Source organism: Stenotrophomonas sp. YJH_SMC_106-19 (assembly GCF_059368375.1).
In genome coordinates this window covers 1-113,393 of sequence record NZ_JCAFRQ010000006.1, presented here as the reverse complement: position 1 = coordinate 113,393, position 113,393 = coordinate 1, and the positions used below count along the sequence as shown (strand labels likewise).

Annotated in this window: 99 protein-coding genes and 1 riboswitch (1 of these 100 running past the window's edge); of the genes, 55 read left to right on the top strand and 44 right to left on the bottom strand. The window is 67.3% G+C overall.

The window, feature by feature from the left end:
- A protein-coding gene (locus AC5P5M_RS16150; protein WP_197600637.1) for a dioxygenase family protein crosses the window boundary here: on the top strand, positions 1-477 show its 3' portion. 312 nt of this gene lie to the left of the window's left edge; only the last 477 of its 789 coding nucleotides appear in the window; its start codon lies off the left edge, out of view; its stop codon occupies positions 475-477.
- Between the two features lie 115 nt (positions 478-592).
- A complete protein-coding gene (locus AC5P5M_RS16145; RefSeq protein ID WP_053520275.1) occupies positions 593-2,236 on the top strand; it encodes a Na+/H+ antiporter in 1,644 nt (547 codons plus the stop codon).
- A 62-nt stretch (positions 2,237-2,298) separates the two neighbouring features.
- Here AC5P5M_RS16145 and AC5P5M_RS16140 read toward each other — a convergent pair whose 3' ends face one another.
- Positions 2,299-2,547 carry a DUF3297 family protein gene (locus AC5P5M_RS16140; protein ID WP_053520274.1) on the bottom strand — a complete coding sequence of 83 codons (249 nt, stop codon included), beginning with the start codon at positions 2,545-2,547 and terminating at the stop codon, positions 2,299-2,301.
- An 89-nt stretch (positions 2,548-2,636) separates the two neighbouring features.
- Here AC5P5M_RS16140 and AC5P5M_RS16135 point away from each other — a divergent pair, with 89 nt between their 5' ends.
- On the top strand, positions 2,637-3,179 hold the full coding sequence (locus AC5P5M_RS16135) for a DUF6630 family protein (protein ID WP_065175387.1): 543 nt from the start codon (positions 2,637-2,639) through the stop codon (positions 3,177-3,179).
- Positions 3,180-3,226: 47 nt separating this feature from the next.
- Here the strand turns inward: AC5P5M_RS16135 and AC5P5M_RS16130 are convergent, their stop codons facing one another.
- From AC5P5M_RS16130 to msrB (AC5P5M_RS16110), 5 genes are all read right to left on the bottom strand, one after another.
- Positions 3,227-3,502: a DUF4031 domain-containing protein gene (locus tag AC5P5M_RS16130; protein ID WP_111186594.1), complete on the bottom strand. Its 276-nt coding sequence runs from the start codon at positions 3,500-3,502 to the stop codon at positions 3,227-3,229.
- 13 nt (positions 3,503-3,515) lie between these two features.
- A complete protein-coding gene (locus AC5P5M_RS16125; RefSeq protein WP_053518232.1) occupies positions 3,516-4,013 on the bottom strand; it encodes a hypothetical protein in 498 nt (165 codons plus the stop codon).
- 126 nt (positions 4,014-4,139) lie between these two features.
- Positions 4,140-5,078 (bottom strand): flagellar motor protein MotB, encoded by a 939-nt coding sequence (gene motB / locus AC5P5M_RS16120; RefSeq protein WP_053518234.1) that lies wholly within the window; start codon positions 5,076-5,078, stop codon positions 4,140-4,142.
- Positions 5,079-5,081: 3 nt separating this feature from the next.
- The gene (gene motA, locus AC5P5M_RS16115; protein ID WP_053518236.1) at positions 5,082-5,936 is read right to left on the bottom strand and encodes a flagellar motor stator protein MotA; all 855 of its coding nucleotides are present in this window, start codon (positions 5,934-5,936) and stop codon (positions 5,082-5,084) included.
- Positions 5,937-6,028: 92 nt separating this feature from the next.
- On the bottom strand, positions 6,029-6,496 hold the full coding sequence (gene msrB, locus AC5P5M_RS16110; RefSeq protein WP_053518238.1) for a peptide-methionine (R)-S-oxide reductase MsrB: 468 nt from the start codon (positions 6,494-6,496) through the stop codon (positions 6,029-6,031).
- A gap of 140 nt (positions 6,497-6,636) precedes the next feature.
- Between msrB (AC5P5M_RS16110) and AC5P5M_RS16105 the strand changes: the two genes are divergently transcribed.
- A complete protein-coding gene (locus AC5P5M_RS16105) occupies positions 6,637-7,011 on the top strand; it encodes a hypothetical protein (protein WP_053518240.1) in 375 nt (124 codons plus the stop codon).
- Positions 7,012-7,151: 140 nt separating this feature from the next.
- Positions 7,152-7,340 (top strand): lana protein, encoded by a 189-nt coding sequence (locus tag AC5P5M_RS16100; RefSeq protein WP_128988036.1) that lies wholly within the window; start codon positions 7,152-7,154, stop codon positions 7,338-7,340.
- Between the two features lie 45 nt (positions 7,341-7,385).
- Here AC5P5M_RS16100 and AC5P5M_RS16095 read toward each other — a convergent pair whose 3' ends face one another.
- Positions 7,386-7,865, bottom strand: coding sequence for an Lrp/AsnC ligand binding domain-containing protein (locus tag AC5P5M_RS16095; RefSeq protein ID WP_053518243.1), 480 nt, complete (start codon positions 7,863-7,865; stop codon positions 7,386-7,388).
- Positions 7,866-8,014: 149 nt separating this feature from the next.
- Between AC5P5M_RS16095 and AC5P5M_RS16090 the strand changes: the two genes are divergently transcribed.
- Both AC5P5M_RS16090 and alr read left to right on the top strand, forming a co-directional pair.
- Positions 8,015-9,319: a D-amino acid dehydrogenase gene (locus tag AC5P5M_RS16090; protein WP_053518245.1), complete on the top strand. Its 1,305-nt coding sequence runs from the start codon at positions 8,015-8,017 to the stop codon at positions 9,317-9,319.
- Positions 9,298-10,368, top strand: coding sequence for an alanine racemase (gene alr, locus AC5P5M_RS16085; protein WP_053518246.1), 1,071 nt, complete (start codon positions 9,298-9,300; stop codon positions 10,366-10,368). The genes AC5P5M_RS16090 and alr overlap by 22 nt, the downstream gene beginning before the upstream one ends.
- Before the next feature lie 104 nt (positions 10,369-10,472).
- Here the strand turns inward: alr and AC5P5M_RS16080 are convergent, their stop codons facing one another.
- Complete coding sequence (locus AC5P5M_RS16080; protein WP_053518248.1) at positions 10,473-11,039, bottom strand: DUF3016 domain-containing protein; 567 nt, start codon at positions 11,037-11,039, stop codon at positions 10,473-10,475.
- 248 nt (positions 11,040-11,287) lie between these two features.
- Between AC5P5M_RS16080 and AC5P5M_RS16075 the strand changes: the two genes are divergently transcribed.
- Complete coding sequence (locus AC5P5M_RS16075; RefSeq protein ID WP_065175384.1) at positions 11,288-13,273, top strand: hybrid sensor histidine kinase/response regulator; 1,986 nt, start codon at positions 11,288-11,290, stop codon at positions 13,271-13,273.
- A gap of 44 nt (positions 13,274-13,317) precedes the next feature.
- Positions 13,318-13,611 carry a DUF3247 family protein gene (locus tag AC5P5M_RS16070; RefSeq protein WP_053518253.1) on the top strand — a complete coding sequence of 98 codons (294 nt, stop codon included), beginning with the start codon at positions 13,318-13,320 and terminating at the stop codon, positions 13,609-13,611.
- A 73-nt stretch (positions 13,612-13,684) separates the two neighbouring features.
- Here AC5P5M_RS16070 and AC5P5M_RS16065 read toward each other — a convergent pair whose 3' ends face one another.
- Positions 13,685-13,948, bottom strand: coding sequence for a hypothetical protein (locus AC5P5M_RS16065; RefSeq protein ID WP_053518254.1), 264 nt, complete (start codon positions 13,946-13,948; stop codon positions 13,685-13,687).
- A 159-nt stretch (positions 13,949-14,107) separates the two neighbouring features.
- On the opposite strand from AC5P5M_RS16065, the gene AC5P5M_RS16060 reads away from it, so the two are divergent.
- The 3 genes from AC5P5M_RS16060 to AC5P5M_RS16050 are packed head-to-tail and all read left to right on the top strand — an operon-like array spanning position 14,108 to position 16,556.
- Complete coding sequence (locus tag AC5P5M_RS16060; RefSeq protein ID WP_495206143.1) at positions 14,108-15,172, top strand: class I SAM-dependent methyltransferase; 1,065 nt, start codon at positions 14,108-14,110, stop codon at positions 15,170-15,172.
- Entirely contained in the window at positions 15,169-15,870 is a 702-nt protein-coding gene (locus AC5P5M_RS16055) for a pseudouridine synthase (RefSeq protein WP_065175382.1), read from the top strand. Before AC5P5M_RS16060 ends, AC5P5M_RS16055 begins: the two co-directional genes overlap by 4 nt.
- Entirely contained in the window at positions 15,867-16,556 is a 690-nt protein-coding gene (locus AC5P5M_RS16050) for an HAD family hydrolase (RefSeq protein WP_193396637.1), read from the top strand. The genes AC5P5M_RS16055 and AC5P5M_RS16050 overlap by 4 nt, the downstream gene beginning before the upstream one ends.
- A gap of 111 nt (positions 16,557-16,667) precedes the next feature.
- Here the strand turns inward: AC5P5M_RS16050 and fabB are convergent, their stop codons facing one another.
- Both fabB and fabA read right to left on the bottom strand, forming a co-directional pair.
- Positions 16,668-17,876, bottom strand: coding sequence for a beta-ketoacyl-ACP synthase I (gene fabB, locus AC5P5M_RS16045; protein ID WP_164150991.1), 1,209 nt, complete (start codon positions 17,874-17,876; stop codon positions 16,668-16,670).
- Positions 17,876-18,391, bottom strand: coding sequence for a 3-hydroxyacyl-[acyl-carrier-protein] dehydratase FabA (fabA, locus tag AC5P5M_RS16040; protein WP_053518264.1), 516 nt, complete (start codon positions 18,389-18,391; stop codon positions 17,876-17,878). Before fabA ends, fabB begins: the two co-directional genes overlap by 1 nt.
- Before the next feature lie 190 nt (positions 18,392-18,581).
- Between fabA and dinB the strand changes: the two genes are divergently transcribed.
- Positions 18,582-19,676, top strand: a complete 1,095-nt coding sequence (gene dinB / locus AC5P5M_RS16035) for a DNA polymerase IV (protein ID WP_065175379.1) — start codon at positions 18,582-18,584, stop codon at positions 19,674-19,676.
- A 13-nt stretch (positions 19,677-19,689) separates the two neighbouring features.
- On the opposite strand, the gene AC5P5M_RS16030 is transcribed toward dinB, so the two are convergent.
- Together AC5P5M_RS16030 and AC5P5M_RS16025 are read right to left on the bottom strand one after the other, a co-directional pair.
- Complete coding sequence (locus AC5P5M_RS16030) at positions 19,690-20,601, bottom strand: MBL fold metallo-hydrolase (RefSeq protein WP_495206142.1); 912 nt, start codon at positions 20,599-20,601, stop codon at positions 19,690-19,692.
- A gap of 47 nt (positions 20,602-20,648) precedes the next feature.
- Positions 20,649-21,287: an NAD(P)-dependent oxidoreductase gene (locus AC5P5M_RS16025; protein WP_065175377.1), complete on the bottom strand. Its 639-nt coding sequence runs from the start codon at positions 21,285-21,287 to the stop codon at positions 20,649-20,651.
- Positions 21,288-21,396: 109 nt separating this feature from the next.
- Here AC5P5M_RS16025 and AC5P5M_RS16020 point away from each other — a divergent pair, with 109 nt between their 5' ends.
- Together AC5P5M_RS16020 and gph are read left to right on the top strand one after the other, a co-directional pair.
- Positions 21,397-22,326 carry a LysR family transcriptional regulator gene (locus AC5P5M_RS16020; protein ID WP_495206141.1) on the top strand — a complete coding sequence of 310 codons (930 nt, stop codon included), beginning with the start codon at positions 21,397-21,399 and terminating at the stop codon, positions 22,324-22,326.
- A 62-nt stretch (positions 22,327-22,388) separates the two neighbouring features.
- Positions 22,389-23,057, top strand: a complete 669-nt coding sequence (gene gph / locus AC5P5M_RS16015) for a phosphoglycolate phosphatase (RefSeq protein ID WP_065175375.1) — start codon at positions 22,389-22,391, stop codon at positions 23,055-23,057.
- Positions 23,058-23,084: 27 nt separating this feature from the next.
- Here the strand turns inward: gph and btuB are convergent, their stop codons facing one another.
- Positions 23,085-24,926 carry a TonB-dependent vitamin B12 receptor gene (gene btuB / locus AC5P5M_RS16010; protein ID WP_065175374.1) on the bottom strand — a complete coding sequence of 614 codons (1,842 nt, stop codon included), beginning with the start codon at positions 24,924-24,926 and terminating at the stop codon, positions 23,085-23,087.
- A gap of 116 nt (positions 24,927-25,042) precedes the next feature.
- A riboswitch (cobalamin riboswitch) is annotated at positions 25,043-25,264 on the bottom strand.
- Between the two features lie 152 nt (positions 25,265-25,416).
- Here btuB and AC5P5M_RS16005 point away from each other — a divergent pair.
- Positions 25,417-25,995: a histidine phosphatase family protein gene (locus AC5P5M_RS16005; protein WP_065175373.1), complete on the top strand. Its 579-nt coding sequence runs from the start codon at positions 25,417-25,419 to the stop codon at positions 25,993-25,995.
- Positions 25,996-26,010: 15 nt separating this feature from the next.
- On the opposite strand, the gene AC5P5M_RS16000 is transcribed toward AC5P5M_RS16005, so the two are convergent.
- Together AC5P5M_RS16000 and AC5P5M_RS15995 are read right to left on the bottom strand one after the other, a co-directional pair.
- On the bottom strand, positions 26,011-26,373 hold the full coding sequence (locus AC5P5M_RS16000; RefSeq protein WP_253119835.1) for a TfoX/Sxy family protein: 363 nt from the start codon (positions 26,371-26,373) through the stop codon (positions 26,011-26,013).
- Positions 26,370-26,852: a GAF domain-containing protein gene (locus AC5P5M_RS15995; RefSeq protein ID WP_053518280.1), complete on the bottom strand. Its 483-nt coding sequence runs from the start codon at positions 26,850-26,852 to the stop codon at positions 26,370-26,372. Before AC5P5M_RS15995 ends, AC5P5M_RS16000 begins: the two co-directional genes overlap by 4 nt.
- Positions 26,853-26,919: 67 nt before the next feature.
- Here AC5P5M_RS15995 and bioD point away from each other — a divergent pair, with 67 nt between their 5' ends.
- Positions 26,920-27,606 (top strand): dethiobiotin synthase, encoded by a 687-nt coding sequence (gene bioD / locus AC5P5M_RS15990; protein WP_414487735.1) that lies wholly within the window; start codon positions 26,920-26,922, stop codon positions 27,604-27,606.
- Between the two features lie 34 nt (positions 27,607-27,640).
- Here the strand turns inward: bioD and AC5P5M_RS15985 are convergent, their stop codons facing one another.
- The 4 genes from AC5P5M_RS15985 to msrB (AC5P5M_RS15970) all read right to left on the bottom strand — a co-directional run bounded on the left by AC5P5M_RS15985 (position 27,641) and on the right by msrB (AC5P5M_RS15970) (position 32,336).
- Positions 27,641-29,083: an aminotransferase-like domain-containing protein gene (locus AC5P5M_RS15985; RefSeq protein WP_164150978.1), complete on the bottom strand. Its 1,443-nt coding sequence runs from the start codon at positions 29,081-29,083 to the stop codon at positions 27,641-27,643.
- Positions 29,084-29,236: 153 nt separating this feature from the next.
- Positions 29,237-29,974, bottom strand: a complete 738-nt coding sequence (msrA, locus tag AC5P5M_RS15980) for a peptide-methionine (S)-S-oxide reductase MsrA (protein ID WP_053518286.1) — start codon at positions 29,972-29,974, stop codon at positions 29,237-29,239.
- Positions 29,975-29,988: 14 nt separating this feature from the next.
- Positions 29,989-31,758 (bottom strand): cytochrome c biogenesis protein DipZ, encoded by a 1,770-nt coding sequence (locus tag AC5P5M_RS15975; RefSeq protein ID WP_065175369.1) that lies wholly within the window; start codon positions 31,756-31,758, stop codon positions 29,989-29,991.
- On the bottom strand, positions 31,758-32,336 hold the full coding sequence (gene msrB, locus AC5P5M_RS15970) for a peptide-methionine (R)-S-oxide reductase MsrB (RefSeq protein WP_053518289.1): 579 nt from the start codon (positions 32,334-32,336) through the stop codon (positions 31,758-31,760). The genes AC5P5M_RS15975 and msrB (AC5P5M_RS15970) overlap by 1 nt, the downstream gene beginning before the upstream one ends.
- A 143-nt stretch (positions 32,337-32,479) precedes the next feature.
- Here msrB (AC5P5M_RS15970) and AC5P5M_RS15965 point away from each other — a divergent pair, with 143 nt between their 5' ends.
- Together AC5P5M_RS15965 and AC5P5M_RS15960 are read left to right on the top strand one after the other, a co-directional pair.
- Positions 32,480-33,199: a response regulator transcription factor gene (locus AC5P5M_RS15965; protein ID WP_495206140.1), complete on the top strand. Its 720-nt coding sequence runs from the start codon at positions 32,480-32,482 to the stop codon at positions 33,197-33,199.
- A complete protein-coding gene (locus tag AC5P5M_RS15960) occupies positions 33,196-34,671 on the top strand; it encodes a sensor histidine kinase (RefSeq protein WP_065175368.1) in 1,476 nt (491 codons plus the stop codon). Before AC5P5M_RS15965 ends, AC5P5M_RS15960 begins: the two co-directional genes overlap by 4 nt.
- 1,103 nt (positions 34,672-35,774) lie before the next feature.
- Here the strand turns inward: AC5P5M_RS15960 and AC5P5M_RS15955 are convergent.
- Complete coding sequence (locus AC5P5M_RS15955; RefSeq protein WP_065175367.1) at positions 35,775-36,128, bottom strand: phasin family protein; 354 nt, start codon at positions 36,126-36,128, stop codon at positions 35,775-35,777.
- A gap of 115 nt (positions 36,129-36,243) precedes the next feature.
- Positions 36,244-36,606 (bottom strand): 6-carboxytetrahydropterin synthase QueD, encoded by a 363-nt coding sequence (gene queD, locus AC5P5M_RS15950; RefSeq protein ID WP_053518296.1) that lies wholly within the window; start codon positions 36,604-36,606, stop codon positions 36,244-36,246.
- 193 nt (positions 36,607-36,799) lie between these two features.
- Between queD and AC5P5M_RS15945 the strand changes: the two genes are divergently transcribed.
- Complete coding sequence (locus AC5P5M_RS15945; RefSeq protein WP_495206139.1) at positions 36,800-39,439, top strand: TonB-dependent receptor; 2,640 nt, start codon at positions 36,800-36,802, stop codon at positions 39,437-39,439.
- A gap of 73 nt (positions 39,440-39,512) precedes the next feature.
- Entirely contained in the window at positions 39,513-42,107 is a 2,595-nt protein-coding gene (locus AC5P5M_RS15940; protein WP_495206138.1) for a M14 family zinc carboxypeptidase, read from the top strand.
- A gap of 114 nt (positions 42,108-42,221) precedes the next feature.
- Here the strand turns inward: AC5P5M_RS15940 and AC5P5M_RS15935 are convergent, their stop codons facing one another.
- Entirely contained in the window at positions 42,222-43,634 is a 1,413-nt protein-coding gene (locus AC5P5M_RS15935) for a DEAD/DEAH box helicase (protein WP_065175363.1), read from the bottom strand.
- 878 nt (positions 43,635-44,512) lie between these two features.
- Here AC5P5M_RS15935 and AC5P5M_RS15930 point away from each other — a divergent pair.
- Positions 44,513-45,502 carry a fumarylacetoacetate hydrolase family protein gene (locus AC5P5M_RS15930; RefSeq protein WP_197572632.1) on the top strand — a complete coding sequence of 330 codons (990 nt, stop codon included), beginning with the start codon at positions 44,513-44,515 and terminating at the stop codon, positions 45,500-45,502.
- Positions 45,503-45,516: 14 nt separating this feature from the next.
- Positions 45,517-46,185 carry a maleylacetoacetate isomerase gene (maiA, locus tag AC5P5M_RS15925; protein WP_495206137.1) on the top strand — a complete coding sequence of 223 codons (669 nt, stop codon included), beginning with the start codon at positions 45,517-45,519 and terminating at the stop codon, positions 46,183-46,185.
- Positions 46,186-46,217: 32 nt separating this feature from the next.
- Here the strand turns inward: maiA and AC5P5M_RS15920 are convergent, their stop codons facing one another.
- From AC5P5M_RS15920 to AC5P5M_RS15910, 3 genes are all read right to left on the bottom strand, one after another.
- A complete protein-coding gene (locus AC5P5M_RS15920) occupies positions 46,218-47,714 on the bottom strand; it encodes a UdgX family uracil-DNA binding protein (protein WP_495206136.1) in 1,497 nt (498 codons plus the stop codon).
- On the bottom strand, positions 47,695-48,978 hold the full coding sequence (locus AC5P5M_RS15915) for a putative DNA modification/repair radical SAM protein (RefSeq protein ID WP_495206135.1): 1,284 nt from the start codon (positions 48,976-48,978) through the stop codon (positions 47,695-47,697). The genes AC5P5M_RS15920 and AC5P5M_RS15915 overlap by 20 nt, the downstream gene beginning before the upstream one ends.
- 131 nt (positions 48,979-49,109) lie before the next feature.
- Positions 49,110-50,237 carry a PilT/PilU family type 4a pilus ATPase gene (locus AC5P5M_RS15910; RefSeq protein WP_053516991.1) on the bottom strand — a complete coding sequence of 376 codons (1,128 nt, stop codon included), beginning with the start codon at positions 50,235-50,237 and terminating at the stop codon, positions 49,110-49,112.
- A 121-nt stretch (positions 50,238-50,358) separates the two neighbouring features.
- Here AC5P5M_RS15910 and AC5P5M_RS15905 point away from each other — a divergent pair, with 121 nt between their 5' ends.
- The 15 genes from AC5P5M_RS15905 to AC5P5M_RS15835 all read left to right on the top strand — a co-directional run bounded on the left by AC5P5M_RS15905 (position 50,359) and on the right by AC5P5M_RS15835 (position 69,401).
- On the top strand, positions 50,359-50,724 hold the full coding sequence (locus AC5P5M_RS15905; protein WP_053516990.1) for a DUF4398 domain-containing protein: 366 nt from the start codon (positions 50,359-50,361) through the stop codon (positions 50,722-50,724).
- On the top strand, positions 50,721-51,605 hold the full coding sequence (locus AC5P5M_RS15900; protein ID WP_065182509.1) for an OmpA family protein: 885 nt from the start codon (positions 50,721-50,723) through the stop codon (positions 51,603-51,605). The genes AC5P5M_RS15905 and AC5P5M_RS15900 overlap by 4 nt, the downstream gene beginning before the upstream one ends.
- 324 nt (positions 51,606-51,929) lie before the next feature.
- Positions 51,930-52,166, top strand: a complete 237-nt coding sequence (locus AC5P5M_RS15895; protein WP_053516987.1) for an HP1242/YdcH family protein — start codon at positions 51,930-51,932, stop codon at positions 52,164-52,166.
- A 304-nt stretch (positions 52,167-52,470) separates the two neighbouring features.
- On the top strand, positions 52,471-53,841 hold the full coding sequence (locus AC5P5M_RS15890; RefSeq protein WP_053516986.1) for a pyridoxal-phosphate dependent enzyme: 1,371 nt from the start codon (positions 52,471-52,473) through the stop codon (positions 53,839-53,841).
- A 123-nt stretch (positions 53,842-53,964) separates the two neighbouring features.
- Complete coding sequence (locus AC5P5M_RS15885; protein ID WP_253120224.1) at positions 53,965-55,137, top strand: cystathionine gamma-synthase; 1,173 nt, start codon at positions 53,965-53,967, stop codon at positions 55,135-55,137.
- 8 nt (positions 55,138-55,145) lie between these two features.
- Positions 55,146-56,444 carry a glycosyltransferase family 4 protein gene (locus AC5P5M_RS15880; RefSeq protein ID WP_495206134.1) on the top strand — a complete coding sequence of 433 codons (1,299 nt, stop codon included), beginning with the start codon at positions 55,146-55,148 and terminating at the stop codon, positions 56,442-56,444.
- A gap of 37 nt (positions 56,445-56,481) precedes the next feature.
- Positions 56,482-57,276, top strand: a complete 795-nt coding sequence (locus AC5P5M_RS15875; protein WP_111186692.1) for an ABC transporter permease — start codon at positions 56,482-56,484, stop codon at positions 57,274-57,276.
- A complete protein-coding gene (locus AC5P5M_RS15870; protein ID WP_053516984.1) occupies positions 57,273-58,535 on the top strand; it encodes an ABC transporter ATP-binding protein in 1,263 nt (420 codons plus the stop codon). The genes AC5P5M_RS15875 and AC5P5M_RS15870 overlap by 4 nt, the downstream gene beginning before the upstream one ends.
- Positions 58,536-58,544: 9 nt before the next feature.
- On the top strand, positions 58,545-59,966 hold the full coding sequence (locus AC5P5M_RS15865; RefSeq protein WP_253120230.1) for an FkbM family methyltransferase: 1,422 nt from the start codon (positions 58,545-58,547) through the stop codon (positions 59,964-59,966).
- Positions 59,963-63,643 carry a glycosyltransferase gene (locus AC5P5M_RS15860; RefSeq protein ID WP_495206133.1) on the top strand — a complete coding sequence of 1,227 codons (3,681 nt, stop codon included), beginning with the start codon at positions 59,963-59,965 and terminating at the stop codon, positions 63,641-63,643. Before AC5P5M_RS15865 ends, AC5P5M_RS15860 begins: the two co-directional genes overlap by 4 nt.
- Entirely contained in the window at positions 63,640-64,674 is a 1,035-nt protein-coding gene (gmd, locus tag AC5P5M_RS15855; RefSeq protein WP_053516980.1) for a GDP-mannose 4,6-dehydratase, read from the top strand. The genes AC5P5M_RS15860 and gmd overlap by 4 nt, the downstream gene beginning before the upstream one ends.
- Positions 64,658-65,560 (top strand): GDP-mannose 4,6-dehydratase, encoded by a 903-nt coding sequence (locus AC5P5M_RS15850; RefSeq protein ID WP_053516979.1) that lies wholly within the window; start codon positions 64,658-64,660, stop codon positions 65,558-65,560. The genes gmd and AC5P5M_RS15850 overlap by 17 nt, the downstream gene beginning before the upstream one ends.
- Before the next feature lie 94 nt (positions 65,561-65,654).
- A complete protein-coding gene (locus AC5P5M_RS15845) occupies positions 65,655-67,853 on the top strand; it encodes a hypothetical protein (RefSeq protein ID WP_253120235.1) in 2,199 nt (732 codons plus the stop codon).
- Positions 67,854-67,914: 61 nt separating this feature from the next.
- The gene (locus tag AC5P5M_RS15840) at positions 67,915-68,262 is read left to right on the top strand and encodes an EamA family transporter (RefSeq protein ID WP_053516976.1); all 348 of its coding nucleotides are present in this window, start codon (positions 67,915-67,917) and stop codon (positions 68,260-68,262) included.
- 2 nt (positions 68,263-68,264) lie between these two features.
- On the top strand, positions 68,265-69,401 hold the full coding sequence (locus AC5P5M_RS15835; protein ID WP_445393882.1) for a glycosyltransferase family 4 protein: 1,137 nt from the start codon (positions 68,265-68,267) through the stop codon (positions 69,399-69,401).
- A 109-nt stretch (positions 69,402-69,510) separates the two neighbouring features.
- Here AC5P5M_RS15835 and AC5P5M_RS15830 read toward each other — a convergent pair whose 3' ends face one another.
- The 5 genes from AC5P5M_RS15830 to AC5P5M_RS15810 all read right to left on the bottom strand — a co-directional run bounded on the left by AC5P5M_RS15830 (position 69,511) and on the right by AC5P5M_RS15810 (position 75,558).
- Positions 69,511-70,941, bottom strand: a complete 1,431-nt coding sequence (locus AC5P5M_RS15830) for a UbiA family prenyltransferase (protein WP_445393881.1) — start codon at positions 70,939-70,941, stop codon at positions 69,511-69,513.
- A gap of 3 nt (positions 70,942-70,944) precedes the next feature.
- Entirely contained in the window at positions 70,945-72,354 is a 1,410-nt protein-coding gene (locus AC5P5M_RS15825; protein ID WP_065175349.1) for a mannose-1-phosphate guanylyltransferase/mannose-6-phosphate isomerase, read from the bottom strand.
- A gap of 14 nt (positions 72,355-72,368) precedes the next feature.
- A complete protein-coding gene (locus tag AC5P5M_RS15820; protein WP_053516973.1) occupies positions 72,369-73,727 on the bottom strand; it encodes a phosphohexomutase domain-containing protein in 1,359 nt (452 codons plus the stop codon).
- A 143-nt stretch (positions 73,728-73,870) separates the two neighbouring features.
- Positions 73,871-74,812 carry an electron transfer flavoprotein subunit alpha/FixB family protein gene (locus AC5P5M_RS15815; protein ID WP_253120238.1) on the bottom strand — a complete coding sequence of 314 codons (942 nt, stop codon included), beginning with the start codon at positions 74,810-74,812 and terminating at the stop codon, positions 73,871-73,873.
- Positions 74,812-75,558: an electron transfer flavoprotein subunit beta/FixA family protein gene (locus AC5P5M_RS15810; RefSeq protein WP_053516970.1), complete on the bottom strand. Its 747-nt coding sequence runs from the start codon at positions 75,556-75,558 to the stop codon at positions 74,812-74,814. Before AC5P5M_RS15810 ends, AC5P5M_RS15815 begins: the two co-directional genes overlap by 1 nt.
- A 259-nt stretch (positions 75,559-75,817) precedes the next feature.
- On the opposite strand from AC5P5M_RS15810, the gene rfbB reads away from it, so the two are divergent.
- The 7 genes from rfbB to AC5P5M_RS15775 all read left to right on the top strand — a co-directional run bounded on the left by rfbB (position 75,818) and on the right by AC5P5M_RS15775 (position 81,317).
- Complete coding sequence (rfbB, locus tag AC5P5M_RS15805; RefSeq protein ID WP_065175347.1) at positions 75,818-76,873, top strand: dTDP-glucose 4,6-dehydratase; 1,056 nt, start codon at positions 75,818-75,820, stop codon at positions 76,871-76,873.
- Between the two features lie 14 nt (positions 76,874-76,887).
- On the top strand, positions 76,888-77,775 hold the full coding sequence (gene rfbA, locus AC5P5M_RS15800) for a glucose-1-phosphate thymidylyltransferase RfbA (protein ID WP_193396183.1): 888 nt from the start codon (positions 76,888-76,890) through the stop codon (positions 77,773-77,775).
- Positions 77,772-78,329, top strand: coding sequence for a dTDP-4-dehydrorhamnose 3,5-epimerase (gene rfbC / locus AC5P5M_RS15795; RefSeq protein ID WP_053516966.1), 558 nt, complete (start codon positions 77,772-77,774; stop codon positions 78,327-78,329). Before rfbA ends, rfbC begins: the two co-directional genes overlap by 4 nt.
- A complete protein-coding gene (rfbD, locus tag AC5P5M_RS15790; RefSeq protein ID WP_476342591.1) occupies positions 78,326-79,225 on the top strand; it encodes a dTDP-4-dehydrorhamnose reductase in 900 nt (299 codons plus the stop codon). The genes rfbC and rfbD overlap by 4 nt, the downstream gene beginning before the upstream one ends.
- 90 nt (positions 79,226-79,315) lie before the next feature.
- Positions 79,316-80,047, top strand: coding sequence for a CoA transferase subunit A (locus AC5P5M_RS15785; RefSeq protein WP_053516964.1), 732 nt, complete (start codon positions 79,316-79,318; stop codon positions 80,045-80,047).
- Position 80,048: 1 nt separating this feature from the next.
- The gene (locus tag AC5P5M_RS15780) at positions 80,049-80,681 is read left to right on the top strand and encodes a CoA transferase subunit B (protein ID WP_065175345.1); all 633 of its coding nucleotides are present in this window, start codon (positions 80,049-80,051) and stop codon (positions 80,679-80,681) included.
- A gap of 48 nt (positions 80,682-80,729) precedes the next feature.
- The gene (locus AC5P5M_RS15775; protein ID WP_495206132.1) at positions 80,730-81,317 is read left to right on the top strand and encodes an alpha-ketoglutarate-dependent dioxygenase AlkB family protein; all 588 of its coding nucleotides are present in this window, start codon (positions 80,730-80,732) and stop codon (positions 81,315-81,317) included.
- Between the two features lie 8 nt (positions 81,318-81,325).
- Here the strand turns inward: AC5P5M_RS15775 and AC5P5M_RS15770 are convergent, their stop codons facing one another.
- Genes AC5P5M_RS15770 through AC5P5M_RS15755 form a run of 4 tightly spaced genes read right to left on the bottom strand, consistent with a single transcriptional unit; the run spans position 81,326 to position 84,844 of the window.
- Positions 81,326-81,967 carry an ABC-type transport auxiliary lipoprotein family protein gene (locus AC5P5M_RS15770; protein ID WP_495206131.1) on the bottom strand — a complete coding sequence of 214 codons (642 nt, stop codon included), beginning with the start codon at positions 81,965-81,967 and terminating at the stop codon, positions 81,326-81,328.
- Complete coding sequence (locus AC5P5M_RS15765; protein ID WP_053516959.1) at positions 81,964-82,890, bottom strand: MlaD family protein; 927 nt, start codon at positions 82,888-82,890, stop codon at positions 81,964-81,966. Before AC5P5M_RS15765 ends, AC5P5M_RS15770 begins: the two co-directional genes overlap by 4 nt.
- Before the next feature lie 3 nt (positions 82,891-82,893).
- Positions 82,894-83,721, bottom strand: coding sequence for an ABC transporter ATP-binding protein (locus AC5P5M_RS15760; RefSeq protein WP_053516958.1), 828 nt, complete (start codon positions 83,719-83,721; stop codon positions 82,894-82,896).
- 1 nt (position 83,722) lies between these two features.
- Positions 83,723-84,844: an ABC transporter permease gene (locus tag AC5P5M_RS15755; RefSeq protein ID WP_053516957.1), complete on the bottom strand. Its 1,122-nt coding sequence runs from the start codon at positions 84,842-84,844 to the stop codon at positions 83,723-83,725.
- A 92-nt stretch (positions 84,845-84,936) separates the two neighbouring features.
- Between AC5P5M_RS15755 and AC5P5M_RS15750 the strand changes: the two genes are divergently transcribed.
- On the top strand, positions 84,937-86,196 hold the full coding sequence (locus AC5P5M_RS15750) for a threonine/serine exporter family protein (protein WP_053516956.1): 1,260 nt from the start codon (positions 84,937-84,939) through the stop codon (positions 86,194-86,196).
- Between the two features lie 54 nt (positions 86,197-86,250).
- Here AC5P5M_RS15750 and AC5P5M_RS15745 read toward each other — a convergent pair whose 3' ends face one another.
- From AC5P5M_RS15745 to AC5P5M_RS15735, 3 genes are all read right to left on the bottom strand, one after another.
- Positions 86,251-86,631 (bottom strand): H-NS histone family protein, encoded by a 381-nt coding sequence (locus AC5P5M_RS15745; protein WP_053516955.1) that lies wholly within the window; start codon positions 86,629-86,631, stop codon positions 86,251-86,253.
- 222 nt (positions 86,632-86,853) lie between these two features.
- Positions 86,854-88,545, bottom strand: coding sequence for a proline--tRNA ligase (locus AC5P5M_RS15740; RefSeq protein ID WP_180875768.1), 1,692 nt, complete (start codon positions 88,543-88,545; stop codon positions 86,854-86,856).
- Positions 88,546-89,004: 459 nt separating this feature from the next.
- Positions 89,005-89,382, bottom strand: a complete 378-nt coding sequence (locus AC5P5M_RS15735; protein WP_074902117.1) for a DUF4124 domain-containing protein — start codon at positions 89,380-89,382, stop codon at positions 89,005-89,007.
- An 80-nt stretch (positions 89,383-89,462) separates the two neighbouring features.
- Here AC5P5M_RS15735 and pssA point away from each other — a divergent pair, with 80 nt between their 5' ends.
- The 3 genes from pssA to rimI are packed head-to-tail and all read left to right on the top strand — an operon-like array spanning position 89,463 to position 91,224.
- Positions 89,463-90,239, top strand: coding sequence for a CDP-diacylglycerol--serine O-phosphatidyltransferase (gene pssA / locus AC5P5M_RS15730; RefSeq protein ID WP_053516952.1), 777 nt, complete (start codon positions 89,463-89,465; stop codon positions 90,237-90,239).
- Positions 90,236-90,730 carry a hypothetical protein gene (locus AC5P5M_RS15725; RefSeq protein ID WP_128990749.1) on the top strand — a complete coding sequence of 165 codons (495 nt, stop codon included), beginning with the start codon at positions 90,236-90,238 and terminating at the stop codon, positions 90,728-90,730. Before pssA ends, AC5P5M_RS15725 begins: the two co-directional genes overlap by 4 nt.
- Positions 90,727-91,224 (top strand): ribosomal protein S18-alanine N-acetyltransferase, encoded by a 498-nt coding sequence (rimI, locus tag AC5P5M_RS15720; RefSeq protein ID WP_053516950.1) that lies wholly within the window; start codon positions 90,727-90,729, stop codon positions 91,222-91,224. The genes AC5P5M_RS15725 and rimI overlap by 4 nt, the downstream gene beginning before the upstream one ends.
- 75 nt (positions 91,225-91,299) lie before the next feature.
- On the opposite strand, the gene AC5P5M_RS15715 is transcribed toward rimI, so the two are convergent.
- The 4 genes from AC5P5M_RS15715 to AC5P5M_RS15700 form a co-directional block, all read right to left on the bottom strand.
- Complete coding sequence (locus AC5P5M_RS15715; protein ID WP_111186577.1) at positions 91,300-92,121, bottom strand: EamA family transporter; 822 nt, start codon at positions 92,119-92,121, stop codon at positions 91,300-91,302.
- Positions 92,122-92,184: 63 nt separating this feature from the next.
- Positions 92,185-95,028 carry a valine--tRNA ligase gene (locus AC5P5M_RS15710; protein ID WP_065175341.1) on the bottom strand — a complete coding sequence of 948 codons (2,844 nt, stop codon included), beginning with the start codon at positions 95,026-95,028 and terminating at the stop codon, positions 92,185-92,187.
- A 72-nt stretch (positions 95,029-95,100) separates the two neighbouring features.
- Entirely contained in the window at positions 95,101-95,526 is a 426-nt protein-coding gene (locus AC5P5M_RS15705) for a DNA polymerase III subunit chi (protein ID WP_004154132.1), read from the bottom strand.
- An 82-nt stretch (positions 95,527-95,608) separates the two neighbouring features.
- Positions 95,609-97,087, bottom strand: a complete 1,479-nt coding sequence (locus AC5P5M_RS15700; protein ID WP_053516946.1) for a leucyl aminopeptidase — start codon at positions 97,085-97,087, stop codon at positions 95,609-95,611.
- 104 nt (positions 97,088-97,191) lie between these two features.
- Between AC5P5M_RS15700 and lptF the strand changes: the two genes are divergently transcribed.
- Together lptF and lptG are read left to right on the top strand one after the other, a co-directional pair.
- Complete coding sequence (lptF, locus tag AC5P5M_RS15695; protein ID WP_253120250.1) at positions 97,192-98,274, top strand: LPS export ABC transporter permease LptF; 1,083 nt, start codon at positions 97,192-97,194, stop codon at positions 98,272-98,274.
- Positions 98,271-99,377, top strand: a complete 1,107-nt coding sequence (gene lptG / locus AC5P5M_RS15690; RefSeq protein WP_053516943.1) for an LPS export ABC transporter permease LptG — start codon at positions 98,271-98,273, stop codon at positions 99,375-99,377. The genes lptF and lptG overlap by 4 nt, the downstream gene beginning before the upstream one ends.
- A gap of 41 nt (positions 99,378-99,418) precedes the next feature.
- Here the strand turns inward: lptG and AC5P5M_RS15685 are convergent, their stop codons facing one another.
- Positions 99,419-99,910, bottom strand: a complete 492-nt coding sequence (locus AC5P5M_RS15685; protein WP_495206130.1) for an RDD family protein — start codon at positions 99,908-99,910, stop codon at positions 99,419-99,421.
- 56 nt (positions 99,911-99,966) lie between these two features.
- Between AC5P5M_RS15685 and xerD the strand changes: the two genes are divergently transcribed.
- Together xerD and AC5P5M_RS15675 are read left to right on the top strand one after the other, a co-directional pair.
- The gene (xerD, locus tag AC5P5M_RS15680) at positions 99,967-100,944 is read left to right on the top strand and encodes a site-specific tyrosine recombinase XerD (RefSeq protein ID WP_065182490.1); all 978 of its coding nucleotides are present in this window, start codon (positions 99,967-99,969) and stop codon (positions 100,942-100,944) included.
- 101 nt (positions 100,945-101,045) lie between these two features.
- Entirely contained in the window at positions 101,046-101,837 is a 792-nt protein-coding gene (locus tag AC5P5M_RS15675) for a DsbC family protein (RefSeq protein WP_128987984.1), read from the top strand.
- A 79-nt stretch (positions 101,838-101,916) separates the two neighbouring features.
- Here AC5P5M_RS15675 and AC5P5M_RS15670 read toward each other — a convergent pair whose 3' ends face one another.
- Positions 101,917-104,016 carry a glycosyl hydrolase family 18 protein gene (locus AC5P5M_RS15670; RefSeq protein ID WP_495206129.1) on the bottom strand — a complete coding sequence of 700 codons (2,100 nt, stop codon included), beginning with the start codon at positions 104,014-104,016 and terminating at the stop codon, positions 101,917-101,919.
- Positions 104,017-104,777: 761 nt separating this feature from the next.
- On the opposite strand from AC5P5M_RS15670, the gene purL reads away from it, so the two are divergent.
- Entirely contained in the window at positions 104,778-108,662 is a 3,885-nt protein-coding gene (gene purL, locus AC5P5M_RS15665; protein WP_495206128.1) for a phosphoribosylformylglycinamidine synthase, read from the top strand.
- Between the two features lie 441 nt (positions 108,663-109,103).
- Positions 109,104-113,393, top strand: a 4,290-nt coding sequence (locus AC5P5M_RS15660) for an ESPR-type extended signal peptide-containing protein (RefSeq protein ID WP_495206127.1), incomplete at its 3' end; no start/stop codon positions are given.

Here is a 113,393-nt window from a genome sequence, read left to right as displayed (position 1 = left end):
ACCCAGCGTGGTCTCGACCACGGCGCCTGGGTGCCGCTGCGCCTGCTGCGTCCGCAGGCCGACATTCCCGTGGTGCCGGTATCGATCCAGCCGTTGCTGGGGCCTGCGCACCAGTTTGCGCTGGGCCGCGCGCTGGCACCTCTGCGCGAACAGGGCGTGCTGCTGGTCGGCTCGGGCAGCATCACCCACAACCTGCACGACTGGGGCGACTACCAGGACGGCAAGGAAGCGCCCTATGTGCGGCCGTTCATCGAGTGGGTAGAGCAGCGGCTGGCGGCCGATGATCGCCCGGCGCTGTTGGACTACCGCCGGCAGGCACCGTTCGCCGAACGCGCCCATCCCACCGATGAACACCTGTTGCCGCTGTTCTTTGCGATGGGTGCGGCCGGTGAAGACCGCTTCGGCGCACGTCGCATCGATGCCGGCGTCGATGGCGGCTTCCTGGCGATGGACATCTACCGCTTCGACGGGGCATGAGCCTGTGCTGACGCAGCATCGCTGCGGTTGTCGCAGCCGCGGTCGCCTGTGGTAGTTTTTTCCGGGTTTCCGGCGCTGGCTTCATGCCCCCCGCGCGCCGCTTCCTGGAAGAAGCATGCATACCATTGAAGTCGTGCTGGCGATGCTGGTGGCGGTCGTCGCCAGCGGATACCTCGTCCGCGTCCTGCCGTTCTCACTGCCGCTGCCACTGGTGCAGATCGGTCTGGGCGCGGTCATTGCCGGTGTGTTCAACCGCGGCCATGCGCTGGAGCCGGAAGTGTTCTTCCTGCTGTTCCTGCCGCCCCTGCTGTTCCTTGACGGCTGGCGCATCCCCAAGCAGGGCCTGTTCCGCGACAAGGGCGCGATTCTCGAGCTGGCGTTCGGCCTGGTGGTGTTCACCGTCATCGGCGCCGGCCTGCTGATCCACTGGATGATCCCGGTGATGCCGCTGGCGGTGTGCTTCGCGCTGGCGGCGATTGTTTCGCCGACCGATCCGGTGGCCGTTGGAGCGATCGCCTCCAAGGCTCCCATTCCCAAGCGGCTGATGCACATCCTCGAGGGCGAATCACTGCTCAACGACGCCTCCGGTCTGGTCTGCTTCCGCTTCGCGGTGGCGGCGGTGATGACCGGTACCTTCTCGCTGGCCACCGCTTCGCTGACCTTCCTGTGGGTGGCGGTGGCGGGCCTGGCGGTGGGCGTGGCGGTGACGCTGGGCGTGTCGACCTTCCAGCGTTGGTTGTGGCGCCGTTTCGGTGAAGAGCCGGGTGCGGCGATGCTGGTCAACCTGCTGATCCCGTTCGCGGCCTACCTGCTGGCCGAAGAGATCAATGCCTCGGGCATCCTCGCGGCGGTCGCGGCCGGCATCTCGATGAGCTACGTGGAAATGACCGGCCGTGTTTCCGGCAGCATGCGCGTGCAGCGCGCGGGCGTGTGGAACATGCTGCAGTTCAGCTTCAACGGCATCATGTTCGTGCTGCTGGGCGAGCAGTTGCCGGGCATCGTCGAGCGTGCAACCACCACGATGAACGAGACCGGTCACCAGAGCGCGTGGTGGCTGCTGGTGTACGTGCTGGTGATCAATGCCAGCCTGATCGCCCTGCGCCTGCTGTGGGTGTGGCTGTCACTGCGCTGGAACCTGCTGCGTGCGCGTCGGCGTGGCCTGGAGCGGGGCGAGGCGCCGAACTGGCGCATCGTGGTGGCCACCTCGGTGGCGGGCGTGCGCGGTGCGATCACCCTGGCCGGCGTGCTGACGCTGCCACTGTTCCTGCCCGATGGCAGCCCGTTCCCCGCACGCGACCTGGTGATCTTCCTGGCTGCAGCGGTGATCCTGTTCTCGCTGGTCGGCGCCAGCGTGGCGCTGCCGCAGCTGCTGAAGGGCCTGCAGTTGCCGGCCGACTCCGGTGAGCGCAAGGAAGAGGATCTGGCCCGCCGGTTGTCTTCGAAGGCGGCGCTGGCCGGGGTGGAGCGCAAGCGGCAGCAGCTGGTGCTGAACCAGAACACCGAGAACGTGCAGTTGTACAACGACGCGGCCTCGCGGGTCAGCCTGCTGTACCAGCGGCACCTGGATCGCGAGAACCCGGACGTGGATCCGGAGAAGGTGAAGCGGATGGAGGAGGGCTATCGCCAGTTGCGCAGCGCCGGCCTCACTGCCGAGCGCGAGGAACTGTTCCGCCTCACCCGGCGCGGAGTGATCTCCGACGAGATCTCGAGGCGCTTGATCCGCAACCTGGATCTGCTGGAGTCGCGCAAGCGCGAGTGACCGGCCCTGTGCATCGGGGTCGGATCCCTTTCCCGCGGAAAGGGATCTGACCCCGGGCTCCGTCAGGCCGGCTTCTGGTCGAGGAAGTAGGCCTCGACCTTGCCTTTGACCTTGATCGTCATCGGGTTGCCGCGACGGTCACGGGCCTTGCCGGCCTGCACGCGGATCCAGCCTTCGCTGACCGAGTATTCCTCGACGTTGTCGCGCTCGACGTCGTTGAAGCGCACGCCGACGCCGCGCTCCAGCGCCTGCGCATCATGGAAGGGGCTGGCCGGATTGATCGCCAGGTGGTCGGGAGGGGTATCGCTCATCGCATCATTCACAGTGACGGCCACCAAGGCCGGCTTCAGCGATACAGGATAAACCGTAGAATGCCGGCCTGCCCCGAGGAGTTCCCGCCATGCCCGACAACAGCGACTACTTCGACTTCGAGGAGGACGTCCATGATTTCGATGAGGATGGCTTCGAAGCGCGGGTCTGGAACCTGCTGGTACTGATCAACCCGGGCGACGATGAGCTGGCGCTGCAGCAGTTCAACCGCTGGCGCGAGCTGCTGGCCGAAGCCGGCGAACCGCTGGAGGCAGACGCCGATTGGCTGCCGCCACTGCTGTCCGCGATCGGTTGGCAATCCGGCTTCGAGGTGGAGCGGGATGACCTGGAAACGCTGATATCGGCGGTGAACGAGCTGTCCGCGCGCTTCAACCTGCAGCTTGACTGGGGCGGCGACCTGGACGATGAGGATTTCACCGAAGACCTGGATGGCGTGCAGCTGATGTCCACCGCCTTCGACCGCCTGCGCGAGCACAACTACACGCTGTGGAGCGTGGATGCCGGCAGCGCGGGTTTCACCGGCTGGATGGCACTGACCCGTGACGATGACGCCATGCTGGCGCTGTGCTCGCTGCTGAACGTGGAAATCCGCCTGGGCAGCGACCCGTTCTGAGCGTCATCCCGGTTCGCCGGGCCATGCCAGGTGGGGGGCACTGCGGCCTACGGCCGGTACTGCGCCCGCGCGTTGGCGATCACCGCTTTCACCTGTGCGCGGTCGGTGTGCCGTGAAATCGCCACGGCACCCAGTGCGATCGCCTGTGCGCGCAGCTCGGTGGTGACGTCGTAGTGCGCGCCGCTGGCCTTGTTCTGGAAGGCCCGGCGGGGGATGCCGAGCTGCGCCGCCATGGCGTGCAGCTCGGCCAGGGTGTCGGCCATCAGATGCGCCCAGCGCTGGTCGCGCCAGGCATGCACTGCGTCATCAACGTAGACCGTCACCGCCGCGGCCGGATCAGGCCTGCGGCTTGCCGTCGGCGTCGGCGGCCGGAGCAGCCTCGGCGTCAGCGGTACCTTCGGCAGCGCTGGCTTCTTCGGCCACATCGCCTTCAGCGGTCTCGCCCTCAGCTTCCACGCCTTCGAACTCGGCGACCAGCGCGTCCAGGTACTCGTCGGCGGTCTGGCCCGCTTCGGCGGCCAGGGTATCCAGCAGCTTCTGCAGCAGTTCGGAATACTCCAGGCTGACCTTGCGGCCTTCCTTCTCCTGCACGTTGGCCAGGTGCTTGAGCATGGCCAGCATCGGCACCGGGTTCTCGGCATTGCCCATGGTCTGACCGCCGATGGCCAGCAGCCACTCGCGACCCTGCAGGCCGATGGCGGCGACCACCTGGCCGTCCTCGCTGGTCAGCACGGCGTGGTTCTGCACCTGCTGCTGGGCGTTCAGACGGAGGAACGGGCGCTTGGCCTGCTGCTTCTTGCGCTGGTCGCGCTTGGCCTTGGAAGACTTGGACATCGGGGGTGTCACCTGAAAACGGAAAGACCCCCATTGTACCGGGTGCGCCGGGCCATGCCCCTGGTGGGTGCGGACCTTGGTCCGCATGCTTTCCCGGATGTGCGGACCAAGGTCCGCACCCACCGTCTACTTTGCCTCACCCTGCGCCGCCTGTACGTCCGCGTCGATGACCGGCGCCGACAGACCCACCTGTGGACCGGCGCCGGCCAGCGCGGCCTGCTCGGCGGCGCGGGTCATCACCACGATGCTGATGCGGCGGTTGATCGGGTTCTGCGGGTCGGCCCGGTCGAACAGCACCGAGGAGGACAGGCCGACCACGCGGGTGATCTTGCTGTCCTCCAGTCCGCCATCGATCAGGGCGCGGCGGGCCGCATTGGCGCGGTCGGCGCTCAGTTCCCAGTTGCCGTAGCCGCGGGCGGCGGTGTAGGCGGTGATGTCGGTGTGGCCGGTCAGGCTGATCCGGTTCGGCACGTGGTTCAGGTACTCGGCCAGCTCATGCAGGATCTGCTGCGTGTACGGCTTGAGCGTGGCACTGCCGAGGTCGAACATGGGCCGGTTCTGCTTGTCCACGATCTGGATGCGCAGGCCTTCCGGGGTCAGGTCCAGCAGCAGCTGGTCCTTGAACGGCTCCAGCGCCTGGCTGCGGCTGATCGCTTCCTGCAGTTCCTTCATCAGCTGTTCCAGCTGCTGCTTGTCGCGCTGCTGCTGGTCCACCGGGTGCGGCACGGCTTCCTGCTGGTTCTGGAAGGGATCGTTGCTGCTGCCACGCGAGATGTCGGTGGCGCCGCCGAGCTTGATCATCGACGTGCTGGCACCGCCCGGCCCGGCCATGCCCGGGGCCGGCGTGGCGCTCTGGCCACTGAGCGGGCTGGGGTTGCGGAAATACTCGGAAATGGCCGCACGATCGTTCTTGCTGGTGGTGGCCATCAGCCACAGCACCAGGAAGAAGGCCATCATCGCGGTCACGAAGTCGGCATAGGCCACCTTCCACGAGCCGCCATGGTGGGCGGCATGGCCGGCCTTCCTGACCTTGCGGACGATGACGGTGGGTTTGCTCTCGGCCATGGCTTACTTGACCGTCTTCAGGTGCTGCTCGAAATCGGAGAAGGCCGGGCGCACGTTCGACGGCAACGTCTTGCGGGCGAATTCCAGCGCGATCTTCGGGTTGTAACCGCGCAGGCAGGCCAGCAGTGCGGTCTTCACCGATTCGTAGATGCGGCTGTCCTGCTCGGCACGTGCTTCCATCGCCGCTGCCATCGGGCCGACGAACCCGTAACCCAGCAGGATGCCCAGGAAGGTGCCGACCAGCGCACCGGCGACATGGCCGCCGACCTCGACGATGTCGCCGCCGATCGAGCCCATGGTGATGACGATGCCCAGCACCGCCGCGACGATGCCGAAACCGGGCAATCCGTCGGCCACCTTGGTCAGCACCTGCGACGGGGCCATCGCTTCGGCGTGGTGCTTTTCCAGCTCCAGTTCGAGCAGCGGCTCCAGTTCATGCGGCTCGATGTTGCTGCCGATCATCAGGCGCAGGCAGTCGGTGATGAAATCGATCAGGTGATGGTCGGCCTGCACCTTCGGATAGTTGCCGAACACGGCGCTCTCGGCCGGGCGTTCGACGTGGTCCTCCAGCGCCATGAAGCCTTCCCGGCGCGCCTTGTTGAGCAGTTCGTAGAGCAGGCTGAGGACGTCGATGTAGTCCTGCTGCTTGTAGCGCGGGCCCTTGAACACGCCGACGATGGCCTGCAGCGTCTGCTTGACCGTCTTGGCCGGGGTGCCGACCAGGAACGCACCCAGCGCGGCACCGCCGATGATGACCAGTTCGTAGGGCTGCCAGAGAGCCCCCAGGCGGCCGTGGGCACCGAGGTAGCCCCCGATCACGCTGATGATGACGACCAGGAATCCAACGATGATGAGCATGGGGCAACGCAGGGAGGGGGGATATCTCCTTGTCGGCCCACCCTGCGGATTTCTGAAGAGGGAATTCTGTGAAACCGGTCAGCAGGGGTGTCTCAGCCCGCTACGCCGCTTTCCGCACCGCCACGCTGCAACGGGTTGGGCCAGGCCTCGCCGTTGCCGGCAAACGAAAGTGAGACGGAGTTCAGGCAGTGGCGCTCATGGGTGGGCGGCGGCCCGTCCGGGAACACGTGGCCGAGGTGGCTGCCACAGCGGGCGCAGGTGATCTCGGTGCGGATCATGCCGTGGCTGGTATCGCGGATCTCACGCACGTGTGCCGCGTCGTAGGGGGCGAAGAAGCTCGGCCAACCGGTGCCGGAATCGAACTTGGTGCTGGAGCGGAACAGGGGCAGCCCACACAGCCGGCAGCAGTAGACACCCTCACGCTTGTTGTCCAGGAACACGCCACAGAACGGTGCTTCGGTGCCGTGCTGCAGCAGCACGCGGCGTTCTTCGCTGCTGAGGCCGGCGACCAGGGTGTCGGTCTGGGAGGCGGTAGGGGGCGTCAGGTCGAAGGCACTCATGCTGGCTCTCCGTGGGGTCGATGGCCTGGGGATGCCTGCAGACGTGGGGGTGTGACCGCCGTCTTGCAAGTGTGAGCTGCGTTCATGGGCGGCACACGGGCGCGGGCGCATGGTGGGGAGGATTCCTGCTGGAGCGTGCCATGAAGACCCTTTCCGTCTGGGTGCTGTCGGCTCTGCTGCCCCTGTCGGCACAGGCCCAGGTGCCCACCACATCGCCGACCACCACCCGCAGCACCACCACCGTGGCGCCAGCGCCGGTGACGCCGCCCCCACAGCCGGCAAGACCGCAGCCGCAGGTCCTGCCGTCACCGCAGCCGACGCAGCCGATCAAGTCCACCGGCCCGGCGCAGGTGGTGCCGACGCCGGCGCCGAAGCTGCCGGACAAGGTCTATGACCGCAACGGGCGCATCGTTCCCGGCGTCAAGCCGGTCGGCCCGAACCGTGTGTTCGACTCCCGTACCGGCCGCTACTACGACAGTGTGCCGGCCGGCAGTGGCCAGCAGGTCAAGCCATAGGGCAGTCCGCCACCGCCCGCGGCGGGCGGTGACCGCGCCGGCTGAACGCCTGAAAACACACTGCTGCCGCTCACGGCTTTTTCGCCTGTGATTAACCGCCGCAGGACCACCGTGGCCCTGCGCCGGCATCCCGCCGTCGCATGTCCTTCGTCCTTTGGATCGCGATCATGAAGAACCCGCAGAACCGTCATCCCGGCAAGGAAGCGCAGAGCCATAAGCCGCAACAGCAGCAACAGCAGCAGATGGACCCGCAGCGGCCGCAGAAGGGCGGCAAGCAGCAGGAAACACGCCAGCAGCAGGGCTCGATGAAGCACCCGCAGCAGCGCTGACGCCCCTGGAACAGGGCCGGAACCCGCAGCGCGGGCTCTGGCCCTTCATTCCGGAATCGGCAGGCTGAGCGTCTCCTTGACCTCTTCCATGACGATGTAGCTCTTCGATTCGCGCACGTGCGGCAGGGTCAGCAGGGTGCTGCCCAGCAGTTTGCGGTAGGAGGCCATCTCGCTGATCCGCGCCTTCAGCAGGTAGTCGAAGTCGCCGGACACCAGATGGCACTCGAGCACGTTCGGCAGCTTCAGCGCCGCACGCCGGAACTCCTCGAAGATGTCGCCGGACTTGTAGGCCAGGCTGATCTCCACGAACACCAGCAGGCTGGCTTTCAGCGCCGTGGGATCCAGGTGAGCGTGATAGCCGGTGATCACGCCCTCGCGCTCCAGCCGGCGCACGCGCTCGGTGCACGGGGTGGTCGACAGGCCCACGCGCTCGCCCAGCTCGGTAAAGGAAATGCGGCCTTCGGCCTGGAGGATGCGCAGGATCCTGCGGTCGATCTTGTCCAGTTCACGGGGGCGGGCGGCCATGGGCGTCAACCTGGGGAAGTGAATCACGGGGAAACATCTTGCCCGCAGCGTGAAAAACAGGCAAATCGCCTATGAATGGAAGAATATACTTCCCCGATTATGGCCCTGGCGTGCTCAAACGCAGGGAATGATCGGGTTGGAGAATTTCCATGCGAGTCCTAGTTCTCGGCAGCGGCGTGATCGGCACCACCAGTGCCTGGTATCTGCGACAGGCCGGGTTTGATGTCACGGTCGTCGACCGCCAGCCCGGCCCCGCGCTGGAGACCAGTTTCGCCAATGCCGGCCAGCTGTCATTCGGCTACACCTCGCCCTGGGCCGCGCCCGGCGTGCCGAAGAAGGCGATCGGGTGGCTGTTCGAGAAGCATGCGCCGCTGGCGATCCGTCCCGGCATGGATCTGGCCCAGTACCGCTGGCTGTGGCAGATGCTGCGCAACTGCACCCACGAGCGCTATGCGATCAACAAGGCGCGCATGGTGCGCATGTCCGAGTACAGCCGCGATTGCCTGAACGAGCTGCGCGCGCAGATCGGCATCGAGTTCGAGGGGCGCGACCTGGGGACCACCCAGCTGTTCCGCACCCAGCAGCAGCTGGATGCCTCGGCACAGGACATCGAGATCCTGGCCCGCTATGGCGTGCCGTACGAAGTGCTGGATCGCGCCGGCATCATCGCCGCGGAACCGGCGCTGGCGCACGTTGATGGCCTGGTCGGTGCGCTGCGCCTGCCGCGTGACCAGACCGGCGACTGCCAGCTGTTCACCCGCCGCCTGGCGCAGATGTGCACCGATGCCGGTGTCGAGTTCCGCTTCGACCAGGACATCAGCGCCATCGAGTCGGATGGAGAGCGCATCACCGGCGTGCGCATCGCCGGCAAGCTGGAGACTGCCGACCGCTATGTGGTCGCGCTGGGCAGTTACTCGCCGGCGCTGGTCGCGCCGCTGGGCATGCGCCTGCCGGTGTACCCGCTGAAGGGGTATTCGTTGACCCTGCCGATCACCGATCCGGCCATGGCGCCGACCTCGACCATCCTCGATGAGAGCTACAAGGTTGCTGTAACCCGCTTCGACAACCGCATCCGTGTCGGTGGCATGGCCGAAGTGGCCGGTTTCGACCTGTCGCTGTCACCGCGTCGCCGCGAGACCCTGGAGCTGGTGGTTCGTGACCTTTACCCGAAGGGCGGGGACCTGTCGCGCGCGCAGTTCTGGACCGGCCTGCGCCCGGCCACGCCGGATGGCACACCGGTGATTGGCGCCACGCCCTTCCGCAACCTGTATCTCAACACCGGTCACGGCACCCTGGGCTGGACCATGGCGTGTGGTTCAGGTCGCTACCTGGCCGACCTGATGAGTGCACGCCAGCCACAGATCAGCACCGAAGGCCTGGACATCTTCCGCTATGGCCAGTTCGGCCATGCCCCGCAACACGAGAGCCGCACATGCGTCCTGCCCGCGCGCTGATCGATCTGCACGCGCTGCGCAGCAACTACCGGCTCGCCCGCGAGCTGGGGGGCGGCAAGGCGCTGGCGATCATCAAGGCCGATGCCTATGGCCATGGCGCCGTGCGCTGCGCGCAGGCCCTGGAAGACGAGGCCGACGGCTTCGGGGTGGCGACCATCGAAGAAGCGCTGGAGCTGCGCAAGGCCGGTATCCGCGCGCCCATCCTGCTGTTGGAAGGCATTTTCGAAGCCAGCGAGATGGCGCTGGTGGCCGAGCATTCGCTGTGGTTCTCGGTCGGCTCGCCGTGGCAGCTGGAAGCGCTGGCTGCCTTCGACAGCCCGCATCCGTTGACGGTCTGGCTGAAGCTGGACAGCGGCATGCATCGCCTGGGTCTGGACGTGGAGACCTTCCGCGCCGCACACGCGCGCCTGCAGGCGATGCCGCAGGTGGAGCGGATCGTGCTGATGACCCATCTGGCGCGTGCCGATGAACTGGACAGCGAACGTACCCACGAGCAGGCCGCCACCTTCGCACGTGCAATCGAGGGCCTGCAGGGTGAGACCAGCGTGTGCAATTCGCCGGCCCTGCTTGGGTGGCCCGACGTGCGCAGCGACTGGGTGCGCCCGGGGCTCATGCTGTACGGCGCCAACCCGATGCCGGACGACACGGATCTGACCGCGCGGCTGCGCCCGGTGATGACCATGCAGTCCAAGGTGATTGCCGAGCGCTGGATCGAAGCCGGTGAGCCGGTGGGATATGGCGCGCGCTTCGTGGCCAAGGCGCGTACACGCGTGGGCGTGGTGGCCCTGGGCTATGCCGACGGCTATCCCCAGTTCGCGCCGAACGGCACCCCGGTACTGATCGACGGCCAGCCTGGCGTGCTGATCGGTCGGGTTTCGATGGACATGCTGACGGTGGACCTGACCGCACATGCACAGGCCGGCGTTGGCAGTGTGGTGGAACTGTGGGGGCAGGCCCCGACGCTTTCGGAACTGGCGCCACGTTGCGGGGTGAGCGCCTACCAGCTGCCCTGCGCGGTCAAGCGGGTCGCCCGCGTCTACCGCGATTGATGCGCCGCCGGGCATGGCCCGGCGCTACCGGATGTCCAAAGCGCCATGCCCGGCGGGTGTCGGAAATGCACAGGTAGCGCCGGGCAATGCCCGGCGGGTGCCGGTCAACGCGCGGCGGTGGCCTGGGCGGTCAACTGCCGCTTCACCCAGTCATCGATCAGCCGCTTCTCGTAGCGCAGCGGATCGCTGTCGCTGCGCAGCCCGAGGGTGTGCAGGTAGCCGGTGTCGGTCAGCTTGGCCTCGCCCTCGTCGACGATGCGGCCGCTGGCGTCCTTCAGCGTGTACTGCAGGGTGATGCGCGGCGGATAGATGTCGCGCATCACGCGGATGTCATTGGCGCGCGGGCCATGCCACGGTTCGTAGTCGCCCGCGCGCTTGATGTCGACCAGGGTGATGTCCAACGTCTGCCCGGCCTGCAGCGGCTTGGCGGCGCTGGTCTGCAGGTAGCGCGCCAGCTGCTGCACCCAGTCGCCGCGTTCGGCCTCGAAGCGGTTGTGGCTCTGGCGGATCTCGGTGAATGTCGCCGGATCGTTCCACTGCACGTTGACCGGGCCGTCGGCCTGCAGCGTGCGCGGCGCATCCGGGCTGGTGACGGTGCGCGGCGCGGCGTTCGCTGCACCCGCGGCAAGGGCCGCGGCCAGCAGCAGGGTGGCGGACAGAGAGCGGTTCATGGCGGTCTCCTGCGTCCCCGGAATGGGGGCGGATGTTGATCTCGCATCGAGTGTGATCCTGCCGGCGGGGCCCAGCAATGGCCGAATGCGTCAACAGCGTCGGCGGTTGTCGCCAATTCATGGTCGTCAACCATGACTGACGGCGCTTGACGCTGTGAATACGTCCTTTGGAAGATGCTGTGCCTCCATCCGGTACGCCCCAGACGCCCTTGTCCACACTGCCGCCCCTCGCGGAGCGCCCGCCCTTGATGGTTCCGGCGCCCGAACCCGACCTGCATCGCGGTGTGCTTGAACGCATCAACGCCGGCTTTTGTGTGATCCAGGTCATGTTCGACGCCGATCGCGCAGTGGATTACCGCTTCCTTGAGGTGAATGACGCTTTCGAGCGCCACACCGGTCTCAAGGACGCCCGCGGCAAGTGCATGAGCGCGCTGGAACCGAACCACGAGAGCGACTGGTACCGCATCTACGGCGAGGTGGCGCGCAGCGGACGGCCGGCGCAGTTCGAGATGGAAGCGCGGGCGCTGGGGCGCTCGTTCGCGGTGGACGCGGTCCGTGTGGGCCGCCCCGGCGAGGACAAGGTCGGCATCCTGTTCTTCGACATCACCGCACGCAAGCAGATGGAGCTGGAGCTGGGCGAGAGCGAGGCCCGGTTCAGCGCGTTGGCCGATGGCCTGCCGATGCCGGTCTGGGTGCTGGATGAGCGCGGACATGCGCGCTTCGTCAACAGCGCCTTCAGTGAGTTCTTTGGTGGCGACGAGACGCGTGTGCCGGAGGATGTCTGGCGCGGCCTGGTGCATCCGGATGATGCGTCGGTGTTCGAGTACGAACTGCAGGAAGCGCTGAAGGCGCAACGCTCCATGCATGCCCTCGTCCGCGCACGGCGTGCGGACGGACAGTGGCGATGGCTGGAAATGAACGCGCGTCCGCGATTCTCGCGGATGGGTCGATTCATCGGCCTGGCCGGTAGCAGTCCGGACGTGACCGAGCGCCGCGAGATCGAACTGGCCCGTGAAGAGCTGCTGCAGTCCGAGCGCGCCGCACGCAGTGCCGCCGAGAACATGGCGCGCCTGAAGGATGAATTCCTGGCGACCCTGTCGCACGAACTGCGCACGCCGCTGACCACCATCCTTGGCTGGAGCGAGCTGTTGCTGCAGCGTGTCGACAACACCAGCCCGCTGTACAAGGGGCTGGGCGTGATCGCCAACAGCGCCGGTGCACAGAAGCGGCTGATCTCGGACATGCTCGACCTCAGCAGCATGCTGCTGGGCAAGGTGCAGCTGGAAGTGGAAGTACTGGACCTGCGCGAACTGCTGGGCGAGGCGATCGGCGCGCAGGAGCTGGTGGCCGAGGGTAAGGCACTGGACGTGCAGTTGCGGCTGCCTGAGCAGCCCAGCCTGGTGCTCGGGGATGCGACGCGGTTGCAGCAGGTATTCTGGAACCTGTTGTCGAACGCCATCAAGTTCACGCCGGCCGAGGGCCGCATCGAGATGCAGCTGCGGGCCGACGGCAAGCACTGGGAGATCACCGTGCGCGATACCGGTGATGGTATTGCTCCGGAGTTCCTCAATCATCTGTTCAGCCGCTTCCGGCAGGCCGACGGCACCACCACCCGCCGCCATGGTGGGCTCGGCCTGGGCCTGGCGATCGTGCAGCAGCTGGTCGAGCTTCACGGCGGCACGGTCACTGCGGCCAGCGAAGGCCATGGTCACGGTGCCACGTTCACCGTACGCCTGCCGCAGCATCTGCCCGATGCCGAGCGGCGGCCGCTGCGCGAGGTGATCAGCGGGCCGATTCTGGAGCCGGTGGTCGTCGAGCCCTATCCGCTGCGGGGCATGCACGTACTGGCCGTGGAAGACCAGCCGGAAGTGCTGGAGTACCTGCGGCGCATGCTGGAAGAGCAGGGCGCGACGGTGTCAGCTGCCAGTTCGGCCGGCGAAGCGTTGGCGCTGCTGGCCGATGCCGGCCACCTGCAGTACCACGTGATGCTGACCGACATCGGCATGCCGGGTATGGATGGTTATGGGTTGGTGCGCACCCTGCGCGAAGACATGGGCGTGGATGCGGCGACCCTGCCGGCGGTGGCCGTGACCGCGCTGGCGCGTGCGGATGACCGTCGGCGCGCGCTGGCCTCGGGCTTCCAGGAGCATGTGGCCAAGCCGTACTCGGTGGCCCAGCTGGTGGCTGCGGTGCGCAAGGTGCAGGTGCCGCGCGCCGACAGCGCGCTGCACTGAGCATTCACGGTGGATCGGCGACCCTGCACGCAGGAGGTTCTCCGATGTCCCGTATTGCTCCACGCATCCATACCGACCCGGCCCAGATCGCGCGCCTGGAGGCCCTGCTGCCGCAGCTCGACGGCGAAACGCAGGTCGAACTGACCCTGCTCGATGGCCGCCGCCTGCTGGGCACGGTCGCCGTGCGCCCAACGGTGCAGCAGTACCGCAACGACGCCGGCGATGAAGGCAGCAACGGCCAGCTGCGCCTGGACGACTACGACACGCCGGTGCAGCAGCATCACGTCTGGCTCGACGAGATCGCCAGCATCCGCCAGCTGCCACCCAGAACGACATGATCCGGCAGGGGGCCGGGCTCACGCCCGGCTGCGGTCCGCACGCCCGGGCCTCGGCTCGGGCGCGACTGGCACGTCAGTGCTCGAACACCGTCGGGGTTGCCTCGAACCGCCGGGCATAGGCGCGCTCCTCCGCCACCCGCGCCACCTCGTCGTCGGCCAGGTCCGGTGCGCCGTATACCGCGTATGCCACGCTGCCATCGGCGCCGTGGCCGACCTGGTGCAGCCGGTAGCGTGAATGTCCACCGCCGGTGTCCTCGGGGTAGTGCACGGGAGGATGGCTGCCTTCCAGGTCCATTTCGCTGTTGTCGACCACGCCACCGACGAACAAGGCACGCATGCGGATTCTCCTGCTGGAAGTCTCGGGGGACCTCTACCCTGAAGGGTCCGATGTTGCTGGGGCATCAATGCCCCGTTGAAGTTTCGCAAAGTGGCCTGCCGGGCCGGACCGCGCGAGCCGGTACAATGGACGGCCCTCACGCTTCAAGTAACCGCGCCGATGGCCGCCAGCGACGACGCCCCCCTGCAGACCCTGTTCCTGCCGTTCTCCCAAGGCGCGCTGCGCTGGCCGGACGGGCCGGTTGCGTTCCTGCGTGCCCGCGACGGCTGGCCACTGCGTGAGCAGGCCGGCGGGCGCGAGGTGCACTGCGAGCAGAGTTTTGCGCCGTTCGCGCAGCCCCTGCAGCAGGCCGCCGGCTGGACCGTCAGCGGCCAGCTTGACGATGTCGCGGGCCGGGGCCGCTACCCGCTGGTGCTGGTGCTGCCGCCGCGCCAGCGCGAGGAGGCCCGCGCGCTGTTCGCCCGTGCCCTGGCATTGGCCGCAGAAGGGGGCCGCATCGTCGCCTGCCAGTCCAACAACGAGGGCGCGCGCTCCGGCGAAGGCGACCTCAAGCAGCTGGCCGGCCTCGGCGGCAGCCTGACCAAGAACCATTGCCGGGTGTACTGGACCCCGCCACTGCAGGGCCAGCACGATGCCGATCTGGCCAAGCGCTGGAGCGCGCTGGATGCGGTGCGGCCGATCGTGGGTGGCCGCTTCCTCAGCCGCCCGGGCGTGTTCGCCTGGGACCGCATCGACCCGGCTTCGGCGCTGCTGGCCGAGCACCTTCCGGCCGATCTGGCCGGACGCGCGGCCGACCTCGGGGCCGGCTATGGCTACCTGTCGCGCGAGCTGCTGGAGCGTTGCCCGAAGATCACCGCGCTGGATCTGTACGAAGCCGAGCAGCGGGCCCTGGCACTGGCCGAGCTGAATCTTGCACCACCGCCGCGCCCGCTGCCGCTGGGCTTCCTGTGGCGGGACGTCACCGCCGGCATCGAGCCGGGGTACGACGTCATCATCAGCAATCCGCCGTTCCATACCCCGTCGCGCGCGGACCGGCCGGATATCGGCCAGCGCTTCATCGCCGTGGCGGCGCAGGCGCTGCGCCCGGGTGGTCGCCTGTATGTGGTGGCCAACCGCCACCTGCCGTACGAACACACGCTCAACGACAGCTTCGGCGCGGTGCGCGTGGTCGCCGAGCGTGACGGGTTCAAGCTGGTCGAAGCGGTAAAGGGGAAGGGCCGATGAAGCTGGTCAAGCACATCGCCAACCTGGGCTATGGCAGCCGCAAGCAGGTGCAGTGGATGTTCCGCGAAGGCCGTATCACCGACGCCGACGGCGAGGTGCTGTATGCCGACGACCAGGTGCCGCACGAGGCCGTGCGGGTCGACGGCGAGCCGCTGGATCCGCCGCCGGGGCTGTCGATCGCGCTGCACAAGCCGGCCGGCTACACCTGCTCGACCAAGGACACCGGCCGCCTGATCTACGATCTGCTGCCGCCGCGTTTCCGCGACCGCGACCCGGTGCTGTCCACGGTCGGCCGGCTGGACCGCGACACCAGCGGCCTGCTGCTGTTGACCGATGATGGCGGCCTGCTGCACCGGATCATCTCGCCGAAGTCGAAACTGCCCAAGGTCTACGAGGTGGAGCTGGCCCAAGACCTGCGCGGCGACGAAGTGGCCCTGTTCGCCAGCGGCACGCTGATGCTGGAGTCGGAGAAGACCGCCCTGCTGCCGGCTGAACTGGAGGTGCTGGGTCCACGCAAGGCGCGCCTGGTACTGCATGAAGGCCGCTACCATCAGGTGCGCCGCATGTTCGCCGCTACCGGCAACCATGTGCAGGCACTGCACCGCAGCCGCGTCGGTGGCCTGGACCTGGAGGGGCTGGCCGAGGGGCAATGGCGGCTGCTGACCTCCACCGACCTGGATACGCTGTTCGCTCCATGACTGTCATCGCTGCGCTGCCGTTTCTTCCCGACGCCGTCATCTTCGACATGGACGGCCTGATGATCGACAGCGAGCGGGTGTCCATCGCCTGCTGGTGTGAGGCTGCCGAAGCGTTCGGCCTGCCGCTGGATGCATCCTTCTTCGTGCGCATGGTCGGCCTTGGCGATCGCGACAGCCAATCGCTGCTGCGCCAGCAGGGCGTGGAGGACAGTGTGATCGAGGCGATGGCGCTGCGCTGCCATGATCTGTATGAGCAACGCACGCAGACCGGCCTGCCTCTGCGGCCGGGCATCCTGGAGCTGCTGGAACTGCTGAAGGCGCATGCGATTCCGCGTGCGGTGGCGACCACCACGCGTCAGCCGCGGGCCAACCGCAAGCTGGGCGCTGCCGGTCTGCTGCCGTACTTCGATGCAGTGATCACCAGTGGCGACGTGGCGCGGCCGAAGCCGGCGCCGGACATTTACCTGCTGGCCGCACAGCGGCTGGGGCAGGCGCCGGAGCGCTGCCTGGCGCTGGAGGACTCACCTGCGGGGACCCGTGCGGCGTTGGCCGCAGGCATGACCGTGATCCAGGTGCCGGACCTGGTGCATCCCGATGAGGAACTGCGCGCGCTCGGCCATCGCATCGTCGGCTCGCTGCGCGACGCGCACGCCCTGCTGCTGCCGCTGCTGCCGCGCCCGGCGTAGGCGCGCGCTGTCTTTGCGCCGGGCATGGCCCGGCGCTACCAGAGGCGGTGCTGCCGACTACGCGGTAGCGCCGGGCCATGCCCGGCGACCGTGCAGGCCAATGGCGGGCGATCAGACCCGACCGAACACCAGGGCCGCGTTGGTGCCGCCGAAGCCGAAACTGTTGGACATCACCGTGTCCAGCACCTGTGCGCGGCTTTCGCGCAGGATCGGGAAGCCTTCCACCGCCGGGTCCAGCTCGCTGATGTTGGCCGAGCCGGCAACAAAGCCATCGCGCATCATCAGCAGGCAGTAGATGGCTTCGTGCACGCTGGCCGCGCCCAGCGAATGGCCGGACAGCGCCTTGGTCGAGGACAGCGGCGGCACGGCCTCGCCGAACACCTCGCGGATCGCGTTGAGTTCGGTGACATCGCCCAGCGGGGTCGAGGTACCGTGCGTGTTGAGGTAGTCCAGCGGGCGGTCCACGTTCTGCAGTGCCATCTTCATGCAGCGCACCGCGCCCTCGCCGGACGGTGCCACCATGTCCGCACCATCGGATGTCACGCCATAACCGATCAGCTCGGCATAAATGCGTGCGCCGCGCGCAACCGCATGATCGTAGTCTTCCAGCACCAGCATGCCGCCACCACCGGCGATGACGAAGCCGTCGCGGTCCTTGTCGTAGGGGCGCGACGCGTTGGCCGGGGTGTCGTTGAAACTGGTCGACAGCGCGCCCATCGCATCGAACATCACGCTCATCGACCAGTGCAGGTCTTCACCACCGCCGGCGAACATGATGTCCTGCGCGCCGTGCCGGATCATGTCCGCGGCGGCGCCGATGCAGTGCGCCGACGTCGCGCAGGCCGCCGACAGCGAGTAGCTCACGCCCTTGATCTGGAACGCGGTGGCCAGGCACGCCGACACGGTGGAGCACATCGTGCGCGGCACCATGTACGGGCCGACCTTGCGCACGCCACGTGCACGCAGCAGATCGACCGCGCCGATCTGCCACTCGCTGGAGCCGCCGCCGGAGCCGGCGATCAGGCCGGTGCGCAGGCCACTGACCTGCGCCTCGTCCAGCCCGGCATCGGCGATGGCATCGCGCATGGCGATGTAGGCGAACGCTGCTGCATCGCTCATGAAGCGCTTCTGCTTGCGGTCGATCAGGGCGTCCAGGTCGAGGTCGACACGGCCGCCGATCTGGCTGCGCAGGCCCGCTTCGGCGTGGTCGGCCAACGCGGTGATGCCGGCACGCCCCTCGCGCAGTGCGGAAGAGACGGTATCCAGATCATTGCCGAGGCAGGACGTGATGCCCATGCCGGTGATGACGACACGACGCATCAGAAGCTCCCGGTTTCAGTGAACAGGCCCACGCGCAGGTCGCGAGCGTTGTAGATCTCGCGATCGTCCACATACATGCGGGCGTCGGACTGGGCCATCACCAGCTTGCGGTTGATGACGCGCGTGATGTCGATCTCGTAGCGCACGCGCTTGGCGTCCGGCAGTACCTGGCCGGTGAACTTGACCTCGCCGCAGCCCAGGGCGCGGCCCTTGCCGGGAGCACCCAGCCAGGTCAGGTAGAAGCCGGTCAGCTGCCACATCGCATCCAGGCCCAGACAGCCGGGCATCACCGGGTCGCCGATGAAGTGGCAGCCGAAGAACCACAGGTCCGGGCGGATATCCAGTTCGGCGCGTACCATGCCCTTGCCATGCGGGCCGCCGTCCTCGCGAATGTCGGTGATGCGGTCGAACATCAGCATCGGGTCGTTGGGCAGACGGCCGGCGGCGGCGCCGAACAGTTCACCGCGTGCGCTGGCCAGCAGCTGGTCGCGGTTGAACGCGTGGAGACGAGTCATGAAACGCAATCCTGGAAGCGACGAACAGGGATACAAGTGCTCGAGAATGCCCTTGGAAGCGCTGCCGATCAAACATTTCAACCGTACGCAACCGTAGTGTTTTCAATGGAATACGCGCATCCTGTTGATGTGCAACGACCATACCTCGGCGTGTGGCCCACCCACGCCGAACCCGCCCCGTACACCTGACATGACCCGACTGCGCAAGATCATCCACGTCGACATGGACGCCTTCTACGCGTCGGTGGAGCAGCGCGACGATCCCTCACTGCGCGGCAGGCCGGTGGTGGTGGCGTGGCGCGGTGCGCGCTCGGTGGTATGCGCGGCGTCCTACGAAGCGCGCGTGTTCGGCGTGCGTTCGGCGATGCCGGCGATGCGTGCCGAGCGCCTGTGCCCGGACGCGATCTTCGTGCCGCCGGACTTCGCGCGTTACAAGGCCGTGTCGCGCCAGGTGCGCGAGATTTTCCTGCGCCATACCGACCTGGTCGAGCCGCTGTCGCTGGATGAGGCCTATCTGGACGTGACCGAGCCGAAAAGTGGCATCGAGCTGGCAACCGAGATCGCACGCACGATCCGCGCACAGATCCGCGACGAGACCCAGCTGACCGCTTCAGCGGGCATCGCGCCGAACAAGTTCCTGGCCAAGATCGCCTCGGACTGGCGCAAGCCCGACGGCCAGTTCGTGATTCCACCGCAACGGGTGGACGCATTCCTGGCGCCGCTGCCGGTCAGCCGCGTGCCCGGCGTGGGCAAGGTGATGGAAGGCAAACTGACGGCGCGCGGCATCATCACCTGCGGTGACCTGCGGCAATGGGCGCTGGCGGATCTGGAAGACGCGTTCGGCAGCTTCGGCCGCAGCCTCTACAACCGTGCACGCGGCGTCGATGAACGGCCGGTGGAGCCGGACCAGCCGGTGCAGTCGATCTCTTCCGAGGACACCTTTGCCGAGGACCTACTGCTTGAAGACCTGGGCGAGGCCATCGTGCAGCTGGCAGAGAAGACCTGGAACGCCACGCGCCGGACGGAACGCGTGGGCCACACCGTGGTGCTGAAGCTGAAGACGGCGCAGTTCCGCATCCTTACCCGCAGCTTCACCCCGGACCGCCCGCCGGAATCGATGGAGGAGCTGCGCGATGCCGCGCTGGCGCTGCGCGCGCGCGTGGACCTGCCGGCCGACACGCGCTATCGCCTGGTGGGCGTCGGCCTGGGCGGTTTCCGCGACAAGGAACCGGTGGTGCAGGGGGAGCTGTTCGAGCAGGCGTTGAACGATCCGCACCGCCCCTGACCGCGGTCCTGCCTCACGGCCACTGCATTTCGCCCTTGGCCACCTTCGCGCTCAGCTGCAGCGATTCCACGCCCTCCAGCCGCGGGTAACGCGCCTGCATCGCCTTCACCAGCGCCTGGCTGTCCTTCGCTTTGGCCGCTTCCGCGTCGAACGCACGGATGTACCCGGCGGTGAAGCGCAGCGCACTGGCGTCCAGCGCCGCCCCTTGCGCGTAATGGCCCGGTACCACCACCTGCGGCTTCAGTGCCTGCAGTCGCTGCAGGGTCTGCAGCCAGTCGGCATGCGACTTCGGGGTCTGCGTGTCGGCCATCCACACATGCTCGCCGGCGACCACGGGGATGCCACCGACGATCGCGCGCAGTGAAGGCACCCACAGCACGCTGCGGTCCGGCGTAGGGCCATCGAGTCCGATCAAGGGCAGGCGCTGCCCTTCCAGCAGCAGCGCGTCGCCCTCCAGCACCTGCGGCACAACGATGCGCGCCGGTGCGTCGGCCCCCATCTTCGGGCCCCAGTAGGCACGCTTGCCGGCGTGGGTCTGCTGGATGTGGGCCACGGTCTGCGCCGTGGCGACGATGCGTGCGTGCGGGAAGGCGGTCTGCAGCGTGGCCAGGCCGAAGTAGTAATCCGGATCGCCATGGCTGATGTAGATCGTGGTCAGCTGCTTGCCGCTGGCACGGACCAGCTCGACCAGCCTGCGCGCGTCGCTGGCCGCGAACTGCGCGTCGATCAGGATCGCATCGTGGCGGCCTTCGATCAGCACCGATGACACGGAGAACATCGCCTGCGGGCCAGGATGGAAGTACTGCAGGTGCAGCTGTGATTTCGCCGCCGTGGCCGGCGCCGGGGCAGCCGGTGCGGCCAGCAGCGGGGCGCTGGCAAAGCTGGTGACCAGTGCAAGCGGAAGCAGCAGGGCAACGGAACGCATGCGGAACTCCTTGTGCAGCGCCGGGCCATGCCCGGCATGTAGGTCGATCAGTACGCCGCAGTGATGATCTGCTTCGGGTAGGCATGCGCCTCGAGTTCCGCCACGAAGGCAGCGCCATAGTCGGCGTAGCTGATGCGGCTGTGGCCGCTGGCGTCGGCGAGGAAGGCCTTGGCCTGCACGCGGTACTGGCCACGCTCTTCGCCCGGTCCGATTTCCGCGGCCGGCGAGAAGAACGTCCAGTCGAGGTCGTCTACCGCCTGCAGGCGCTTGAGTGCTTCGCGGTGGGCCAGGGCATAAGGCTTGTACGCCTCCGGGAAATCCGGCGTATCGACCAGCTGGACACCCGGTGCCACTTCCAGGCTGCCGGCACCGCCGACCACGACCAGGCGCGGCACCCCGGCCTTGCGTGCCGCGGCTGCCAGCTGTCCGGCCACTTCGCCGACGCGGCTGATGTCATCGCCCGGACGTGGCCCGTAGGCGCTGGCCAGCACGTCGTGGCCGGCGATGGCCGCGGCCAGCGCGTCGGGATCATCCAGCGCGGCGATCACCGGATGGGCACCGGCCAGCTCCGCCGGCAGGTCCTGCGTGCTGCGCACGATCAGGGTCAATTCGTGGCCGGCGGCCAGCGCGTGGCGCGCGATCTGGCGGCCGATGTTGCCGGTGGCACCGACGAGGGCGATTTTCATGGCGAACTCCATAAGCAAGGGGAGGGGAAGACGACGGGGCCACTGTAGGACGCTGTAATTGTCCGAAAAACAGCGTATAACGCGCTTGTTTGTTGCATGAATCGAGCAGATGGATCGACTGACCGCCATGACCGTATTCATCGAGGTGGCCGAGCGCGGCAGCCTCACGGCCGCCGCTGAGGTGCTGGACATGTCGCGGGCGATGGTCACCCGTTACCTCGCCGAGGTGGAGGCCTGGCTGGGGGCGCGCCTGCTGCACCGGACCACGCGCCGGGTCAGCCTGACCGGCCCGGGGGAGGCGGCGCTGGCGCGCTTCCGGCAGATGCTGGAGATCGGCGAGGCGCTGCAGGGCGAACTGGCCAGCGACGATCCCGAACCGCATGGCACGCTGCGGGTGACCGCCAGCGTCTCGTTCGGGCAGAGCCATCTGGCGCGCGCCGTCGCCGACTTCGTCAAGCGTCATCCGGCGGCGCGCATCGAACTGCTGCTGGTCGATCGCACGGTGAATCTGGTCGAGGAGCGGGTGGATCTGGCGGTACGCATCGCCCGGCAGATCGACCCCAGCCTGATCGCGCGGCGGCTGGCCACATGCCGCTCGGTGCTGTGCGCCACGCCCGGTTACCTGGAGGTGCGCGGCACGCCGACCGCCCCGGAACATCTGGCCGCACACAACTGCCTGACCCATCACTACGTGGGCAAGAGCCTGTGGCACCTGCACCGCGACGGACGTTCGCAGTCGGTGGCGGTGGGCGGCAACATCAGCGCCAACGAAGCGTCATTGCTGCTCGAAGCCGTTCGCGCCAGCGCCGGCATTGCGATGCTGCCCACCTACCAGGTGGCGCCGTTGCTGCGCAGTGGCGAGCTGGTGGAACTGCTGCCGGTGTATACCCTGGACGAGCTGGGCATTCATGCGGTGTACGCATCGCGTCGCCAGCAGTCGGCGATCATGCGGCGGTTCCTCGACTTCCTGGGCGAGTGTTTCGCCAGCCCGGCCTTCCAGGATCTGGACTGGCGACCGGCGCGTGTGGAACCTGCATGACATCCCGGTGCGATGCGCACACGGCATACAATGAGCGGCCCCACGTCGTACAGGTGCGTTGCGTGTCGTATCCCTATCCGCTGGTCGTATTCGACCTCGATGGCACGCTGGTCGACAGCGCCGCCGATATCGCCGAAGCCCTGAACCGCACGCTGGAGGACATCGGCCTGGCCCGTGTGCCGGAAGCCACCGTGCTGGGCTGGATTGGCGACGGTGTCCGCCGGCTGGTCGAGCAGGCCGTGCATGCCGCAGGGCGGCAGGTCGATCTGGCCGAGGTCATGCCGGTGTTCATGGTGCATTACCGTGAGTGCCTGCTGCGCAGCCCACGCCTGTTCGACGGTGTGGCCGAAGCACTGGCGCAGCTGCGGGGACGTGCTGTGCCGCTGGCCATCTGCACCAACAAGCCTGCAGCGCTGGTGCCGCCGCTGCTGCAGCATCTGGGCATCGGCGATGCGTTCGCGCTGGTGCTGGGCGGCGATTCGCTGCCACAGCGCAAGCCCAGCGGTGAACCACTGCGGCACATCGCGGCACACTTCCGCTTGCCGGTGAATGCATGCCTGATGGTGGGTGATTCGTTGACCGACTACCGCGCGGCGGAAGACGCGGGAATGCCGATCGCGCTGGTGCGCTACGGCTACCCGCGTGGCCTGGACCTGGCCACCGCAGCTGCGGTGGCGGTGATCGACGATCTGCGCGAACTGCCGGGCCTGGCCGCGCGCATCCCGGTATAGCGCCGGGCCTGCGCCCGGCGCGCCTGCTCATTTCGGCTGGTAGCGCACGCTCAGCTGATACTCGCGGCCCGGCTGGTTGAACCACGCCACGGTCTCGTACCTGCGGTCGAACACATTGGTTGCCCGGGCCAGCAGCGACCACGATGGCGTGAGCGCGTACTCGGCGCGCAGATCCAACGTGCCATAGCCGCCGACCTTCACCGTGTTGGCGGCATCGTCATAGCGCTTGCCCGCACCCTGTACGGTCAGGCCGGCACGGAATGCGCCGAAGCGGCGATCCACATCCAGCCGTGCCGTCTGCTGTGCACGGCGCGGCAGCCAGTTGTCGAACTGGCTGCTGCCGTTCGTGCGGTTGCGCGGGTCGGTGTAGCTCAGCTGTGCAGCGATGTCGAAGCCGGCCAGCACGACGCCGCCGGTCAGTTCGGCACCGCGGATGCGCGCCTTCTCCACCTGCTGCATCCTGAAGGTGGCTGCATCGTAGGTGATCAGGTCATCGATGCGGGTCTCGTACACATCCAGGCCCCAGCGCCAGCCCTGGCCCTGCTGCGAAATGCCCAGGTTGGCGCTCTTCGACTTCTCAGGATCCAGTGTCGGCACGCCGCTCCACGGGTCATACAGGTCGCTGAAGGTGGGTGCCTTGAAGGCCGTGCCGTAGCTGGCGTTGATGCGCAGGCCGTGATCCAGCTCCATCGCCCAGCCGATGCTGCCGGTGGCATGGTTGCCGAACTGCTGGTTGTCGTCGTTGCGCGCGCTGGCCTGCAACTGGTGTCGGCCGAAGCGCCCCTGGTACTGCACGAACACACCGGTGTTGCGACGGCTGTCGACACGATAGCCGGCACTGCTGCCGTCCAGGTTGTCCTCACTCCAGTCCACACCGGCACTCAGCAGCTGGCCTTCGGCCACGCCGAAGTCGCCCTGCAGCGACGCGCTGTCACGATGCGTCTGCGCGCTGCCATGCACGTCGTCCGCGCCGACGTTGTCCGATTCGTTGTCACTGCGACCGACGTTGGCGGTCAGCACCAGCCGTTCGGCCGGCGTGTAGCGGACCTTGCCGGACAGTACCTGCTGGCGCGTCTCGGAGTAGTTGTAGTAGCCGTCGTAGTGGTTCTGGCCGTCGGCGCGCAGCGCGCTGCCCTCCACCGTCCACTGCTCGTTGAAGTTGTAGCCGCCGCGCAGGCTCTTGGAGAGGTTGCGGTAGCCGTCGCGGTCGGGTTCGTCGGCGAAGCAGCCGGTGAACAGCGTGGCCGAGCCCCGGCAGGCATCGATGCCATCGGAATGCTGGTAGGCGATGTCGGCGCCGAACCAGCCGCGTTCGCTGCTGCCACCGATGCCGCCGCTGGCCTCACGCAGGCCATTGCTGCCACCGCCCAGCTGCAGATGTGGCGCGAAGTCGCCCTGGTTGCGGCGGGTGAAGATCTGGATCACACCGCCGATGGCGTCGGCGCCATACAGGCTGGACTGCGGGCCGCGCACGATCTCCACGCGTTCGATCTGCGCCAGCGGCAGGTCCTGGATCATCGCCAGGCCGAGATCGGCGCTGTTGATGCGCATGCCGTCGACCAGCACCACCGTGTGGCCGGAGTTGGTGCCGCGCAGGAACAGCGAGCTCTGCTTGCCCAGGCCGCCGGCGTTGGTGAGGTTGATGCCGGCGCGGCCACGCAGCAGGTCCTGCAGCGAAGTGGCCTGGCTGGACTCGATCTGCGTCCGGTCGATCACCTGCGCAGGCGCGATGCTGTCCTGCAGGGCGATGGGGGTGCGGGTGGCCGTGACCAGGATGGGATCGAGCGCGCGGGCGCCATCATCGGCCTGGGCCAACGCGGGCAGGGCGGCCAATACGGCCAGGGAAAGCAATCGGGACTGCAGCTTCATCGGGGGACTCCAGGTGCCACGCACGCCCGCGTGGCGAAGGGGAGGAGCCGCGGAGGCAGGCAAGCGCCGATGCCGCAGGCAGTGCTGCGGACATCCAGCGCCATGCCCACCGCATCGCGACCTGAGGCTTCCGGGCCGGTCTCCGGGCTTGCCGCCAGGCGGCGCGAGGCCACCGTCCAGGCGCCTTCCCATGCTGTTGGCACAGTGGCGGTGTTGCCTGGAACTGACGTGCTTACCGTTGCGGGGGCAGCGCCGGCATGGCGTGGGTTCACGCGTCACCGGCTTCCCGTTTCAACCTGCCGGCCATGCCGCAGGTCACCTGGAAGTGCGCGCAGTCTACGGCATCGGCATGCCCGGTGCGGCGTATATGCGGCAATGTCTGTGGAGCTGATGATCCCCAGCCACTAGAATTGCTGCTTGATCCCGTGGTGCCGTTGCCGATGTCCGCCCGTTTTCCGCTGTCCCCGCGTTGCCTGCACAGGACGCATGCATGATCCTCGACCTGGTCCGCCACGCTGGCAACGGTCGCGACGAGTACCTCGATGGCCGCAGCGATCCACCGCAGCTGGCCCGCCTGCCACAGGAACTGGTGGAGGCCTATGCCACGCAGCCCTGGGAGCGGGTGATCAGCTCGCCCCGCCTGCGGTCACTGCACACAGCGATGGCGCTGGCCACCCCGCGCGGGCTGGACGTGGATGCGGACGAGGAGTGGGAAGAACTCGACTTCGGCGACTGGGACGGGCAGGCACTGTTCGACCTGCCGGAGCAGGCGCTGGCGGCATTCCATGCTGATCCGCATGCGTATCCGCCGCCAAACGGCGAAAGCTGGGGGCACTTCGAGCGGCGCATCGCGCGTGCGCTCGACCGCCTGCTCGACGATGACGACCCGCTGCCGACCGTCGTGGTCAGCCACGGTGGCCCGCTGCGCATGGTGCTGTCACAGGTCTGCGGCCTGCCGATGTCGCTGTGCTGGGCGCTGCGCATCGACCACGGTACGCGCCTGCGGGTCAGGCTGGAGCGTGGCGAGGCAGGCCTGGTGGGCGAGCTGCTGGAGTTGCAGCAGCCCTGATCCGGCCGGCGCCGATCAGTCCTCGTCGGCGCTTCCGGCCACGTCTTCTTCTGCGTCGTCGTCTGCGTCGAATCGCTGCTCGTGCACCGGCCCCGAGGCCGGGCCGGCCGCCTTCAGCGGGTGCGCGGCGATGCGCGCTTCGTAGTCCTGCACCAGCGCCTCGCGCTGCGGCTCGCCCAGTTCCTGCCAATGGCAGTCCAGCAGGGCCCCTTCCAGCGAGTAGAGCAGGTTCAGGCTGGGCTTGAAGCCGGCGCGCTTGACCTTGACGAAGGCACCCACCGCGCCGACGGCGGCCAGATCGTCACGGCTGCGCAGACCGACCTGGCGCAGCCACGCCGCACTTTTCGGACCGATGTTGCGCAGCTTCGGCGCACTCATCCCAGCGCCTCGACGAAGACGCGCGCGATGGCTTCCAGTCCGGCCTGGTCATCGGCATCGAAGCGACCGGTCTTCGGGCTGTCGATGTCGAAGACTCCGATCAGTTCATCGCCGCGCAGCAGCGGAACGACCAGTTCCGAGCGGGAGGCCGAGTCGCAGGCGATGTGGCCCGGAAAGGCATCGACATCGTCGACGCGCTGGGTCACGCGCTGGCGGGCCGCGGCACCACACACGCCCTTGTCCAGCGGAATGCGCACGCAGGCCGGCAGCCCCTGGAACGGGCCGACCACCAGCTCCTGGCCATCGTAGAGATAGAAGCCCACCCAGTTCAGGTCGGGCAGGGCGTGGAAGACCAGCGCCGAGAGATTGGCCGCGTTGGCGATGCGGTCGGACTCTCCATGGACCAGGCCACGGGCCTGTTCAAGCAGCTGGGCGTATTGTTCCGGCTTGCTGCCGGTAAGCGAGGCATTGGCGAACATGACCGCAGTCTAGCAAGCGTGCCGGGCCAGCGATAATGCACGCTCTGTTGCCCCGCTGGAGCCTTTGATGCCGTTGCCCGCTGCCCTGCCATCCGCGCTGTTCGTCACCGGCACCGATACCGAGATCGGCAAGACGGCGGCCAGCACCGCGCTGCTGCACGCCCTGCGCCGGCGTGGCCTGCGAGCGGTCGGAATGAAGCCTGTGGCCAGTGGCAGCCAGGATCTGGGGCAGGGCCTGCGCAACGAGGATGCGCTGGCGCTGCAGGCGGCCAGTCGGCCGGTGCCGGACTACGTCGACGTGAATCCCTATGCCCTGCGGCAGCCGATCGCTCCCGAACTGGCGGCGGCCGAGGACGGGGTGGACATCGCCCTGGCACCGATCGTCGCCGCGTTCGAGCGCCTGCGTGCCACCGCCGACGTGGTGGTGGTGGAAGGCGTAGGGGGATGGCTGGCGCCGGTCTCCGTCCACCTGGACCAGCTCGACATCGTGCGTGCACTGCACCTGCCGGTCGTGCTGGTGGTCGGCCTGCGGCTGGGCTGCGTCAACCACGCGAGATTGACCGCGCACTCCTTGCAGGCCAGCGGCGTGGAGTGCCTGGGCTGGATCGGCAATCACATCGATCCGGCCATGCAGCGCCAGGACGAGAACGTGGCCACGCTGGTGCAGCGGTTGCCGATGCCATGCTGGGGACGGCTGCCGCACCTGCCGGGCGCCGATGCTCAGGCCCTGGCGATGCACCTGCATGAGGGCTGAGTTCCCGTAGAGCGGAGCCTGCGACCCGCTGCGATCAACCGGCCGCGAGCTCTCGCGCGAGGGCGCCCAGGCGCTCCACGGCAGCGATGAAACGTGCGTCGAAGGTCTGGCAGCACGACAGCCGCAGGCAGTGCCGGTAGCGCGGACCGCGCGAATACACCTGGCCGGGCATGAACACGATGCCCTCTTCCAGCGCCCGCTCGAACAGTGCGCGGGTGTCCACGCCCGGCAGTTCCAGCCACAGCAGGAAGCCACCCTGTGGTTCCGTGGCGCGCGTGCCAGGCGGGAAATGCTCGGCCACGAGCTGGCGCAGCCGTCCCACCTGCTCGCGATACAGGCGCCGCATGCGGTGCAGGTGATGTTCGTATCCGCTCCCTTCCAGGTACGCGGCCACGGCATCACCCAGCAGCTGCGGCTCGCCGCCCGTGGACTGGAACTTCAGCAGGGCGATGCGTTCAGCGAAGCGCCCGCCGTCGAGCCAGCCGATGCGATAGTCCGGGGCCAGCGTCTTCGAGAAACCGCCGACCACCATCACCCAGCCGTCGCGGTCAAAGGCCTTCAGCAGCGGCGCAGGTGGCTCGCAGAACTGCAGTTCCGCGTACACGGCATCCTCGATCAGCGGCAGCTGCCGCGCGTTGACCAGCTCGGCCAGACGCTGCTTGGCCGCCACCGGCATGGTGCAGCCCAATGGATTGTGCACGGTCGGCATCAGCACCAGCGCGGCCAGCGGTGTGTGCTCCAGCATCGCCTCCAACGCATCGACGTCCAGGCCCTGTTGCGGATGCGTCGGCAGTTCGATGGCCTGCAGGCCCAGGTTGGCCAGCAGCGGATACAGGTTGAAGTACGACGGTGCTTCGATACCCACTGAATCGCCGGGCTGGGTCACCGCACGCAGTGCCAGCTGCAGCGCCTCCATCGCACCGTGGGTCAGCAGCAGGCGATCGCTGTGCGTGTGCAGGCCCATGCGCGGGCCGCGCCGCACGATCTGCGCCAGCAGCCGCGGCGAGCCATTGGGGCGTGCGTAGGTTTCGACCGTCTGCTGGCCGTGGCGCAATACCTGGGCGGTGTGCCGGGCCAGCTGGGCGCCAGGATAGAACTGGCGCCCGCGTGGCCCGGCGAAGGCGAGGTCGATCACCCCGGAACGGCGTTGCGCCTCCAGCACGCGTGCCATCAGCACCTGCTGCAACGGCGCGGTGGGGGCCGACGGCGCATCGCGCAGCGACCGTTGCGGCACTGACAGTCGCGGCGCCACTTCGAAACCTGCCTTTGGCCGCGGAACCACCAGGCCGGCGTCTTCCAGCTGGCGGTAGGCGGCGATCACCGTATTGAGGCTGAGCTGACGCTGTGCTGCCATCTGCCGCAGCGATGGCAGGCGGCTGCCGACCGGCAGGCGCCCTCCCTGGATGGCCTCGGCCAGCTCATCGGACAGCCGCTGGTAGCGAGGAGCGGACGCGCTGCTGCGTTGATCTGTATCCATCGGTTCCGGCCGCATCTGGTGCTGTACCCATGAGGATTCCGAGCCTAGCATGTCCTCGTCGGCAGGGCCTGATCGGTGCCCGCCGATATTTCAAGGGCGCGCGGCTGGATGGCCGCGCGCCCCTTTTTTTGCATGGGCTGGCGCACCATGCAGTCAACGCATCGGCACCAGCACCGGATCCCGGCGATACAGGGCAGGGAATTGCCTGCCCAGTGCCGCCAGCTTCGGAGCGTCGTAGTAGCGGATGTAGGCCGCCTGCGGATAGTTGCTCATGTAGTTCTGGTGGTAGCTCTCGGCCGGATAGAAGCGCTGGCCGCTCCCCACCTGGGTGACGATGGGCGCGCGATAGCTTCCGGCCTGGCCCAGCTGGGTGATGTAGGCACGGCTGGCCGCCTGCTGGCGGGGATCATCGACGAAGATCGCCGAGCGGTACTGGCTGCCATGGTCCGGGCCTTGCCGGTCGAGCTGGGTCGGGTCATGCACCACCGAGAAGAACACCTGCATCAGCTGGCCGTAGCTCACCTGGCGCGGGTCGTAGTCGACCTTCACCGCCTCGGCGTGGCCGGTGCGTCCGCTGCTGACACGCTCATAGCGCGCATCCGCCGCGCTGCCGCCGACGTAGCCCGAGACTGCGTTGCTCACGCCCTTGACGTGCTGGAACACGCCCTGCACGCCCCAGAAGCAGCCGCCGGCAAACACTACGCTGGCGTGCGTGCCGTCATCGCGGAATGCGGCTTCACCGGTGGGCGCAGGCAACACCTGCACCTGTGCGCTGCGCTCGAGCGGCGCGGCGATGGCACCGTGATCAACCAGCAGTACCCCGGCAATCAATGCGGTAGCGACCAGCCCGGCAATGCCGGCGGCGATCCCCTGTTCGAACGAAATCTTCATCGTGTCCTCCCGGATCAACCGAAGGTGAAGGCGTAGGCCTGGGCGCCGGCATCGAGGAATTCGATCTCGAAGCGGTGTGGCGCGACGGCGCCGCGCTGGCGCACCAGCTGGTACAGACGGTGTTCGTCGATCACGCCGCTGCCATCGCTGCCAACGTCGCTGCCGGCGTCGGCCGCGGGCAACGGCCGACCATCCAGCCAGACGCGGAAGCGCACCGGCGTGCCGTCCTGGCGTGGCGCGAGCACCAGATGCAGATCGCGGGCATGGAACTGGAAGGCGATGCGTCCTCCGGGCTGCTGCAGCCGTGCCGCCTCGTCGTCGATGATCCAGCGGCCGGACAGGCCCCACTGGTTCAGCGCCAGCGCGGGTGGCAGCGCGTAGTCGAATGCCGTGTCCGCACGTTGCCCGCCTGGCGAGGCGAACTGCTCGGCGCGCGCATGCCCCAGGTAGGTCTCCGGCGAGCGCAGGTTGCCCATGTCCGCCTGCGCGGCCACGCCCTTCAGGTCCGCTGCGGCCGGATCGGCCGGCGGTGGCAGCCGGGTCTGGCCGGCTTCGGCCAGCAGGCGGCGGATCACCTGCTCCGAACGCGCATAGTTGCCCTCGCCGAACTGATGGCCGCGGATGTTGCCCTGCGCATCGACGAAGTAGTGCGCGGGCCAGTAGCGGTTGTTGAACGCACGCCAGATCGCGTACTGGTTGTCCAGCGCGACGGGATAGTCGACCTTCAACTGCTGCACGGCCTTCATGACGTTGCGCGGGTCGCGTTCGAAGGCGAACTCGGGGGTGTGCACGCCGATCACCACCAGGCCGTGATCGCGGTAGCGCCGCTGCCACTCGTGCACGAACGGCATCGCACGCAGGCAGTTGATGCAGGAATAGGTCCAGAAGTCGATCAGAACCACCTTGCCGCGCAGCTGGGTGGCGTCCAGCGGTGGGCTGTTGAGCCAGCCGGTGGCGCCGTCCAGGGCGGGCAGCGTGCCTTCCACCGGCAGCGGTGCCTCGCTGCCTGCAGTGGCCGGGCCCATCATCATCATCGGCGGAGCAGAAGGCTGCGCGCCGGGTACCGCATCGAGCAGGCCCTGCTCGATACGCGCGGTGCTGACGGTGGACAGCCGGGTCAGCAGGCCGGTGTCCCAGCCCAGGGCAATGGCCACGACCGCCAGCAGCGCAGCGACGCCGAGCACGCGGCGGAGCAGATTGCCCAGCCCCAGCCGTGCCTGCAGGGCGCGGAACACCCGGCCGCCGATCCAGACCGCCAATGCCAGCGCGGTGACCGCACCCAGCGCGTAGGCAAGCAGCAGCGTACTGGTGCTGGCGCTGGCGCCATGCAGCGCAGCCCCGGTCAGTACCAGGCCAAGGATCGGGCCCGCGCACGGGGCCCACAGCAGGCCGGTGGCGATGCCGATCAGCAGCGACGTCCAGGCACCGCCGCGCCCGGCGGCATCGGCAGCGTCCGCGCGTGCGCTCAACCGCGCGCCGACACGCTGCAACGGCGCCAGCAGATGGTCTGCCAGTGCGGGCCACAGCAACGCCACCGCGAACAGCGCCATCAGCAGCAGGGCGATCCAGCGACCGATCTGGTTGGCCTGCGCCACCCACTGGCTGCCGACCGCCGCCAGGCTGGCGACGAGGGTGAAGGTCAGCGCCATGCCCAGCAGCAGCGGCAGGGTGCTGCGCAGGAACGGGCGGTCAGCACGCGCGAATACGAACGGCAGCACCGGCAGGATGCAGGGGCTGAGCAGGGTCAGCACACCGCCAAGATAGGCAAGCAGCAACAGCAGCATCATCGGGCTCCAGAAGCAGGGGACGATCCCACCGGCACGCGCCAGCCCGCATCGCTGTCATGCGCGGCAGGTCCGGGCTGGAAGGCCAGCGCCGCGCCGTTCATGCAGTAGCGCAGGCCGGTAGGGCGTGGGCCGTCGTTGAAGACATGGCCCAGATGGCCGCCGCAGCGGCGGCAATGCACTTCCACCCGCAGCATGCCAAAGGTGACGTCGCGGTCCTCACCGATAGCGTTGTGCAACGGTGCCCAGAAGCTGGGCCAGCCAGTACCGCTCTCGAACTTGGTGGACGAAGAGAACAGCGGCAGCGCACAGCCGGCGCAGGTGAACGTGCCTTGCCGGTGTTCCTTGTTGAGCGGGCTGCTCCAAGGGCGTTCGGTCGCCTGCTGGCGCAGCACTGCGTACTGGGCCGGGGTCAGCCGCTGGCGCCAGTCAGCATCACTGCGCATGATCTCGAACTGTCGCGCAGGGCGCGTTTCTGCTGCCGCTGGCGCGGCGCGGCTGCAGGCCCCGAGACCGAGCAGGCCGGCGGTGGTGGCGATACCGCCCAGACCCAGCAGATGGCGGCGGGTGAGGGGCATGGCGGACTCCGGGAAGGGGCGACGGGGCCATGCTGCGCCTGCTCCGGTCAACGAATCCTCACGCAGGATTCAATTTTTCGTGAGGTATCGGCGGCGATCCCGCGCCACAATGCGCTCAGCCTCCCCCCTGGCCCGAGCTGCCGATGTCCCCGAAACGTGTCCTGATCGTTGAAGACGATGCCCACATCGCCGACCTGCTGCGCATGCACCTGGGCGATGAGGGGTATGAGGTCGCCCACGCCGACAGCGGTGATGGCGGGCTGCGCCTGCTCGAACAGGAAGGCCCGTGGGACGCGCTGGTGCTGGACGTGATGCTGCCCGGTGTCGATGGCCTGCAGGTCTGTCAGCGCGCACGGGCGATGGTGCGCTATGTCCCGATCATCATCATCAGTGCACGCGGCAGCGAAACCCAGCGTATCGTCGGCCTGGAACTCGGCGCCGACGATTATCTGGCCAAGCCATTCTCCATGCCGGAGCTGGTGGCGCGCGTGCGTGCCCTGCTGCGTCGCGCCGAGGCCATGGCGCAGAACGCGCGCATCGATGCCGGTGCCATCGAGCTGGGAGGACTGCAGCTGGATCCGGTCGCGCGTACTGCCGACGTGGATGGCAAGCCGCTGGAACTCACGCCGCGCGAGTTCGACCTGCTGCTGTTCTTCGCACGCCATCCCGGCCAGGTGTTCGCGCGGATGGAACTGCTCAACCAGGTCTGGGGCTACCAGCACGATGGCTATGAGCACACGGTCAATACTCACATCAACCGCCTGCGCAGCAAGATCGAAACCGATCCGGCCAACCCGCGGCGGTTGCTGACGGTCTGGGGCCGGGGCTACAAGCTGGTGGACCCGGCCGGGGCGGCGGCATGATCCGGCCGAACCTGTGGCAGAAGCTGGCGGCGGTGATCGCGGCGCTGATGCTGATGTGCTGCATGGCGCTGCTGGCGCTGCAGATGCGCTCGAACACACGGCACGAGCAGGAAGTCGTGCAGCGGCTGTCGCTGGGGCTGGCCGAGCACATCGCGCAGCGCAGTGAGCTGATGGATACCAGCGGCATGCGCGATGCGGCGGTGCGTGCGCTGTTCGGGCAACTGATGGCGGTCAACCCCAGCGTCGAGGTGTACCTGCTGGACGACCAGGGTCGCATTCTCGGCCACGACGCACCCAGCGGGCACCTGATGCGCAACCGCGTGGACGTGGCACCGCTGCGCCGTCTGCTGGCGGGCGCGCCGCTGCCCATCCTGGGCGACGATCCGCGCAGTAGCGAGGGTCGCAAGGTGTTCAGCGTGGCGCCGCTGGTGGTGCAGGGGCGGCAGGCCGGCTACGTCTACGTGGTGCTGGTGGGCGAGCACCGGCAGATGCTCGCCGACGACCTCGCCGCCAGCAACCAGTGGAACACGACCTTGTGGTCGGTGATGCTGGTGGGCAGCCTGGGCCTGCTGGCCGGGCTGGTGGCGTTCTACTGGGTGACCCGGCCGCTGCGTCGCCTGACACGTCGCATCCAGGCATTCGACATCGATGCGCCGACGCCGCTGCCGCCGCCCGGCCCGCTGCGGCCGGGCGAGCGCGATGAACTGGTCATCCTCGAACATGCGCATGCGCAGATGGCGCAGCGGTTGGGGGAGCAGTGGCAGCAGCTGCGCCAGCAGGACCTGCAGCGGCGCGAGCTGGTGGCCAACATTTCGCACGATCTGCGCACGCCGCTGTCTTCACTGCATGGCTACCTTGAGACGATGGCGTTGAAGGACGCGACGCTGTCGCCGGAGGAGCGCCGGCGCTATCTGGGTATTGCCCTGGCGCAGAGTGCGAAGGTCGGGCGATTGGCGCGCGCGCTGTTCGAGCTGGCACGCCTGGAACACGGCGAGGTGCGGCTGGAGTGGGAGGTGTTCGCGCTGCCCGAGCTGCTGCAGGACGTGCTGCAGAAGTTCGAGCTGGCGGCGCAGGCGCGCGGCCAGCAGTTGCACGCGGATTTCCCGCAGGGGTTGCCGCTGGTACGTGCGGACCTGGGTCTGGTGGAGCGGGTGCTGACCAACCTGCTCGACAACGCCCTGCGCCATGCGCCGGAGGGAGGGCGGATCGAGGTGCGGCTGCGCGCGGTGGCTGACAGCGTGGAGGTGATCGTCTCTGATGACGGTCCCGGCGTTGCTGCTGCGGTGCGTGCGCAGCTGTTCCAGGCGCCTGCTGCGTTGGGGGCGCGACGGGGCGAGAACGGTGGCCTGGGGCTGCTGATCGTGCAACGTATCGTGCAGCTGCATGGCCGCAGCATCGCGCTGCGCGACAGTGAGGCAGGGGCGACGTTCGTGTTCGAGCTGCCGCGGGCGGAGTCGGCGGCGGTGGCCTAGGCGCAGCTGGTTTCCGGGTGGCGGTGTTTGCCCCTTCGCGCAGGTATGTGCGTTTTTCCGTGTGGCGCCGGGCGGATGCCCTTGCGTGCGAATGTCCCCCGGCGCCGGCCGGTGGCCGTCACCTCCTCCTTTACTTCGCACGCAAGGGCATCCGCCCGGCGTGCAGGGGTTATTGGCACGCAGCGGTGTGCGGACGACGGCACCGTGCCTGGTGGGCAGGTGGGACACGTCCGGGTGTGGTATCCGCACTGGCATGGGATCGCTCGGGTTGAGGCTGCCTGTGCGCAGGTGCGTGCGTTTTCCGTGTGGCGCTGGTCGGATGCCCTTGCGTGCGAATGTCCCCCGGCGCCGGCCGTTGGCCGTCGCCTCCTCCTTTACTTCGCACGCAAGGGCATCCGCCCGGCGTTGAGGGGTTATCGGCACGCAGCGGTGTGCGGATGACGGCACCGTGCTGGTGGGCAGGTGGGACACGTCCGGGTGTGGTATCCGCACTGGCATGGGATCGCTCGGTTGAGGCTGCCTGTGCGTGTGTTCGTTTTTCCTGTGGCGCCGGGCGGATGCCCTTGCGTGCGAATGTCCCCCGGCGCCGGCCGTTGGCCGTCACCTCCTCCTTTACTTCGCACGCAAGGGCATCCGCCCGGCGTTGAGGCGTTATCGGCACGCAGCGGTGTGCGGACGACGGCACCGTGCCTGGTGGGCAGGTGGGGACGTCATGGGGAGGTATCCGCACTGGCATGGCATCGCTCGGGCTGGGGCTGCCTGTGCGCAGGTGCGTGCGTTTTTCCGTGTCGCGCCGGTCGGATGCCCTTGCGTGCGAATGTCCCCCGGCGGCGGCCGGTGGCCGTCACCTCCTCCTTCACTTCGCACGCAAGGGCATCCACCCGGCGTGCAGGGGTTATCGGTGCGCGGAGGTGCGAAAATGCGCCGGGGACATTTGCCCACATGCTGCGGGCCGACGCGAGGCCTTTGCGCTCGCGATCTGCTCGGGCGAAGACGCGCATCTGCACGCAGGCGAGGAATAAAAAAGACCCGGCAGAGGGAGGGATCTGCCGGGTCCGGATTGCATGGGGGGAGGGACCCATGCAATGAGCGAAAGCGTCGCGTCAGGGCGTGTGGCCGGTCGCGTCCGCTGTTGATTCGTTGTAGCCCTGCACCAGCTCGGACCAGGAGCGTCCAGCCAGCAGGCCAAGACCGACCACGTCCTGCTGGGCCTGCCCGAACCGCTGCAGGTTGTCCTGCCACAGCTGAGCGCCCTGCGACAGCAATCCGGCCGGATCTTCGCTTCGTGCCAGCTCGCCGAGCCAGCCGCCCGTCGCGGTCAGGTTGCGTTCCAGTGCCTTCAGCTGCACGCCGAACATGCTTTCAGCGTTCTCCAGCGCCAACCGGTTCGCGCGCGTTGCGGCGGCGGCCAGCTGGCGGGTGGCATCACTGAAGCGATCGCTGAAGGCGGCGGTCATGGGCGTCAGGAAAGGACTTGATGCATTGCAGCATACGCCGATGATGCCGCATTGCAACAAAAATCATAAAGGCGCCCAAGGCGCCTTTAGAAATCTTTAGATATCAATGGGTTGTTCAGGTGCCGGGGCCCCGGTACCGGCAGCCGGAGGTGCAGGTCTCGTGGACCGTGATCTCGCTCAGCGCCGGCAGCGCGGGCTTGAGTTCGTTCCAGATCCACACCGCCAGGTTCTCGCTGGTCGGGTTTTCCAGGCCGGGGATGTCATTGAGGTAGTGGTGGTCCAGGCGTTCGTAGATCGGCTGGAAGGCCGCCTTCACGTCCCCGAAATCCATGATCCAGCCGGTCTGCGCGCCGGGTTCGCCCTCGACCTTCAGTTCCACCCGGAAGGAGTGGCCATGCAGGCGCGCGCACTTGTGCCCCGGCGGTACGTTCGGGAGGCGGTGGGCCGCCTCAAGCATGAAGACTTTGAAGATTTCCATGAGCGGATTGTACGCCGCTGCTGTCGCATCCGACCGGGATCGCGCCGGCCCCGAAGCGGAGTGACTATTTCCATCCGGATGAAGAGATGTTAGCTTCTCTTATATCCGTATGAAGAGATGTTATTGGTCGGACCCCGGCCAGTCATGGATTACTGCGGAACTTCGTCGCCCTACCACCACCCCACACATCGTCATGCCCCAGCACACCCTGCTCGTGGCGGCCCTGGCCGCCGCTCTGGCCGCGCCATTGTCCGCCGCCGCCGAAACCACCGCTGCCGCCAGTGGCGAAGCCAGTACCCTGGCCGCCGTCCGCGTCACCGGTTCCAACATCAAGCGCGCCGATACCGAGGCGTCCAATCCGGTGCAGGTAATCGGCCGCCAGCAGCTGGAACAGACCGGCAAGGCCACCGTCGCCGATGTGCTGCGCTCGATCTCCGCCAACACCGGCAATGCCAACAACGAGACCACCAACAACGGCTGGGCCTCCGGCTCGGCCAGCATCGGCCTGCGCGGCCTGTCACCGAAGAACACGCTGGTGCTGCTCAACGGCCGTCGCGTGGCGAACTACGGCTTCCCGGCCGGTGGCCTGTCCGATACCTTCGTCGACCTCAATACCCTGCCGCTGGTTGCGGTCGAGCGCATCGAAGTGCTCAAGGATGGTGCTTCGGCCGTGTATGGCTCCGATGCCGTGGCCGGCGTGGTCAACATCATCACCCGCCAGAACTTCGAAGGTGCCGAGATCGGTGGCAGCTTCGGAGGCGCCGACCAAGGGGGCCTGCGCGAGCAGAACCTGAAGTTCGTGGGTGGCCTCGGTGATCTGGACAGCGATGGCTACAACATCCTGTTCAGTCTGCAGGGCTACAACCGCGACCGCCTGGACCAGGACGAGCGCGATCTGACCAAGAGTGGCATCTACACCGACCTGCCGGGCGGGCGCTGGAACGGCTGGTCGGCCAAGGGTGCGCGCTATCTGATCAATGGCGTGTCGGTGCCGATGCTCGACGCCAGCGGCAACTGCCCCACCGGGACCACGCGCGTCGCGAGCGCTCCGATCGACGGCCTGGCTGGCGACACCTGCGGCTTCAACCAAGCGCCGTACACCACGCTGATTCCATCCACGAAGCGCTACCAGGCCTATGCCAACGGCACCTTCCGCCTGGGCGACAACGTCGAAGCGTTCGGTGAAGTGCTGTACAGCCAGATCAAGAGCGCGGCCTGGTTCGGCAGCAGCCCGTTCTTCACGCTGGAAAGCGGCCGCTTCGCCCTGAATGCCGAGACCGGCCTGGCCGAGCCGGTGTCGTCGCAGCTGCCGGCGGGCAATCCGTACAATCCCTACGGGCGTGCCGTGCCGATCGAGTACACGTTCTTCGATCTCGGCGGCACCATCAAGACCAACCGCTCCACCGCCTATCGCGGCGTGTTCGGCCTGCGCGGCACCACCGCCAACTGGGACTGGGAAGTGGCGGCGTTCGGTGCGCGCAGCAGCGAGCGTGAGACCGTCTCGGGCGGCTTCGCCAACCGCTGGGCGCTGGCCGATGCGCTGGCCAGCGGCAGCTACAATCTGCTCGACCCGGCGGCCACCCCGCAGTCGGTGCGTGATGCGATCAACATCGCTACGCTGCGTCCGGCCGAATCGAAGCTGCAGGGTGTCGATGCGAAGATCTCGGGCAGCCTGGGCCGCACCTGGGCCGGTGACATCGGCTTTGCCGCTGGCGCCGAGTGGCGCCGCGAGAAGCTCGATTCGAACAACCCCTGGCAGATCGATGCCGGCCTGCAGGTGCGTCCGGCCATCGCCGAGGTGCACGGCGAGCGCCAGGTCAGCGCTGCGTACGCGGAAGTGAACGTGCCGCTGGCCTCGACCCTGGAACTGTCCGCCGCTGCGCGTGCCGATCACTACGATGACTTCGGCGATGCGTTCTCGCCGAAGCTCGGACTGCGCTGGCAACCGCTGGACTTCCTGCTGGTGCGCGCGTCGGCCTCGAAGGGCTTCCGTGCGCCCTCGCTGTCGGAGAACTCCAACAGCACCAGCATCTCCTACGGCAGCGTGGTCGATCCGCGCGACCCGGATGTGCCGGGCTCGCGGCAGAGCCCGACGTTCTTCACCGTGGGCAACAGTGACCTGAAGCCGGAGCGCACCAAGAGCGTGAACTTCGGCGTGGTGCTGTCACCGTGGGCGAACACCAATCTGAGTGTCGACTACTACCGTATCCAGCTCGACAACCTGGTCGGCACCAACAACACGCAGACGCTGATCAACGACAACGTTGCCGGTGCCGTGCAGCGCGATGAGCGCGGCAAGCTGCAGGCCGTCTACAACCGCTACCAGAACCTGAGCGAGCTGAAGACATCGGGCATCGACGTGGAACTGCGCCAGCGCATTCCGACGGCGCGCCTGGGAGATTTCACCCTGTCTTCGGCCTACACCCACGTCCGTGACTACCGCCGTCCGACCGTGGTCGGTGGGCCCCTGGTCGACTACGCCGGCAGCAACCTCGGCGCCACCCTGCCCAAGGACAAGGCCACCACCACGCTGGACTGGAAGTACGGCGACTTCAACGCGGCGGTTACCTGGTACTACACCAGCAGCTATCGGCAGGAAGCCAGTACCGCCGCCAAGGCCGTGCAGCAGCGTGTCGGCAGCTACAGCCAGTACGACCTGTACCTGGGGTACACCGGCATCGACAGCCTGACCCTGTACGCCAAGGTGCAGAACCTGGGTGACAAGACGCCGCCCTACGATGCGTCGTTCCCGGGCATCCGTGCGCCGTATGACTTCACCCAGTACGACCTGCGGGGTCGCTACTTCACACTGGGCTTCGACTACCGCTTCTGATCCAACGCCGTGGCCGGTCACCTGCCGTGACCGGCCACGTTGCCCTCTGCCGTCCTGTTTCCGGGGAGTCACCGTGTCCTTCCACCGTCGTGCCGTTCTTCCGTTGCTGATCGCCGCTGCCAGCGCAGTGTTCCCCGCGTTGTCGGCGCAGGCGCAGAGCGCCTATTTCTTCCCGCAGGCCAGCGCGGCCGACGCGTTCGACAGCGCCATTCCCACGCCGGAGCAGTTCCTCGGCTATCCGATCGGCAGCCGCTACACCCGCCACGACCAGTTGGTCGCCTATTTCGAGGAACTGGCCAGGCATTCGGACAGGATCCGCGTCCAGCACATTGGACGCAGCTATGAAGGCCGCCCCCTGCTGATCGCCACCATCACCGCGGCCAGCAACCAGGCGCGGTTGGAGCAGATCCGCCAGCAGCACGCGACCCTGGTCGATCCGGCACAACCGCGCAGCGCAGCCGGTGACAGCCCGGTGGTGGTCTGGCTGGGCTACAGTGTGCACGGCAATGAAACCTCCAGCGGCGAAGCGGCGATGCTCACCGCGTATTACCTGGTGGCCAATCGCAGCAGTGAAACCCAGCAATGGCTGCAGCAGGCGGTGGTGCTGTTCGACCCGGCGCAGAATCCGGACGGACGCGACCGTGCCGCCAACTGGCACAACGCCTGGGCATCGGACCCGGCCTCGGCCGATCCGGCCGACAAGGAGCATGTCGAGCCGTTCCCGCAGGGCCGTACCAACCATTACTTCACCGATCTCAACCGCGACTGGCTGGCGCTGACCCAGCAGGATTCGCGGCCAAAGGTGGCCGCCTTCCACCAGTGGTACCCGAACGTGCAGATCGACTTCCACGAGATGGGCAAGGACAGCACGTACTACTTCGAGCCTTCGCCGAAGAGCATGCACAGCCCGTTGATCCCGGCCGCCTCCTACGAGTTCAACAGGACGCTGGCCACGTACCACGCACAGGCGCTGGACGCACTGGGGTCGCTGTACTACACGGGGGAGAACTTCGACAACTTCTCGCCGGTGTATGGCTCGACCTATCCGGACTTCCATGGCGCGGTCGGTGTCACCGTCGAGCAGGCCAGTTCGCGGGGACGGGTGCAGGAGTCGGTGAACGGGCTGCTGACCTTCCCGTTCACCATCCGCAACCAGGTCGCCACCGGCCTGGGCACGGTGCGCGGTGCGGTGGCCGAGCGCAGTGGCCTGTTCGACCTGCAGAAGACCTTCTTCCAGAGCGCATTGAAGCAGGCCGCGCAGCAGCCGCAGAAGAGCTTCGTGTTCGGCGACGCGCATGATCCGGCGTTGACCCGGCGCCTGCTTGAACTGCTGCTGCTGCACCGGATCGAGGTACGCGCGCTGGACCGGGATGTCACCGTCGAGGGAAAGCGCTTCCAGGCAGGCAGTGCCTACGTGGTGCCCGTGCAGCAGGCGCAGTTCCGCCTGGTGCACTCGATCTTCGCCGAGACGCCGCCGATCAAGGGCGACGTGTTCTATGGCAGCACCAGCTACGCCATCGCGCCGGCCTACGGCGTGGCCTTCGCCGGCAGCCGCAGCCGCATCGACGGCGGTGCACAGGTGAGCGAGCTGCCGCCGCTGCAGGGCGCGGTCGTCGGCGGCCAGGCGGGGTTCGCCTATGCCATCGACTGGCGTGACTACAACGCCAGCCGTGCGTTGGCCGAGCTGCAGGGCAGGGGATTGGCCGCGCGCGCTGCATTCCAGCCGTTCACCGCCGGAACCGCACAGGGCGACGTGGATTTCGCGGCCGGCAGCATCGTCATTCCCGTTGCCGGCCAGCCACTGCAGGGAGCGGCCCTGCTCGACGCGGTGGCCGCGGCGGCACGTGCTTCGGGCGTACAGGTGCATGCGTTGTCGAGTGGCCGCAGCCGCGAGGGCATCGATCTCGGCAGCGATGGCGTGAAGGCACTGCGCAAGCCGGCCGTGGCGCTGGTGATGGGCGAAGGCGTGGCGGCCACCGAGATCGGATCGGCCTGGTTCCTGCTGGACCAGCACCTGCGCCTGCCGGCCAGCAAGCTGGATCCGCAGCAGCTGGGCAAGGTTCCGCTGGATCGCTACACCACGCTCGTGTTGTCCGGTGGCACCTACAGCAGTGTCGATGCGACCGCGGTGGCCGCACTGAAGCGCTGGGTGCAGGCCGGCGGCTCGCTGGTGACCTATGGCAGCGCGTCGAAGTGGGCGATCGAACAGAAGCTCGCCGATGGCGAGAAGACCGGCAAGGACGAAGAGGCCGGCGACGAATCCCGTCGCGCCTTCGGTGACCAGCGCGATATCGCCGCGATCGAGCGGGTGAGCGGCAACATCCTCAGCGCCGATGTCGATACCAGCCATCCCCTGGCGTTCGGCGTGCCGGGCCGGCAGCTGGCGGTGAACAAGGAGAACAGCGTGACGCTGCAGCCGAGTGCGAATCCGTTCTCGACGGTGGTGCGCATCGACGCGTCACCACGGGTCAACGGTTACCTGTCCGAGCGCAATCGTGCGCGGGTGGCAGGCAGTGCGTGGCTGCTGGTGTCGGCCCAGGGAAAGGGCAACGTGGTGCTGTTCGCCGATGATCCGGCACACCGCAAGTACTGGCATGGCACGGATCGACTGCTGATCAATGCGATCTTCTTCGGGAATCTGGCGAATCCGGCGAAAGCGCGCGGGTGAGGCGTCTGGCGCCTTGTTCGATGCGCGGGCAACAAAAAAGGGACGGCGCGCGAGCGCCGTCCCCGATGTAAGGCCTCCCGCGCAGCGGGACGCCCTCATTCCTGTCAGTCAGGATCAGCCGGCGCGACCGCCGCCGCCCTGGCCGCGGCCACGACCACCGCCGTTGCCGCCTCCGCCACGACGCTGGCCCTGACCAGCGCCGGCACGCTGCTGGCCGTTGCCACCGCCCTCACGACGGCCACCACCGGCCTTCTTCGGGCCGGCGTGGGCATGGCGCGGCGCATCGCCGTGCGGACGTCGCGCGTGGCTCTTGCGCGGGGCGCGCTCGCCGGTGTCGTGCTCGGCCTTGCCCGGTGCACTGTTGCCCCAGCGGATCGGCACCTGCAGCTCGAAGCCCGGCACATCGCGGATGTCCATGTCGCGTCCGAGCAGGCGCACGATTGCGCGCAGCAGCTTGACCTCGTCCTGCGCCACCAGCGAGATCGCCTGGCCGGTGGAGCCGTTGCGGCCGGTGCGGCCGATGCGGTGCACGTAATCCTCGGCGACCATCGGCAGGTCGAAGTTGATCACCTTCGGCAGCTCGTTGATGTCGATGCCGCGTGCCGCGATGTCGGTGGCCACCAGCACGGTCACGCGACCGGCCTTGAAGTCACCCAGCGCACGCAGCCGCTGGCCCTGGCTCTTGTTGCCATGGATCGCCGCGGTCTTGATGCCCGACTTCTCCAGGAACGCGGCCAGCTTGTCGCTGCCGTGCTTGGTCCGGGCGAACACCAGGGTCTGCTCACGGCTGTCCTGTGCCAGCAGGTGCAGCAGCAGGTCGCGCTTGCGGCCGGCGTCGACCGGATGCACGCGATGGGTGATGGTCTCGGCCACGGTGTTCTTCGGCGTCACCTGGATCTGTTCCGGGTTGCGCATGAACTCCAGCGCCAGCTGGCGGATGTTGTCCTCGAACGTGGCCGAGAACAGCAGGGTCTGACGGTTCTGCTTGGGCAGCTTGGCCAGGATGCGCTTGATCGACGGCAGGAAGCCCATGTCCAGCATGCGGTCGGCTTCGTCCAGCACCAGCAGTTCGATGCCGGACAGGTCGATGCTGCGACGCTCCAGGTGATCGATCAGGCGGCCCGGGCAGGCCACCAGCAGGTCCACGCCACGGCGCAGGATGTCCAGCTGGTTGCCCATGCCGACGCCGCCGTAGATGCAGGCGCTGGGGATGCGCAGATACTTGCTGTAGCCGCGCAGGCTGTCATGCACCTGGGTGGCCAGCTCGCGGGTCGGGGCCAGGATCAGTGCGCGCGGCTTGCGCGGGCCACCGCCACGCACTTCCTGCGGCGCGGTGCCCAGATGCTGCAGCAGCGGCAGGCCGAAGGCTGCGGTCTTGCCGGTGCCGGTCTGTGCGCCGGCCAGCAGGTCGCGACCGGCCAGCGCCAGCGGGATCGCCTGCTGCTGGATCGGGGTCGGGTTTTCGTAGCCCTGCTCGGCCAGCGCACGCAGCAGGAAGGGCGCCAGGCCCAGCGATTCAAAAGACATCGAGTGTGCTCCAAGTACAAGAAACGCCTGTCCGAATGGACAGACGGGGGCAGATCAAACTGATCGGCTGACTCGGAGCGTTCCCGTGAACCGCGCTGCGAGAATTGGGTGCAGCCGGCACGAAGCGCAGGCTGGAATGCGTGACGAACGGCGTCGGAGTGGGGGCGGGCGAAGAGGGCGGACCCTGGTCGCCGGCGATCCCGGAGGGAAACGGACGGCCGCTGCAGACTCCGCAAGTCTAAACGATGTTTGAGACTTCACGCAAAAAGGCCTGTTCAGGTAAGGGTTCTCTCTGCAGGGCTGCGCCCTGCACCCGCAGAGGCCGAAGCCACGTCAACGTCAACGTCAAAAGCGGGCTTCCTGAAGGTAGGCGGGGTGGGTCCGGTTGCGGGAGACGCCGTAAACCCGTCCCTGGGGGCTTGGCCGCGGCATCCATGCCGCGGACACTCCCGCAACCGGACCCACCCCGCCTTCGACAGTTTCCTGCGAACTGGCGGAACGGATCTGACCCCCGTTTGGATTTCGATATCCGAAAGGTTTCATCCACGCGTGGCGTGGATCTACCGACCGTCACCGGGAAACTGTCAAAGGTGGGGCGGTGTGGGCGGGCAGGACCGTTGGCGCCATGGATGGCGCCATCGAGCCCCCAGGGATGGGTTTACGGCGTGTCCTGCCCGCCCACACCGCCCCGCCAAATCCGCAGACAACCCAGAGCCGGCTGTTGCCATTGACGTTGCCCTGGCTTGAAGCAGGTGCAGGGCGCAGCCCTGCCTGACCCCCGCTACGGTAGGGTGGAGCGATGCGGCGCTGCAGCTTGGCGCCGCCCCATATTTGATTACACTTGAAACTTGTTTGCCCATGACTCCGGACACCCACCCATGAAGCTTGGTTCTTTGAAGGAAGGCGGCCGCGACGGCACCCTGATCGTCGTCTCGCGTGATCTGCGCCACGGCGTCCGTGCCACCGGCATCGCCGCCACCCTGCAGCAGGCCCTGGAGGACTGGAGCCGCGTCGCGCCGCGCCTGAACGCGCTCTACGAATCACTGAACGCCGGTGACGCCGATGGCGTGTTCGACCTGGACCCGCAGACGCTGGCGGCGCCCCTGCCGCGCGCCTATGAATTCGTCGATGGCAGCGCCTACCTGCCGCACGTCGAGCGCGTCCGCCGCGCCCGCGGGGCCGAGGTTCCGGAAAGCTTCTACACCGACCCGCTGATGTACCAGGCCACCAGTGCCGGTTTCTACGGCCCGCGCGACGCGGTGAAGGTGGTCAGCGAGGAGTACGGCATCGATCTGGAGGCCGAACTGGTGGTCATCACCGACGACGTGCCGATGGCGGTCACCCCGGAGCAGGCCGCCGGCCACATCCAGCTGGTGGGTCTGGTCAACGACGTTTCGCTGCGCAACCTGATTCCGGGTGAGCTGGCCAAGGGCTTCGGCTTCCTGCAGTCCAAGCCGCGCTCGGCACTGTCGCCGGTGTTCGTCACCCCTGACGAACTGGGTGACGCCTGGCAGGACAGCAAGGTGCACCTGCCGCTGGTCACCCACATCAATGGTGCGTGGTTCGGTGCGCCGGAGGCAGGCGTGGACATGCAGTTCAACTTCGCCCAGCTGGTGGCGCATGCGGCCAGGACCCGTCCGCTGGGCGCCGGCACCATCGTGGGATCGGGCACCATCGCCAACGAGGACACCAGCAAGGGCGCGTCGTGCTTTGCCGAGCAGCGCACCGTGGAAACCCTGCGCGACGGCAAGCCGAGCACACCGTTCATGTCGTTCGGCGACGTGGTGCGGATTGAAATGTTCGACGCCGCCGGCAACAGCATCTTCGGTGCGATCGAGCAGCGCATCGAGCAGGCGGCCAGGCCCTGAGGAGGGACGCGGCGATGGAGATCCCGGTCGACGACGGCATCGTGCTGTACACCTACTGGCGATCCAGCGCCGCCTACCGCGTGCGCATCGGCCTGGAGCTGAAGGGCCTGCGCTGGGAGGCGCGCCCGGTTCATCTGCTGCGCGACGGTGGTGAACAGCACGGCGAAGCCTATCGCGCACTCAATCCGCAGGAGCGGGTGCCGACCCTGCTGCACGAGGGGCAGGTGCTGACCCAGTCACTGGCGATCCTGGAGTATCTGGACGAACGTTTTCCGCAGATGCCGCTGCTGCCGGCCGATGCGGCCGGCCGCGCCCGCGTCCGTGCGCTGGCGCAGCTGGTCGCCTGCGACATCCATCCGCTGAACAACCTCCGGGTGATGCAGCATCTGGAACGCGGCCTGCACCTGTCCGCCGAGGTCCGCACCCAGTGGACGCTGCAGTGGATCGCCGAAGGCTTTGCGGCCCTGGAAACCCTGCTGGCCGGGAGCAGCGACACCGGCACCTTCTGCCATGGCGACCGGCCCGGCCTGGCCGACATCTGCCTGCTGCCGCAGGTGTACAACGCACATCGCTTTGGTCTGGATCTGTCGCCGTATCCGACCCTGCGCCGCATCGAAGCCGCCTGCCAGGCGCTGGACGCATTCGAGCGTGCGCGCCCGGAAAACCAGGTCGACGCGGCCTGAGTGCCGCTGTGATCGCCGGGCATGGCCCGGCGCTATCCCTCGCTGGTCGGTGGCAGCGCCGGGCGACGCCCGGTGGATTCCGCATCCCTGATGAGCAACTGCCGCAGGTCATCGCGGAACAGCCGGTAGGCGTCTTCTCGACGGACCTCGTCGGCCTGCCGCAACACCCATGCGGGATGCACCGTGGCAGAGCCACGGGTGCCATCCGGCAGGATGTGCCAACGGGCACGATCACGCGTCAGGCTGAAATGGCTGCCGAACACCGCCGACGCCGCCGTTGCGCCCAGGCACACGATGATCTCCGGCCGCACCCGCTCGATCTCGCCCAGCAGCCACGGACGGCAGGCCTGCACATGGCGGCCCTGCGGACGTTTGTGCAGGCGCACCTTGCCGCGCCTCTCGTGGTGGAAGTGCTTCACTGCGTTGGTCAGGTACAGCGTGGAGCGGGCGATACCCAGCTCGGAGAGGGCACGGTCCAGCAGCGCGCCGGCAGGTCCCGCGAAGGGGCGTCCGCACAGATCCTCGGTGTCGCCCGGCTGTTCGCCGACCAGCATCACCCGTGCATCGCCAGGCCCTTCACCGAACACCACCTGGGTGGTGGACTCCCACAGGGGGCACTGCCGGCAGCCCGCTGCCTGGCGCTGCAGGGTGGACAGATCACTGGAGGGTGAGGGGAGCGGGGATGTCGCCTGCCGCGACGGGATCCGCCGCTGGGGTGGCTGCGCCGGGCGATCGTGCATGGCCTGCACGCGGTCGCCAGCATCGCGGATCAGCCCGGGCAGCAGCTGCGCCTCGGGCAGGTGCCGCCAGTACCGGGCAGGCATCTCCTGCTGCATCATCCGCGTGTTGAGGCGTGCGGGATTGAAGATGCTTGCGTAGTAGGTCTGCCAGAGCGTCTCGCGTGCGTCCTCCGCCGGCGCCTGCTCGCGGTGCCCGCCAGCGCCGAAGGACAGCGCCTGGCCATCCCAGTGCACGCTCCGGTAGGGGGTGAGGATGGCCCAGCGCATGCCAACGAAGCGGCGTGCGAAGAACGCCGCGACCCGGTCGACGATCCGATGCTGCGGTTCGAACCATGCGATGAAGGCATCCTGCTCGCCGGGGATCTCGCGGAAGCGCACGAACGCCTTCATCTTGTGCGTGTCGCGGCGGACCGCCTGCGCCATCGTCATCGCGCGCAGCACATCGGCGTCGGTTGGATTGGAGAGCAGCGCGCGCTCGCCGTGCACGATCCGCCACAGCAGCCGGTACAGCAGTGGCATCGGCTGCGCATCGGCATGGCACAGGCAGGTGGAGGCCAGCTCAAGGAACGCACTCGGCACATGTGGCACGGAGGGCGTTTCCAGAAGCGGGGCCTGGGTCGCTGCTGGAGCATCCAGCAACGACCCGGCGCTGCTTTCCAACCAGTCCAGCTGCTCGGGCGACAGCCCGCGCAGCAGCGCTTCGCGGGCTGCACCCCGCCAGGCATCGAGCGACCACGGGGGATCGACCCGCAGCGACCAGCGCTGGGCGTCAGGCCGCCGGCGGTGCATCGAACAGCGATCCCTGGCGGGGCGGCGGCGCCAAACGCGCACGCAATGCCACAGGATCCTCCAGCGCCTTGCGTGGCTGGTGGTCAGCCAGCAGCACGAACGGCAGCAGCTTGCCCATCGGTGCCTTCAGCCTCGCAATGTCCGCCACCCGCAGCCGGCCATGGCGGCGCGCCATCAACACGCGTTTCACATTGCGTACGCCGAGCCCGGGAACCCGCAGCAGCAGTTCCTTCGGCGCACGATTGAGGTCGACCGGGAAGCGCTCGGGATGGCGGATCGCCCAGGCCATCTTCGGATCGATGTCCAGATCCAGCATGCCCCCCTGCGCGGTGTCGGTGATCTCTTCCACGCCGTAGCCATAGAAGCGCAGCAGCCAGTCCGCCTGGTACAGCCGATGCTCGCGCTGCAGTGGCGGCGGCTGCACCGGCAACTGCAGACTGGCGTCGGGAATGGGGCTGAACGCCGAGTAGTAGACGCGGCGCATCCGGTAACTGCCGTACAGATTGTCGGCGCTGCAGAGGATCTGCTTGTCGCTGGCGCCATCGGCACCGACGATCATCTGCGTGCTCTGCCCCGCAGGTGCGAAGCGCGGGGCTTTCGCTCGCGTCCGGCGCGGCGCGCCCGCGGTGATCGTGCGCGATGCCTTGCCGGCCTCCTTGGCTTCCTCGATGCGCCAGCGCAGCTCGCCCATGGCGCCGCGGATCGAGCCGACGGTCTTCTCCGGAGCCAGTTTCGTCAATCCGGCCTCGGTGGGCAGTTCGACATTGATCGAAAGACGGTCGGCGTGCCGGCCGGCCGCTGCCAGCAGTTCCGGCGATGCTTCGGGAATGGTCTTGAGGTGGATGTAGCCGGCGAAGCGATGTTCCTCGCGCAGCCGGCGGGCGACTTCCACCAAGCGCTCCATCGTGTAATCCGCATTGCGGATGATTCCGCTGGAAAGGAACAGGCCCTCGATGTAGTTGCGCTTGTAGAAGTCCAGGGTCAGCGCGACCACCTCATCCACACTGAAACGCGCGCGTGGCACGTTGCTGGAGACGCGGTTGATGCAGTACGCACAGTCGTAGACGCAGAAGTTGGTGAGCAGGATCTTCAGCAGGGACACGCAGCGGCCGTCCGGCGTGTAGCTGTGGCAGATCCCCATGCCCTCGGTGCTGCCGATGCCACCGCTGGTCCGGGAGTCGCGCTTGCCGGACCCACTGGAAGCACAGGAGGCGTCGTACTTGGCGGCGTCGGCAAGAATGGCCAGCTTGCGGAGGGTGTCCATGGCGGCACGCTACGCAGGGGCTGTCTCATTGGATGAGACAGCCCCTGAATTCTTCAGGATCGGCCGCCGGGCATGGCCCGGCGCTACCGATGGGCGTGCACTGCCGCCGGGCATGGCCCGGCGGGGGTGGATCAGAAGCCGTGGGTGATGCTCGGCTGGCCTGCTGAATAGTCGGCGTACGGGTCGTGCTCGCCGCTGCTGCCTTCGGAGAGGCGGAACTTCAGCGCCAGGCCGTCGCGCGAATCGGCAGCGCGCAAGGCTTCCTCCTGCTCGATCACGCCAGACTTGGCGAGCCGGAACAGGCATTGGTCGAAGCTCTCCATGCCTTCTTCCAGCGAGGCTTCCATCGCTGCCTTGATCTCGTGCACCTGGCCGCGTCGCAGCAGGTCGCGGATCATCGGGGTGTTGATCAGCACCTCGGTGGCTGGAAGACGGCGGCCGTCCTTGTTCTTCACCAGGCGCTGGCTGATCACCGCACGCAGGTTCAGCGCCAGGTTCATCAGCACGTTCTTGTGCGCGCTTTCCGGGAAGAAGTTGAGGATCCGCTCGATGGTCTGGTCGGCATTGTTGGAATGCAGCGTGGCCAGGCACAGATGGCCGGTCTCGGCGAAGGCGATGGCCGCTTCCATCGTCTCGGCATCCAGGATCTCGCCGATCAGGATGACGTCCGGTGCCTCGCGCATGGCGTTCTTCAGGGCATTGTGGAAGGCATGGGTGTCCAGCCCCACTTCACGCTGGTTGACGATGGACATCTTGTGCTTGTGCAGGTACTCGATCGGATCCTCGATGGTGAGGATGTGTCCGGTCGTGGTGCTGTTGCGATGGTCGATCATCGACGCCAGCGAGGTTGATTTGCCGGAACCGGTGGACCCCACCACCAGCACCAGCCCGCGCGGGGTCATGATGACGTCCTTCAGCACCTGCGGCAGGTTCAGCTCCTCGATGCTCGGGATCCGGCTGCGGATGGCGCGGATGACCATGCCGACCTCGCCCCGCTGCTTGAACACGTTCACCCGGAAACGGCCGGCATCGGCCAGGGCGATGGCCATGTTGAGCTCCAGCTCGCGCTCGAACTGCGGCACCTGGCCCTCGTCCATCAGCGAATAGGCGATCTTCTTGACCATGCCGGGCGGCAGGCCGGTGTTGCCCAGCGGGTAAAGCTTCCCCTCGATCTTGATGTAGACCGGTGCTCCGGTGGTCAGGAACATGTCCGAGGCGTTCTTTTCGGTCATCAGCTTCAGGAAGTAGCCGATATCCATCGCGAATTTTCCCCAACGAAACTGCCGGCGCCCGTTGCAAGCACGGCGCTGGCTTGACGACAATGGCCGTGAACCGACAACCGGTACGGCCTCCCCAATGAAACGACCTAGCTTCGCACGAATGCGCCACGGCCTGTATGTGATGGCGTTTGCATTCGCACTGTCTGCCCCCGCCTGGGCGCAGGACGGTGCGCTGGAACTGGCCCAGGCCCGGCAGGCGGTGGACAAGGCCACCCAGGCCGATGCCGACCAGTACGCCCCGGACCTGATCGATCTGGCCCGGCAGGGCCTGGAGCAGGCGCAGCGCGCCGCTGGCGATCGCCGCGAACGCAAGAACGCCCCGGCCATGGCCCTGCGCGCGGCGGCCGATGCCGACCTGGCCCGCGCCCGCAGCGAGGAGGCCACTGCCACCGCGCAGCTGCAGCTGCGCCGCAACGAGGTCAACCAGCTGCAGCGCCAGCTCTCGACCGGGGAGGACCGCCGGTGAAACCCGTGAACGCCGTAACCCTGGCCGTACTGCTGGCTCTGCCGACCCTTGCCCTGGCGGCCGACAACCCCGTGGTGGCCCAGCTGAGCCAGCGCCTGATGGCCATCCAGGCCAACCCGGACACCGCCGAACTGGGCGCCTTCGAGCGCATGCAGGCCCAGCAGGCCATTGCCACCCTGGACAAGGCCAAGCGCCGCGACCAGGAGTTGGCGACCTACCTGGCCCAGCGCCGGGTCGAGATCGCCGAGACCGCCGTACGCGCGGCCCTGGCCGCCCGTGAGGTCGATCGGCTCGAGCGGACCCGCAGTGACCTGCTGATCGAGGCGAGCCGCCGCGATGCCGCCCGCGCCCGCCAGGAGGCCGAACAGCTGCGCATGCAGGCGCAGATGCAGGCCGAGGAAGCTGAACGCCTGCGTCAGGCTGCCGAGGCCGAGACGCTGGCACGGCAGGACGCCGAGAACGCCCTGACCAGCGTGGCCGGCAAGCAGCAGCAGCGATTGAGCGCGGCCCAGCAGAATGCGGCGAAACTGGCCCGCGAGGAGGCCGAGCTGGTGTCCGGGCAGAAGCTGCCGGGCTCGAAGTTCGACGGACGCGGCGAGGTCTTCACCTTCGCCGGTGATGCTTTCGGAGCGGGCGGCTCCAGTCTGTCCGCCGGGGCGCGCAACCAGGCCAAGGCGTTGGCCGAGTACCTGAACATCGGCAAGAAGGGCCGGCTGCGCATCGAGGCCTACGACAGCGCCAACGGCGTCGGGCAGAAGCGCGCCGAGGCCCTGCGTGATGCACTGGTGGCGGGCGGTGTCGCCAGCAACCGCATCCAGATCAGCGGCAAGAAGGCGGCGTCGACCCGGGCGCGCTCGGCCGAGGTCATCATCGCCCCGTAATTGATTGATATTGTTTGTTTTTCGTTGCGTTGAGCATTCAGCCTGAACCCCGCCCCGGCGGGGTTCGGTCTTTTTGTCGCAGGGGTCTTGTACCCCGCCCGGAGCAGGCGTAGGGTCAATCGTCCGGGACGCAATGCCGCGGACCGGACGATGGGAGGGCCGGGCCGATGCAAGCAGGGCGCGAACCGCAGCAGACCGACGTGCGCAGGCCAGTGCCGCAGGTCGTTGTGCGCACCCATGCAGCCATCGAACGGCGCTCCTCCATGAACAACGCCCCGTGCCTTGCGGCCGGGGCGTTCGCGTATCTGTCGAAGGAGGTCCATCATGTTTGAAGATCAGCCCCAGAGCGAGATCGACGCACGTCGCGCGCGTGATCCGGAGTTCAGGGCACTCCATGACCAGCACCGCAAGTTGAACAAGAAGTGCATGGACGCGGAGTTGGGTGTACTCCCGATCGATGATGTCACCCTGGGTCGCATGAAGCGTGAGAAGCTGCTGGCCAAGCAACGACTTCTGCGAATGTACGAAACACCGCTCCCAACGACGTCCGCCACGCTGTGACGCACCTCGTCGCGCCCGGAGCGGCGTGACCCGGCCACAGAAGGCCCGGCCAGGCGCTCGCGCCCTGGCGTCGCGGTACCGCCGATGACGGCGGCCGCGCCAAGGCACCACAGGCGGTGGTGCCTTGGCCCGCACGTCCCTGTCTCATCGATGCGGACGGTACCGGTCTCCTCGTCGATCCGGGGCCGTCCGCATCCCCTTTCCGGCAGCGTCACGCCCATGCCCGGACTGACCTGACTTTCAGCGCCATCCGTCGGATAATCATCTGTCCGGCCCTGTGTGGCGCGAACCGAAAGTCCTGCGAATGCCCATCCATTCTTCCGTCCTCGAACTCATTGGCCAGACCCCGATCGTCAAGGCCCAGCGCCTGGACACCGGTGTCTGCGAGCTCTATCTGAAGCTCGAGAACGCCAACCCGGGTGGATCGATCAAGGATCGCATCGGCCTGTCGATGATCGAGGCAGCGGAGAAGCGCGGGGACCTGAAGCCGGGCGCGACGCTGGTCGAGGGCACCGCGGGCAACACCGGACTGGGCCTGGCCCTGGTCGCCCAGCAGAAGGGCTACAAGTTGATCCTGGTTGTTCCCGACAAGATGAGCCGGGAAAAGATCTTCAATCTGAAGGCGATGGGCGCTGAAGTGCGTCTGACCCGCTCGGACGTGGCCAAGGGCCACCCGGAGTACTACCAGGACCTGGCAAAGACCATCGCCGAGCAGACGCCGGGCGCCTACTTCATCAACCAGTTCGGCAACCCCGACAATCCGGCCGCCCACGAATTCGGCACCGGCCCGGAGATCCTGGAGCAGATGGGCGGCGATCTGGACGCCATCGTGTTCGGCTGCGGCAGCTCGGGCACCATGACCGGCCTGTCGCGCGCCTTCGCCACGCTGTCGCCGAAGACCGAGCTGGTGCTGGCCGACCCGGTCGGGTCGATCCTGGCCGAGTACATCAATGATGGCGTGCTCAATGACAAGTCGGGCAGCTGGCTGGTGGAAGGCATCGGCGAGGATTTCCTGCCCTCGATCTCCGATTTCAGCCGTGTCACCAAGGCCTATGCCATCAGCGACGCCGAGAGCTTCCACACCGCACGCGAACTGCTGGGCAAGGAAGGCATCCTCGGTGGCTCCTCCACGGGTACCCTGCTCGCCGCCGCACTGAAGTACTGCCGCGAGCAGACCACGCCGAAGAAGGTGCTGGTGCTGGTGTGCGACACCGGCAACAAGTACCTGTCGAAGATGTACAACGACTACTGGATGCTGGACAACGGCTTCCTCGAGCGCCCGCAGCACGGCGACCTGCGCGACCTGATCCTGCGCCCGTACGGCCAGCGCGACACCGTCGTGATCGGCCCGAATGATCTGTTGACCACCGCCTACCAGCGGATGAAGCTGTACGACGTCTCGCAGCTGCCGGTGATGGAGGGCGACCAGCTGGTCGGCATCGTCGATGAAAGCGACGTACTGCTGCATGTCTACGGCGACGAGGCGCGCTTCCGGGATCCGGTGGCCACGGCCATGGTCAGCAAGCTGGACCGGCTGGACGTGAAGTCGCCGATCGAAGCCCTGCTGCCCGTCTTCGATCGTGGCCAGGTGGCGATCGTCATGGACGGCAATGCCTTCCTCGGCCTGATCACCCGGATCGATCTGCTCAACTACCTGCGGCGTCGCGTTCAGTAACGCGAAGATCGCAGACGATCGCAGCTGAATTCACGTTTATTCGCGTCAAAGGTTGTTAAGGCCGCGCTGATAGACTTCCGCTCCTTCGACGGCACCGTCCACCGGTGCCCATCAGGAATCAACATGTCCAACGCTTCTTCCCAGGATCGCGCGCTCGCCCTGGCCACCCTGGCCATCCACGGCGGCCAGTCGCCCGATCCGAGCACCGGTGCGGTGATGCCGCCGATCTACGCCACCTCGACCTATGCGCAGTCCAGCCCGGGCGAGCACCAGGGCTTCGAATACTCGCGTACGCACAATCCGACCCGCTTTGCCTATGAGCGCTGCGTCGCCTCGCTGGAGGGGGGAACCCGCGGTTTCGCCTTTGCTTCCGGCATGGCCGCCAGCTCGACCGTGATCGAACTGCTGGACGCCGGCAGCCACGTGGTGGCGATGGATGACATCTATGGCGGCAGCTTCCGCCTGTTCGAGCGCGTGCGCCGTCGTACCGCCGGGCTGGACTTCAGCTTCGTCGATCTGACCGACCTGGCCGCGTTCGAGGCTGCGATCACGCCGGCCACGCGCATGGTGTGGATCGAAACCCCGACCAACCCGATGCTGAAGATCGTGGACATCGCCGCGGTCGCCGCCATCGCCAAGCGCCACGGCCTGATCGTGGTGGTGGACAACACATTCGCCTCACCGATGCTGCAGCGTCCGCTGGAACTGGGTGCGGATCTGGTCCTGCACTCGGCCACGAAGTACCTCAACGGGCATTCGGACATGGTCGGCGGCATGGTCGTGGTCGGCGACAACACCGAACTGGCCGAGCAGATGGCGTTCCTGCAGAACTCGGTGGGGGGCGTGCAGGGGCCGTTCGACAGCTTCCTGGCCCTGCGTGGCCTGAAGACCCTGCCGCTGCGCATGAAGGCGCACTGCGCCAATGCGCTGGCCCTGGCCCAATGGCTGGAAAAGCACCCGGCGGTGGACAAGGTGATCTACCCCGGCCTGGCCTCGCACCCGCAGCACGACCTGGCGACCCGCCAGATGGGCGGCTACGGCGGCATCGTCTCGATCGTCCTCAAGGGCGGTTTCGAGGCGGCCAAGCGCTTCTGCGAGAAGACCGAGCTGTTCACCCTGGCCGAATCGCTCGGCGGCGTGGAGAGCCTGGTCAACCATCCTGCCGTGATGACCCATGCGTCGATCCCGGTCGCGCGCCGCGAGCAGCTGGGCATCAGCGATGCGCTGGTGCGCCTGAGCGTGGGGGTGGAAGACCTGGGCGACCTGCAGCTGGACCTGGAACGGGCGCTGGGTTGAGCCGCACCATGGCCAGCAACGACGAAAGCAGGGGAGGGAGGCGGGCGCCACGTCGCATCGTCCACGCCCTGCGCGCCCGCCTGGGCGGGCTGCGCCGTTGGTGGCTTGCCCGCGGACTGGAGCAGGCACGTTTCCCCACGCTGCCCGCACCGGCCGCTGGCGACGCGCGCGGTGAAGCGCTGGTCTTCCCGCCGACAGATCCCACCCTGGGGCCCGGCGTCAATCTGTACGGCTACATCCACGGCCAGTTCGGCCTGGGGCAGACGGCACGGATGTATGCCCGGGCCCTGCTGGGTGAGGGATATCCGGTTGCGGTGAACGATGCCGCCCTCCGCATCCCGCATGCGTGCAATGACCACAGCCTGTCCGGCCAGCTCGGACGGGGCGCGCCCTATCCCTTCAACCTGGTATTCGTGAATCCGGACCTGTTCGGTGAACTGGCGCCCCGCCTGCCGCGCGATACCTACACCATCGCGTTCTGGTTCTGGGAACTGGATACCGTGCCGGCCGCATGGCAGCGAACGCTGGAGCAGGTCGACGAAGTCTGGGTCTCCACCCGCTTCGTCGAGGATGCCTTCCGGCGCGCGACCCGCAAGCCGGTGGTGCGCATTCCGCATCCGATCGTGCCGCAGCCCGGCGCGGACCTGTCCCGGTCCAGCTTCGGCCTGGACGACGACGCGTTCGTGTTCCTGTGCAGCTTCGACTTCAATTCGTCGATCCACCGCAAGAATCCGTGGGCGGTGCTGGCGGCGTTCCGCGCGGCCTTCGATGGCGCACCGGACAACGTGCAGCTGGTGATGAAGTGCAGCAACGGCTTCCGCCATCCGCAGCGGCTGCGCGAGCTGATGCAGCAGGCTGCCGGCGATCCGCGCATCCTGGTACGCGACCAGGTGCTCGACGATGCGCAGCTGCACGCATTGCAGGAAACTGCCGATGCCTATGTCTCGCTGCACCGCGCGGAAGGGCTGGGGCTCGGACTGGCCGAGAGCATGGCCCGTGGCAAGCCGGTGATCGCCACCGCCTGGTCGGGCAATCTCGATTTCATGAACGAGGGCAACAGCTGCCTGGTGCCGTTCCGCACGGTGCCGATCCGCCCGGGGGAGTATCCCTTCGCCGATGGCGGCACCTGGGCCGAGGCCGACGTGCCGGCCGCGGCAGCGTGGATGCGCCGGCTCGCCCGTGAACCGGGCCTGGCGCAGCGGATCGGCGTGCAGGCACGCAGCGACATCCTGGAAACCATGAGCCTGCAGGCCGCCGCAACGGCCATGCGCGCTCGATTGCAGTCTTTGGAACGACACGACCGATGAACCCAAGAACCACCACCACCGGGCACGAGGATTGGACATGCTGGGTATGCTGAAAGCCCTGTGGAACTACCGCTATTTCATTTTTTCCTCGATCAAGAACGAGCTGCGGCTGCGCTTCATCCGCAGCCGCCTGGGCGCCCTGTGGATGATCATCCACCCGCTGATGCAGGTGCTGATCTTCGCCACGATCCTGTCCGAGGTGCTGGCCGCCAAGCTGCCGGGCATCGATGACAAGTACGGTTACGCGCTGTACCTGATGTCCGGCACCCTGTGCTGGACGATGTTCTCCGAGACCATCGGCAAGTCGGTGAACCTGTTCGTCGACAGCGGCAACCTGATGAAGAAGATGTCGTTCCCCCGCATCTGCCTGCCGTTCATCGCCGGTGGCACGATGCTGGTCAACAACGTGCTGCTGCTGGTGGCGATCTTCGCGGTGTTCGCGGTGATGGGCCACATGCCAACTGCCGAGGCCCTGTGGCTGCCGGCGCTGATGCTGCTGACGCTGAGTTTCTCGATGGCGCTGGGCCTGCTGCTGGGCGTGCTCAACGTGTTCATGCGCGATATCGGCCAGGTCGTCCCGGTGGTCCTGCAGGCATTGTTCTGGCTGACCCCCATCGTCTACCACATCACCATTCTGCCCGAGCGCGTGCAGGCCATCTTCCGGCTCAACCCGTTGCTGCCGCTGGTTACCAGCTACCAGAACGTGCTGCTGTTCGACAAGCCGCCGGTCTGGGGTGACCTGTTGTGGCTGATGATCGCCACGGTGGTGCTGGCATTGGCTTCGCTGGTGATGTTCCGTCGTGCCAGCCCGGAAATGGTGGATGCGCTATGAGTGGTGAACTGAAGGTCGACAACGTCGGCAAGGCGTATCGCGTCTGGACGAGCGAGTGGCTGCGCGCGGCCCGCTGGTTCGGTGTGCCGACGCGGCCCAAGGAAGAGAACTGGGTGCTGCGCAATGTGTCTTTCACCATCGCGCCCGGCGAAGCCGTGGGCGTGATCGGCCAGAACGGCGCGGGCAAGAGCACCCTGCTCAAGCTCATCACCGGAACCGCCCAGCCCACCGAGGGCCAGGTGACGCGGACCGGCCGCGTTGCGGCGATTCTCGAGCTGGGCATGGGCTTCAACCCCGACCTCACCGGTCGCCAGAACGCGTTCCACTCCGCAGGCCTGATGGGCTACTCGCAGGAGCAGATCGAAGCCGCGATGCCGGAGATCGAGGCCTTCGCCGAAGTGGGCGAGTACTTCGACCAGCCCGTGCGTACCTATTCCAGCGGCATGCAGGTGCGCGTGGCGTTTGCCGTCGCCACTGCATTCACCCCGGACCTGCTGATCGTCGACGAGGCCCTGTCGGTCGGCGACAGCTACTTCCAGCACAAGAGCTTCGACCGCATGCGTCGCTTCCGCGAGGAGGGCACGTCGATCATGCTGGTCTCGCACAGCCTCAGCGACGTGAAGGCACTGTGCGACCGCGCGATCCTGCTGGACAAGGGACGAGTGCTGAAGGATGGCGAGCCGGACGAGGTCATCGATTTCTACAACGCGCTGATCGCGAAGAAGGAAAACGAGACGCTTGCGGTCGAGCAGCGCCGTGGCAAATCCGGCTGGGTGACTACCCGGAGCGGGACCGGCCAGGCCCGCGTGGAATCGCTGCGACTGCTCGATGGCGAAAGCAGCCAGGAGGTCAAGCTGGCAACCGTTGGCCAGAAGCTCCGGCTTGAACTGAAGGCACAGGTCAGTGCCGACCTGCCCAGCCTGGTACTGGGGTTCATGCTGCGCGACAAGCAGGGCCACATCATCTGGGGCAGCAATACCTGGCATACCGGTCAGGTCCAGCGAGATGTACGGGGCGGAGAACAGGTGGTCTACCACCTGGACTTCACCTGTACGCTGGGCCCGGGTTCCTACTCGGTGTCGCCGGCGCTGGTCAGCACCGAAACGCACATGGTCGACAACTTCGAGTGGGTGGACAACCTGCTGGTGTTCGACGTGATGAATGCCGACAGGACCACGTTCATCGGATCGAACTGGCTCGATGCTGCCTTCAGCGTCGAACGCAGCCGCGCATCGGCCGATGGTGTGCAGGCGGACTGACGGACAACCATGTCAAAGCTGATTTCCTACGCGCAGAATTTCGAAGACGTCATGCTCTGGCGCGCGCTGTCACATGTGGACAATGGCTGCTATGTCGATGTGGGCGCACAGAGCCCCGATACCGACTCGGTAAGCCGGATGTTCTACGAGCATGGCTGGCGCGGCGTGCACGTGGAGCCCACGCCGCAGTATGCCAACCTGCTGCGCGATCGCCGGCCGGATGAGGTGGTGCTGCAGGTTGCCGTAAGCGATCAACCCGGGATACTGCAGTTCTTCAACATCGCCGATACCGGCCTGAGCACCACGGATCCGGCCATCGCTGCCGAACATCGGGAGGCGGGCTTCAACGTCTCCGACGTGCGTGTGCCGGCGCTGACGCTGGACACCGTGCTGGAGCAGGTGCCAGCCACTGACATCCACTGGTTGAAGGTCGACGTCGAGGGCGCAGAGGAACTGGTGCTGCGCGGCTGGCAGCGCGATACCCGCTTGCCCTGGCTGGTCGTGGTGGAAAGCACGCGTCCGCTGAGTTCGGAACAATCCCACCAGAGCTGGGAACCGATCCTGCTCGACAAGGGGTACCGGTTCGTCTATTTCGACGGCCTCAACCGGTTCTACGCCAGTGCGCAGCATCCCGAACTGGATGCGGCATTCGAGAGCGGACCCAATGTGTTCGATGATTTCAGTCTGAGTTCGGGCTCGCAGTTCTGCTCGCAGATCAACCTGGCCTATCACGAACTGCAGACGCTGGCGGATCGACGCGAGGTCGAATTGAACGAGCGGATCCAGGATCTGGACGCGGCACTGCAGCGGGCGCAGGAAGAATCCGCCGAGGCAACCGAGCACAACGCCCGTGCAATGGAAAGGCTGCGCAGCGAGCACGAAGGCGCGGTCCGTGCGATGGCAGTGGCCCAGCGGGAACTGGTGAGCAAGCATGAGCGTGAGCGCAGCCTGCTCGACAGGAAGGCGCTGACCGAACTGCACGAGCTGACTGAGCAGGTCACCAAGGGCAAGCACGAGGCCCATCGTTGGTGGTTGGCGCATGAGCAGCTGCGCGCGCAGCTGGATGCGATCGAACGCAGCCGTTCGTGGCAGCTCACGCGGCCGTTCCGGGCCGTGCGCCGACGCCTGTCGTCCAGCGTGCTGGGCCGCATGAAACGTGCGCTGCGGCCGGCGGTCGTGCGCGCGCTGAAGGTCGCCATGGCCGCACCGTGGCTGCGACGCCTGGCCAAGCCCCTGGTTACGCGCATTCCCTTCCTTCACCAGCGCCTGCAGAAGATCGCCATCAGCGAACAGCTGTTCGAGATCGAGCGGGCGCGATTGGCTGCAATGGAGGGCAACGAGCACGAAGTCACTGTCGTCCATCTGGATCGACGGGCCCGGCGCGTGCTGGAAGACCTGAAGCGTTCAAGGAATGAAAGGGCTGCCCGATGAGAGTGCTGATTGACCTGCAGGGTGCACAGACCGAGAGCCGATTCCGGGGCATCGGGCGCTATTCGACCTCGCTGGCGCAAGCGATGGCCCGCAATGCGGGCGACCATGAGATCTGGGTGGCGGTCAACGGCACCTTCCCCGATGGCATCGGCGACATCCGCCAGGCCCTGGATGGCCTGGTCCCGCAGGAACGGATCCGTCAGTTCGATACCTTCAGCCGGGTAGGCTGGCCGAACGCCGCGGATGCGTGGCGGCGTGGTGCATCCGAGCTGATGTGGGAAGCGTTCCTGGATGGCCTCCAGCCCGACTTCATCCACGTATCCAGCCTGTTCGAAGGTTCCCAGGGCGGTGCGGTCGGCTCGATCGGCAAGTTGCCGGGCGTACGGGCGGCGACTGCGCTGACCCTTTATGACCTGATTCCGCTGCTCAATCCCGACGTCTATCTGGCATCGGACTGGGTCGGGTCCTGGTACATGGACAAGGTCGAGTCGCTCAAGCGCGCCGACCTGCTGCTGTCGATCTCCCAGCACGCGCGGCAGGAGGCATTGCAGGCGTTGGATATCGATCCGGCGCGTGTGGTCAACATCTCCTCGGCAATCTCGCCGCACTTCGTGCCGATGGCCATCGGCGAACGCGAGCAGACCCTGTTCCGCGAGCGCTTCGGCCTGCGTGGCCGCTACGTGATGTACAGCGGGGCAATGGAGCCGCGCAAGAATGCAGAGGGTCTGCTGCGGGCATTCTCCCTGATGGATCCTGCCGTACGTGCGTCGACGCAGCTGGTCATCGCCGGCAAAGTGTCCGAGCACGACCGCCGCAATTTCGATGCGCTGGCAGCGCAGCTCGGCGTCAGCAACCAGGTGGTGTTCACCGGCTATATCACCGACGAAGAGCTGATCGCGCTGTACAGCGCGACGGCGGCCTTCGTGTTCCCCTCGTTGCATGAAGGCTTTGGCCTGCCCGCGCTGGAGGCCATGTCCTGCGGAGCACCGACCATTGGCTCAGGCACGACCAGCATCCCCGAGGTGATCGGTCGTGAAGATGCGTTGTTCGATCCAACGGAGCCTGCTTCGATCGCCCGCTCCATGCAGAACGTCTTGACTGACACCGCATTCGCCGACTCCCTGCGTGCCCATGCCCCCCTGCAGGCGGCGAAGTTCTCGTGGGACAATTCGGCCAAGGCCGCGCTGCAGGCCATGGAAGCGGTCGCATCGCGTCGTGCGCCACGCGATCGCCGCTGGGTCGCCGCGTCGCCTGCACTCGACGCCGGCTACCGTACCCTGGTCCAGGCGGTGGGTGGGCTGGACGTCGGCTGCGAGCCGGAACCCTTCGAACTGCAGCAGGCGGCAGCGCTGATCTCCTCCGGAATGGCGGCCAACGAGGCGCTCGCACGCGGCGGTGAACTGCCCGCGTCGCTGTCCTGGCGCGTGGAAGGTCCATTCGACAGCAGCTACAGCCTGGCCCTGGTGAACCGTTGCCTCGCGGAAGCATTGGCCGACCGTGGCCACCACGTGGGTCTGCATTCGACCGAAGGCCCGGGTGATTTCGATCCGTCACCGCAGTTCCTTGCGCGCAATCCGCGCGTGGCGGCGCTGCATGCTGCCGTGGCCGCGATCCCGGCCGACCAGGCCGATGTGACCAGCCGACTGCTGTATCCGCCACGGGTTGCCGATGCACGCGCAAGGATGAACCTGTTGCACGCCTATCCCTGGGAGGAGAGCGGTTTTCCGCAGGAGTGGGTCGAGGAGTTCAATGACAGCCTGCAGGGGATCTCCTGCGTTTCGCATCATGTCGAGAAGATCATGGTGGATAACGGCGTGTCGGTTCCCCTTGGCATCTGCTGGAACGGCGTGGATCACTGGGAGCAGATTGTTGCCGATGCGACCTATCCGGTGCCGGGCAGGGGGTTCCGCTTCCTCCACGTGTCCTCGTGCTTCCCGCGCAAGGGCGTGGACGCGATGCTTCTGGCCTATGGCAAGGCGTTCAGCGCCGCCGACGATGTCAGCCTCGTCATCAAGACCTTCGCCAATCCACACAATGAAGTGCATCGCTGGCTGGCTGACGCACGCCGCGACAACCCGGATTATCCGGACGTGCACATCATCGAGGAGGACGTGAGCGACGCCCAGCTCAAGCATCTGTACGCGAGCTGCAACGCGCTGCTGGCGCCGAGCCGGGCTGAAGGCTTTGGCCTGCCATTGGCCGAAGCGATGCTGGGCGGCCTGCCGGTGATCACCACCAACTGGGGGGGGCAGCTGGATTTCTGCAGCGAAGAAACCGCCTGGATGGTGGATTACCGCTTCGTTCCGGCGCAGACCCACTTCAATCTGCGCAATTCGGTCTGGGCCGAACCCGATGTCGACGCGCTGGCCGCCGCAATGCGTGAGGTGCACGGCGCCGATCCGGCGCGTGTGCGGGACAAGGTCGAGGCCGCGCGGCGACTTCTGAAGTCGCGCTTCACGTGGTCCGATGCCGCGCGGAGACTGGAGCAGGACGTACGCGCGTTCGCGGCGCAGCCGACGCTGCCCGATGCGCGCGTCGGCTGGATCACGACCTGGAATACGCGCTGCGGCGTGGCCAGTTACGCAAGCTATCTCGTGGAGAGCGGCGGAACACCGGTGGCGATCCTGGCGGCCGAGGCCGATGACCGCACGTTCCGCGATGGGCCAGAGGTTGTCCGCTGCTGGCGGCAGGGCGAAGGCGACATGCTTGAGCGGCTGGAACAGCAGATCGAGCGTCTGAAGCTGGACACGCTGATCATCCAGTTCCAGTACGGCTTCTTTGACTTCCCCGCGTTCTCGGCCTTCCTTGAGCGGCAGCAGGCGGCCGGCAGGGGCCTGATCGTGATGATGCATGCAACCGTTGATGCCGCGGAGAATCCGCGCAAGCGGCTGCGCGACCTGGGGCCGGCACTGGCCGGCTGCGATCGCGTGCTGGTGCACTCCATACACGACCTCAACCGTCTCAAGGACATCGGCGTGGAGCGCAACACCGCGATGTTCCCGCACGGCATCCTGGAACCGGCTGAGCCGGCGGCGGCAAACACGGGCGCACGCCTGCGCGTCGTTTCCTACGGTTTCTTCCTGCCGCACAAGGGGTTGCTGGAACTGATCGACGCTGTTGCGTTGATGGTCGCCCAGGGCGTGGACGTCGAACTGGCGATGATCAATGCCGAGTATCCGGTGGATGTCTCGCGGCAGCAGATCGACCAGGCGGTGGCGCGGGTCGTGCAGCATGGCCTGCAGTCGCGTGTGCGGATGGTGACCCGTTTCCTGCGTGACCAGGAGAGCATGCAGGAGCTGGTGCAGGCCGATGTGGTGGTGTTCCCATACCAGGGCACCGGCGAATCCTCCAGCGCGGCAGTCCGCTACGGGCTGGCCTCAGGCCGCCCGGTGGCCGTCACGCCGCTGGCGATCTTCGACAACGTCGGCGACGTCGTTCACCGTCTGCCCGGGACCTCCCCGCCCGATCTTGCGGCCGGTCTGCGGCAACTGCTGCGTGCCAGCCGCGACGGCGATCCAGTGTTGGCCGATGTGCAGCAGCGTGCCGCACAATGGCGCGCCGAACACCGGTATCCTGCGCTGGCCCGCCGTCTGGACTCCATGGCTCGACAGATCCTCCGCACGCGTCGGCAGGCTCTGGCTGCAAATTCACTCAATCATCAGGACGAGAAGCAATGAAGAAGGCAATCATCACAGGCATCACGGGTCAGGACGGCGCCTATCTCACCCAGCTGTTGCTGGAGAAGGGCTATGAAGTGCACGGCACCTACCGCCGCACCAGCTCGGTGAATTTCTGGCGCCTGGATGAGCTGGGCGTGACCAACCACCCGAACCTGCACCTGGTGGAGTACGACCTGACCGACCTCGGCACGTCGCTGGCGATGGTGCAGAAGATCCAGCCGGACGAGATCTACAACCTGGCCGCACAGAGCTTCGTCGGCGTCAGCTTCGACCAGCCGACTACCACCGCGCAGATCACCGGTGTGGGTGCACTGAACCTGCTGGAAGCGATTCGCCTGGTCAATCCGAAGATCCGCTTCTACCAGGCGTCGACCTCGGAAATGTTCGGCAAGGTGCAGGCCGTGCCGCAGGTGGAGGACACCCCGTTCTACCCGCGCAGCCCGTACGGCGTGGCCAAGCTCTACGCGCACTGGATCACCGTCAACTACCGCGAGAGCTACGACATCTTCGGTTCCAGCGGCATCCTGTTCAACCACGAAAGCCCGCTGCGCGGGCGCGAGTTCGTGACCCGCAAGATCACCGACTCGGTTGCCAAGATCAAGCTGGGCCAGCTGGACGTCCTGGAACTGGGCAACCTGGACGCCAAGCGTGACTGGGGCTTCGCCAAGGAGTACGTGGAAGGCATGTGGCGCATGCTGCAGGCCGAGCAGCCGGACACCTTCGTGCTGGCCACCAACCGTACCGAGACCGTGCGCGACTTCGTGGCGATGGCGTTCAAGGGCGCCGGCATCGATGTCGAGTTCAAGGGCAAGGACGTCGACGAAGTCGCGGTGGACACCGCCACCGGCAAGACCGTGATGCGCATCAATCCGAAGTTCCACCGCCCGGCCGAAGTCGATCTGCTGATCGGCAACCCGGAAAAGGCCGAGCGCATCCTTGGCTGGAAGCCGCAGACCAGCCTGGAACAGCTGTGCCAGATGATGGTCGAGGCTGACCTCAAGAGGAACGAGCGTGGCTTCTCGTTCTGAGTTGTCAGGCCAGCGCGTGCTGGTCACGGGGGCGTCCGGGTTCACCGGGCGCTACGTGATCGAACGCCTGCGTGCTGCCGGGTGCGATGTGCATGATCTGCATTCCGGTGACACCGCTACGTCGGTCAATCTGCTCGACCGTGCTGCGCTCAAGCAGCACGTCGCCAGAGTGCGTCCGCAGCGCGTGGTCCATCTGGCTGCGATCTCGTTCGTCGCCCACGGTGATGCCGACGAGATCTACCGGGTCAACGTGGTGGGGACGCGCAATCTGCTGGAAGCGCTGGCGTCCCTGGACGAGGCGCCGAGCAATGTACTGCTGGCCAGCAGTGCCAATGTCTACGGCAACGCGTCCGGCGTGCTCGACGAGCAGGCGCCGCTTTCGCCGCAGAACGACTACGCGGTCAGCAAGATGGCGATGGAGGCCATGGCGGCGCTGTGGATCGATCAGCTTCCGCTGACCCTGGTGCGTCCATTCAACTACACCGGCGTGGGCCAGGACGAGAAGTTCCTGATTCCGAAGATCGTGGCGCACTTCCGCCGCGGTGCCGATGTGATCGAGCTGGGCAACACCGATGTCTCGCGCGATTTCAATGACGTGCGGGGTGTGGCCGCTGCCTACGAAGGCCTGCTGGCACTGCCGGGCAATGGCCAGACCTACAACGTCTGCTCCGGCCAGGAGCATTCGCTGCATGAGGTCATCGAACGCATGCGTGGCATCTCCGGCCGCGACATCGAAGTGAAAGTGAATCCCGCCTTCGTCCGCGCCAACGAGGTCAAGTCGCTGCGTGGTGACAACGGCAAGCTGCGGGCCGCGGTCGGCTCATTGCCGGACTTCGATCTGGGCGAGACGCTTCGTTGGATGTACCAGGCCCGCGCGGAGGCCTGAAAGAGCGCGGGGTCCGCTTCGGCTGATCCCGCCTTCAGTGCAGGGAGAACACGCAGTGCATTATGTCTGGCAACTGATTGCGCCGGTATTGGCGATGTGTCTTGCTGTCATCGGCAGCTCGACCCTGCTGGCCGTCGCCGGCATCCGCGTGAGTCCGCATCTGCGACAGATCGGGCCGGTCCAGGCGTTGCTGCTCGCAAGCGTGTGCGTACTGGCCCTGCTGATGAATGCCAATGCGTGGCTGCCCGGCTACGTGGTGTTTCCCTGTTTCCTGATCAGCGGGGCCGTGGGAGCCCTCGTGGCGCTTCGCCGTGGCTTCGCCGATCCGCTCGCCCATGCGTCGATCTGGGCGTTCACGATCAGTCTGCTTGCGGGCGTTCTGCTGGTCGCATGGTGGAATCTCATGTTCGCCTCCCGGCATCTGTGGATGCTTGAAGGCACCAACCATGATCTGGTGTTCTTCTACGGCGGTGCCAAATGGGCCATGCAACACCCGCTCTGGGTCGAGCAGGCCACGGTGGCCCGCGAGTGGGCGCTGGGGCAATGCGGTCAGGGCATGCAGTTCATCGGCAACGGCTGCATCGTGCAGCGCAATGGGGCGTACAGCCTGTTGGCACTGGCGTCCAGCTTCGTGCCGGAGGCAGGCCCAAACCAGGTGCGGGCGATGATCGGTACCGCCGCACTGTTCCCGGTGCTCGGCATGCTGCCCTCGATGGCAGGCCGCTTCGGCGGCGCGCGTCGCTGGCCGCGGGGAACCGCGGTGGCCTTCCTGCTGGCGGTGCTGTGCATGCTGGGTACCGGCATGATGCTTGCGGTGGTCAACGAGAACATCGGTACGGCGATGGCGGGCGCCCTGCTGATGATGATCGTGCTGTGGGCGCTTACGCCAATGCAGTCGCTGGGTGCAAAGTGGATCATGCTGGGTGCAGCCGCGGGCTGTACCGGCATGGCATACGGCGAAGCGGCGGTGCATGCGTGCATGATCGTGGCCCTGGCCGTACTGGTGACGGCCATGTGGCTGCGTTCTTGGCGGGTGTTCCTGCTGGGCGGCCTGCTGGCGATGCTGGCCTGCGCGATCGTCCTCAACCGGATGCTGCCCGAGCTGATGGCATCCTATGCCCAGGTCAGTGGCATCGTCGCGCAGTCGTCGTGGCCCAGCTGGTACATCCGGCAGCCCTTCTGGGGTTGGTGGCTGTCGGCTCCCTTCGCCGGCCTGTTGATGACCGGCGAACCTGCCGTGAATCCGGAAGCCATCATGCTCGGGCTGGTGCTGATGGCGTCCACTGCATGGCTTTCCATCCGGGAAGGACGCTGGCGGTTCTTCGTCGGCTTGCTGGCAGCCAGCATGGTGCTGGTTGCCTATGTGCAGAGCCATGGCTATCAGTACGGCGAGCACAAGCTGGTGCAGGTGCTCGGGCCGGCATGGGTGGCGCTGTTGAGCTGGCTTCTGCTGCGCCATGCGCGCCGTCGCGGCCGCACAGGTGTGGTACTGCTGCTGATGGCGACGCTGGGGGCGCTGTCGGCGGCCTACGCCGTGCGTTCGCGATCGATCCTGGTCTCGCATGTGCCTTCGGGTATCACCCATGCCCTCTCGGAAGCGATCAGGCTGCCGCAGAAGGGAGATGAGGTTGTCATCGACACGTCCGGGGTCAACGGGCCGGAGCGCTACGTCAAGCAGGACTTTGCTGTGCTGGAGCTGCATCGGCGCGGGGTGCGCGCGCGCATTGCCGACCGTGGCGACGCTCCGGTGGGGTACAGCGATGCCCTGTTAAATGACAGCCTGCGCGGTGCCGAATCACCCGATTGGCTGCTGGTACTCAGGCAGCCCGGGACGGGCCCAGCGCTGCCGCCGGGTACTGCCCCGCTCCTGGAAGATCCCACATTCGCATTGTTCTCGCTGCAGTCCGGTCAGTTGCCGCTGGCCCAGGCGGGTACGGGCTGGCACACCTGCGAACAGGATCACTGCTGGACCCGCGGCGCCTTCAGCCTTGAAACCTTCGTGCCCAAAGGATGTGCGGGCGCACGACTGCAGGTTGATCTGGATCTGCTGCAGCCACCCGCCGAGGGACGTATCCATGTGACCGTCAACGGTGTGGAAGCAGCAACCGTCGACGGGCACCAGGGCGAGGTCAGTCTGCAGCTGGCCGGCGGCAGCTCGGTGGTCGTCCTCGCGCCGGATTGGCCGGTTGCGTCGCCGCAGGCGTTGGGTCTATCAACCGATCCCCGGCCTCTGTTCGCCAACGTGTCCCACGCCCGCATCAGCTGCGGCGTGCCTGCCGAGCCGGCAGAATGACGGTCTTCGCAATCATCCATCGAACAGCGTCGGGCCACGGCCACGGCGCAAGAGGTCTCCCATGCAACTCCTGATCGTCTTCGGCCTGGTCATCCTCGGCGCCTGTGGAACCGTCCTGCTGAAGGTCGGGGCGGGGCGTGTCACCTATTCCGACGGCCTCCTGCCCATGCTGTCGTCTGCGTTCAACCTGCCACTGGTGACCGGCTTCATCCTGCAGATGATCCCGCTGGTGTCGTGGGTGGTGCTGCTCAAGTACATGCCACTGACCAAGCTGCAGCCGATGATCGCCCTGACCTACGTGGTGACACCGGTGCTTGCCGTGCTGTTCCTGGGCGAGCACATCGGCCCACTGCGCATGGCCGGCATCGGCCTGATCGTGCTGGGCGTGGTACTTGTGAGCGCGAGCTGAGCATGAAGATCCTGATCGTCCTGACCTACTACACGCCCTACATGAGCGGGGTGACTGAATTCGCGCGGATGCTCGCCGAGGACCTGTCCCATCGCCACGAGGTCACCGTGCTCACCACCCAGCACGATGCATCCCTGCCGGTGGAAGAGACCATCAACGGCGTGCGCCTGGTGCGCGCACCGGTGTTCGCCCGCATGCACAAAGGCGTCCTGAGCTGGAAGTTCATCACCTGGTTCCGGCGACTGGCGCGGCAGCATGATGTGGTCAACCTGCATATGCCGATGCTGGAATCGGGCCTGCTGTCATTGCTGGTCCCGGCCCGCAAGCTGGTGGTGAACTACCAGTGCGACATGGCCGTGGTGGGTGGACTGCTGGACCGGCTGGCGGTGAACGTCACCCGTGTGTCCTGCTGGCTGGCCACGCGGCGGGCCCGTGATGTCGGGGTACTCACCCATGATTACGCGAGCTCTTCGGCCTGGTTGTCCGGTATCCGTCACAAGCAGCATGAAGTGCTGGCGCCGATGAAGGCGATGCCCTGGCAGGATCGCCCGGCGAGTACCGACGGGGTGTTCCGCTTTGGTTTCGTGGGCCGCTTCGTCGCCGAGAAAGGCCTGCCTGTCCTGCTGGAGGCCTTCAGCCAGGTCCATGCCCTGCATGGCGACCGTGTCCGCCTGGTGCTGGTCGGGGATACCCACAACATCGCCGGCGGCGGCATCATGGATGCCATCCACGGCAGCATCGCCGCGCTGGGGGATGCGGTCGACGTGCGCGGTCGCGTCAGCGAACAGGAACTGCAGGCGTTCTATGCGCAGCTCGATGTGCTGGTACTGCCCAGCGTCAACCGCTATGAAGCGTTCGGCATGGTGCAGCTGGAGGCGATGCTCAGTGGTTCACGGGTGATCGCGTCGAACCTGCCGGGCGTGCGCACCATCGTGCAGAACACCGGCAATGGCGAAGTGGTGCCGGTCGGTGATGCACCGGCACTGGCGGCAGCGATGCTGCGCCTGATGGCCAGCCGCGATGCGGCAAGCCGTGCCGAGGTACGCGCACAGGCACTGCAGGCCTATCCGCTGCGGCGCTTCTACGACCTGCAGGAAGCCATGCTGCTGGATCGTACCGGGCCCGAGCGTCCGGCCTGATCCCACCTGGCCGGGTTGCCAGCGCTGCCTGCGGGCAGCGCTGGCACCGTCATTCCCCGCGCTCGAATGACGGGCTGCGCGCCGGTGGCGCAGCCGTGATGTGCCTGATTCAGATCGCCGCCAGTACCGACAGGCCACCCACCAGCACCGTGATCAGGCTGCCGGGATCCTTCACTGCGAACACGACCGGGTCGTCGTGCATCTGTCCACGGTGGGCCAGCAGCCATGTGCGGCAGATCCAGTAGAGCAGGACCGGGCACAGCAGCCACAGGAACAGCGGATGCCCGTAGAGCTCCTGGCTTTCCGGCGCGTTGATGTACAGGCACAGCACCAGTACCGACGCCATGCCCGACGCGGTACCCAGGGCCTGTACCAGTCCCAGGTCCTCGACGTGGTAGCCACGCCCGCTGGGCTTCTCCTTGCCGCTGGCCAGCGTCATGCGCAGTTCGGTGTAGCGCTTGAGCATGGCCAGGCTGAGGAAGATGAACATCGAGAAGGTCAGCAGCCAGAACGAAAGCGTGACGTCGATTGCCGCGGCACCGCCGACGATGCGGATGGTGTAGAGCGCGGCCAGCATCACCACATCGATCATCACCACCTGCTTCATCCGCAGCGAATAGGCCAGGGTGAGGCAGAAATAGATGGCCAGTACCAGCAGGAACGCAGGGGCGACAATGGCCGCCAGCAGGAAGCCGGCCAGGGTCAGTACCGGCGTGGCCAGCAACCCCGAGCGCAGATCCAGCCGCCCACAGGCGAACGGGCGCTTGCGCTTGCGCGGATGCTGCCGGTCCGAGTCGAGGTCCAGCAGGTCATTGAACAGATACACGCCGGATGCGCACAGCCCGAAGGCGATGAACGCCAGCACCGCGTTGAGCGTGGTCTCCAGCTCCAGGAAACGATGACTCGCCAGCAATGGCACGAATACCAGCACGTTCTTCAGCCACTGGTGGACACGCATCGCCTTGAGCCAGGCGCGTGGGCCGCCGCCTTCGCGGGGCCAGTGTGCGGCAAGCTCCGAACAGTGCGCCGCAGCGCGGGCGACGCCGGAACCGGCGTTGACCACCCAGGCCGAATGCGCGTGCTTCCAGATGGCCAGATCGACCCGCGCGTTGCCCATGTAGTCGAAACCGCGCTCGCCGAACGCCTTCACCAGCAGATCGGCCTTGCGATGCCCGGCAAGATTGGTGTGTCCATCGCTGCAGAACACGTCGTCGAACACGCCCAGATGGCGCGCGATCGGCTCCACCAGTGCGGCGTCGGATGCCGTGCACAGGACCCGCCTGCGATCACTGCTGGTCCGCAGCAGTTCGACCACGCGCGGGTCGTACGGCAGCAGTGCCGGATCGCCGGCACCGTGCACCGCCAGCTGGTGCTTCAGGTGCGCCTTGCCACGCAGCAGCCAGAACGGCAGCACGAACAGCATCCAGGGCTGCCGTGCCAGCATCCTCAGGAAGGTCTCGTACAACAGGTCACTGCGCAGCAGGGTGCCGTCCAGATCAACACACAACGGCCTCGAACGGCCGGCACCCGAAGCACTCACCGATCAGCCTCCCGCGCGGCCGTACTGGTCTTCGAAACGAACGATATCGTCCTCGCCCAGGTAGCTGCCCGACTGCACTTCGATCAACTCCAGCGGCAGCTTGCCCGGGTTTTTCAGGCGATGGGTGACACCCAGCGGGATGTACGTGCTCTGGTTTTCCGACAGCAGGATGACCTCGTCGCCCCGGGTCACCTCGGCCGTGCCGCTGACCACGATCCAGTGCTCGGCGCGGTGGTGATGCATCTGCAGGCTCAGGGTCGCGCCCGGCTTGACGGTGATGCGCTTGACCTGGAAGCGGTCGCCGTTGTCGATGGAATCGTAGGCGCCCCACGGACGGTACACCTTGCGGTGCGCGGCAGCTTCACTGCGGCCCTCGCGCTTGATCCGGCCGACAATCTCCTTGACGTCCTGCACGCGGTCCTTGTGGCCGACGAACACGGCGTCGTCGGTCTCCACGACCACCACGTCCTGCAGGCCGACCATCGCGATCAGGCGGTTGCCATAGGCATAGCTGTCCTTGCAGTCCAGGGCGATGACATCGCCATGGCAGGCGTTGCCGTCGGCATCCTTGTCGGACACTTCCCACAATGCCGACCACGAGCCGACGTCATTCCATTCCGCGTCGAGCGGTACCACGGCGGCATCGGCGGTCTTTTCCATCACCGCGTAGTCGATCGAGTCGTTCGGGCTGGCAGCGAAGGCCTCGGCGTCGAGGCGGATGAAGTCGTTGTCGCGTGCGGCCTTGTCGAGCGCATTGCGGCAGGCGGCGAGGATCGCCGGCTGCAGCGTCTCCAGTTCCTTCAGGTAGCGCGAGGCCTTGAACAGGAACATGCCGCTGTTCCAGAAGTACTCGCCGGATGCCACGTACTGTTCGGCGGTAGCCAGGTCGGGCTTCTCGACGAAGCGGTCGACGGCACGCACGCCTTCACCCGTGGCGGCCTTGATGTAGCCGTAGCCGGTCTCCGGCGCCGTCGGCACGATGCCGAAGGTGACCAGCTTGCCGGATTCGGCCGCGACGGCGGCCTGCTTGACCGCGGCATGGAACGCCGCCTCGTTGCGGACCACGTGGTCCGACGGCAGCACCAGCAGCAGCGCGTCATCGCCGGCCGACAGTGCCTGCAGCGCGGCGATGGCGATCGCCGGCGCGGTGTTGCGGCCGACCGGCTCGAGGATCAGCGCCTGCGGCAGCACCTTGCATTCGCGCAGCTGCTCGGCCGCCATGAAACGGTGTTCCTGGTTGGCGACCACGATCGGTGCCGCGCCGGCAATCGACGCAACGCGCTTCCAGGTCGCCTGCAGCATCGTGTCGTTGCCGACCAGCGGCAGGAACTGCTTCGGATACGCTTCGCGCGACAGCGGCCACAGACGCGTGCCAGAGCCGCCGGAAAGAATGACGGGAACGATGGGATTCATGGTGCGTCCTTCGGTTAATGGTTTGCCGGCGTGCCGCCGATCAGGGCGGTCAGCTCGGCGATGCGTTCGCGCAGCAGGGCGTCATCGCCACGGGTTTCGATGTTCAGGCGCAGCAGCGGCTCGGTGTTGGAGCTGCGCAGGTTGAAGCGCCAGTCGGCGAAATCCGCACTGACGCCATCGGTATGGTCCAGTACCGGCTGCTGTTGCTGGAAATGCGCCAGCACGCGCGCCACGGTCGCCTTGGCATCGTCAACACGGAAGTTGATCTCGCCGCTGCACGGATAGGCCTTCATGCGATCGGCCACCAGCTCGCCCAGTGACTTGCCGGTCGTGGAAACCAGCTGCGCGATCAGCAGCCACGGGATCATGCCCGAGTCGCAGTAGGCGAACTCGCGGAAGTAATGGTGGGCGCTCATCTCGCCGCCATAGATGGCATCTTCGGCACGCATGCGCTCCTTGATGAACGCATGCCCGGTCTTGCTCATGATCGGCACGCCGCCGGCCTGCTCGACCATTTCCACGGTGTTCCAGGTCAGGCGCGGGTCGTGGATGATCTTGCCGCCCGCCTGGCGGGCCAGCAGCGCCGTCGCCAGCAGCCCGACCAGGTAGTAGCCCTCGATGAAGTTGCCGTCGGCGTCGAAGAAGAAGCAGCGATCGAAATCGCCGTCCCAGGCGATGCCGAAATCGGCACCGTGCGCGCGCACGGCATCGCGCGTTGCCGCACGGTTCTCCGGCAGCAGCGGATTGGGGATGCCATTCGGGAAACTGCCATCGGCCTCGTGCTGGATGCGGATGAACTCGAACGGCAGGTGCGGCGCCAGTTCGTCGATCACCAGGCCAGCGCCACCGTTGCCGGGGTTGGTGACGATCTTCAGCGGCTTCAGGCCGGCCACGTCGACGTAGCCGAGCAGGTGCTGGATGTAGGCGGACTTGTCGGTGTCCTGGCGGACCTCGCCCTGGCCGGTTCCCAGCGGCGCCTCCGAGGCGGCGAAGTCGCGGATGTCGAACAGGCCGGTATCGCCGCTGATGGGCTTGGACTCCTCGCGCACCAGCTTCATCCCGTTGTAGTCCATCGGGTTGTGGCTGGCGGTGACCATGATGCCGCCGGCGGCCTTGCGGTGGAAGGTCTGGAAATAGACCTCCTCGGTACCGCACATGCCGATGTCGATGACATCGCGGCCGCTGGCGGTCAGGCCTTCGATGGCGGCCTGCAGGAGGGCAGGGCTGCTCAGGCGGATATCGTGTCCCACCACCACCGGTCCCGGGCCCAGCAACGCGGCAGTGCCGGCGCCGATGCGGCGGGCAAGGCGTTCATCCAGTTCATCCGGAACGCGGCCACGGATGTCATAGGCCTTGAAACACGGGAGCGTCATCAATGCAGTCCTTACACGGGTTGACCCCGGATTATAGCGACAGGCACTGCAAGGACGGGTGAGCCAGGCCAGCGTCCCTGCGGGCCCCAGAAGGAAGGGAATGCCGCGTAACCTGTTGATTACGCGGCACCCCGGGCGGGCGCTCAGCCCAGCGCGGCCTCGAGTTCCGGCAGGATCGTGAACAGATCCCCGACCAGGCCGATATCGGCAATCTCGAAGATCGGCGCATCGCCGTCCTTGTTGATCGCCACGATCGTGCCGGCATCCTTGATGCCGGTCAGGTGCTGGATCGCACCGCTGATGCCGACGGCCACGTACAGCTCCGGCGCGATGATCTTGCCGGTCTGGCCGACCTGCAGGTCGCTGGGCACGTAGCCGGCATCGACGGCGGCGCGCGAGGCGCCGACGGCGGCACCGAGCTTGTCGGCCAGCTGGAAGACGACCTTGAAGTTCTCTTCTGAGCCGACACCACGGCCACCGGAGACCACGCGCTTGGCGCTCTGCAGGTCCGGACGGTCGCTGGCACCGGCGGCCAGGCCGATGAAACGGGTGTGGGTCGGCAGTACCGCATCCACGCTGGCCGCTTCGATGGCAGCGCTGCCGCCCTGCGCGGCTTCCGGCCACGACGCGGCACGCACGGTGGCGACCACGACCTGGTCGGCCGGGGCTTCCACGGTGATGATGGCGTTGCCGGCGTAGATCGGGCGCTTGAAGGTGTGGCTGCCTTCCACGGCCATCAGGTCGGAGACCTGGTTGACACCCAGCAGGGCGGCCACGCACGGCATCAGGTCCTTGCCGAAGGTGGTGGACGGGCCGAACACGTGGCTGTAGCCCTTGGCCAGCTGTGCGATCTGCGGCGCCAGCACCTGGGCCAGGGCCTGTGCGTTGGCGGCGTTGGCCACGGTCAGGACCTTGGCGACGCCGGCGATCCTGGCGGCCTCGGCGGCGACGGCCGTCGGATCGGCGGCCAGCACCAGCACGTCGATGCTGGCACCGCTGATGGCAGCGGCGGCGCTGACGGTCTTGGCGGTGGCGGCGTTGAGCTTGCCGTCGTGGTGCTCGGCGATGACGAGAATCTTGCTCATTACAGCAACCCCTTCTGCTTGAGTGCGGCCACCAGTTCGGCCGCGTCCTTGACCATTACACCCTTGCTGCGCTTGGACGGCGCAGCGTACCGGGTGGTCTTGAAGGTGTCGGCGGCTTCAACGCCGAGGTCGGCCAGCTGCAGGGTTTCCAGCGGCTTGGCCTTGGCCTTCATGATGTCCGGCAGCTTGATGAAGCGCGGCTCGTTCAGGCGCAGGTCGGTGGTGACGACCGCCGGCAGATCCACTTCCAGTGTTTCCAGGCCGGCGTCGACCTCACGGGTCACCGTGGCCTTGCCATCGGCGATGTCCAGCTTGCTGGCGAAGGTCGCCTGCGGGCGGCCCCAGAGCGTGGCCAGCATCTGCCCGGTCTGGTTGGCATCATCGTCGATGGCCTGCTTGCCGAGGATCACCAGGTCCGGCTGCTCCTTCTCGACCAGCTTGAGCAGGGTGCGCGCGGCGGTCAGCGGCTGGATGGCCTGGTCGGTGACCACGTGCACGGCACGGTTGGCGCCCATGGCCAGGCCGTTGCGCAGATGCGCCTGGGCGTCGGCCGGGGCGATGGTGGCCACCACCACCTCCGTGGCGATGCCCTTGTCGCGCAGGCGCAGGGCTTCTTCCAGGGCGATTTCATCGAAAGGATTGGGAGACAGCTTGACGCCGTCGGTGACCACGCCGGAACCGTCCGGCTTGACCTGAATGCGGACGTTGTAGTCCACCACGCGCTTGTATGCGACGAGGATTTTCATCTGGTACGGGGTCCTTCAGTAACAGGGAGAACGTCCGGTCCTGACAGCAACCGGTTCGGGGGTGGGATCCCGATTCTAGCTGGCTTGGGGCAACCATGCGAATGCGTATGGTTGTGCTGCGGCGCACTAATGCTCTCTCAGGGAAGGGGCTCTGTTCACCCGTCAGAGGCAGTGGTAAAGGTGGGCCCGATGTATCCTGCTGCGCTGCACCCGACTGCCAGGCGGCGCGGGAGCCTTGATCGAACAGGAGTAACGGGTAGTGCCAACTTGGATTGTCACCGGCGGCGCCGGGTTCATTGGCGGCAATTTCGTCCTCGAGGCCGTGGCCCGTGGCGTCAAGGTCGTCAATCTCGATGCACTGACCTACGCCGGCAACCTGCAGACGCTGTCCAGCCTGGAAGGTAATCCGGACCATGTGTTCGTGCACGGCGACATCGGCGACCGTGAGCGGGTCGCCCGCCTGCTCGCCGAGCATCAGCCCGATGCGGTGCTGAACTTCGCAGCCGAGAGCCACGTGGACCGCTCCATCGATGGCCCCGGGGCCTTCATCCAGACCAATGTGGTGGGGACCCTGGGCCTGCTCGAAGCGGTGCGCGACTACTGGAAGGCGTTGCCGGCCGAGCGCGGCGCAGCGTTCCGCTTCCTGCATGTGTCCACCGACGAGGTGTACGGCACGCTGGGCGAGACCGGCGCGTTCAGCGAGACCACCCCGTACGCGCCGAACTCGCCGTACTCGGCGTCCAAGGCCGCGTCCGATCACCTGGTGCGTGCGTTCCACCACACCTACGGGCTGCCGGTGCTGACCACCAACTGCTCCAACAACTACGGCCCCTACCACTTCCCGGAAAAGCTCATCCCGCTGGTGATCGCCAAGGCGCTGGCCGGCGAACCGCTGCCGGTGTACGGCGACGGCAGGCAGGTGCGTGACTGGCTGTTCGTGTCCGATCACTGCGAGGCGATCCGCACCGTGCTGGCCAAGGGCCGGGTGGGCGAGACCTACAATGTGGGCGGCAATTCGGAACGGCAGAACATCGAGGTGGTGCATGCGATCTGCGCTCTGCTGGACCAGCGCCGTCCGCGCGCTGACGGGCAGCCGCGCAGCAGCCAGATCACCCATGTGGCCGATCGCCCCGGCCATGACCGTCGCTATGCGATCGATGCCAGCAAGCTGAAGAACGAACTGGGCTGGCAGCCGGCGCACACGTTCGAGCAGGGCATCGCCTTCACTGTTGACTGGTACCTGGAGAATCAGGACTGGGTCGAGGGCGTGCTTGACGGCAGCTACCGCCTGCAGCGCATCGGCACTACGGCCTGAACCCAGGAGACGTCATGACCCAGCGCAAGGGCATCATCCTCGCCGGCGGAACCGGCACCCGGCTGTATCCGATCACCAAGGGCGTCAGCAAGCAGCTGTTGCCCGTGTACGACAAGCCGATGATCTACTACCCGCTCAGCGTGCTGATGCTGGCCGGCATCCGGGAAGTGCTGATCATCAACACCCCGCATGAGCAGGCCCTGTTCCAGCAGCTGCTGGGTGATGGCTCGCAGTGGGGCATGGACATCCAGTACGCCGTGCAGCCCAGTCCGGATGGGCTGGCGCAGGCGTATCTGATCGGCCGCGAGTTCGTCGCCGGCAAGCCCAGCTGCCTGGTCCTCGGCGACAACATCTTCCATGGCCACGGCCTGCGCGACGTGCTCCGGCGGGCCGACGCCCGCGCCGATGGCGCGACCGTGTTCGGCTACTGGGTCAACGATCCCGAGCGTTACGGTGTGGCCGAATTCGACAAGGACGGCCGGGTTGTCGGCCTGGTCGAAAAGCCGCAGAACCCGCGTTCCAACTACGCGGTCACCGGCCTGTATTTCTATGATGGCAACGCCAGCGATTATGCGGCCGAGCTGAGGCCTTCGCCGCGCGGCGAGCTGGAAATCACTGATCTCAACCAGCGCTATCTCGGTGCGGGCAGCCTGCATCTGGAGGCGCTGGGGCGTGGCTATGCATGGCTGGATACCGGCACTCACCAGTCGCTGCTGGAAGCGTCCAACTTCATCGAGACCATCCAGACGCGCCAGGGCCTGCAGGTCTGCTGTCCGGAAGAAGTGGCGTTCGGGCAGGGCTGGATCAATGCCGAGCAGCTGGAAGCGCTGGCTGCCCCGTTGATCAAGAATGGCTACGGCCAGTACCTGCACACACTCGCATTGCGTGGAGTGGTTCCGTGAAAGTGATTGAAACCCGGTTGCCGGGATGCGTGGTGATTGAACCGGCGGTGTTTGGTGACGAGCGCGGCTTCTTCTTCGAAGGCTGGAATGCGGCGCGATTCGGCCAGCTGGGCCTGCCCGACCGCTTCGTGCAGAGCAATGTCTCCTCATCGAGCAAGGGCGTGCTGCGCGGCCTGCATTACCAGTGGCCGCGACCGCAGGGCAAGCTGGTGAGCGTGCTGGAAGGCGAGGTGTACGACGTGGCCGTCGATATCCGCCGCGGATCGCCCACCTTCGGCCAATGGGAAGCGGTGGTGCTGAGCGCGCAGAACAAGCGCCAGTTCTGGATTCCGGAAGGCTTCGCGCACGGATTTGCCGTGCTGTCCGACACCGCGCTGTTCCACTACCTGTGTACCGATGTGTACGTGAAGGAAGCCGATGCCGGAGTGCGCTGGAACGACGCGGACATCGCAGTGGACTGGCCGGTGGGCGCGCCGACGCTCTCGCCCAAGGACGAACATGCGCCGTTCCTGAAGGACATCGCCGAGGAACGTCTGCCGGTCTTCGCGCCATGACGGTTCTCGTGCTGGGTGGCAACGGCCAGGTCGGCCAGGAGCTGCTGCGCGCGCTGGCGCCGTTGGGGCCGGTGGTCGCCACCACCCGCAGTGGCCGGCTGCCTGATGGCAGCCCCTGCGAGACGGCGGACTTCGGCCAGCCCGCGAGCCTACCGGCGCTGCTGGATCGCGTGCAGCCATCGGTGGTGGTCAATGCGGCGGCCTATACCGCTGTGGATCGCGCCGAGCAGGACATCGAGGCCGCCTTCGCCGCCAATGCGCAGGCCCCGGGCGTGATCGCGCGCTGGTGCCAGGCGCAGGGCGTGCCGTTCGTGCATTACTCCACCGACTACGTGTTCGACGGCGAAGGTTCCGCGCCCTATCGCGAGGACGAGCCGACCGCGCCGCTGGGTGTGTATGGCACCAGCAAGCGCGATGGCGAAGACGCCGTGCGCGCTGCCGGTGGCCGCCACCTGATCTTCCGTACCGCATGGGTGTATGCCGAGCACGGCGCGAACTTCCTGCGCACGATGCTGCGCCTGGGCGCAGAGCGCGACCATCTGCGTGTGGTGGCCGACCAGATCGGCACGCCGACGCCGGCTGCGCTGATCGCCGATGTCACCGCGCTCGCGCTGCAGCATCCTGCCGCGCTCTCCGGTACCTGGCACCTCACCGCCAGTGGCCAGACCAGCTGGCACGGCTTCGCTGAAGCGATCTTCGCCGAAGCGCTGGCAACGGGTGTCCTGCACAGGGCGCCGGTGGTTGAAGCGATTCCGGGTGCCGAGTATCCGACCCCGGCGCGGCGGCCGGCCTGGTCGGTGCTGGACAACAGGGCCCTGCAGCAGGCGCTGGGCATCGTGCTGCCGCCGTGGCAGGACGGCCTGAAGCAGGTCATGGCCGCGATCGCGCGCGGCTGAGGGCACGCCGCAATTGCTGCGGCGCATCCCAGCCGGATGCAGGTGTACCGCTAGAATGCGGGCATCCTTACCGTGTGGGACAGCAAAGCGATGGACAAGTCCAATACCGGCGGCAAGCGCAGCAAGCGCTATGCCAGCGCGGCCCAGGCGCTGGAGGGCGTGGTCGCCGATGGCCAGACGCTGGCCGTCGGCGGCTTCGGCCTGTGTGGCATACCCGAGGCGCTGATCGCAGCGTTGCGCGACAGTGGGGTCAAGGGCCTGACCGTGATCTCCAACAATGCCGGTGTCGATGGCTTCGGCCTGGGCCAGCTGCTGGAAACACGCCAGATCAGCAGGATGATTTCCTCGTACGTGGGCGAGAACAAGGAGTTCGAGCGCCAGTTCCTGGCCGGTGAGCTGGAGCTGGAATTCAATCCACAGGGCACCCTGGCCGAGCGCCTGCGTGCCGGCGGCGCCGGAATTCCTGCCTTCTTCACTGCCACCGGCTACGGCACGGTGGTGGCCGAAGGCAAGGAGACCCGCGAATTCGACGGCAGGCACTATGTGCTGGAAACCGCGCTGCGTGCCGACGTTGCCCTGGTGAAGGCGTGGAAGGCCGACGAAGCCGGCAACCTGGTGTTCCGCAAGACCGCGCGCAATTTCAATCCTGCCTGCGCGATGGCCGGCAAGGTGTGCATCGCCGAAGTGGAAGAGGTGGTGCCGGTCGGTGCGATCGATCCGGACCAGGTGCATCTGCCGGGCATCTATGTGCATCGCATCGTGCACAACGCGCATCCTGAAAAGCGAATCGAGCAGCGCACCGTGCGTGCGGAGGGCAACTGACATGGCGTGGACCCGCGATGAGATGGCGGCCCGCGCCGCCCGTGAACTGACCGACGGTGCCTATGTGAACCTCGGCATCGGCCTGCCGACCCTGGTCGCCAACCACATTCCCGAAGGCGTGGACGTGTGGCTGCAATCCGAGAACGGCCTGCTTGGCATCGGCCCGTTCCCGACCGAAGCCGAGGTCGATGCCGACCTGATCAACGCCGGCAAGCAGACCGTGACCGCGCGCGCCGGTGCCAGCTACTTCGGCAGCCATGACAGTTTCGCCATGATCCGTGGCGGCCACATCAACCTGGCCATTCTTGGCGCGATGCAGGTGACCGACAAGGGCGATCTGGCGAACTGGATGGTGCCCGGCAAGATGGTCAAGGGCATGGGCGGCGCGATGGACCTGGTGGCCGGCGTGCAGCGCGTGGTGGTGCTGATGGAGCACACCGCGAAGAACGGCGAGCACAAGGTGCTGGCCGAATGCACGCTGCCGTTGACCGGCGTGGGCGTGGTCGACCGCATCATCACCGATCTGGCTGTGTTCGACGTGACCGATGCCGGTCTGGTGCTGGTGGAGACCGCGCCGGGGGTTGACGAGGACGAACTGAAGGAAAAGACCGGCGTGCCGTTCCGGCGTGCCTGAGTCCGGCGGGGCGGCCTCGTGCCGCCCCGACACTGCCTGGCGATCCCGATGCTGTTTCCACACGAGCTGCCCGATGCCGACGTCCGTCATGTTCCGGGCTGGCTGCTGCCGGATCGGGCGGATGCGCTGCAGCGGACACTGGGCGAACAGGTGGCCTGGGATGTGCACCGCATCCGGATGTTTGGTCACTGGGTGGATTCGCCGCGGCTGAGCAGTTGGATCGGCGATCCGCAGGCGCGCTACCGGTATTCCGGCGCCGAGTTCGTCCCGCGGCCCTGGCTGCCGGCATTGCAGGCGCTGCGCGTGCGATTGCAGGAAGAGGGTATCGGCCGGTTCAACAGCGTGCTGCTCAATCGATACCGCGATGGTGGCGATTACATGGGCTGGCACAGCGACGACGAACCCGAACTGGGACCGGCGCCGGTGATCGCTTCACTGAGCCTGGGTGCGGCGCGGCGTTTCCTGCTGCGACGACGCGACGAGCCGGCACGCAAGGCGGAGTTCCTGCTGGGCCATGGCGATCTGCTGTTGATGGCCGGCAGCACCCAGCGCTTCTATCAGCACGCGTTGCCGAAGATGGCGCGGGCCCAGGGCGAGCGGATCAACCTGACATTCCGTTGGGTCACGCCGCGCTGAGCGGGGGATCAGCGCGGTGCTGCGGCACTGTCGTTCTGCCCACTGACCAGCGTCCAGCCGACCACGTCCTGCGCGATCTGCTGCAGGCCACGTTCGAACGCCGCCGCAACCGCCGGCACATCGGTACTGCCAACGGGCTGCGCCTGACGGAAGGTGCGATCAGCGACCACGCGCTGGTCGGCCACGTGGATCAGCTTGGCATTGAGTTCGATCACCACCGTCGGCGTGGTCTGGCCCTGGTAGTCCGATTCGAAACGACGGATGTCCGTGGACAGCTTGTAATCGGCGCGGATACCGGCGGCGGTGCGGGCCACGCCGTTGATGCGGCCGGAGTCCTCGAAACCGCGCAGCAGCGTGTCCTCGATCATGTCGGTGGCCGGCTGGGCCCAGCTGGCGCCCCTGTAGATCTCCAGCTCCGATGGCGTGGGACGCACGTTGATGCGCGGGCTGTCGACCATGCGCGCCGCGCTGGGTTTGGCCAGCACCAGCTGCCAGGCGACCTGGGGCCAGCTGGGATCGACCTTCACCTGCACGGCAGGCGAGTACAGGGTGACGGGATTCCTGTCGCCGCTGCCGAGGATCGAGCAGCCCGACAGCAGCGCCAGGGCCAGGCCTGGCAGCAGCAGGCGCGGGAAGAGGATCGGGCTCATTTGGGTTCGAACTCCTTCGGGGCATCGCGGCCGAGCAGATAGCGCGCGGGGTTGTTCTCGAGGCGGTCGCTGACCCGGCGCAGGTCGCGGATCAGGCCACGCAGCTCGGTCAGGGTCGGGCCCAGCTGGCCGAGCCCGTCATTGGCGAAGCTGTTGATCGCGGCGCGGTTCTCGCCAAGGATCGAATCGGCATTGCCGGCAGCCGAATCGAGCTTGACCAGGGTAGCGTCGAGCTTGTCGATGATGCCCGGCAGCTGCTGCACCAGGTTCCTGTCGAGGCGCTCGATGGTGCCGTTGGTGGTCTTCAGCGTGGTGTCCAGGCTGCGTGCGGCATCGCGCGCGCTGAGCAGCAGCGCCTGTGTGCCCTGGTCGCGGTCGGCCAGTCCGCCGCTGATGGTTTCCAGGTTGGCCAGGGTCGCGTTGATCGACGCCACGTTGCGATCGCTGAGGATCTGGTCCATGCGCTCGACGATGCGGTTGGCCACATCGGTGATGTTCTGCAGTGCCGAAGGCGTGGTCGGGATGATCGGCGCCGGGTCCTTGTTGACCGTGGTCAGTGCCGGCGACTGCGGCGTGCCGCCGCTGAGCTGGATGATCGACGGACCGGTCAGGCTGGTGATCGCCAGCTTGGCACGGGTATCGGTCTTCACCGGCGTGGTGGAGTTCAGGCGGATGCGCGCCACCACCTGGCGCGGATCGTCCGGTACCAGGTTCAGCTCGATGATCGAGCCGACCGCGATGCCGTTGTACTGCACCGGGCTGCCGACCGACAGGCCGGTCACCGCCTCGCGGAACACCACGCGGTATTCCTGCCAGGTGCGGTCGGATGAGTACTTGGCCGCCCAAAGGCCGAAGGCCAGCAGGGCCAGGCCGGTGATCAGGGTGAACGCGCCGATCAGCACGTAGTTGGCTTTGGTTTCCATGGCTCAGGCACTCTCGATCTGTTCACCACGCGCGGCACGCGCACGTGGTCCGTGGAAGTATTCCTGGATCCACGGATGATCCAGTTTCTCGATTTCCGCAAGCGGTGCGTTGGCGATCACCTTGTGATCGGCCAGCACGGCGACGCGGTCGCAGATGGCGTACAGCGTGTCCAGGTCATGGGTGATCAGGAACACGGTCAGGCCCAGCGCTTCCTGCAGGGTCTTGATCAGCCGGTCGAAGGCCGCCGCGCCGATCGGGTCCAGGCCGGCGGTCGGTTCGTCCAGAAACAGCAGCGGCGGGTCCAGTGCCAGCGCGCGGGCCAGGCCGGCACGCTTGCGCATGCCGCCGGACAGCTGCGAGGGCAGCTTGTTGATCGCATCGGCGGGCAGGCCGGCCAGCTTCACCTTCAGCAGTGCCAGCTCGTAGTGCCAGCGTTCGGGAAGGTCGCGATGATGCTCCTTCAGCGGAACCTGCACGTTCTCGCCGACGGTCAGCGAGGAGAACAGCGCGCCATCCTGGAACAGCACGCCGGTGTTGCGCTCGATATGCAGCCGGCTTTCGGCATCGTCGGCACGCGCATCGCGGCCGAGCACTTCGATCTGTCCTTCATCCGGCACGCGCAGGCCCAGGATCGAGCGCATCAGCACGGACTTGCCGGTGCCCGAGCCGCCGACGACGCCGAGGATCTCGCCGCGCCGCACGTCCAGGTCGAGGTCCTCATGGACGGTCTGGCTGCCGAAGCGGTTGACCAGCCCACGCACGCGGATGGCCAGGTCATGGCCATCGTCATCACGCATCTCGAAGGTGCCGGAACCGGAGGTCGTGTTCATGTCACCAGTCCATATGCATGAACCACAACGCCGCAAAGGCGTCGATGATGATCACCAGCGAGATGGTCTGCACCACGCTGGATGTGGTGCGCTCGCCGACCGACTGTGCGGTGCCGGTGACCTTCAGGCCCTCCAGGCAGCCGATCAGGCCGATCACCACCGCGAAGACGGGCGCCTTGGACAGGCCGACCAGCATGTGCCGCACCTCCATCGTGTCGTGCATCCGCGCGATGTACATCTGCGGCGGAATGTCCAGATCGAACGCGCCGACCGTGATGCCGCCGGCCAGGCCGGCAATCATCGCGATGAAGGTCAGCAGCGGCAGGGTCACCAGCAGCGCGAACAGGCGCGGCAGTACCAGCAGGTCGATCGGGTCGAGGCCCAGCGTGCGCATCGCATCGATCTCCTCGCGGGCCTTCATCGCGCCGATCTGCGCGGTGAACGCGCTTGCCGTGCGGCCGGCCAGCACGATCGCGGTCAGCAGCACGGCGAACTCGCGCAGGAAGGCGATGTTGACCAGCTCGACCACGTAGATCTCCGCGCCGAAGTCGCGCAGGATGGTTGAGCCCAGGAACGCGATCACCGCACCGACCAGGTAGGACAGCAGCGCCACCAGCGGCACGGCGTCCAGGCCCACCTGCTCCATCTGATGCACGGTGGCGGTGAGGCGGAAGCGCCGCGGCTGCTTGACCAGGCGAGCGGTCTTGACCATCGCCTCGCCGAGGAAGCTGGCCAGGGCCACGATGTTGTGGCCGGTGCCATGCATGCTGACGCCCAGCCGTTCCAGCGCGGCCAGCACGCCGAAGTCGCGCTTGGGCTTGGGCCGGTCGTCGGCCACTTCCTCGATGGTGCACACCAGTGCCTGGTGATCCGGCCGGAACTGCAGCGCATCCTCACCGAGGTCGGCGCGATGGGCCACGCGCAACAGCTGCAGTACGCCGGCCGAATCGAGCTGCTCGATGCCCGTGGCGTCAATGCCGGTCAGTTTGTCGGGAACGGCGCGCAGCACCTCGGCCGCGGCCAGCGCGGTCTTCAAGGTCCAGTGGCCGGACAGGCGGATCAGCCCGGGGTCGTGGGCGTCCTGTTCGAGCTGGGGGGCGAGGTTCTGGGTCACGTGGGCCATTCGGGTCGCAGCATAACCGTTCTGTATTGTGCTTCGCGTTGAACCAGGATGAATTCCTCCGGCGGGGCCCGGCCTAGGTAATACTACGGCGCATGTCCGCAGACGCTCACACGATCCCCACGCCCCAGGCCACCTACGCGCAGCGCGTGGCCTTCGTTTCCGAGATCGCCGGCCGCCTCCACAGCTACGGCACCACGGCCCAGCGTCTGGAAACGGCCGTGGTCGCACTGGCAAAACAGCTCGATCTCGATTGTGAACCGTGGTCTAACCCCACCGGCATCATCCTCAGCTTCAGCGACCCGGCCCAGGCGATCGGCTCCAGCGACATCACCCGCGTGATCCGCCTGGCACCGGGCGAGAACGACCTGCACAAGCTCAGTGTCGCCGACCGGATCGCCGAGGAAGTGGCCAACGGGCGGATGAGCATCGCGCAGGGGCACACCGCGCTGCGTCAGCTGGACAAGGATCCCGGCCGTCGCGGCAAGCTCCGCACCATCCTCTCGTTCACGCTCGGCGCGGCCGGTGTCGCCGGCATGTGGAAGCTGCCCTGGCTGGACATCGCCACCGCCGGTGTCATCGGCCTGATGATCGGCCTGCTCGGCATGGTCACCGACCGTCGCCCGGCGACCCGCGAGGCCGCCGAGGCGCTGGCCGCGCTTCTGGCCGGCCTGGTTGCCACCTTGGTCGCTTCGTTTGTCGGCGCGCTCAACCTCAACACGGTGATCATCGCCTCGCTGGTGGTGCTGCTGCCCGGCATGTCGCTGACCAATGCGGTCAACGAACTGGCCAGCCAGCACTGGGTGTCAGGCACCGCGCGGTTTGCCGGTGCGCTGACCACGATCATGAAACTGAGCGTCGGCGCGATGATCGCGGTGACCCTGGCCGATGTGCTGGGCCTGGACCCGGTGATCCGTGCCTCGCGACCGCAGGGACCGTGGGTGGAGTGGGGGTCGCTGCTGACCGCGGCCTTCGCCTTCGCGATGCTGTTCAAGGCCAGCCGTCGCGATTATCCCTGGGTGATTGCCGCGTCCGTGGCCGGCTATGCCATTTCCAAGTTTGGCGGGCACGCCTGGGGGGCACCGGCGGGCATCTTCCTGTCGGCGATGGTGCTGACCGCCGGCGGCAACCTGTTCGGTCGGCTGGCCGGGCGTCCGGGTGCGATCATCCGCCTGCCGGGCATCATCATGATGGTCCCTGGCAGCACCAGCCTGCGTGGCGTGCTGACGCTCGTCCAGCAGCAGGATGTCGGTGCCGGCCAGAGCGTGTTCCTGACCGTGCTCAACGTGGTGATGGCGCTGGTGGCGGGCCTGCTGTTCGGCAACCTCTTGATGCCGGCGCGCAAGACGTTGTGATGGAATGAAGAACGCCGGCTTGCGCCGGCGTTCTTCATTCTTTCCGATCCGGCCTCAGGCCTTCTTGATCAGGAAATCTTCCGGCTTCTTGCTGCCCTTGGCGGTCAGCTCGGCCATCCAGCGCGGCTGCTTGCCACGGCCGGTCCAGGTTTCCTTCGGGTTGGCCGGGTTGCGGTACTTCGGGGCGACCTTGCCGAGCTTGCGGCCGGCGGTTTTGGACGGCGCCGCTGCCTTGCGGGCGCGTGGCTTGGCAGCCGTGGTAGCGGTACCGAACAACTCCTCGATGGTGTAACCCTCGGTCTTGGCCAGCTTGCTCAGCTGGGCCCGCACCTTGGCGATCGGGCGACGCTTGGCGACGATGGTCTGCTGCTTTTTCGCGGTGCGGATCAATGCGCCCAGCTCGCGTGCCGACAGGCCGGTCAGGTCGATGCTCATCTACGGTTACTCCGGAAACTAATAAGGGACAGGGACGAGCCGGTCCGTGGCGTCGGCGCACAGGATAATGATGAATTAAATCCAGTACAAATCATGCAGGTCAGGGTATGGCGATGGACCGACTGCATCGTGACCATTTTGACCGGATTATGTCCAGCTGCATATTCACCGGCCCACCGCCGGTACAAAGAAAAAGACCGGGGCATGCCCCGGTCCGGTCACTCAACCCTGCAGGCGTTGCAGCAGGGTAGCCTTATCCAGGCTTTCGGCTTCGCTTGCACGTCGCGAGCGGTACTCGTACGTGCCGGCCGCCAGGCCGCGCTCGCTGACCACCACGCGATGCGGGATGCCGATCAACTCCATGTCGGCAAACATCGCACCCGGGCGCAGCCCGCGATCATCCAGCGCGGCATCGAGACCGGCATCGCGCAGTTCCTGCAGCAGGCCGGCAGCGGCTTCGGCCACAGCGGCATCGCCCTTGGGGTTGATGACGCACACCACCACCTGCCACGGCGCCATCGCGTCCGGCCAGATGATGCCGGCATCGTCGTGATTCTGTTCGATCGCGGCAGCGACCACGCGCGAGATGCCGATCCCGTAGCAGCCCATTGCCATCACTGCGGCCTTGCCGTTCTCGTCCAGTACGGTGGCGTCCAGTGCTTCGGCGTACTTGCGGCCAAGCTGGAACACGTGGCCGACTTCGATGCCACGGGCGATCTTCAACTCGCCGCCGTCCAGCGCACGGTCACCGGCACGCACGTTGCGGATATCGACCACTTCCGGTTCCGGCAGGTCGCGGCCCCAGTTGACTCCAGCCAGGTGGAAGCCCGCTTCATTGGCACCGACCACGAAATCGGACATCGCCGCCACTTCGCGGTCGGCCACCACGCGGATCGCCTTGGCCGGTGAAACCGGGCCGAGGAAGCCGGGCACGCTGCCCAGGTACTCGGCGATCTCCGCTTCGCTGGCAAAGCGCTGCTCTTCCAGGCCGGGAACCTTGCCCAGCTTGATCTCGTTGACCTCGTGGTCGCCACGGACCAGCACCAGCACGAACCCTTCGTCGGTCATCAGCGCCACCGACTTCACCGTGCGCTGCAGCGCGATGCCGAGCAGGGCGGCAACGTCCTCGCAGGTCTTCTGGGTGGGGGTCTCGACCTTGCGCATCGTCTCGCCGGCTGCCGCGCGCGGTGCCGGTTCCGCGGCGATCGCCGCTTCCATGTTGGCCGCGTAGTCCGAGCCGGTGGAGAACACCAGCGCGTCCTCGCCCGAATCGGCGATCACATGGAATTCCTGCGACGCATCGCCACCGATCGCGCCGGAATCGGCCTGCACCATGCGGAAGTCCAGGCCCAGCCGGGTGAAGATGCGGCTGTAGGCGGCCTTCATGTTCTCGTACTCGCGCACCAGGCACTCATCGTGCAGGTGGAACGAATAGGCGTCCTTCATCAGGAATTCGCGTGCACGCATCACGCCGAAGCGCGGGCGGATCTCATCGCGGAACTTGGTCTGGATCTGATAGAAGTTCACCGGCAGCTGCTTGTAGCTGGACAGTTCGCTGCGCGCGAAGTCGCAGGCGGCTTCCTCGGCGGTCGGGCTGTAGCAGAACACCTGGTCCTTGCGATCCTTGATCTTCAGCAGCTGCGGCCCGAACTTCTGCCAGCGGCCGGTCTGCTCCCACAGCTCCTTGGGCTGGATGGTCGGAATCTGGAACTCCACGGCACCGGCGCGATCCATTTCCTCCCGTACGATGCGTTCGACCTTGCGCAGCACGCGCAGTCCCAGCGGCGACCAGGTGTACAGGCCGGAGGCGAGCTTGCGGATCATGCCCGCACGCAGCATCAGGCGGTGGCTGGTCAGCTCCGCGTCGCTGGGGGTTTCCTTGGTGGTGTGCAGGTGGAACTGGGAGAGGCGCATCGTCGGCTTCGGTCTACGGCAGAGATCCCTATTCTGCCAGCCCGGGCGGGGGGAGGGTATCGGCAGGGCTGCGCCCTGCACCCGTCTCAGGCAACTTCAACTGCCACAGCAACAGCGGGCTTCGCGTGGGATGGCGGGGTGGATCCGGTGGCAGGGGACGCCGTAAACCCGTCCTGGGGGCTTGGTCGCGGCATCCATGCCGCTCACACCCCTGCCACCGGACCCACCCCGCCTTCGACGGATCTCTGCGACCTGCCAGGACATGCCTTGGGGTCAGATCCGTTTTCCTGCGGAAACGGATCTGACCCCATTTTGGATTCCATGTAGCCCCATGAATGGCTTTACGGCGTGTCCTGCCAGCCCACACCGCCCCGCCAGACCAGCAGAAAACCAGAGCCGCTTTGGCATTTGACGTTGCCGTTGCCTGAAGCAGGTGCAGGGCGCAGCCCTGCCGACCCCTCAACCGGCTGCTGGGCAGTAGGCCTTGATGCTGGCTTCAGCCAGTCCCTTCTGCGCGGTGCGCTGCTCCGCGGTCAGTACGGTGTCGCCCTTGCCGTCGCCGTCGGTGTCCTGCATCACCTGGCCGGAGCCTTCCAGCAGGGCCAGGTTGGCACGGGCGGTGCTGCACTGCTCCGGTACGGGTGCGGCCGGGCGTTCGGCGCTGTCAGCCGATGGCGCCGAGCGCGCCTGCGCCCGGGTCTCGTAGGTCCTGCCTGCTGGCGGGGTTTCCGAATACTGGGTGACGCCGTTGGCGTCCTTCCACTTGTAGACGGGGCCGGCCATGGCACTGGTACTGGCCAACAGCAGCAGGCATCCCAGGCAGGACAGGGCACGCATGGCAAACTCCGCGGAATGGGCGTAGAACGCCGATTGCAGCATTGGCACCGACCGCTGGCAAGTCGATTAAACTGGATTCCATGGACCCGATCACACCGCCGCCGCGTTCGCGCACGATTTACCTGCTGCCCAACCTGTTCACCACTGCGGGCCTGTTCGCGGGCTTCTACGCGATCATCGCCGCTGCCAACGGGGATTTCGTCAATGCCAGCATCGCGGTGTTCGTGGCGGCGGTGATGGACGGCCTGGATGGCCGTGTCGCGCGCCTGACCGGCACCAGCAGCGAGTTCGGCGTGCAGTACGACTCGCTGGCCGACCTGGTCAGCTTCGGCATGGCGCCGGCACTGGTGATGTACCACTGGTCGCTGTCCTGGCTGAAATTCGATGATCCCCTGCTGGGCCGTGTCGGCTGGGCCGTGGCCTTCCTGTACGCCGCATGCGCGGCGCTGCGTCTGGCCCGCTTCAATACCCAGGTCGCGGTGGTGGACAAGCGCTGGTTCGTCGGCCTGGCCAGCCCGGCCGCTGCCGGGCTGATGATGTCGTTCGTCTGGGCCTTCGCCGATGGCAACCTGGGCTGGGATGGCAATCAGCTGCGCTATGTGGCGCTGGCGGTGACGCTGGTCGCTGCGCTGCTGATGGTCAGCCGCATCCGCTTCTGGAGCTTCAAGGGCGGTGCCGCCAAGGATTCCCGTTCCGACCGGGTGCCGTTCCTGGTCTTGGCACTGGTACCGATGGCCATCGCGATCGCGGTGATCGACCTGCCGCGCGTCCTGTTCGCCGTGGGCATCCTGTATGCCCTGTCCGGCCCGGTGATGTGGGCGGTGCAGCGCCTGCGCAAGAAGTCCGAGGCCGCGTGAGCCAGGATCTGCCCGTGCTGTGGTCACCGGCCCAGCAGGCCTGGCTGCAGGCGATGGGCTATACCGTCTATCACGACGGCCAGCTCGCCGCGGAGCTGGACGCTGCATTGCAGCTGAGCGTGGCCGACGCCGATGCGGCCAGCCCGGCAGCGCAGTCTCCGTCACGCCAGCCCGAACCGGCAGCGGTGGAGCCGGCACCGCGCCAGCCGCGGAGTCCGTCGCCGCCGCCTCGCACCGCGCCCGCCGTGGTGCCGGCAACCGAACCTCAGGCGGCACGCGCAGCCTCGGCGGGCACCACCCGGCAGCCGGCGGTACGTCTGCCTGATCGCCTGCAGATCGCGCTGCTGCGCGCATCCGGCTGCAACCCCAACGATGCCGCGACGCAGGCGCTGATGGACAGCTGGCCGTTGGAGCAGCTGCGCCGTGATCCAGCCGCCAAGCGCGCGCTGTGGCCGCAGCTGCGCGCCCTGCGCAAGCGGGGCGCGCCGTGAGTGCGGTCAGCCAGCCCGGCCCGGTGCGCCTGCGGGCGCTGCGCGAGAGCGATCTTGCCGAGGTGATGGCGATCGAGGTGCGTGGCTATCCCTTCCCGTGGACCCGCGGCATATTCATCGATTGCCTGCGTGCGGGTTATCCCGGTCTGGCAATGGAGCGCGATGGCCAGCTGCTCGGCTACGGCGTGCTGAGCATCGCTGCCGACGAGGCGCATGTGCTGAACATCTGCATCGATCCGCTGGTGCAGTCACGCGGGCTGGGGCGGCAGCTGCTGCGTGCGCTGGTGCAGCTGGCTGGTGATCGCGGTGCCCAGCGTGTGTTCCTGGAAGTGCGCCCGTCCAATGCGCCGGCGCTGGCGCTGTATCACAGCGAAGGGTTCAACGAGATCGGCCGGCGTCCGCGCTATTACCCGGCCGCGCAGGGACGCGAGGACGCGGTGGTGATGGCGATCGAGCTGGTCGAGGGCGACCTGCAGACGATGCCGCCGCTGTAACCGGCATGCGCCGCGTTGCCCGCCGGTACGGCCGGGCGCTGGCGGCAGGTGCCAACCTTGGCGGGCACGTGTGGCTCACGCCAGCCGCAGGGCCAGCACTCCGCTGACGATCAGCGACGCCGCCAGCCAGCGCACGCGCGGTATCCGTTCACGCAGCAGGAATGCCGAGATCAGCAGGGCGAACAGGATCGAGGACTCGCGCAGGGCCGACACCATCGCGACCGGTACCTGGGTCATCGCCCACAGTGCCATCGCATAGGACGCGGTGGTGCCCACGCCGCCGGCCAGGCCCAGCGGCCAATGCTGGCGCGCATAGGTCAGCACCGCGCTGCGGCGGGTGTACAACGCCCACAGCGGCAGCGGGATGCCCGACAGCAGGAACAGCCACAACGTGTAGGCCAGCGGGCTGCCCGACAGGCGCGCGCCGTGCGCATCGACCAGGGTGTAGGTTGCGATCATCGTCGCCGTCAGCAGCGGCAGGCCGAGCTGGCCTGCGCGCGCGCCCAGTGCCATGGCCAGGATGCCGCTGCTGACCAGCGCCACGCCCAGCCACGCCGCTGCGGGCAGTGATTCGCCGAGCACGGTGCCGGCCAGCGCGACCAGGATCGGTGCGCAACCGCGCATGAGCGGATACGCCAGGCTCATGTCCACCTGCTGATAGCAGCGCGCGACCAGCGCGTAATAGACCACCTGCAGCAGTACCGAGGCCGCCAGCCACGGCCAGCTGGTCACGTCCGGCAGAGGAAGGAGAGGCAGCAGCGCGGCGGACAGCAGTGCGGCGCTGCCGGTGACGAGCACGGTGCCGAGGAGCTTGTCGGCGCCACGCTTGACGATGGCGTTCCAGCTGGCATGCAGCGCGGCAGCGGCGAGAACCAGCAGGAAGATCGAAAGCGGCATCCTCTGATGATGCCAAAAGACCTGGGCGGGTGCGGACCTGGATCCGCACCCGCCGGTCGGCTGTTACAGCTTCGCGCGTTGTTCGCGCAGGCCGGCCAGCTGGGTGTTCCAGTCGGCCAGGCGCACGCGCTCCTGCTCGACCACCGCAGCCGGCACCTTGTCGGTGAACCGGGCCAGCTTGGTTTCGCTCTTCTCCTGCTCGCCTTCCACGCGCTTGATCTCCTTGTCCAGGCGTGCACGTTCGGCATCCAGATCGACCAGGCCTTCCAGCGGCACCAGCAGCTTCAACTCACCGACGATGGCGGCGGCCGCAGGCGGAGCGCTTTCGCCTTCGCCCAGCCACTGCACGCTGTCCAGCTTCAGCAGGAACGACAGCGACGCACTGAAGCGTTCGACGCGGGCACGATCCTGCTGCTGGCCGGCCTGCAGGCGCAGGGGCACCAGCCTGGACGGTGCGACGTTCAGTTCGCTGCGCACGCGGCGCACCGCGCTGATCACCGCCTTGAGCCATTCGACGTCGGCCTCGGCCTGGGCGAAATCGCCCTGGAACTCGGCTGCGGTCGGGTAGGGGCGCAGCGACAGCGTGGTTTCGGCCAGGCCCAGGCGCGGGGCGAGCTGCTGCCACAGCTGTTCGGTGATGAACGGCGTCAACGGGTGCAGCAGGCGCAGCAGGGCTTCCAGCACATACAGCAGGGTGTGGCGGGTGCTTTCTGCATCCGCTGCGTCGCTGCCGCTCAGGGCCGGCTTGCTCAGTTCGAGGAACCAGTCGCAGAACGCATTCCAGGCAAACTCATACAGGCACTGCGCCAGCAGGTCGAAGCGGTAGGCGGCGAAGTGGCCCTGCGCTTCAGCGGTGGTGGCCGCCAGGCGTGCAAGGATCCAGCGCTCGGCATCGGTGCGCGGTGTCGGCACGCCGCTGAACGCCGCACCTTCGGTGTTCATCAGCGCGAAGCGGCTGGCATTCCACAGCTTGTTGCAGAAGTTCTTGTAGCCTTCGGCACGGTTCATGTCGAACTTGATGTCGCGGCCATGGGTGGCCAGCGCCGCGATGGTGAAGCGCAGCGCGTCGGCGCCGTGGGCGGCGATGCCGTCCGGGAACTCCCTGCGCGTGGCTTTCTCGATCTTCTCCACCATCTTCGGCTGCATCAGGCCGCCGGTGCGCTTGGCGACCAGGTCATCGATGCTGATGCCATCGATGATGTCCAGCGGGTCGAGCACGTTGCCCTTGCTCTTGGACATCTTCTGGCCTTGTCCGTCGCGGATCAGGCCGGTGAAGTAGACGTCCTTGAACGGAATCTTTCCGGTCAGGTTGTCGGTGGCCATGATCATGCGGGCCACCCAGAAGAAAATGATGTCGAAGCCGGTGACCAGCACCGACGACGGCAGGTAGCGGTCGAAGCCACGCTCGGCCATGGCCTGTTCGTTCGGCCAGCCCAGGGTGGAGAACGGCCACAGCTGGGAGGAGAACCACGTTTCCAGCACGTCGCTTTCCTGGTTCAGCACGACATCGCTGCCGAGCTTGTGCTTTGCCCGCACCTCATCCTCGCTGCGACCGACGTAGCAGGTGCCGGTGGCAGCGTCGAACCACGCCGGAATGCGGTGGCCCCACCACAGCTGGCGGCTGATGCACCAATCCTGGATGTTGGCCATCCAGTGACGGTAGGTGTTGATCCAGTTCGGCGGCACGAAGGAGATGCTGCCCGGCTTCCCATCGGTACCTTCGACCAGCTCCAGGCCGCGCTTGGCCAGCTCGTCCATCTTCACGAACCACTGGTCGGTCAGGTACGGCTCGATCACCTGGCCGGTGCGGTCGCCGCGCGGCACCTGCAGCTTGTGCGCCTTGGTCTCGACCAGGATGCCCAGGTCTTCCAGCTCGGACAGCACGGCCTTGCGTGCTTCATAGCGGTCCAGGCCCTGGAAGCGTTCCGGGGCGTTCTCATTCAGCGCCGCCACCGGAGTGAACAGGTTGATCATCGGCAGGCTGTGGCGCACCCCGACCTGGTAATCGTTGAAGTCATGCGCGGGCGTGACCTTGACCACGCCGGTACCGAACGCGCGGTCCACGTAATCATCGGCGATCACCGGCACGCGGCGGCCGGTCAGCGGCAGCACCACGGTCTTGCCGATCAGGTGTGCGTACCGCTCGTCTTCCGGATGCACCATCACGGCGGTGTCGCCCAGCAGGGTCTCCGGGCGGGTGGTGGCCACCACCAGGTAATCGCGGGTCTCGCGCAGGGTTTCGTTACCGTCGGCGTCGCGCTCGACGTGCTCGTAGCTCAGACCATCATCGAGCTGATAGGCGATCGACCACAGGAAACCGTCTTCTTCGGCGCTCTCCACTTCCAGGTCGGAGATGGCGGTCTTCAGCACCGGATCCCAGTTGACCAGACGCTGGCCGCGGTAGATCAGGCCCTGCTCATGCCAGCGCACGAAGGCCTCGATCACCGCCGCCGAGGGCTGCGGGTCCATGGTGAAGGTGCTGCGCGACCAGTCGGCCGACGTGCCGAGGCGGCGCATCTGTCGTTCGATGGTGTCGCCGGACTGCTGCTTCCACTCCCAGACCTTGCCGATGAAGCCTTCGCGGCCCAGCGAGTCACGGGTTTCGCCCTTGCCTTCCAGCGCCAGGTTGCGGCTGACCACCATCTCGGTGGCGATGCCGGCGTGGTCGGTGCCGACCTGCCACAGCGTGTCGTAGCCGCGCATGCGGTGGTAACGCACCAGCGCATCCATCAGGGTCTGCTGGAAGGCGTGTCCCATGTGCAGCGTGCCCGTCACATTCGGCGGTGGCAGCAGGATGGTGTACGGCTCGCCCTGGCCGGACGGCTTGAAGTGGCCGGCCTTCTCCCAGGCCTCGTAGAGGTCGGTCTCGAAGGACTTCGGGTCGTAGCTGGAGGCGAGTTGGGTCATGCGGGGGAACCAGGAGGTAATCGTTGAAGGATCAGGGCGCAGGGGTGGCCCATCAAGGGGGCCGCGGGGCGCTCACATGTCGTGCTTGTTCAGGTCGTAACCGGCGGCCTTGTACTGGCGCCAGCGTTCGCGCAGCGGTTCGCGCGCTTCAGGGTCGGCCGGGACCACTTCCAGCACGCGCTCGCACTGGCCCAGCCAGGGGTCGTCGCGCAGGTTGATCACCAGCGGGCGGGCCGGCGCCTCGGTGCCGGGCACGGCGATCAGCACCAGCGCTTCTTCCTCGTCCATGTCCTCGCCGGCAATCTGATGCGGGATGTAGGCGTCGTCATCGAACGCCCACAGCAGTTCGTCCAGTTCCTCGGCCTGGGCCTGGTCGCGCGCCAGCACCAGGGTGAACAGGCCGGCATCGTTGGCCTTGCGTGCCAGCTCGCAGACCAGGCGCAACGGCTCGGTCAGGAAACGGGGCTTGGCGATCAGGTAGAAGTCGGCGCGGGGCATGGCAGGGTCCGGAACAGGCGGGGGCCCGGTCTGGCCGGGCGAGGCCCTGGCCGGCGGTGGCCGGCCAGGGTCTGGTACAGCATCAGGCGCGGGCGGCCTGGTCCAGCAGCCACTGGCTCAGCAGGCCGACCGGGCGGCCGGTGGCCATGCCACGCTTGCCCTCGTCGCTGGCGACGCCGGCGATGTCCAGGTGAGCCCAGCGCTGGCCTTCGGCGAAGCGCGACAGGAAGCAGCCGGCGGTGATGGCGCCGGCCCAGCGGCCGCCGATGTTGTAGACGTCGGCGAAGGTCGAATCCAGCATCGGCTGGTACTCATCCCAGAGCGGCAGGCGCCAGGCGCGGTCGAACACGTGCTCGCCGGCGGCCAGCAGCTCGTTGGCCAGGTCGTCGTGCTTGCTCATCAGGCCCGCGGTCTGGTGACCGAGGGCGACCATGCAGGCGCCGGTCAGGGTGGCGACGTCGACCAGCGCGGCCGGCTCGAAGCGCTGCGCGTAGGTCAGCGCATCGCACAGGATCAGGCGGCCTTCGGCGTCGGTGTTGCCGACTTCGATGGTCTTGCCCGACATCGAGGTGATGACGTCGGACGGGCGGTAGGCGTTGCCGTCGATGGCGTTCTCCACGGCCGGCACCACCACCACCAGGTTCAGCGGCAGCCTGGCCTTGACCGCAGCGACGAAGGTGCCGATGACGTTGGCGCCGCCGCACATGTCGTACTTCATTTCCTCGATGCCGCCCTGGGTCTTCAGGTTGACGCCGCCGGTATCGAAGGTGATGCCCTTGCCGACCAGCACATAGGGCTTGGCATCGCCGGCGCCGGTCCACTTCAGCACGACCAGGCGCGGGCGATTGGCCGAACCACGGGCCACGGCCAGCAGCGAGCCCATGCCCAGAGCTTCCATCTGGGTCTCGTCGAGGATCTCGGCCTCGGCGCCGTCATGCTCGCTGGCGAACTTCACGCCGACTTCGGCCAGGTAGGCCGGGGTGCAGTAGTTCGGCGGCAGGTTGCCCAGCTCGCGGGCGAACTCGACACCGGCAGCGATGGCCTGGCCTTGGGCCAGGGCCTGCGCGTCGTCACCGGCGATGGCCAGCTGGGCCAGCCCGGCATCATCGGCCTTCTTCTTGCCCAGCGTGGCGGTGTAGCGGTACGCCGCGTGATCGGCGGCGATCACTGCCTGGCGGATCGCCCAAGCCGCATCGCGCTCCTTCACAGCCACTTCAGACAGGGTGAACAGCGCGCTGCGGGTGGCGCCTGCCTTCAGCGCGCGAACGGCGTCGCCTACGGCCTTCAGGTACTGCGGCACGCCGAAGCGGGCGGCTTCACCCAGCCCGACCACCAGCACGCGCGGCGCTGCCACGCCCGGCAGGTCGTGCAGCAGGCTGGTGGCACCGGTCTTGCCGGACAGGTCGCCGCGCTGGGCGAGGGCCGACAGGCGGCCGCCGCTGGCGGCATCCAGCGCCTGTGCGGCCGGAGTCAGGGTATGGTCGGCGTATGCGCCGACCACCAGGCAGTCAACGGGGGCGGCGGCCGGGGCGAGGTGGTTCAGGGTGAATTCGAGAGCCATTGAGCAGATTCCATTGGCAAGTCCGTACAATCGCGGACCGTTTACGCCCAGACGCTAGACTGGGCGGCACCGCGAACGAACCCCAGAGTTTAAACCACCGCCCCATGTTGAAGCTCGACCGCTACCTGCTGGGCGATTTCGTCCAGAGTTTCCTGGCCACCCTGATCGTCCTGCTGGTGGTCAGCGTGGGCGGCGTGCTGGTGGACATCCTCGGCAACATCGCCGACGGGCGCCTGCCGGCCAGGCTGCTGTTCTCGCAGCTGGCGCTGCAGTTCATCGTCTACATGCCGCTGATCCTGCCGCTGGCGTTGATGCTGGGACTGTTGCTGGCGATCGCCCGCCTCTACCGCGACTCCGAAATGGCGGTGATCACTGCCATCGGCGTGGGCCCCAGGCGCCTGCTGCGGCCGCTGCTGATGCTGGTGGTGCCGGTGGTGGCGGTGGTGGGCGCCTGCTCGCTGTGGCTGGGTCCGTGGGCCTCGCGCACCGCCGAGCAGATGGTGCAGGACGCCAACCGCAGCGTACTGATGGCCGGCCTGGAGCCCGGGCGCTTCACCCCGCTGCCCAACGGCGGCGTGGTCTACCTGTCCTCGATCTCGCCCGATGGCACCCAGCTGGGCAAGGTGTTCCTGCAGCGTGCCAAGGACGACCGGCTGGAAGTGGTCTCTGCCGCCAGCGGCCGCATGTACTTCGAGGGCGAGCGGCAGCGCTTCCTGGAACTGGACAAGGGCCACCAGGTCGAGGGTCCGCTGGCCGGTGCGCTGGATTACCGGCTGGCCACCTTCGCCCGCAACGATGTGGCCCTGCCTGACGGTGCGCAGACCCGCAAGGATGACGATCCGGAACTGATGTCGACCCTGCAGCTGCTGGGCGACGGCCGCACCCAGGCCCAGGCCGAACTGCATCGCCGGCTGGCCCCGCCGCTGATCGCCCTGGCGTTCGCCCTGCTGACCGTGCCGCTGGGGCGCAGCTCGCCGCGCCAGCAGCGCTATGGGCGCATGATGCTGGCCCTGCTGGCCTACATGGTCGGCACCAACCTGACGTTCATCGGCGCCGGCTGGATCGCCAGTGGCAAGCTGCCGGCGATGCTGGGCCTGTGGTGGCTGACCCTGCCACTGCTGGCGTTCGCGGTCTGGATGTATGCGCGTGATGGACGCATGAGCCTGCCCAAGGGGGCCCGCGCATGATGCTGCGACCGATGCGGTTCGATTTCTACCTCGGGCGCGCGGTGTTCGGCACCGTGCTGTTGACCTGGGCGGTGCTGACCGGCCTGGACGTGGTGATGGCCTTCTCCGGCGAGTTCAAGGACATCGGAAAGAACGGCTACACCCTGGGACACGCCGCGGCGTGGGTGCTGTATACGGTGCCACGCCGCGCCTACACCTTCTTCCCGACCGCGGCGGTGATCGGCGCGCTGATGGGGCTGGGCCAGCTGGCGGCGACCTCCGAACTGACCGCGCTGCGTGCGCTGGGCCTGTCCCGCAAACGCCTGAGCGTGTCGGTGGCGATTGCCCTGTCGCTGCTGACCGCAGTGATGGTGTTCAGCGCCGAGACGCTGGGCCCGTGGGGGCAGAACCGTGCCGATTCGCTGAAGATGAGTGCCAAATGGGGCCAGGACATGGCCGTGGCCCGTTATTCCGGCATGTGGGCACGCGAAGGCGATACCTTCCTCAACGCGCAGAGCGGTGAGGAACAGCTGGTCGGCAACACGGGAACGCGGTTGATCCTGCGTGACGTCCGCCTGTACCGGATCGCCGAAGACGGGCGGATCGCATCCCTGACCCACGCCGCCACTGCCGAACATGACAAGGACGGCTGGGTATTGACCGGCGTGCGCCGCGATACCTTCGGCGAGCGCTCGGCAACGCGCGAGGAAGTGGCGCGCGAGCCCTGGAATTCCAAGCTGGACGCGGCGGCACTGGCGACCGGTATCGCCAAGCCGCGCAACCTGAGCGTGTCCGAACTGAGCACGAGCATCGCCTATCGCGAGCGCAACGGCCTGGATGCGCGTGATTTCGAGGATGTGTACTGGAGCCGCTGGTTCTACCCGGTGAACGTACTGGCGCTGTGCCTGGCCGCCGTGCCGTTCGCGTTTGGTTCGCTGCGTAGTGGTGGCATGGGCAAGCGGCTGTTCCTCGGCATCCTGTTCGCGTTGGGCTTCTGGCTGCTGCAGCTGTTCTTCGGGCGCATGGCCGGCGCACTGAAGTTCGACTACCGCATCGCCTACGCGCTGCCGCCGATCGTGATGCTGGTGGTGTCAGGCCTGCTGTTCCGGCGGAAATCAGGCTGATTCTGGCAGCGCCGGGCCATGCCCGGCGCCGGCCGGACACTTCAGCGCTTGGGCATCCGCACCAGACGCGTGCCACTGGCACGGTCGTGCCACGCCAGGCGTTGGCGATCCAGCAGGGCCCACCAGAAGCCCAGCCCACCCAGCAGCAACGACAGCGTTGCCACGGCGAACCGCAGCCACAGCTGCGCGCGCCGCAGCGCGGTGCCGTCGGCCGACACCAGTTTCAGCCGCCACGGCCGCATGCCAAGGGTCTGCCCACCCCGGTGCCAGCTGGCGGTTGCATAGGCCCCGGTTATGACCCAGCACACCGCCCACAACAGCCATTGCCAGGCACTGAAGGGCGCGATGTTCTCGCGCTGTGCATGGCCACTGAAGGTATAGGCCAGGGTGAACGCCGTGCCGGCCAGCATCCACAGCGCGAGCACGGGCAGCGCGTCGTAGACCATCGCCAGCACGCGCCACGGCAGCAGCGCACGGGGGCGCTGCGCCTCGGGCGTGGCAGTGGAAGACACGTCGGTGGCTGGGCTGGACATGCGCCGAGCATACGCAAAGCTGGCCGCGTCCGCAGTCACCCTCGTATCCTCCACGCATGGCCGTCATTTCCACCCCCGCCGAGCGCCGTCAGCTGGTCCAGCAACTGCCTGCACTGCGTGCCGACGACAGCATGCGCATCCAGCGCTTTCTTGATGCCATCTGGGCGGAGAACGGTCTGGCCAGGGCCACCCTGGACAGCTACCGTCGCGATCTGGAAGGGTTGGCACGCTGGCTGGACGGCCGCGAAGGGGGCCTGGCCGGCGTCGAACGCGCCGGGTTGTTCGACTACCTGGCCTGGCGCACGCGCCATGGCTGGTCGCCACGCAGCAATGCGCGCCTGCTGTCGGCGCTGCGTGCGTTCTTCGCCGATGGCGTGCGTCGCGGCGAGCGCAGCGAGGACCCCGGCGCTCTGCTGGATCCGCCGAAGCTGCCACGACTGCTGCCCAAGGCGCTGGCCGAAAGCCAGATCGATGCGTTGCTGGCCGCGCCGGATGTCGGCAGTCCGCTGGGGCTGCGCGATCGGGCCATGCTGGAGCTCATGTACGCCGCGGGCCTGCGCGTGAGCGAACTGGTACTGCTGCCGGCAACGGCGGTGAACCTGCGGCAGGGCGTGCTGCGGGTGACCGGCAAGGGCAGCAAGGAGCGGCTGGTGCCGCTGGGCGAGGAGTCACAGCACTGGCTGGAGCGTTACCTGCAGGATTCACGGCCGCAGCTGGTGGGAAAGGGCAGGGTGCAGGCACTCGCCGATGGGCAGACGCCGCTGTTCATCGAGCCCCGGCTGCACGCGCTCACACGGCAGGCGTTCTGGCATCTCGTCAAGCGCCACGCGCAGGTCGCCGGCATCGATCCGGCCCGCATCAGCCCGCACGGCCTGCGGCACAGCTTCGCCACCCATCTGCTCAACCGTGGCGCGGACCTGCGCGCGCTGCAGATGCTGCTTGGCCACAGCTCGCTGTCGACCACCCAGATCTACACGCTGGTGGCGCGTGAACACCTGCAGAAGCTGCACGCCCGCCACCATCCCCGTGGTTGAGCGACCTGGATGAACCCCGTCCGGCTTCCGTCAGCGGGCCACGGCGCCGCCCCGGGCGGCTGTGTCAGAATCGGTGGTCCTCTTCTGCTGCGGAATGCTCCATGCTCCGATTCGCCATCGCCGCCGTGTTCGGCGCGCTCAGCCTGACGGCCTGCGCCCAGCCGGCTCCGCCGGCCCCTGCGGCCAAGGCGTCTGCCGCCGCCTCCACCCGGGCCACCCCGGCTGCCAATGGTCCGGCAGAGCAGGCAGTGCGCGCCGCGCTGACCGCGCTCAACCCCGGTTTCGAAGTGGATTACATCGGCGCCGCGCCCTTCCCCGGTTTCCGCGAGGTGGTGGTCTCCGGTCAGCTGCTGTATGTCTCCGACGACGGCCGCTACCTGTTCCAGTCGCAGCCTTATGACACTCGGGCCAAGGGGCCGGCCAACAGCGAGGGCCTGCTCGGTTACCGTCGCGCGCTGCTGGCCAAGGCCAACCACGGCGACCGCATCGTGTTCGCCGCGCCCAACGCCAAGTACACGGTCAGCGTGTTCACCGACATCGAGTGCGGCTATTGCCGCAAGCTGCACCAGGACATCGCCGAACTCAACCGCAACGGCATCAGCGTCGAGTACCTGGCCTTCCCGCGCATGGGACTGGGCAGCAAGGATTACACCGACATGATTTCGGTCTGGTGCGCAGCCGATCGCCGCCAGGCGCTGACCAATGCCAAGCGCGGCGGAACCGTGCCGGCGAAGAACTGCACCAATCCGGTGGCGATGCAGTACGCGCTCGGCCAGCAGCTGGGGGTGAACGGTACCCCGGCGATCTTCGCGCCCGATGGCACCCAGCTGGGCGGCTACCTGCCGCCGGCGCAGCTGCGTGCGGCGCTGGAGAAACTGTCGGCCCAGCGCTGACCGGGATATCGCCGGGCAGGGCCCGGCGGATGCCTCATCCGATCAAGGCCGGGGGCGCACGGCGCCCCCGGCCTTTTCCTTACTTCAGACCATCGCTGACGGCCTTGGTCAGCGTGCCCTGCGCATCGTCACCACTGAATTCCCAGACGAACGCGCCGCCCAGGCCCTGGGTCTTCACGTAGCCCATCTTGCGGGTGATGTTGGCCGGAGTGTCGAAACTCCACAGCGTGCTACCGTTGTAGATCCAGGTGGCGCCGGCGGTGTTGTCGGTGTAGCCCGGCCAGGCCAGGTTCTTCAGTACCTTCCAGTCTTCGATGCCGGCCTCATAGGTGCCCGGTGCGGCGCCTGAGGCGGTCTGGTACAGGCCATTGTTGGCATTGGCCACGCCCGTCCAGCCACGTCCGTAGTAGCCGATGCCCAGGTTGAGCTTGGCGGCCGGCACACCCCGGCTGATGAAGGCCTCGATGGCGTCGTTGCTGTTGTACAGCTTCTGGTCGCCGGTGGACGGATCATTCGGCGAATCGAACAGTGCCGACTGGTGATTGGTCCTTGCATCCCACGCACCGTGGAAGTCGTAGGTCATCACGTTGATGTAGTCCAGGTACGGGTGATAAGCCGCCGGGTCGGTGACGCGGATCTTGTCGATGCCGGCACCCACCGCCACGGTCAGCAGAAGGCCCGGACGCACCGCATCGAGCTGGCGGCGGAACTCGGCCATGAGTGCGGTGAAGTTGGCGTTGTCCTCGGGCTTGCCGCAGTCGATGCCGCAGGCCACGGGGTATTCCCAGTCGATGTCGATGCCGTCGAATACGCCCAGCGCTGCGCCCGTGCCGCCGGCGCCGTCGGTCACCGGCAGGTTGCCCTTGATGTAGGCGTCGATGCAGGAGGCGACGAAGGCCTGGCGGTTCTCCGGACGGGCCGCGCTGGAGAATCCACGCGACCAGGTCCAGCCACCCAGCGAGATCAGCACCTTCAGACCCGGATGCTTGGCCTTGAGCTGCTTGAGCTGGTTCCAGTTGCCGCGCAGCGGCTGGTCCCAGGTATCGGCGCTGCCACTGACGCTCTCGGCGGCGCTGAAGGCCTTGGTGTAATCGGCGAACGCATCGCCACCGGCGCCGCTGTTCGGATCCGACGGCTGGGTCACGCCCACTTCGCAGCGGTTGTTGCGCACGTTGCCGAAGGCGTAGTTGATGTGGGTCAGCCGCGCGGCGGAACCGCTGCTGTCGATGTTCTTCACCCGGTAGTTGCGGCCGTAGATGCCCCACTGGGTGAAGTAGCCGATGACCCGCTTGCCGGTGCCGCCGCCGTCGCCGGCCAGGGTGGTGGCGCTGATTTCCGTGCCCTGCGCGGACGCATTGCCGGCGTTGTCGCGGGCCCGCACGCGGTAGCGGTAGGTGGTGGATGCGGTCAGGCCGCCATCGACGTAGCTGGTGCTGGACGGAGAACCGACCAGGCTGCCGTTGCGGTACACATCGTAACCGGCCACGCCGCTGCCACCGGTGTTGTCGGTGGACGGACTCCAGCTCAGCGCGATGCTGCTGGCGGTACGGGTGCCCACCGCCAGTCCGCCGGGCACGCTGGGTGCGGTGGTATCGCCGCTGGCAGCGTTGACGGTGATGGTGATGGTCGGGGTGCTGGTGGTGGCGTTGTTGTTGTCGGTGGCCACCGCGCGCAGGGTGTGGCTGCCGGCGCTGGCATTGGCCCAGCTGGCGCTGTAGGGAGCGCTGGTATCCACGCCGATCGAGCTGCCGTCGCGGAAGAATTCCACCTTGCTGACGCTGCCGTCCGGGTCGCTGGCGTTGGCGGTGACGTTGATGGTGCTGCCGGCGCTGAAGGTAGCGCCATTGGCCGGTGAGGTCAGGCTGACCACGGGAGGCTGGTTGACGCCGCCGCCATCGCAGGCACCGAGGTTGGTGTAGTAGGGCGCACCGGCCGGATGGTCTGGCGGGGCATTCCAGATGTCCTGGTTTGCCCGGTACAGCACGCCGCCCTTCTGCAGGGTGTCGCCGGCGCGATAGATCTTGGCCTGGTCCCATTCGGCCACGCCGGCACAGCTGGCGGCCTGGGCCAGGCCCGGCAGGCTGGCGGCGCCGGCGGCCAGGGCAAGCAGCCAGGCCAGGCGGCGGGGACGACAGCTTCGGGTGGAACGTTCGGCACTGCGCACAATCGGGTCGTACATGGTGTGTCTCCGATCAAAGGGCGCGCGGGCCCCGATGGCGCCGCGCGTGACGCAGGTCCGGGCGTCGCCGGGGAAGGCGACGGGAGGGGCCGGACGGAGGCACCTGGGAGGCCGGGGAGAGAGTCCGGCGCCAGGTGGGGACAACGTTGTCATCAATTGCGTGGTCAATCCGTGAGCAAGCGCATGGTTCCGGGATTCGGGCGGAACGCGCTGGCGCGCAGTCGGCGGCCAACGGCGGAGCCCCCTCGTGGCTGGGGGCGCTTACAGCGGACTTCTGGGGGGTGGCCGGGTGGGTGGGCTGCGCAGGGGACGCCGTGAATACGTCCCTGTAGGCTCGGGCGCGCCATCCATGGCGCTTACGCCCCTGCGCAGCCCACCCACCCGGCCGCGGACAGGTTCCTGCGCCGCCAGCCACGAAAGACAGAACAAAATCAAAAGCAAGAGCCGGTCGCTTCGCTCTTCATTCGGCCGGCACTGCCGCGGAGCATCCGCGCATGGCGTGGATCCACTGCAGATCGCGGAAATCCGTCGAAGGCGGGGTGGGTCCGGTGGCGGGGGTGTCCGCGGCATGGATGCCGCGGCCAAGCCCCCAGGGACGGGTTCACGGCGTCCCCCGCCACCGGACCCACCCCGCCAACCTGCAGGAAACCGGCTTTTGACGTTGCAGTTGCTTCGGCGGGTGCCGGGCGCAGCCCGGCCCAAGCCCATCCCCCGCTTCCGGTACAATATCGGGCCCGTTTCCCAACTACGGTTCCCCGGACATGATGGTCCTCGAGGGCGCGCCCGCCCTGTCGCCGTTCCGCCGCGAACGTCTTGAATCCCGCCTGCAGTCCATCGCTCCCTCCTTGCGCATCAGTGGTGCCTGGCACGTCTACTTCGTGCAGCCGGAAGGCTCGGCCGTGCCCGATCAGGCCACCCTGTGCCGCATCCTGGAAGCACAGCCGCAGGCCGGGACGGTCGCCGAAGGGGCCGTCAGCCGCATCGTGGTGCCGCGTCTGGGAACGTTGTCGCCGTGGTCGAGCAAGGCCACCGAACTGGTCCGCGGGGCCGGTCAGCCGGTCAGCCGGGTCGAGCGCGGCCTGCGTATCGACGTGCTGGGCTGGCCGGACGATGCCGCCACCCAGCAGTCGCTGGTGAAGGTGCTGCACGACCCGATGACGCAGTCGGTGCTGGACCACGTCGAGCAGGGCCAGGCCCTGTTCTCGGCGCCGGCCCGCGGTGAACTGGAGCGCGTTCCGGTGGCGCAGCTTGAAGCCGCCAACCAGCGCCTTGGCCTGGCCATGGCCCAGGACGAGATCGACTACCTGCGCGAGCGCTTCACCGCACTGGGGCGCTCCCCGTCTGACGTGGAACTGATGATGTTCGCGCAGGCCAATTCCGAACACTGCCGGCACAAGATCTTCAACGCCAGCTGGACCATCGACGGGCAGGCGCAGGAACGCTCGCTGTTCCGCATGATCAAGAACACCCACCAGCAGACGCCGCAGCACACCCTGAGCGCGTACAGCGACAACGCTGCGGTGATCGAAGGCCATCCGGCGTCGCGTTACCGTCCGGATCCGGCCAGTGGCGAGTACCGCCGCGAGCCGCAGGTGCCCAGCGCCTTCCAGATCAAGGTCGAAACCCACAATCACCCGACCGCGATCGCGCCGTTCCCGGGGGCTTCCACCGGTGCCGGTGGCGAAATCCGCGACGAAGGCGCAACCGGCCGCGGCGGCAAGCCGAAGGCCGGCCTGACCGGCTTCTCGGTCTCGCACCTGCGCATCCCCGAGCTGCCGCAGCCGTGGGAAGCGCCACGCGCGCTGAATCCGCGGATGGCGCCGGCGCTGGAGATCATGACTGACGGCCCGCTCGGCGGCGCTGCGTTCAACAATGAGTTCGGCCGCCCGAACCTGCTCGGTTACTTCCGCAGCTTCGAGCTGCCTGAAGGCGCTGACCTGGTCCGTGCGTACGACAAGCCGATCATGCTGGCCGGCGGCCTCGGTGCGATCGACCGTATCCAGGTCGACAAGATCCCGCTGCAGGCCGGTGATGCGGTCATCGTGCTCGGCGGTCCGGCGATGCTGATCGGCCTGGGTGGCGGTGCGGCCAGCTCCGTGGCCTCCGGTGAAAGCGCCGAAGACCTGGATTTCGCCAGCGTGCAGCGCGACAACCCGGAGATGGAGCGCCGCTGCCAGGAAGTCATCGACCGCTGCGTGGCGATGGGTGCCGACAACCCGATCAAGTTCTTCCATGACGTCGGTGCCGGTGGTCTGTCCAACGCGATTCCCGAGCTGCTGCACGATTCGAACGTGGGCGGCATCATCGATCTGGGCAAGGTGCCCACCGACGATCCGTCGTTGTCGCCGATGCAGCTGTGGTGCAACGAATCGCAGGAGCGCTACGTGCTTGGCGTCGCGCAGGAGCGACTGTCCGAGTTTGCCGCGCTGTGTGCGCGCGAGCGCTGCCCGTTCGCCGCCGTGGGCGTGGCGACCGCCGAGGAGCATCTGGTGGTGGCGTACGGCGCGGTGCCGGGCCATGTTCCCGCCGACGCACCGATCGACCTGCCGATGGACGTGCTGTTCGGCAAGCCGCCGAAAATGCACCGTGACACGGCGCACCCGCCGGCACCGCGCTGGCCGGCGCTGAAGACCGGTGGCCTGGATCTGCAGGAAGCCGGCCTGCGCGTGCTGGCGCACCCGACCGTTGCCTCGAAGAACTTCCTGGTCACCATCGGTGACCGCAGCGTCGGCGGCCTGACCGCCCGCGAGCAGATGGTCGGTCCGTGGCAGCTGCCGGTGGCCGACGTGGCCATCACCCTGGCTGATTTCGATGGCGTGGCCGGTGAGGCGATGTCGATCGGCGAGCGCACGCCGCTGGCCCTGCTCGACGCCGCGGCGTCGGCGCGCATGGCCGTGGGCGAAGCGCTGACCAACCTGTGCGCGGCCCCGGTGGATGCGCTGGATGGCATCAAGCTGTCGGCGAACTGGATGGCTGCTGCCGGCCATCCGGGCGAAGACGCGCTGCTGTACGACGCAGTGAAGGCCGTGGGCATGGAACTGTGCCCGCAGCTGGACATCAGCATCCCGGTCGGCAAGGACTCGCTGTCCATGCAGGCGCAGTGGCATGACCAGGGCGAGGCACACAAGAGCGTGTCGCCGGTGTCGCTGGTGATCTCGGCGTTCGCGCCGGTTGCCGATGTGCGCCAGCAGCTGACGCCTCTGCTTGATCGCGACGTCGACAGCGAGCTGTGGCTGATCGGTCTCGGTGCCGGCAAGCAGCGCCTGGGAGGCTCGATCCTGGCGCAGGTGCACGCCGACCACGGCGAACTGCCGGCCTTCGCCGGTGCCGCGCCGGACCTGGACGACCCGCAGCGCCTGCGTGCCTTCTTCGAACTGATCCGGGATGCGCGCCAGTCCGGCCTGCTGCGTGCGTACCATGACCGCAGCGACGGCGGCGCGTTCGCCGCGCTGTGCGAAATGGCGTTCACCTCGCGCCTGGGCCTGGATATCGCCCTCGACGCGTGGGGCGATGACCCGTTCCGCAGCCTGTTCAATGAGGAACTGGGTGCGGTGGTGCAGATTGCCCGCGAAGATCGCGCCGCTTTTGCCGACCTGGTCGAGCGCCACGCCCTTACCGAATGCGCGCAGCGCATCGCCAGGCCGACCACCGCACCGGTGGTGCGCGTATCGCTGGCAGGCGAGAACCTGGCCGAGTGGCGCTGGGAGCAGCTGTTCGATGCGTGGTGGTCGGTCACCCATGCCATGCAGAAGCGTCGCGACAATCCGGCCAGCGCCGATGCCGAGCGCGATGTCGCCCGCGCGTTCAACGCACCGGGCCTGAAGCCGAAGCTGAGCTTCGACCTCAACGAGGATGTGGCGGCGCCGTTCATCAGCACCGGTGCGCGTCCGCGCGTGGCGGTACTGCGCGAACAGGGCGTCAACGGCCAGATCGAGATGGCCAACGCCTTCGAACGTGCAGGCTTCCGCGCGTTCGACGTGCACATGAGCGACCTGATCGAGGGGCGCGTGGCCCTGCAGGACTTCACCGGCCTGGTCGCCTGTGGCGGCTTCAGCTACGGCGATGTGCTGGGTGCCGGCCGTGGCTGGGCGACCTCGATCCTGGAACGCAGCGCGCTGCGCGATGCCTTTGCCGCGTTCTTCGAGCGCCAGGACAGCTTTGCCCTCGGCGTATGCAACGGTTGCCAGATGATGAGCCAGCTGAAGGACATCATCCCCGGCGCCGAACACTGGCCGCAGTTCCGCCGCAATGCCAGCGAGCAGTTCGAGGCCCGCACCGCACTGCTGGAAGTAGTGGAATCGCCGTCGATCCTGCTGCGTGGCATGGCCGGTTCCCGCCTGCAGGTGGCGGTGGCGCACGGCGAAGGCCAGGCGGTGTTCGACAACGCCGTCGACCAGGCCGCTGCGCGCGTGTCGCTGCGCTACATCGATGGCAACGGTGCCATCGCCCAGCAGTATCCGCTCAATCCGAACGGCTCACCGGATGGCATCACTGGCCTGACCAGCACGGACGGGCGCGTCACCATCATGATGCCGCATCCGGAGCGCACCCCGCGCGCACTCAATCTGAGCTGGGCGCCGGCCGAGTGGCAGGGTGATTCACCGTGGATGCGGATGTTCCGCAATGCCCGGGTGTGGTGCGGCTGATCGCGCACCGCTTCGCGCAGGCGTCGATGCCGATGCGTATGGAAAAACCCGCCGCATTGCCGGCGGGTTTTTCTTTGCGCGGATGAAACTCCTGTCGCCACCATGAGTTACATGCATTTCCATGCGCCAGACAATCGTCACGTGCAACTAACAAAATCGTTTGATAAACGTGTGAAAGAGTGAACTGCTTCACGGCAATGTGATTTGCTGTGTCAAAGTCTTGACGATATGGAAAGTTGCCGTTAACACTTGAACCCCGTTTCAGAACCATTCATCCCGCAGTAACCGCTTGGCGCACGCGCTCGGTTTTCTGTCGCTGCGCGCCGTTCGGCAATACCCCGCAGTAAATCACGCGAATAAACGCCCCCAGGGGACGTTGGACCAGAAGGTCCGGCGGTGGCGTTGCTTTGCCCAAAACCAGTCCAATCAGGAGCCGTACCGATGAATCGGATTTATCGCAAGGTCTGGAACAAAGCACTGGGTCAGTTGGTCGTGGCCTCGGAACTGGCCTCGTCCGACAGTTGCGGCGGGGTCGTCGACCAACGCCGCGATGCGACACAGGCCAGGCCCTTTGTACTGGCTGCCGCACTGGCGCTGGCACTGGGATTGGGCATGACCGGCGTCGCCTCTGCACAGTCGGTGGAGATCGGCGGCAACGCCAACTGCGTGGTGCTCAACAGCTCGATCGTCGACAAGTGCCTTGTGGATGGCAGCGCCTCGGCCACCGGCACCAATGCGGTCGCGGTGGGCACCGGCAGCCGTGCAACCGGTGCCAACAGCGTGGCGCTGGGCGCCGGCTCGAAAGCAACGCGTGCCAATACCGTTGCCGTCGGTGATGTGGGCAAGGAACGGCAGGTGACCCACGTCGCCGCTGGCACCGAGGCAACCGATGCGGTGAACAAGGCACAGCTGGATGCACAGGCGCGGGCCACGCAGGCGGCGTTGGCCGAAGCGACAGCCCAGAGCAGTCGCTACTTCAAGGCCGACGGCGCCGGTGATGACAGCGACGCGGCGAAGATCGAAGGGCAGGGCGCGATTGCGGTCGGCAGCGGCAGCCAGTCGCTGGCCAACGCCACCACGGCCGTCGGCACACAGGCCGTGGCCGCCGGTCTGGGCGCCAGTGCGTTCGGCCAGAACGCGTTGGCCATCGGCGATGCCAGCGTCGTCGTCGGCCAGAGTGCCGTTGCGCTCGGACTGGGAGATACCGCCGTCGGTGCCAGCGCTGTTGCGGCCAGCGAGAACGGCGCAGCGACCGCACTGGGCGCGTTGTCCGAGGCCAGTGCGGACGGCGCAACGGCGGTCGGTGGCGGAGCCGTGGCCATGGGCCCGGGCAGTACCGCCGTGGGTCGTGGCGCAACGGCCGCCAATGAAGCATCGATCGCGGTCGGTGCGTTCAGCACCGCCGTGGGTGAATACAGCACCGCGCTGGGTTCGAACTCGGCAGCGGTTGCCACCGGCAGTGTGGCGCTGGGCGCCGGCTCGCTGGCCGACCGGGTCGATACGGTATCGGTGGGCGCGGCCGAGTACGGTCTGACCCGGCAGATCACCAGTGTCGCGGCGGGTACCGAAGACACCGATGCGGCCAATGTCGGCCAACTCCGGGACGTCGCGGCCGTGGCCGATGCCACGGCCAAGCGTTTCCAGGCCACCGGCAGCAGCAACAGCGACGCCGGTGCGCTGGCCGCAGGCGATGACGCGCTGGCTGCCGGTGAAGCGGCCAACGCGCTCGGCGATGGCACCACCGCAGTCGGTGCCGGCGCCACCGCGGTCGCGCAGAACGCCACGGCGGTCGGCAACAACGCCCTGGCCGCCGGACAGAACAGCGCCGCGTTCGGCAACAACGCGCAGGCTGCAGGACCCGGCAGCGTCGCGGTGGGTGGCGCCGCCGTGGACGAGAACGGCAATCCGCTCATCACCAACGGCGGCGTGCCGGTGGAGACCGGTGCGACCAGTGCCGGCGTCGGCGGCACTGCGGTCGGTGCCAGCGCAGAGGCGGCTGGCTTCGCTGCGTCCGCCTATGGCGTGGGTGCCTATGCGGCCGGCGCGCAGTCCTCCGCATTCGGCGCGGTGGCCAACGCCATCGGCGACTACGCCACCGCAGTCGGCACCCAGAGCAACGCGACCGGCACCAGCAGCGTGGCCGTGGGTGGCCCGGCTGACCTGATTCCCGGCCTCGGCTTCTTCGTGCAGACCCAGGCCAGCGGCGAAGCCGCCACCGCTGTGGGTGCCGGCGCGATCGCCAGCGGTGACCGGACCGTGGCCAACGGCAGCCTGACCGAAGCCTCCGGCGCCGAAGCCACGGCCATCGGCTACTTCGCCTACGCACCCGGAGAAGGGGCCAGCGCGCTGGGCGCGCAGACCTGGGCCAGCGGCGCGCAGAGCACGGCGGTCGGCTACTACGCCACGGCGCGCGGCGCCAACAGTGTCGCCCTGGGCGCCAACTCTGAAGCCATCCGTGACAACAGCGTCGCCGTGGGCAGTGCCGGCAACGAGCGGCAGATCACCGGCGTCGCTGCCGGCAGTGAAGCCACCGATGCAGTGAACAAGGCGCAGCTGGACGCCGTGGCCAGCACCGCGGATACCACCGCCCATTACTTCCAGGCCCAGCCGGAAGCCGGCAGCGATGCCGGTGCGTTTGCCGAGGGAGAGGGTGCGGTGGCCGCCGGTTCGTCCAGCAACGCGATCGGCGCCGGTGCCGTCGCCCAGGGCGCGGGTGCTTCCGCCGTGGGCGATGACAGCGTCGCCATCGGTCGCAACAGCAGTGCCAGTGGCAACGGCGGGGTCGCCATCGGTGGACTGGGGCAGGCCTACGACCAGTACAACCAGCCGATCATCGGCGATGACGGTCAACCAGAACGTGTCGGCACCACCGCCGGCGCCGATGCCACCGCCGTCGGCAATGGTGCGCAGGCAACGGGTGCGTCGGGCAATGCGTTCGGCAGCGCGGCCAAAGCCACCGGCGACAACAGCGTGGCTGCCGGTGGCAAGTCGCGGGCGACCGGCAGCTACGCGGTCGCCGTGGGCGACAGTGCGTTCGCCAGCAGCGACGACAGCACCGCCGTCGGCGGCTACAGCTGGGCCACCGCCAGTGGCGCCAGCGCATTCGGTTCGGGCGCATGGGCCACCGCCACCAACGCATCCGCCTTCGGCAATGCAGCATGGGCCAGCGGCAGTGGCGCCACCTCCATCGGCTACAACAGCTGGGCCAACGGCACCAGCGCCACCGCCGTCGGCCGCGGTGCCTTCGGCTACGGCGACTACAGCGTGGCGTTGGGCTACCAGGCGCTGGGCAACACGGTCAACAGCATCGCCATCGGCACCAATACGGTGGCCGGCGGTGAAAGCGCGATCGCGCTGGGTGCCGGCAGCAACGCCAGCGGCAGCAACGCGGTCGCGTTGGGTGCAGGCTCGGTGGCTGATCGTGACCGCAGCGTGGCGGTTGGCGCTGCCGGCAACGAGCGCCAGGTGACCCACGTGGCCGCAGGTACGCAGGCCACCGATGCGGTGAACAAGGCACAGCTGGATGCCGTCGCGGCGGAAGCATCCACCACCGGCAAGTACTTCCAGGCCAGCGGCAGTGCCGACAGCGATGCTGGCGCCTATGTGGAAGGTGACAACGCGCTGGCCGCCGGCGAGGCATCCAACGCCATCGGCGACGGCGCCATCGCCCTGGGCAGCGGCGCCAACGCACTGGCCAGCAACGCGCAGGCGCTGGGCTTCAATGCCGTGGCCACCGCAGCCAACGCCAGCGCGATCGGTGCCAACGCACAGGCGACCGGCGAGTACGCCACCGCGCATGGCGCGGAAAGCGAAGCCAGCGGTGAACAGAGCGCGGCCTTCGGTGCTGCCTCGATCGCCAGTGGCGCCGGCAGCACCGCCAGCGGCGTGCTGTCCGAAGCCTCCGCAGAAGAGGCGACGGCAGTGGGCTACTTCAGCACCGCCAGTGGTGAAGCGGCCACGGCGGTCGGCAGCGAGAGCGTGGCCAGCGGCACGGCCTCGGCTGCATTCGGCATCGGTGCGGAAGCCACGGGTGGCTACAGCACCGCCATCGGCGGTTTCGCCAGCGCCTCGGCGTTCAACGCCACCGCGTTCGGCAATTTTGCCAATGCCTCCGGCTCCAACAGCGTGGCGCTGGGCGGCGACTCGGAAGCCTCCGGCGACTACAGCACGGCCACCGGTCAGGGCAGCCTGGCCACCGGTACGAACAGTGTCGCTGTCGGCGGCTCGTTGTTCGGCATTCTCGCCACCGAGGCATCCGGCAACTACTCCACGGCCGTCGGTGGTGGCGCATGGTCGCCGGGCATCAACAGCACCGCGCTCGGCAATGCGGCCGAGTCGCGCGGCGCCAACAGCGTCGCGCTGGGCGCCGATTCGATTGCAGACCGTGACAACACGGTATCGGTCGGTGGTGGTGGCAACACCCGCCAGGTGACCAACGTGGCGGCAGGTACCGAAGGCACCGATGCGGTCAACAAGGACCAGCTGGATGCCGTGGCGTCGGTGGCTGAGAACACCCGCCGCTACTTCCAGGCCAGTGGCAGTGCCGACAGCGACGCCGGCGCCTACGTTGAAGGTGACAACGCGCTGGCCGCCGGCGAAGCGGCCAACGCGATCGGCAACGGTGCCACCGCACTGGGCAGTGGTGCGACGGCGGTCGCCGCCAGTGCCACCGCCGTAGGCCTGGACAGCCTGGCCAGCGGCAGCAATGCCGCAGCGGTGGGCAGCAACGCA

Coding starts and splice junctions, on each gene's coding strand:
- AC5P5M_RS16145 (WP_053520275.1), top strand. CDS start 593: ATGCATACCATTGAAGTCGTGCTGGCGATGCTGGTGGCGGTCGTCGCC.
- AC5P5M_RS16140 (WP_053520274.1), bottom strand. CDS start 2,547: ATGAGCGATACCCCTCCCGACCACCTGGCGATCAATCCGGCCAGCCCC.
- AC5P5M_RS16135 (WP_065175387.1), top strand. CDS start 2,637: ATGCCCGACAACAGCGACTACTTCGACTTCGAGGAGGACGTCCATGAT.
- AC5P5M_RS16125 (WP_053518232.1), bottom strand. CDS start 4,013: ATGTCCAAGTCTTCCAAGGCCAAGCGCGACCAGCGCAAGAAGCAGCAG.
- motB (WP_053518234.1), bottom strand. CDS start 5,078: ATGGCCGAGAGCAAACCCACCGTCATCGTCCGCAAGGTCAGGAAGGCC.
- motA (WP_053518236.1), bottom strand. CDS start 5,936: ATGCTCATCATCGTTGGATTCCTGGTCGTCATCATCAGCGTGATCGGG.
- msrB (WP_053518238.1), bottom strand. CDS start 6,496: ATGAGTGCCTTCGACCTGACGCCCCCTACCGCCTCCCAGACCGACACC.
- AC5P5M_RS16105 (WP_053518240.1), top strand. CDS start 6,637: ATGAAGACCCTTTCCGTCTGGGTGCTGTCGGCTCTGCTGCCCCTGTCG.
- AC5P5M_RS16100 (WP_128988036.1), top strand. CDS start 7,152: ATGTCCTTCGTCCTTTGGATCGCGATCATGAAGAACCCGCAGAACCGT.
- AC5P5M_RS16095 (WP_053518243.1), bottom strand. CDS start 7,865: ATGGCCGCCCGCCCCCGTGAACTGGACAAGATCGACCGCAGGATCCTG.
- AC5P5M_RS16090 (WP_053518245.1), top strand. CDS start 8,015: ATGCGAGTCCTAGTTCTCGGCAGCGGCGTGATCGGCACCACCAGTGCC.
- alr (WP_053518246.1), top strand. CDS start 9,298: ATGCGTCCTGCCCGCGCGCTGATCGATCTGCACGCGCTGCGCAGCAAC.
- AC5P5M_RS16080 (WP_053518248.1), bottom strand. CDS start 11,039: ATGAACCGCTCTCTGTCCGCCACCCTGCTGCTGGCCGCGGCCCTTGCC.
- AC5P5M_RS16075 (WP_065175384.1), top strand. CDS start 11,288: ATGGTTCCGGCGCCCGAACCCGACCTGCATCGCGGTGTGCTTGAACGC.
- AC5P5M_RS16070 (WP_053518253.1), top strand. CDS start 13,318: ATGTCCCGTATTGCTCCACGCATCCATACCGACCCGGCCCAGATCGCG.
- AC5P5M_RS16065 (WP_053518254.1), bottom strand. CDS start 13,948: ATGCGTGCCTTGTTCGTCGGTGGCGTGGTCGACAACAGCGAAATGGAC.
- AC5P5M_RS16060 (WP_495206143.1), top strand. CDS start 14,108: ATGGCCGCCAGCGACGACGCCCCCCTGCAGACCCTGTTCCTGCCGTTC.
- AC5P5M_RS16055 (WP_065175382.1), top strand. CDS start 15,169: ATGAAGCTGGTCAAGCACATCGCCAACCTGGGCTATGGCAGCCGCAAG.
- AC5P5M_RS16050 (WP_193396637.1), top strand. CDS start 15,867: ATGACTGTCATCGCTGCGCTGCCGTTTCTTCCCGACGCCGTCATCTTC.
- fabB (WP_164150991.1), bottom strand. CDS start 17,876: ATGCGTCGTGTCGTCATCACCGGCATGGGCATCACGTCCTGCCTCGGC.
- fabA (WP_053518264.1), bottom strand. CDS start 18,391: ATGACTCGTCTCCACGCGTTCAACCGCGACCAGCTGCTGGCCAGCGCA.
- dinB (WP_065175379.1), top strand. CDS start 18,582: ATGACCCGACTGCGCAAGATCATCCACGTCGACATGGACGCCTTCTAC.
- AC5P5M_RS16030 (WP_495206142.1), bottom strand. CDS start 20,601: ATGCGTTCCGTTGCCCTGCTGCTTCCGCTTGCACTGGTCACCAGCTTT.
- AC5P5M_RS16025 (WP_065175377.1), bottom strand. CDS start 21,287: ATGAAAATCGCCCTCGTCGGTGCCACCGGCAACATCGGCCGCCAGATC.
- AC5P5M_RS16020 (WP_495206141.1), top strand. CDS start 21,397: ATGGATCGACTGACCGCCATGACCGTATTCATCGAGGTGGCCGAGCGC.
- btuB (WP_065175374.1), bottom strand. CDS start 24,926: ATGAAGCTGCAGTCCCGATTGCTTTCCCTGGCCGTATTGGCCGCCCTG.
- AC5P5M_RS16005 (WP_065175373.1), top strand. CDS start 25,417: ATGATCCTCGACCTGGTCCGCCACGCTGGCAACGGTCGCGACGAGTAC.
- AC5P5M_RS16000 (WP_253119835.1), bottom strand. CDS start 26,373: ATGAGTGCGCCGAAGCTGCGCAACATCGGTCCGAAAAGTGCGGCGTGG.
- AC5P5M_RS15995 (WP_053518280.1), bottom strand. CDS start 26,852: ATGTTCGCCAATGCCTCGCTTACCGGCAGCAAGCCGGAACAATACGCC.
- bioD (WP_414487735.1), top strand. CDS start 26,920: ATGCCGTTGCCCGCTGCCCTGCCATCCGCGCTGTTCGTCACCGGCACC.
- AC5P5M_RS15985 (WP_164150978.1), bottom strand. CDS start 29,083: ATGGATACAGATCAACGCAGCAGCGCGTCCGCTCCTCGCTACCAGCGG.
- msrA (WP_053518286.1), bottom strand. CDS start 29,974: ATGAAGATTTCGTTCGAACAGGGGATCGCCGCCGGCATTGCCGGGCTG.
- AC5P5M_RS15975 (WP_065175369.1), bottom strand. CDS start 31,758: ATGCTGCTGTTGCTGCTTGCCTATCTTGGCGGTGTGCTGACCCTGCTC.
- msrB (WP_053518289.1), bottom strand. CDS start 32,336: ATGCCCCTCACCCGCCGCCATCTGCTGGGTCTGGGCGGTATCGCCACC.
- AC5P5M_RS15965 (WP_495206140.1), top strand. CDS start 32,480: ATGTCCCCGAAACGTGTCCTGATCGTTGAAGACGATGCCCACATCGCC.
- AC5P5M_RS15960 (WP_065175368.1), top strand. CDS start 33,196: ATGATCCGGCCGAACCTGTGGCAGAAGCTGGCGGCGGTGATCGCGGCG.
- AC5P5M_RS15955 (WP_065175367.1), bottom strand. CDS start 36,128: ATGACCGCCGCCTTCAGCGATCGCTTCAGTGATGCCACCCGCCAGCTG.
- queD (WP_053518296.1), bottom strand. CDS start 36,606: ATGGAAATCTTCAAAGTCTTCATGCTTGAGGCGGCCCACCGCCTCCCG.
- AC5P5M_RS15945 (WP_495206139.1), top strand. CDS start 36,800: ATGCCCCAGCACACCCTGCTCGTGGCGGCCCTGGCCGCCGCTCTGGCC.
- AC5P5M_RS15935 (WP_065175363.1), bottom strand. CDS start 43,634: ATGTCTTTTGAATCGCTGGGCCTGGCGCCCTTCCTGCTGCGTGCGCTG.
- AC5P5M_RS15930 (WP_197572632.1), top strand. CDS start 44,513: ATGAAGCTTGGTTCTTTGAAGGAAGGCGGCCGCGACGGCACCCTGATC.
- maiA (WP_495206137.1), top strand. CDS start 45,517: ATGGAGATCCCGGTCGACGACGGCATCGTGCTGTACACCTACTGGCGA.
- AC5P5M_RS15920 (WP_495206136.1), bottom strand. CDS start 47,714: ATGCACCGCCGGCGGCCTGACGCCCAGCGCTGGTCGCTGCGGGTCGAT.
- AC5P5M_RS15915 (WP_495206135.1), bottom strand. CDS start 48,978: ATGGACACCCTCCGCAAGCTGGCCATTCTTGCCGACGCCGCCAAGTAC.
- AC5P5M_RS15910 (WP_053516991.1), bottom strand. CDS start 50,237: ATGGATATCGGCTACTTCCTGAAGCTGATGACCGAAAAGAACGCCTCG.
- AC5P5M_RS15905 (WP_053516990.1), top strand. CDS start 50,359: ATGCGCCACGGCCTGTATGTGATGGCGTTTGCATTCGCACTGTCTGCC.
- AC5P5M_RS15895 (WP_053516987.1), top strand. CDS start 51,930: ATGTTTGAAGATCAGCCCCAGAGCGAGATCGACGCACGTCGCGCGCGT.
- AC5P5M_RS15890 (WP_053516986.1), top strand. CDS start 52,471: ATGCCCATCCATTCTTCCGTCCTCGAACTCATTGGCCAGACCCCGATC.
- AC5P5M_RS15885 (WP_253120224.1), top strand. CDS start 53,965: ATGTCCAACGCTTCTTCCCAGGATCGCGCGCTCGCCCTGGCCACCCTG.
- AC5P5M_RS15880 (WP_495206134.1), top strand. CDS start 55,146: ATGGCCAGCAACGACGAAAGCAGGGGAGGGAGGCGGGCGCCACGTCGC.
- AC5P5M_RS15875 (WP_111186692.1), top strand. CDS start 56,482: ATGCTGGGTATGCTGAAAGCCCTGTGGAACTACCGCTATTTCATTTTT.
- AC5P5M_RS15870 (WP_053516984.1), top strand. CDS start 57,273: ATGAGTGGTGAACTGAAGGTCGACAACGTCGGCAAGGCGTATCGCGTC.
- AC5P5M_RS15865 (WP_253120230.1), top strand. CDS start 58,545: ATGTCAAAGCTGATTTCCTACGCGCAGAATTTCGAAGACGTCATGCTC.
- AC5P5M_RS15860 (WP_495206133.1), top strand. CDS start 59,963: ATGAGAGTGCTGATTGACCTGCAGGGTGCACAGACCGAGAGCCGATTC.
- gmd (WP_053516980.1), top strand. CDS start 63,640: ATGAAGAAGGCAATCATCACAGGCATCACGGGTCAGGACGGCGCCTAT.
- AC5P5M_RS15845 (WP_253120235.1), top strand. CDS start 65,655: ATGTGTCTTGCTGTCATCGGCAGCTCGACCCTGCTGGCCGTCGCCGGC.
- AC5P5M_RS15840 (WP_053516976.1), top strand. CDS start 67,915: ATGCAACTCCTGATCGTCTTCGGCCTGGTCATCCTCGGCGCCTGTGGA.
- AC5P5M_RS15835 (WP_445393882.1), top strand. CDS start 68,265: ATGAAGATCCTGATCGTCCTGACCTACTACACGCCCTACATGAGCGGG.
- AC5P5M_RS15825 (WP_065175349.1), bottom strand. CDS start 72,354: ATGAATCCCATCGTTCCCGTCATTCTTTCCGGCGGCTCTGGCACGCGT.
- AC5P5M_RS15820 (WP_053516973.1), bottom strand. CDS start 73,727: ATGACGCTCCCGTGTTTCAAGGCCTATGACATCCGTGGCCGCGTTCCG.
- AC5P5M_RS15815 (WP_253120238.1), bottom strand. CDS start 74,812: ATGAGCAAGATTCTCGTCATCGCCGAGCACCACGACGGCAAGCTCAAC.
- AC5P5M_RS15810 (WP_053516970.1), bottom strand. CDS start 75,558: ATGAAAATCCTCGTCGCATACAAGCGCGTGGTGGACTACAACGTCCGC.
- rfbA (WP_193396183.1), top strand. CDS start 76,888: ATGACCCAGCGCAAGGGCATCATCCTCGCCGGCGGAACCGGCACCCGG.
- rfbD (WP_476342591.1), top strand. CDS start 78,326: ATGACGGTTCTCGTGCTGGGTGGCAACGGCCAGGTCGGCCAGGAGCTG.
- AC5P5M_RS15785 (WP_053516964.1), top strand. CDS start 79,316: ATGGACAAGTCCAATACCGGCGGCAAGCGCAGCAAGCGCTATGCCAGC.
- AC5P5M_RS15780 (WP_065175345.1), top strand. CDS start 80,049: ATGGCGTGGACCCGCGATGAGATGGCGGCCCGCGCCGCCCGTGAACTG.
- AC5P5M_RS15775 (WP_495206132.1), top strand. CDS start 80,730: ATGCTGTTTCCACACGAGCTGCCCGATGCCGACGTCCGTCATGTTCCG.
- AC5P5M_RS15770 (WP_495206131.1), bottom strand. CDS start 81,967: ATGAGCCCGATCCTCTTCCCGCGCCTGCTGCTGCCAGGCCTGGCCCTG.
- AC5P5M_RS15765 (WP_053516959.1), bottom strand. CDS start 82,890: ATGGAAACCAAAGCCAACTACGTGCTGATCGGCGCGTTCACCCTGATC.
- AC5P5M_RS15760 (WP_053516958.1), bottom strand. CDS start 83,721: ATGAACACGACCTCCGGTTCCGGCACCTTCGAGATGCGTGATGACGAT.
- AC5P5M_RS15755 (WP_053516957.1), bottom strand. CDS start 84,844: ATGGCCCACGTGACCCAGAACCTCGCCCCCCAGCTCGAACAGGACGCC.
- AC5P5M_RS15750 (WP_053516956.1), top strand. CDS start 84,937: ATGTCCGCAGACGCTCACACGATCCCCACGCCCCAGGCCACCTACGCG.
- AC5P5M_RS15745 (WP_053516955.1), bottom strand. CDS start 86,631: ATGAGCATCGACCTGACCGGCCTGTCGGCACGCGAGCTGGGCGCATTG.
- AC5P5M_RS15740 (WP_180875768.1), bottom strand. CDS start 88,545: ATGCGCCTCTCCCAGTTCCACCTGCACACCACCAAGGAAACCCCCAGC.
- AC5P5M_RS15735 (WP_074902117.1), bottom strand. CDS start 89,382: ATGCGTGCCCTGTCCTGCCTGGGATGCCTGCTGCTGTTGGCCAGTACC.
- pssA (WP_053516952.1), top strand. CDS start 89,463: ATGGACCCGATCACACCGCCGCCGCGTTCGCGCACGATTTACCTGCTG.
- AC5P5M_RS15715 (WP_111186577.1), bottom strand. CDS start 92,121: ATGCCGCTTTCGATCTTCCTGCTGGTTCTCGCCGCTGCCGCGCTGCAT.
- AC5P5M_RS15710 (WP_065175341.1), bottom strand. CDS start 95,028: ATGACCCAACTCGCCTCCAGCTACGACCCGAAGTCCTTCGAGACCGAC.
- AC5P5M_RS15705 (WP_004154132.1), bottom strand. CDS start 95,526: ATGCCCCGCGCCGACTTCTACCTGATCGCCAAGCCCCGTTTCCTGACC.
- AC5P5M_RS15700 (WP_053516946.1), bottom strand. CDS start 97,087: ATGGCTCTCGAATTCACCCTGAACCACCTCGCCCCGGCCGCCGCCCCC.
- lptF (WP_253120250.1), top strand. CDS start 97,192: ATGTTGAAGCTCGACCGCTACCTGCTGGGCGATTTCGTCCAGAGTTTC.
- lptG (WP_053516943.1), top strand. CDS start 98,271: ATGATGCTGCGACCGATGCGGTTCGATTTCTACCTCGGGCGCGCGGTG.
- AC5P5M_RS15685 (WP_495206130.1), bottom strand. CDS start 99,910: ATGTCCAGCCCAGCCACCGACGTGTCTTCCACTGCCACGCCCGAGGCG.
- xerD (WP_065182490.1), top strand. CDS start 99,967: ATGGCCGTCATTTCCACCCCCGCCGAGCGCCGTCAGCTGGTCCAGCAA.
- AC5P5M_RS15675 (WP_128987984.1), top strand. CDS start 101,046: ATGCTCCGATTCGCCATCGCCGCCGTGTTCGGCGCGCTCAGCCTGACG.
- AC5P5M_RS15670 (WP_495206129.1), bottom strand. CDS start 104,016: ATGTACGACCCGATTGTGCGCAGTGCCGAACGTTCCACCCGAAGCTGT.
- purL (WP_495206128.1), top strand. CDS start 104,778: ATGATGGTCCTCGAGGGCGCGCCCGCCCTGTCGCCGTTCCGCCGCGAA.